The following is a 115,343-nucleotide window of genomic DNA, read 5'->3' on the forward strand; positions in this document are numbered from 1 at the left end:
TGTATATGATCTGGGCATATCTCGCCTTCCATTATCTCTACGCCTTTCCATTGGCATAACGTTCTAAGTATCTCTCGTATCTCTTGCCGTTTTTCCTTGTAAAATACCTTTCTCCTATACTTTGGCGCAAATACTATATGATACTTACAATTCCATTTTGTATGTGCTAAACTATTTCTGTCATTATTTTGTTCTTTCAACATCTAGTGACATCTCCTAATGGGTAATCTGTATTTTAAGCTGGCAGGCTTATTTACAGATTACCACGTTAGGGCTCACCGCTTAAGCTCTCTGGAACCACGCGACTATCGCGTGGTTTTCTTTATACAAAAAAAGAGCGCATGGTCTCATGCACTCTTTTACTAAAAAACAATGATTTATTCAGCAGCTCGTTTTCCTAATTCCTTATCAATATATAGGATCGCGCTCCCCTTGTCGCCTACAGTTTTAAGGCGTTCCAGTACAGCCGTGGCACTTGCTTCTTCTTCAACTTGCTCCGTAATATACCACTGCAAGAAGATCTGGGCCGCATAGTCTTTTTCTTTTAAAGCGACTTCATAAAGCTTATTGATGCTTTCTGTAATAGATTGTTCATGTTTTACAACTGCTTCAAAAGTTTCTACAGGAGAACCGAAGTCATGTTCAGGCGCCTCAAGCGCTTCTAACAAGACTTTCCCGCCACGTTCAGACAAATAGTCCATAAGTTTCAGAGCATGAGCTCGTTCTTCTTCATACTGAACTTTAAGCCAATGCGCAAATCCCTTTAGATTTTTTTCTTCAGAATAAGCAGACATAGCTAGATAGAGGTAAGCAGAATAAAATTCTTTTTGAATTTGTTTGTTAAAAGCATTTTGTACTTTTTCATTGATCATGATTTACCCGCCCTTTCTTCGTAACAGCTTCGCTTATTAGCTATATTCTAACAAAATATCCTAAAAATGTACAGGAGTTTCTAATCGAAAGCAGAATTTATAAAAAAAGCTTTGTGTAAATTTACTGAAGGAGGGTGCTTTATGAACATTTTACTTACAGGTGGCACAGGTTTTATCGGTACAGCTCTCACCAAACAGCTTTTACATAAAGGGCATGCAGTGACACACCTTTTGCAGCAAGAGCCAGCTAACGCTTATAACATTCCCTATATTGTTAGTAAAAATCCGCAGGAACTCTTGCCCACGGACACTCTTGCTAGATTTGAAGCCATAATCAATTTGGCAGGGTACAACATCGGCAAAGATTTACGCTGGACTAAGGCTATCAAAGATAAAATTCGCGACAGCCGTCTAAGCAGAACAGCCCAAATTGCCAACAGTATCTCATATAACTTCAGCACAGGTCAAAAAACACCGTCTTTGCTTATTAACGCCTCAGCCGTAGGTTACTATGGAACAGCACCGCTTGGTCCGCTCACCGAGCAATCCCCCTCCGGTACAGGGTTTTTAGCCAAAACCTGCCGTGATTGGGAAGCCGCCGCGGAAAAAGCCCGCAATGCCAAAGTAAAAATTGTCAGACTGCGCTTTGGCGTGGTGCTAGGCCCCAATGGTGGCATCTTAACAAGACTCGCCCAGCCTTTCGCCTATGGTTTAGGCGGCATCATTGGCAATGGCCAAAACCATGTCTCTTGGATTCACCTTCATGATCTTATTGCTCTGATTGAAGTCTCTTTATCGGGAAAATTAGATGGCCCTTATAACGCCACAGCGCCTCGACCTGTTACTATGCAAGAGTTCGGCGAAACACTCGGCGAAGCGCTTAACAAACATTGCTGGACGCAATTTCCTGCTTGGCTGGCTCGTTGTTGTTTTGGCGAAATGGCTGATGAAGTTCTGCTTTGTAGTCAACAGGCGGTTCCCAGCGCCGCCTTAGCACAAGGATTTACTTTTAAATACCCTACATTAGATAAAGCATTACAACAAATTTATCTAGCAAAACAATGAGAAGGAGGGCTAAAAGCCCTCCTTCTCATTGTTTACAGTATTATATTTATGTATAACACTTCTTTTTTATATAATTATTCTTTAATCGCTAAAACGCGATAGACAAATAAGCAAATCATCGCGATAAACACGCCAAGTCCTAGGAAGTCCGCCGTTGGACCAAAAGCTTTCCCTACAAGTGCTAACGGAGCATCACTACCGCCGCTCGAAACAGAAAAAACAATCACAATGGCAATAATAACCCCCATCAGACTTTCACCAACAATAAGCCCGGAAGCAAATAATACACCGTGACGACTCGCTTTTTCCACATAAGCGTCTACATCTTGAGTCTTACGCTGAACAGCTCGTTTTTGCAAATAGCGGTTTACGACATACCCCATGACCGCCCCAATCACTAAAGGCATTTCTAGCGTAGGCGGCAAGTAGATACCCATGCCAACAGCCAGAGGCGGCAACGTGTATTTAGCGGTATTTTTTTTCAGCATCAGATCAATCACAATAATAACAATTCCTACGGCAATGCCAAATAAAATATAGCTCCAGTCAAGATTATGACTAAAAATACCTTTGGCAATCGTCGTCATCAAGGTAGCTTGAGGCGCTGATAAAACCTGACTTTCGTCCATACCGCTTCGCGGCATAGCGCCAACAAAGCCATAAGCTTGGTACAGCAGATTTAAAACCGGAGCAATGGCAAAAGAGCCAACGAGACAACCGATCAGTAAAGCAACCTGCTGTTTCCAAGGAGTAGCGCCAACAAGATAGCCAGTTTTCAAGTCCTGCATATTATCATTAGAAATAGCCGCAATGCTAACAATTACACTGGTCATGAAAATGGCCAAAGCAATCGCAAATTTACTACCAAGTTCCGTATCAAATAAACTTACAGCCGAACCAATCAATAAAACAACAAGGGATGAAGTAATGATGCCTAAAATACCAATGCCGGAAATAGGACTAGCCGATGTACCAATCAATCCAGCCATATAACCACAGGCGGCAGCGACAAAGAATCCCATGCAAATCGCAACAAGAACACCAACAATCACAAATACTCCCGTAACGCTTGCTGAAAGATGCGCATCAGAAATAAAAGAATAAAAAGTAGCTAACAAGCCGCACACAACAACGCCTAAAACAGCGCCAGTCGCTTTAGGCGATAAATCGGTATCCATACGATGCAAGGTATGATTCTCACCCGATTGTCGCATAGCAGCAAGCGAGATTTTCATGCCTTCAAGAATCGGTTTTGTTAAAGTAAGCAATGTCCAAATAGCAGCAATACCAATTGTTCCAGCACCAATGAGTCGTACCTTTTGCGCCCAAATCGAAGAAGCAAAGGCACCGATACTTTGCCCATCGGCCGGTGCAGTAATTGAAGTTAGATAAGGAACAAAAACGCCCCATGACAAAATCGTCCCTGTTAATATAGCCATCCCACTGGCTATACCAATCAAATAACCAGCACCAAGCAAAGCGGAAGAAAAACCTAGCGGCAACTGCGAAACCGCTTTGCCAAAAGAAAACCAATAATGAATGGCTGAAGAAAGGATTTGAAAACCATCTGCGCACAGGCTGACAAAACTAGCAACTACCCCGCCAGCTAGAATGTCTTTTATGCCATTTTCTTTTCCCTGTACCGATTGACCACTGCCGACCTTAAGAATCTCAGCAGCAGCCAGGCCTTCGGGATAAGGCAGATCACTGTTAACAATCATGGCCCGGCGCAACGGAATCGTAAATAAAACGCCTAAAGAACCGCCACAGGCGCAAATCATCAGGGTCTGCCAAAAAGCAAAACCTTGCCAATAGCCAAGCATTAATAAACCAGGAACAATAAAAATAACAGCAGAAAGCGTTCCGGCAGCCGATGCTTGGGTCTGTACCATATTATTTTCTAGCACATTAGAATCTTTAAACATTTTTAAAATAGCCATTGAAATAACAGCAGCTGGAATGGAAGAGGAGAAAGTTAGACCGACTTTTAGTCCTAAGTACACATTCGATGCTGTAAAAATAACAGTAATCAGCATTCCTAGTACGATACCGCGAACTGTCAGTTCAGGCACAGTCAGTTTATCGCTTTTAAAATCAAACGCTTGCATACGAAAACCCCTTATCTTATTATTTTTTGTTTCGCAAGAATCTCTGCTTATATCCCCCTTCCACACAATAAAATAGGCTAATAAAACCGACTTTATTTTACCATGTCTCTACTCAGAAGACTTTTTTAAAAAATTCTCGTTTTTCCTGATAATTCCTTTGTAAAAATGTGTAAAACGATAAAAAAACAAAAACCTCTCGCATCGTCTACGCAAGAGGCCTTTGTTGATACAGCCGAGTCCAATCAATCGTGCCTGCCAGCAGTTCAACTGCATCAGGCGGAAATAAAATTTTCTTTTTACCGATCGTATCAAATAGCGCTTTGCGCGGATGAACCTCACCGATGATCAGACGATCATAATAGTCCACGATACTAAGCAAGCTTGAAAACTCCGAAATTTGAGTACGACTAAATGAAAAAGGAAAACCGGTACCGTTATAATATTCATGGTGTTGCAAACAAGCAAGGGCAATAACCATATCAACTTGCGGATTTTCACGCAATTTTACGAACCCTAAAAAAGGATGTTCTTTATCTTCGTCGTGAAATTCATCATTCATTCCACAGTCATGCAACAAAGCGCACATAGCTATATATTCTAAATTCAAAGTATCATACTGTTTAATCAGACCTAAATGAACGGCCAAAATTGTCGTACGCAAAGTATGTTGATAAAGAATACTTGTCTTGCTGCAAACTTCAAGAAACTCTTGAATAAAAGATCGCTTTAAAACAGAATAAATGACTGTTTCAATTTTCTCCATGTTATCCTTAACGGTGAGCGCCCTTAACTCATTAATCTGATAAGTAAGATTGATTGTATCAGCAAGTGTTTGTTTGGCAATCACTGTATCAGTCGAGCAGGCCTCAGGCAATTCGTCAGTTTCATCACAAATTTCGATAAAAGCAACATCAAAATTGCGCAACCGCTGAATCATCGTTTTAGTTAAAACAAGCCCTTTAGCGACAAGAACCATCCCTCGCTTATCGCAAATCGTTTGATCAGAGATCATACCTTCTTTCAGATCTTCGACGGAAATCTTTTTCATTCTACCACATCCTACGACTGCGATTTAAATAATTTAGTCATAGCCTTTACAACAGCTTCTTGGCTAAGAGGTTTTGTAATAACCCCGGCAGCCCCCCATTTTTGACACTCGTCTTGCAAAAATTGCTGATTGCCCAAAGTAGTAATCATAAAGATTTTAACTTTCTCATCAATTTGGGAAATAATTTTTAAAACAGCAAGCCCATCAGGCGCTGGAATAATGTAATCAAGAAAAATAATGTCTGGCTGAAAGGATCGTTGTTTTTCTAAAGCATCAATACCATTTACAGCTTCATCAAATTGGACATTTTGGGCCTTTTCAAAAAAAGAGCGTAATTGCGCCCGCGACAAACCAGAATCATCAACAATGAGAATTTTCACGGACTTCCCTCCTGCTTAGACTATTACAAGCCACTTCGCCCTAGCTCACTATTTTGTTCAAAAACTTCAGCAAAAGCGCCATTTATTTCTACAAAAGCATCCACAAGGTCCGGGTCGAATTTTTTCCCCTTGTCATGTACAATGATCGCACAAGTATCTTCATGGGAAAAACCATTTTTATACGGCCGCTTCGAGCGCAAGGCATCGTAAACATCGGCAATAGCCATAATGCGAGCGCATAAAGGAATAAAGGTTCCTTTTAAACCAAAGGGATATCCTGTCCCATCCCAATTTTCATGATGCGACTGAGCAATATCCATAGCCATAGTCAATAAACTATTATCAGGATATTTAGCGACGATCCGCGCAATTGTAATTGCGCCAAGTGTCGTATGAGTTTTCATGACCTCAAATTCTTCTACTGTTAATTTGCCTGGTTTTAGCAAAATCCGATCGGGAATTCCAACCTTCCCGATATCATGCAGCGTCGCTGCATACATAATTACATTAATAAATTTCTCATCAATTTGAGTGCTAAATAAACTTTTTGTTACTAAGTCCTTCGCCAAAATCTGACAGTAATATTTTACCCTGTCTAAATGCGCCCCCGTATCGTTATCACGACATTCTGACAATTTAGCCAAAGCCACAATCATTGCCGTTTGTGCTTCTGTTACCTTATTTTGTTCTTTCAAGATTTGGCCATACTGTTCCTGCACCAGTTGTTGCAGTTGCTGATTAAAAATATCGACCCGCCGCTGCAACCTAACAATTTTCAGATGAGTACGAACCCTAAGTTCTACTTCGCGTACATCAAAAGGCTTCGTGATATAATCAACAGCACCTACGTCAAAGGCTTGCATTTTATCACGAATTTCAGTGAGTGAACTGATAAAAATAACCGGTATATCCTTAAGCCGAATACTCTCTTTCACTTTTCGGCATACTTCAAATCCATCCATTTCAGGCATCGTTATATCAAGCAGTATCAAATCAGGAGGAGTTTTTTCCGCACTTGCCAACGCTTCCCAACCGCGCGTAAAAGTCATAGCGCAAGCGCCTAATGATTCGAGCATTTTTGTTAAAATAGTAAGATTAAACGGTGTGTCATCTACAATCATAATTTTGGCGCCTTGTATAATTTCTCTCATATAGAAAGACTCCTGCTCTTTAATAAATGACCTGTTTGTTTATATTTCAGTTTTATTATTTGACATTTATTTCTTTTCACCTTCACGAAAAAATATAAAGTGACATTTTTTTCCCATAATATAATTGTTTGAAACAATCTAATTAATTTTACTTTGTAAATTATAAGCCTGCTCAGCATAGAGTTGTGAGTAGCAAGGCGATTCTTCTGCAAAATCCACAATGAACAGTCCCGGATTTTTTGCTAAATCAAGCGAAAAAACACGTTCCGACTGGCCGGGCTCCGCTTGAGACAGAATTCGAACAACCGGCGTCGTCTTATTATGAATATCAACACCAAGAATCAAACCTTCTTGCTGTGTATTAAGCCAGACTTTTTTGCCAATAGGATAAACGACTACATTCTGAACAAAAATCTCCGTTAGACGTGGGTTAAAATAGGTTCCCGCCGCTCGGTTCAAAATAGCGGCTGCATAATATACAGGAGTGGGCAGACGATGCGGCATTCCTACAATCAACCGTTCATACACATCGGCAATACCAATAATCTGACCATACAGCGAAATAGAATCCCCTTTTAAACCCATGGGGTAACCACTGCCATTCCATCGCTCATGATGTTGAAAGCAACCGTTTAAAACATCTACCGACACAGTATGATTTTCCCGCAAGATCTCTAAAGAGTAAAAGGGATGCCGTTTGTATTCTTCCTGCTCTCCTGGCGTTAACCGATCAGGAAACTGCTCCGCCACCTTTGGCGGAAATTTTATTTTTCCTACATCATGAAGCAAAGCGGCTAACCCTAAATCATTAAGCTGCTTTTCTTCATATCCTAGGGCCAAACCTGTCATAATCGACAAAATAGCTGTATTTACTGCGTGGGAAAACATATACCCGGCTTTACGTCCTATATCAAGCAACTTCATCATACTACGCGGATCGTCCGCCAATTGAATAATCCAGTTAGTAACAAAACCCTTCATCTTTGTCAAAGAAATATCTTTTCCTACTTGAAACTGATCTACTAAATCACAGGCAGCCCCAATGGCTGCCTGCTGTTGCTTAAGGCCATACAACATATCGCTTGTAGTTTCCATGACGCTCGTCTGTGGCTCTCCCACATAAAGAGTGGTAAAACCGCGATTTTTTAAATACTCTATATAGCGATCTTTCATAACAATGCCTTCATGAAGCAATATAGTCCCGTCATCAGCCAGAAGTGGCTGAGATAAATACATCCCTGGCGCAATTTGGTCTAAACTGATGCTCCGCATAGAAATCCTCCCGCAATCAAAGTACCGTCGCTTTATCTTTCTATTCATTATATCGACAAAGAATCAAAATCCTTAACTTTTGGAAAAATCCATAAAAAAACTGCCTAGCTTTCGCCACGCAGTTTTATTTGTTTAAAAATCCACTTCATAATTTTCACGTAGCCATAAGCGAGTACAATCAAGAAATTTGCGAGCTGCCGGTGAAATATTCTTAAAGGATAAGGCCGCCACGCCTAAGAGGCGATAATCGGCTTCGGCCAGCTCAACAAGTTGTACTCCCTCTGGCACATGTTCTAAAATAAGTTCCGGCAAAATACTAATTCCCAGCCCTCTTTGCACCATGGCTAAAATCGTTCGTTCTTCCATTAGTTCATATTTAATCTGTAAATTCAAATTATGTTCCTTTAAAATCCGCCGAATATTATCGTCACTACCCCACTGCGGCATAATAAAACATTCATCCTGCATCTGCTCATAAGAAATTTTCTTAGCCTCGCGTAAAGGATGCTTCGGCGGTAAAATCACCATGAGTTTATCTTTTTTTAAAGGAATCGTATCAAAAGATTTGGCCATAGGCAAACAAACAAAGCCAAAATCGACTGTCCCGTTAGAAATCCACGTATCCATTTCATCATAACAGCCTAAGTAGGTTTTTACTTCAATATGGGGATACTGTTCACTAAAACTAGCTAAAATCCCCGGAAGCCATTGCTGTGATACGCTTGATAAAGTTCCCAGACGAACAACGCCTGTATCAAGACCTTTAATAGCAGCAATTTCTTGCTTTAAAAGTTCTTCTTCCTTTAAAATACGCCGAATACGCTGTAAAATCCGCTCGCCATTAGGTGTTAGACGAATTCCGCCATGGCCTCGCTCTAAAAGAGCCACCCCCAATTCTCCTTCCAAGCTAGACATGGCGTAGCTTACGCCAGACTGAGTTAAATGAAGTTTATCGGCAGCCTTGGTTAAACTGCCGACTTCAGCAATAGCGCTAAAAATCTCATACTTTGAAAGCGACAAATAACCAACTCCTCTTTGGGCAGTATCTTATTCACACTATACTACAACCAAGCGGAGCCTGTCATGTTTTTTCATAAAAAAGCCGTTACTCACCAGACGCTTGCTGCGCCGGGAGTAACGGCTTCTTTTCATTTACAATCAAAATAAATTTATTCTTCTGTCATGTAAGGATATTCAACGATAGTACGAGGAAGAAGTGTTTCTTTAATCGCTCTTTGGCTCATCCAACGATACAGATTGATTGCGCTACCTGCTTTGTCATTCGTACCAGAACAACGACTGCCGCCAAAAGGCTGCTGACCGACTACCGCACCAGTTGGTTTATCATTAATATAGAAGTTTCCTGCTGCATGACCAAGCGCCTTGGCCATTTTCACAATTATGTTTCTATCCTGAGCAAAGATAGCTCCTGTTAAACCATATTTAGTCGCTTCATCGCACTCTTTTAACATGGCTTCGAATTGGGCATCCTCATAAACATAGACAGTGAGAACTGGTCCGAAAATTTCTTCTACCATTGTTTTAAAACGAGGCGATTTGGCTAAAATCACTGTAGGTTCAACGAAATAGCCCACGCTGTCATCACAGGTTCCGCCGATAATGACTTCTGCGTCTTTGGACTCCTTAGCATAATCAATATAGCTTTTAATATTATCAAAAGAATTTTGATCAATTACCGCATTAACTAGGTTTGTAAAATCGCTTACATCGCCCATTTTGATTTTAGCGATTCGTTCTTTCAATTGTACCTCTACCTGTGCCCAAAGACTTGCCGGAACATAGGCCCTTGATGCTGCTGAACATTTTTGTCCCTGATATTCAAAAGATCCCATGACCATAGCGCAGGTAAGCGCCGTTACATCAGCTGATGCATGAGCAAAAATAAAGTCTTTGCCGCCTGTTTCTCCCACCAAACGAGGATAGGATATATACTTGTCAAGATTTTGCCCTACGTGCTGCCAAATCTGATTGAAAGTAGCCGTGGATCCCGTAAAATGAACACCAGCCATATGAGAGTGATCAATAACGACTTTCGAAAAATCAGCACCGCTACAAGGAACAAAATTAATGATGCCGGCAGGCAAGCCTGCTTCCAAAAGAATTTCCATAAAATAATAATTGGAAAGAACTGCCGTGGAAGAAGGTTTCCATAAGACCGTATTGCCAACCATGGCCGGTGCAGTACAAAGGTTGCCGCCAATCGAAGTAAAGTTAAAGGGCGTAATGGCTGCTACAAAACCGTCTAACGGACGATATTCTACGCGGTTCCACACTCCATCGGTATTCGCTGGCTGCTGTTTATAAATTTCCTGCACATAATAAGGATTAAACCGCAGAAAATCAGCTAATTCGCAAATAATATCAATTTCAGCTTGAAAAGCATTTTTACTTTGGATCAACATACAAGAGGCAGCAATTTTCGCCCGATACTTTCCAGTCAAAAACTCTGCTGCTTTTAGAAAAATCGAAGCCCGATGTTCCCACGGCATAACTTCCCATTCGGCCTTTGCCGCTTCTGCAGCTTCAATTGCTAATTTTAGTTCCTCAGGGCCGGCAATAGAATATTCGCCCAAAACCATTTTATGATTATGCGGGCAGATCATTTTCCCCTTTTTCGTTGTACGGATTTCTTTACCGCCAATAATAATCGGAAGATCTACAGGATTTTCCATTTGCCGCTTCAATTCCGCCTTCAAGGCAATCTTCTCAGGTGATCCTGGCATATAACCTTTAATCGGTTCATTTTTAGGACTCATAATTTGAAAATAAGCATTGTTCACGTTACACTTCCCCCTTGTATTGGTAATAATGTATTGAAATTTGTTTAGTGTGTTTTTTTCTATAGTCTTAGCTTACCGCAATATTAGGATAAAGTACATTCAGAATCTTTTATGGCAGGTATTAGTTTTTTTGAACTACCTCGATGTTCTGCATAAAAAATGTGGAAACAGGCAAGGACTAACTTCATTACAAACTCTTGATACATCGCTCTTAAGGAGGCTAAAGGAATGCTGGATTGGCTCTTGATGAAATTACTTGATCCCGCCATGGATGAGGTTACAAAAAAAATATTATCTGATGAATATGCTAAAAATCCTTTTCTACTCGTGACAGTCGCTGAAAAACTATCGCCTCGCGCCATTGTCGAGGCTGCACTGCGATCCCAATCAGGCCAAGCCATTTCCCGCCCCTTGGGAAGCCCTGTCGTCTTATCTCCCTGGGATCAGCTACTGTTAAATCCCAAACAGCTTTTTCAGCTCCCCTGGCAAGAAGCTAGCTCCGTTACTACGGAAACCATCATTGGGCCACAAGCGAAAAAGCCTTTGCGCCTGGCCCTGCCCATCTTAATTACCGGTATGTCCTATGGCGGTTCTCTGGCATTGCCAATAAAAATGGCGTTAGCCAAAGGCGCCAGTCTTGCCGGTACAGCAACGAATACCGGTGAATCAGCCGTAACGGCAGAGGAACGTCGCAGCGCCGCTTTATTGATCGGCCAATACCATCGCGGCCATTTTTTAAGCGGACCTGAGCAGCTTAGTCAATTAGACGCTATTGAAATTCAACTTGGCCAAGGAGCATGGGGCGGCGCTGTGGATGAACCGATCCGTGCCGATCAAATTGGCGAACATCTGCGATTAACTTGGCAGCTTGCCAAAGGAGAAGATACGGCTATTCACGGACGTATGCCCGGTAAAACTACCACGAGTGACTACATTACGATGATCAATGAAATGAAGCAGCAATATGATGTTCCTATTGGTATAAAAATTGCTGGTTCTGACTATCTTGAATATGAATTAGAAGTGATTTCTCATACGCAGGCTGATTATATTGTCATTGACGGATCGGAAGGCGGTACAGCTGCATCAAATCCAACGCTGCAAGACCATGTAGGACTCCCGACATTTCATAGTCTGGTTCGCACCGTTGACTGGCTCACACAAAAAAACCTTCGTGGAAAAATCTCCGTAATCGCCGCAGGCGGTCTTGCCACGCCAGGACATTTTTTGAAAGCTCTAGCCTTAGGAGCTGATGCCGTTTATATCGGTACAATTGCCCTTATGGCTGCTCTGCATAGTCAAGTAAGCAAGGTTATGCCGCAAACACCGCCAGTACAACTGGCCCTCTACACCGGCAAAGAGGCTGATGAACTTGACATTGATCAAGCGGCGGCGGCTCTAACCAATTTTCTGACCTCCTGCCTCGAAGAAATGAAGCTGGCCGCACAGGCGGTAGGCAAAGGCTCCTTAAGCGCTTTAGATCGTTCTGATCTTGTAACAGTATCCCCTGAGATTGCGCAGTTTAGTGGCATTCGCTACGGGGGCTCACCGCGTACCAGCCGATAATAAAACACGAAAGGGAGCGCCAGAGATGAAAGCGATCACTTATCAGGGAGTACGTGAAGTAGCCGTCACAAAAGTCGCCGATCCAAAAATTCTAAAAGATGATGATATTATTGTCCGTATCACTACAACCACCATTTGTGGTTCTGACTTACACCTGTTTCGTGGTCGCATTCCCAAAATGCCGGAAGGGTTTATTATCGGACACGAGGCGATGGGTATCGTCGAAGAAGCGGGAAAAGCCGTTGCCAAAATAAAAAAAGGCGACCGTGTGGTCGTCCCTTTTCCTGTGGCCTGCGGCCATTGCTTTTATTGCAGCCATGGTCAGTTTAGCCAATGCGATAATTCCAATGAGCATGGCGAAGTAGGCGGTTTTCTCGGTTACAGCGAACTCATGGGCGGCTACGACGGAGCCCAGGCAGAGTTTTTGCGCGTCCCCTACGCAAACGTCGGCCCGAGAATCATTCCTGAAAGCTTAACAGATGAACAAGTCTTATTTTTATCAGATATCCTACCTACGTCCTACTGGGGCGTCGCTAATGGCGGCGTAAAACCAGGCGATACGGTTGTCGTTCTGGGCTGCGGACCAGTGGGACTGCTTACACAAAAATGGGCGAAATACAAGGGCGCAGATCGCATCATTGCTGTTGATAATATTGACTACCGCCTACAGCATGCTAAAAAATTCAATCACGTAGAAACTATCGATTTTAATGACTATGACAATACCGGTGAAACAATAAAAGAAATTACCCATGGCGGCGCTGATGTTGTGATTGATTGTGTCGGCATGGATGGCGTCATGTCACCTATTGAAGAGCTTGAAACCTTACTTATGCTGCAAGGCGGGTCCAAATCAGCGATTGAGATGGCATCTCAGGCCGTAAGAAAATGCGGTACTGTATCAGTCGTCGGCGTTTACGGAATGCGCTATAATAACTTTCCCTTTGGCGATTTCTTTTCCCGCAACATTACGTTAAAAATGGGGCAGTGTCCAGCCCAATCTTATATGGACGAAATTCTAGCACTGATTGAACAAAACAAGTTTGACGCCACTGATATTATTACGCATCGCCTCCCTCTTAATGAAGGAAAAAAAGCCTATGAGCTCTTTGATCACCGCCTTGATAACTGCATCAAGGTTATATTAAAACCATAGCATGTAAGGAAGTGAGATTCAGCCAATGGATGAAGAATACCCTGAAGAAATCCTGCTTAAAATCGCCGAAGAATGTCAAAAGTTCGAACATATTATAAACGCTATGGGATATGGTTATTCGCTGCTTAATGTATCGCCACAAGATTTTAAACAACGCTGCAATGATTGTGTCTATTGGTATCATGGGACATGCAAAATTTTCCGTAAAGAACTGTCACAATGGCGCCCAGTTCACTAATTAAGAATACCAAACGGGGCTGTACAAAATTTTAATTTTGCACAGCCCCTGCCAATTACCATTTAATTTTATCGATCAGTGACAAAATGACTTCAATGACAATTAATATAATAATCGCCCATTCCAATTTTGTCCCGCGTTTCGCATGGGTTAAATTGGAGAAAGACTCCGTAATATCCATAAGTACCTGCGTTTTGTGATTGACAATATCGCGCCGATCATCAAGCTCAAAGATTTGGCTAAGTTCGGCATAAAGATCGGATGCTGCCTCATTAACCCAAGTGACTTCCGGCTTATCCAACAGCATGATATACGAAATTGTATTGAGCTTAAAACCCAATATTCTTGCCGATATCTTGGCAAGTTTTTCATCAGAGGCCACTAAATTCCCCTCATGAAGTCTCTCTACGGTGACTTCGACGTCATCAAGCAAAGTATCAATATTGGTTTCAATTCGATCAAGGGCTACTGATTTTGCCAGAATCGTTGAAACAATTTCCCGATGATAGTCAGCTTCCGCTGCGGCCAACATATAATCATTTTTTACCATGGGCTCCTGTGAGGCATCAATCTCAATTTTATAGTCATCCATATATTTAAAGGGATCTTTTGTGATAATCCGCTTATCAATGGTCCGCAAATAATTAATCAAGTCAGTCATCTCATGATGGGCACAATTAATAAAAACAACACTGCCAAAATGAAAGAGTCTCACGCGTCGTCCCTGCGTTTCTTTAATAATCCCCTTGAGCGCTTCCTCCTGCAATACTAAGGAATCTTCCCATTTCCATTTTCTGTTAATCCCAAAATGCGCGGCTATACTGTTTAAATCCAATTCATTACATAAAACAACCGCTTTAAATTCTTCACTACTCATAGAACCTCCAAATACTTTCTTACTGCCAGTTTAATCTTAAAACAATATTTTGTAACTAATTATATTTTCCATAGCACAAAAAATGTCCTGCCCAAAAGTAAGTAAAAAAGTCATTGATACGAATCGAAAAAAAAATAACCGGAACATCCGGCTATTTTTTTTCGATTCGTATGGCACAATCAGGACAAACCATTTGACACATACCGCAAACAATACAGCCTTCAATCCGCGGTTCTACGCGAGGCGTCCCATAGACCCCCACTTCCTTTGACCATTCAATGACTTTCGTGGGACATTTTTGTATACACAAACCACACCCCTTGCATAAACCAGGAAATCCAAGCCAAATTCCCCGCGGGTTATCGTAGCGAACTGACTTCCATTGTATCTTTCTTGTAGCGGTGTCCGCCTCTTTAGCCATTTTTGCCTCCTTCCACCAGCGCAGCAAACATTTCATAGCCTTTAGCTAGAGCTTGTTCATTCAATTCCCGCAGCTTAGGATCCTTCTGAAATTTATGGCCGAGTTTTTCTTCCAACGCTCGTTGAACAGCTTCTAAAGGCATAATAGAAGTCGCCGCAAGTAGCGTTCCTAAAATCATAATATTAAAAACACGAGGATGCAGTTCATTCTTGGCCGTATCATTAGCAGCAATGGCAATCACTCGTCCTACCTTGCGAGGAATTTTTCTTTCCTTATTCTCCGCGTTCTCTGCTTCATGAAAGTAAAAACAGCTTCGATTATCGCCTAAATCTTCTGCTGCCGTTTTAATCTCGGCTTGATCGGTCGGACAAGGTGGCGTGCTCTCAAAATACTGCAAACCAATGATCTCATCATTAACTTGCGCTGGCTCAATCAGCGAATTGTCATAAATATACAGAGTTTCTTCTCCGGCATAATGGCGTGTCCTAGCTATCGCTCTGGCGCTTAAGGCGATCAAAATATCAGCCGTCTCAAATTTAGGAGCGCCAATTTTCTCATCTGCTTCGGTAATTTGCAAGTAGGCCATAGAAATGCCACCACGTTGCTCAACACCAAAGTTAGGTATATATAAAGCTTCTTTACCTTCGCGATTTGCTGCTTCGGCAACGATTTCCGCAATAGATTGAATTCCTTGCCCGCCTTCGCCAGCAAGCAAAATTTTAAGGATTTTGTGCATGCTCTTCCCCCTTTGCTTCCGGCAATTTCAATTCGCCCACCTTAAAATAGGCTGTCATATCTTTTTCAACAAATCGCCAGGTTTGTTCGGCATTGGTTTTCCAATTTGTCGGACAGGATGACAGAGCCTCAATAAAAGAAATACCGCGACCAGCCATTTGATTTTCTAACCCCTTGCGGATAAATTTAGTTAACTGCTTAATATTAGAAATTGTACCTCTAGCTACATAAGCGCCTTCTTGACTAATAGCTGCTACCATTTCCGGTCCCAAAAGCGGCGGCCCCGCTTCTTCTACCTTTTTGCCATAGGGACTCGTTTCCGTTACCTGCCCTGGCAAAGTCGTCGGCGCCATCTGTCCTCCGGTCATAGCGTAATTCACATTGTTAACAAGAACAATCGTAATTTTTTCGTTACGTAAAACAGCATTTACTAAATGCTGACTGCCAATGGCGTAGCCACCGCCATCACCCATATAAGCCACGCCCACTAGATCTGGCCTAACCCGCTTAGCACCGGCAATAAAAGGAGTTGTTCGACCGTGATGGGTCTGTACGCAGTCGGCCTGAAAGAAATTCCAGCTAAGCAGGGAACAGCCAATATCACAGCCATAAAGCAGCTTATCTACAATGCCCAGTTCGTCAATTGCTTGTCCTAAGCATTTTAAAACAATCCCATGACCACAGCCAGGACAAAAACTATGAGGTTTAGAAGTTTCCAGCCAAGAAGCAGGGAAAGCAGGCTGAAAAATCTGGTCTTCAATTAATTCCTGCATGGACTCACCCTTTCATATTTCAAGTTTTGCCGTTTCCCGGTAAACCTCTTCCGTCGTAATACCAAGACCGGGGCGAAACACTTTAGTAATTGGCACATTTAGACCATAAAGCGCTTCTGTTACCATCCGATAAAACTGTCCTTCGGCCGATTCGAATAGCAAGAGGTGTTTCGCTTTTTGAACAGCTTGCCGCATTTGCTCAGCGGGAAAAGGTCGTAAGGTAATGGGCCGAAAAAAGCCAATTTTCCGCCCCTCTTGTTGCAGAATTTTAGCGGCGGCCCGACAGGATCGACTTACAATTCCATGGCTTACAAGTATAACATCGGCCTTGTCACAATTCTCCTCTTCCCATTCCACGATTTGTGGCGCCATTTTTTGATAGGCGCTAAGATGCTCTTGCAAAACCTCATAGAGTTCTTCTTCCGTATTGTAGGTATTACGATAATGTTCATAGTCTGACGCCGCGTCCTTCCCCACTAAGGGATAAGGCTTTACAAGTTCCATTCCCGCCTCAGTTGGATCATACACCGTAAGGGATTCGCGCATTTTCCCCTGGTAACCGTCACCAAGGACATAGGCGGGAAAGCGATATTGCCAAGCTCGATTAAAAGCTTTAATGGTATAATCAAACAATTCTTGATGACTCGCTGTCGAATAAACAATTCGAAGACCCTCACCATTGCCGCCGAAAGCAGTCAGAGTCGTCTCCTGTTGACCATAAATAACAGTTGCCGTAGAGGGGCCGCCGCGCTGCTGAATTACAAACACAGCAGGAATACGCATCATCTCAGCCATAGCCATCGGTTCCTGCATTAATACGTTTCCTGGTCCAGCTGTACTCGTAAAAGCTTTTTTTCCTGTCATTACAGCGCCAAGCGTGTAATAGCCTGCTGAAAGCTCATCTTCTGTCTGCAAAAAAAGTTTATTAAAATCAGGCGCATACTTTGTCCAATATTGCATGACCTCTGTTTGCGGTGTAATAGGGTAGCCGAACAAGGCATCGGCCTTCGCCGCCAGCGCCGCCAAGGCGATTGCCTGATTGCCAGTAATAAAGCGACGCCCTTTTTCCAATGTTTCTTTAGGCATATCATCCCTCCTATGAACTCCTTACATAGATAGCTTTGACCAATCTCTTAAGTCTATTCATAAGATATAAAAAATCCCCAGCCGCCAACCTTTCAAGCTCCTGACCGAAACACTACACCGCAACAATAAAACAAGCCGGAAAATCCGTTACTGGATTTCCGGCTTTTATATTTCAATTCAATTTTAAAATTTTTCTACTTTGCATAGGAAAGATAGGTTCTACCGCCAGATCGCTTAGCTGCATACATAGCATGATCCGCATAAGCAATCAAATCAGCAGCACCTTCGGCGTCATCAGGAAAAAAACTTAGACCAATGCTGATCCCAATTTCTACTTGACTGTCTTCTCTTGTGATCGGCTCTAAACAATAATTTAGCAGTCTATTCGCAATACTATACGCTTCCTCACGTTCAGACAGATCAGACAGAATGGCAACAAATTCGTCGCCAGCTAAGCGCGCGGCAAAATCCTTCGCTCTCAAGGTACGACGAAACCGCTCCGCCAGAACCTGTAATAAAAAATCACCGGTATTGTGACCAAAGCGATCATTTACTTGCTTAAAATCATCAATATCCATAAACAGCACCGCAAAGAAACGTTTATATTTTGTTCCTTCGCCTACGGCTCGCTCCAGCATTGCTTCAAAAAAGCGACGATTCGGCAGGTTAGTTAGCGAATCATAAAAAGCATATTGATACATAAGCTTTTCATTTTTACGTCGTTCGCTAATATCACGCGTAACGCCAATAAATCCTTTGGAGCGTTTTTGCGAATCCAAAAGCGGATTGACTGTCACTTCCAGCCAAAGCGTATACCCTGCCTTATGATAAGCTTCTACTGTATAAATAAAACTTTGCTTATTTCGCTCTTCAAGGGGCAAAGCTTTACGCTCTTCATATTTTTTCTGCACTTTTCTCACCGAATCTGCTGTAAGAAGAGTAAATAAAGAACGTCCAATCAACTCCTCCGTCTGATAACCAAAAACAGGCTGAACCGCAGGGGATACGTAAACAAATCGAAAAGCTTCATCAAGTTGCCAAATCACATCCAGGGAATTTTCCGCTAAAAAGCGATACATCTGTTCGCTTTTCCCTAATTCCTCATTGATTTTTGTTAGCTTGTTACAGCGTCTCTGTAATTTTATGATTTCAATGGATTTCATGGTTTTCCTCCTACAACCTTGTTCCTGCTCTATCTATTAAAGATTCTCTATGATTTTCCATTATATTTTTTTCGAACCTTTTCGACAGTTTCCTGCTATTTTATATCTTTTAAAAAACTTTCTATTTTGTCAGAGTAATAACAGCGCTGTTCATTGCGATTCTTGCCATCTTATGCTACAATAAATGAAAATAAATTGAGTAGGGGAGCTTGTAGTGCAGGCTGAGAAAAAGTAATCAAACTTTGACCCTTAAACCTGATTTGGATAATGCCAACGTAGGAAAAGTTTCGCTTGTACAAACAGGGTAACCGCTTCGGTCTATCCTGTTTTTTGATTTACCGGCAACAAGAAAAGATGACGGAGGAGCGTCCGGCGTCAGAACAAACCGACAACTAAATAGCGAGGGAGCTTGTGTTTCAAGCTGAGAGGAAGCTTTTAAGCTTCGACCGACCTGCAGCACACCGCAGGAGAGCTATTTAGTGTATCAGTATATCCTTTTTTAAGAACTCTCCTGAGCGAGTCGCTGCCGACCAAACTCAAGGAGGTTTTTTTATGCAAAAAAATTCAAAGGTACTAAAATTAGTTATGCTATCGATGCTAGTCGCGCTTGGTGTAGTCATTTCTCCCATTTTACGCATTGAAGGCATGTGTCCTATGGCGCATTTTATCAATATTGTTTGCGCTGTTTTGCTAGGTCCATGGTATGCGCTGCTCTGCGCAACGCTCATCGGTGTCATTCGCATGATGTTTATGGGCATCCCGCCGCTTGCTCTGACAGGTGCGGTCTTTGGCGCTTTCTTATCAGGAGTTTTCTATCGCGTATCAAAAGGCAATCTTTTCGGCGCCGTAGCGGGCGAAGTCATTGGCACAGGCATTATCGGTGCAATCGTATCCTATCCGGTTATGGCTTTTATCTATGGCAAAACTGGCCTTACTTGGCTCTTTTATGTACCGCTTTTTCTGTGCGGCACTTTAATCGGGGGAACAATCGCTTATTTCTTCTTAAATTCACTGAAACGATCTGGTATGCTAGTAAATTTCCAACGCAACTTAGGAGCGAAAATTTATGATAAAGTCCAGGCTTAATGTAGCTGATTTACTTACAATTAGGGAACAAATTCGTCACGAAAAACCATTAATTCACTGTATCACAAATCCTATTTCTATCAATGACTGCGCCAATGCGATCCTCGCCGTAGGCGCTAAACCAATTATGGCCGAACATCCTTTAGAAGTGGAAGCGATTACAACGCTAGCAGGTTCTTTAGCTGTAAATCTGGGAAACATCACTGATGCGCGTATGGCATCCATTCCTCTGGCAGGAAAAAAAGCCTTAGCACTACAGCACCCAATTATTATTGACTTAGTTGGCATTGCCTGCAGCAATCTAAGGCTTCAATTTGCCGAAACTTTCATTACGCAGTGCCGCCCTTCTGTCATAAAAGGCAATATGTCGGAATTAAAAGCTTTGGCAGGCGTAAAGAACACTGCTTTGGGAATTGATGTAGGCATTCAAGATCAAATTACCGAAAATACTTTAATTGCAAATGCCGCCATTGTAGCTGGCCTAGCACAAAAAACAACTTCTGTCGTTGTCGCTTCAGGCGTAATTGATTTACTTTCCGATGGACACCATACCTACGCTGTGAAAAACGGCTGCGAAATGCTGTCCTTAGTGACTGGCACAGGCTGCATGCTAAATGCTCTCATCGGCACTTTTTTAGCAAGTCAAAATATCCTGGGCAGCGCCTTGCTCGCTACAACGCTCTTAGGCGTCTGCGGCGAAACAGCCATTCAAACGAGTGGCCCCGGAACTTTTCGTTCCAGCCTGATTGATCAACTTTATACCCTTACCGACGAAACGTTCCAACATAAAGCAAACTATTTTTTAATATAATAAAAAAACTGCTTTCAGGAATCTCCTAAAAGCAGCGTCACCTAAGACTGCCTTGTTCCAGGCAGTCTTACTATTTTTATTTTGCCTCACAAAAACTAGCCTCATTTAAAACAATGTCTATAGCACTTAAAAGCTTCTCCGCCTGAAGCGGTTTTATAATATAATTCTTAGCCCCTTCCTGCAAAGCCTCAAAGATTACGTGTTTTTGACCTAAGGCACTTACAACAATGACTTTTGCCAAAGGATCTATTTTCATAATTCCCTTTAATGCCCCGATCCCCCCCAATCCCGGCATCGTTAAATCCATTGTAACAATATCCGGGCCGCATCTTGGATATTCTTGTATGGCGTTTTCGCCGTTTACGGCCTCCGCTACTACTTCATGCCCGGCTTTTTCAAAAATCTTGCGCAGCACTGTACGCATCATTAAAGCATCATCTACAATCATTATTCTTGCCATAAGTTTTCTCCTTTATATTATATGTCGTTTATCTAATAGCAAAACCATCTACGTCGCTCGCTTTTCTATGCGGCAAAAAGAAAACAAATTCAGTTCCCTGTCCAATCGCACTATGAATCTGTACGGTCCCATGAAGTTGCTTTAACTCTGCTAGAACCGCAGAAAGTCCCACACCGCGTCCTGCTAATTCAGTAACTTTGGGAGCGCCGGAAAAGCCTTCAGCAAAAACAAGCTGCAACTTTTTTTGCTCATCCATCCCTGCCAATTCTACTGTTGTACAAATTTTTCTTTGCAACGCAATAGAGCTGATTTGCTCTGAATCCATTCCCCTGCCATCATCACGAATATGTAACCTCATGCCCTCAGCATCGTGATGGATCCAACAACGCATATGGCCGATTTCATCTTTCCCTTGCACGATTCTTTCCTCTAAGGACTCTAAGCCATGCACTACAGCATTTCGAAATACATGACCAAGTGATTTAATAAATTCTTGATAAATAATTGGATCGACGAGATTCTCGCCGCCTTCAATAACAAACGGTTTAATCACTTTGCCATTTCGTTCCGCCAATCCTACCGTATACTCAGGATAAGATTGCAATAATTCTTTAAATGGCTTATACCGCAGCTTTCTTAGTTCAGGAAGTAAGAAACGACATTCTTCCGGTGGTAAAAGCTCTTGCACTTTCGCTTCTAGTTCTAATAAACGTTCACTTTCAATAACCAAGCGATTTTCTTGTTCAAAAAAGCTCTCTCCCAATATCTCTTTTAAAATCGTCATATCTTCCTGCAGCCATTCTTGTAAGGTTGCAGGTGGAAAAGCAGCAAGGGTTGCTTGCAAAGCCTGATCGCTTGCTCCGGCTTTATGGGCGCAAAACTTCCCTAACCAATCTTCCATCTCGTGTAGTTTTGCCATCAAGTGCTTCATGCGAAGCTGCCCAAACGTTCCCTTAAAAGTATGGACCGTTCGAAATAAGGCAGAGCAAATATCTGTAGTGGTCTGTTCTTCTTTGAGTTTTTGTCCGATCCCCTCTTGGCAAAAAGCATTATATTGCTTCACAGCAGCAAAGAAGTCATCGGCATGGGTAACAACATGAACCACCATTGATAAAACATCTCGCTCTGCCTGAATTTGCTGTTCCATCGTTTTTTGAAGAGTAAGATCTGTAAGAATCACCATAATTCTTCGATCCCAAAGCTCTTTCTTGCCTTCAATTAGCTTATAGGCAAGCCCAATAGATCGATTTCCTAGCATAATTTCTTCTGGCAAAAGCGAAAGATAAGTTTTTCGCACCATCGTACGTTGTTCTGTAAAGACCTTAGCAAAGAGATTAACTATAAAATCTTGCTCGGTTTCATTATCCGGATAGAGCAATACAGAAATATTCTTACCGCCAATTGGGCCAGAAAAAATCATTTCACATTCAGCGCTGTATTCCTCATTAATTGTAAGATCAGGACCGAAAGAAAGAAATCCTTGTCCAGCATGGTCTAATAGGCTCTGTAATGAGGCAGTTCGTTCCGCAATTTTTTTCTCCAATTCTTTATTCCATTCTTCCATGCAAGCATGAGACCGCTGCACTTCTTCATACATTTTCTGCAAAGAATCAAGCGTAGTGTTAATCGAATTTGTCAGAAAAGCCATTTCATCTTTCGAAAAAAGCCGCCCTCGCACCGCCCAATCGCCCTGACCAACGCGCTGCATAACACCACTCAATTCATAGACAGATCTACGAACTGACAAATCAAATCCTAAGAAAAGATAGCAAACAAGAAATAGTACAGCCCCTGAAAAAACCACTACACCATCACGATATTGACGATAACGGTCTACTCGCTCTGCTAGCATTTTTTCTGCAACCTGTAAGGTACTTTTCTCCATGTCTATGGAAGTTTGTATAGCCTGAACGCCTGCGGCGGCAAGTAGTTCCGGCGGAATCGGTAATCCTTGCTGCCCTAAAAGGTTTTGTTCCACATTCCAAGTAAAAATCGGTACAGAATCAGTCAGTGCCGACTGTAGGGTTTTTAATTCTTTTTCTACTAGCTCATTATGCCGAAATATAAGCTGGATATCATGACTAACCTGCTCTAGTACAGACCGCTCCAGCCCAACAATCTGCAGTAAACGATTCTTGCTGTCTTCGGAAAAACCACTCTGGGGCCGCTGTACCGCAAGAGCTTTCGTTACAGTCAAATAGTCCATAAGCTGAGGCAGTTTTCTTAAGGTTACATCAATAAGGTAAGATGTAGTAAAGTCTGAATCCATCGTTAGATTAGAAGCATAGCCAACATGTTGCATCAATTCATTGATCTCTTCAATCCAGCGACTATCTAAGTCTAACTCTGTCTGATTCTGGCTTTGCTCTAATTGCGTCGCTGCTTTTCGTTTCCCCCAGTCTTGTTGCACTAACTGTACTTTCCAGTCGGTATCAAATTGATTTCCAAGATGCTTCTCTTCCTCAACTACCTTGGCCAAAGCTTGATCAACCTTAGCCCTCTCTTGCTGCAAAGCTTGGCTATGTTCATCTGTTTGCGACAAATACTCATAATGAACTGTACGATAAGACTGAGCTGCTGCTAATAAATCAGTTAATACAATTTCATAGTGAATCCCCATACGCTCTTTTTCCGATAATTCGATCGTCCGATTTAACTCGGCTACCAACATATAAATTAACACAAAAGCCTGAATAAAAATAAGAAGCCCAATGATCGTAAATTTATAAGCGTATTTTAGTCGATTCATAAAGCGTATTGCCGGTTCCAATAAACGATTCATTCTTATCACCTGACCGTTTTTTCTCGACTATACCAAAGCACTAGCCTTCAAGTCCTATTTTAGGCTAATATAGCTTAAATCAGGTGAATTTGAGGTTAATTTTTTGTAAAAATTAGCCTTACTTGTCAAGCTATAGTATAATTAAACAGGAAATCGGCCAAGTATACAGAATTCCTCTCTTATCTTCTTTTAAGTTCCACCTAAATATTTTAAAATATATTTAAATAATCCAAATTGGGGTGAAAGTATGAAAACCTTTCCTATTCAGTTTCGCATGACAAGCATCCGTACACGTCTGTTGTTCTTAATTCTTGCGATCATGATCATTTCTTTAAGCGTTCTGACTGGAATCAGTTATTATTTCTCTAAACACTACTTATCTAACAGCGTCAATGAAATTGCCTCTTCCATTGGTGTTGATTATGCGCACCGTGTACAATCTTCTACAAATGAACTAATTATCTTTGTCCAGGAACTGGCGAATAATCCTTACATAAAAGCCGGCACAGATCGCCCGCAAATCGTCAGTGCTTTAGCTGACGGAATTAAGCGCAACAATAAGTTTACGGGCTTAAATTATGGCGATTTGCAAGGAAATGTTGTCCGCGCGCAAGGAGATACGGTTTTTTTAGGCGATCGCGAATATTATAAAAAAGCGATTCAAACTAAAAAAATTGCTATATCGGACCCACTCATTGCCAAGGGAACAGGCAAAATTTCTCTGGCCGTTGCCGTTCCGGTCTTCGTTAATGGCAATGTAACCGGCATACTGCAGGCAACTATTCCACTTGACAGTTTAAATGACATGGTAAAAGATATTAAATTTGAAGACAGCGGTTACGGCCTGATTATTGCCAAATCCGGTATGGTCATTGCCAATGGCAAAAGCGCTGACTTCAATGGCAAACTAATGTTAACAGAAAAAAAAGTAGCGACTGAGCTGAATTTACCGATTGCTGAACTAGACGATAAAATTCTCGCTTTATTCAAAGAAACAGTCGAAAACGGCGGGCAACACGAAGGAACTCACAACTTTCTAAATAAAGATACGTCTTATCTCAGTGTACTAACTCCCATTGAGCTTCCTGGCGACCAGCGCTGGGTCATGATGATTACCGCCCCTGCCGCTGAAGCCACACGTGAAGTAGGAACAATGAGCTTGATTCTAATAGGTGCTTCCCTAGTCTGTATTTTACTTGGCTCCATTGCTGTTGTTGCTATCAGTAACAATTTCGCCCGCCCCATTATCAGAATCCGTGATGAATCACTCTTATTAGCCGCAGGCGATTTACGTTCTCGTCCCATTCAAATCAATTCTGATGATGAATTTGGCCAACTAGCCAAAGCCTTTAGCGAAATGGCGGAAAAACTTCGTAAATTCATTACCAATGTACAGTTAAAATCAGAAACCGTTGCTGCTGCCAGCGAAGAAATGACAGCCAGCGCCCAACAATCCGCCGAAGTAACAAATCAGGTCGCCCAGGCAACCTGCCATATTGCCGCAGGTTCTGAATCACAGGCAAAAGCAGTTGATCAAATGGCGACGATTGTTGAAAAAATCTCTGCTGGCATAGAAAACATTACGGTAACAGTTCGAGAAATTTCCTCAATGGCCCAAAAAACAAGTCTTTCTACGGGTCAAGGTCGTGAGGCTATTGAAAAAGCCACCGAACATATGCGTAATATTGGTACTGGCTCTGAAACAGTGCAAAATACGATCGAAAATTTAGCACAAGGCTCACGCGAAATCGGCGAAATTGTAACACTGATTTCCTCCATTGCTGGTCAAACAAATCTTCTAGCTCTTAATGCCGCCATTGAAGCGGCTCGCGCCGGTGAAGCGGGCCGTGGCTTCGCTGTCGTTGCTGACGAAGTTCGCAAACTCGCCGAAGAGTCTAACCAAGCGGCACAAAAGATTACCGCTTTAATTCAACAAAACGAGCTTGCTATGGGTCAGGCGATTACTGCCAGCCACGCTAGCGCCACTGGCGTTCAAACAGGGATCGAAGTAGTTGAATCTGCTGGAGATACCTTTAAAGTAATTGCAGCTACTGTAGAAACCTTATCAACACAGATGCAAGGCATTATCGAATCCATTGATCAGATTGCCGCTGGCAGCGAAACCCTTGTTCTATCAGTTCAAAATGTCGATAAAATAGCAAATGCAAATGCAACAGAAGCGGAAAGCGTTTCTGCCGCAACAGAAGAACAGGCCGCCGTGATGCAAGAAATTGCCTTCTCCAGCAAATCCTTAGCATCTACAGCAACAGAACTCCAAAGTGCTGTGACTAACTTCCAGGTCAAGTAACCCTCATACGAGTCCAAAAACTAAACATAAAAGGCTGACGCATCCACGTAAAATCTACGTGTAGTACGTCAGCCTTCTTTATTGCTAATTCAACAAAGAATCTTTAAATGGAACCGTCCACCTGGTCACTCTTTACAGAATCTTTTGTACCAATTATAGCTTGAGGAACCTCGACCTTAAACCATGCCGCATACATAGTCGGCAGCACGAGCAAAGTAAGTACGGTAGCGCCAAATAAACCACCGGAAATGGCCACAGCCATGGGACCCCAAAAGTTACTGATAACCAGCGGTAGCATCCCTAAAATCGCCGCAGCCGCAGTCAACATAATTGGTCGAAATCGCAGAATGGTCGAATCAATAATTGCATCCCATACCGTTTCACCTGCTGCTTTATGCTGCTCAATCTGGTCAATCAAAATGACTGAATTGCGTATAATCATACCGCTCAAAGCTAAAATGCCAAGCTCAGCTACAAAACCTAGTGGGCGCTGTGTGGCCAGCATGGCCAGACTCACGCCAATGATGCCTAACGGCGCTGTTAGCACAGTCAACAGCATCAGCGATATTTTGCGCAACTGGAAAATAAGCAGTGTTAAAATCACAAAGATCATGGCAGGCACAGGCTGCAACAAATACTTAATGGATTTTTCGCTATTTTCTAAAGAGCCGCCAATCGTAATGCTATAGCCGGGCGGCAGCTGATTGCGAATTTGGCTCAAAGAGGTATACACTGCTTTAGTCACGTCGTTGCCCATTGCCCCAGGAATCACATTGGCCTGCACCGTAATTGTCGGTTTTAAATCACGCCGCCAAACAAGCCCCTGCTCCCCATCATAACTAATTTTAGCGATTTGCTCTAATGGAACAAACTTGCCGCTACCGATATGAATATTGAGGTCTTTCATATGCGATAAGTCATAGCGATTCTGATTATTTAAACGAAATACCATATCAACCGTCTTATCTCGCTGACGAAACTCAGCAATAGCTGCACCAGATAGCTGCATTTGTAGGTTATTTGCCAGGGTTTGACTATCAATACCGAGTAAGCGAGCCTTATCCTGATCCACTGCCAAATGCATAACTTTGCTTTTTTCATTCCAATCAAAATTCACATCAAGAATGTTCGGGTTATCATTCATAACCTGGCGCACTTCTTCCGCAATGGCTTGCACCTTATCATGATCGTAGCCAGCTACGCGCAGCATCACCGGATACGGTGAAGGCGGCCCTGTCTGAATCAATTTAATATTGCCGCGCACATTGGGAAATTGTTCCGCAAAGAGAGTATCAATTTTCTTGTGAATGATATCGCGCGCCTCAGGACTTTTGGCCACAATAACAAACTGAGCATAATTATTAGCAGGGAGTTTGGGCTCGGTAGTTAAAACAAAACGTGGCGCCCCTTCACCAACGTAGTAGCTATAATTTTCGATTTGTTCGTCACTAGCTATTTCCTGAGAAAACCGATTGGCTTCGGCCTCTGTAGCCTTCAGTGAAGCCCCTTCGGGCAGTGTCATTTCCACAATAAGTTCCGGCCGGATTGACGGTGGAAAAAACTCTTGCTTGATAAATTGAAACAGACCAATTGCCCCAATAAAAGCACTTAACGTACAAACAAGTACGATTTTGCGATGGGTCAGACACCAAACGAGAACCCTGCGAAACAATCGATAGAACCTAGTATCATACAGGTTATGGTCCGCTTGGTGATCTTTCTTAACTTTAATAAGCAGGCTGCCTAAAAGCGGCGTAACTAAAACAGAAACAAGCCAAGAAATTATTAAGGCAATTGTTATAACCTTGAATAGCGAACTCGTAAATTCGGCGGCATTCCCTTTAGCAAAACCAATCGGAATAAAACCAGCGCACGTAATCAATGTACCTGTCAGCATAGGGAAAGCTGTAGCTGTATAGGCAAAAGATGCAGCCTTAAACGTATCCCAGCCTTGTTCTAGTTTAACGCTCATCATCTCGACCGCAATAATGGCATCATCGACTAATAACCCCAAGGCGATAATTAAAGCGCCCAAAGAAACTTTATGCAAATCAATACCGCCAATCTGCATGCAAACAAAAACTCCCGCAATCACAAGAGGAATACATAAAGCTACCACGATACCAGAGCGAATACCTAGGCTGGCAAAACACACAGCTAGAACGATAAAAATAGCTTCTTTCAAAGATTTTGTAAATTCGCCGATCGATTCTTCAACGACTTTCGGCTGATTCGATACTTGACTTAATTCTAGCCCTGCAGGCAGCTCTTGCTGAATCTCTTTAATTTTTGCCGTTACATTTTCACCCAAAGTGAGGATATTGCCGCCTTTATCCATCGAGATAGCCAGACCAATAGCAGGCTGACCATTAAAGTACATTTTCGGATTGATCGGATCACTATAGCTGCGTTCAATTTTGGCAATATCGCCAAGACGGAAAGTCCGTCCCCCGGCTCGGATCGGCAAATTTTTAATGCTTTCCAAATCATCGAACATTCCCGTAACCCGCAGGTAAACATTATCAGAGGACGTCTCGACCATGCCTGCCGCTGCCGTAGCATTTTGCGTTTTCACTGTATTCATAATCAAATTAGGATCGATTCCAAGCTCAGCCAGCTTTGCACTTTCCATTTCAATGTAAATTTTTTCATCCTGTACGCCAAGTAAGTCTACTTTACGAATATTGGGAATCGCCAGTAGCATCCGACGAATTTTCTCGGCTCTGTCCCGCATTTCTTCATAAGTAAAACCGTCGGCTGTAAGGGCGTAAATGGAACCAAATACATCGTCAAAGCGGTCATTAAATCCGATTCCCGCCACGCCCTGCGGCAGTGTATGGCTGATATCGTTCACCATATCGCGTACTTCCCGCCAGGTTGGGCGAATATCTTTTTCGCTGACTTCGTCTTTTAAATTTACATAAATAACAGCTTGACCAGGCCTTGAATAACTTTTTAAATAATCAAGCCCCGGTGTATCTTGAAGCTTTTTCTCCACTTTATCCGTAACTTGTTCTTCTACCTCGCGCGCACTTGCTCCCGGCCAAGAGACAGAAACAATCATTTGACGGATGACAAAATCAGGGTCTTCCATCCGTCCTAACCGAAAGTAGGAAAAAATCCCCATGATAAACGTAGCAATTATAAAGTAATAAATAATTGGTTTATTATGCAAAGCCCACTCTGTTAAATTGACTCGCTTCACTATTCTTCACCTGCCGTCCTTACTTTCTGTCCGGCCTGCAGCTTATGCACTCCAGCTGTTACGATTCGCTCGCCTGGCTGAAGACCTGACAAAACTTGAATCTGATTATCACCAAAAGTTCCCACACTAATGGGTCGTAGCGTAAGTGCTCCATTTTCAACAACCCAAACATTCGGCTGATTCCCCGACTGATATAATGCGGCCAATGGAATATACACACCAGAACCGTTACCGCCTGATACTCCCTGAGCTACATTAACAGCTGCCGTCATCCCTAATTTTACAGCACTAGGGGGATTTATTAGACGAATCCTGGCCTTATACGTTCGCGAAACGGGGTCTGCCATGGGCGAAATTTCTCTGACTTCACCAGTAACCGTTGTATTGTTTAAAGCCCAAAAAGTAATAGTAAGCTGCGCCGCTTTCTGAAGTGACTCTACCTGATTTTCCGGCACAGAAATTTCTACCTCTCGTTCGCCATCCTGAATGAGAGTAAGAACAGGCTGTCCGGCACTGACGACTTGCCCAGCCTCAACATTGATTGCCGAAACAACACCAGAACTACTCGCTTGCAGCAAACTATAATTTAATTTATTGATTCCCTGGGAATATTGAGCTGATGCCTGCTGCAGCGCAGCCGCAGCAGCATCATAGGCGTTTTGATATTGATCATATTGCGCTCGACTAATAATATCTTGTTCAAGCAACTGCCGGTAGCGATTCAAATTGCTTTCCGCCAGTTTCAATTGCGATTGAGCTGAGGCGACTTGCGCTGAATTACTGTTTACCAACTGATTAATATCTTTCGGATCAATTTCCATCAGGACATCGCCAGCCTGCACTTGACTGCCTAATTGAACAGACCGTTTGATAATTTTCCCATCCACTTGAAAACTGAGCTGCGTTTCATAGCGACCCCGTACCGCACCGGAATACACAGCAGACTGGCCCTTATCACTCATCTTAATAACTTCGGTCTGAACTAACGCTGCCTTTTGTTCAACTAAGGGCGCATTACCGCAGCCTGCTAAAAAAATCCAAGCGGACACGAAGCAGCACAGACCTTTATATAAAGATTTTTGCATAAGCTTTCCCCTCCTCCATACAACTCGTTCTAAAAAATAGGGTACTTCTTATTTTTTCACAATACTATGGACAATAAGATCAATTAATACCTCTGTATAATAAGCTTCTTCCCCTTTTCTACCGGAAAACTCCATTGTCCGCATATAACTAAAAGCTTCGAATAACCGAACACCTGCATAAGCAAAAAGTTCTTCATCAACCTCGCGAAATAACCCTCGCTGTTTGCCTTTGCACAGAATATCACTGATGAGAGAAATAACCTCTTCTCGCACCATCGTATTATATTTTTTACTAATAAAGGCGGAAAAAAGCTGATCATCAGCCTTTAACAGGCGAGTTAAAAAGTGATCTTCATTAAAAAACCGAATGGCCGTCCTGATAAGCTGCGTAATCTGTTCTAGCGGATCGTCAATGATAGCAATTTGTTCAAAAAGAACTTTTTGAAAAGCTTGATTTTCCCGGATCATTAAATTTGTAAATAAATCCTCTTTATCGCGAAACAGTTCGTATATAGTCCGCTTAGAAACTTTACAGTCGCGACTTAATTCATCCATCGTTGTTTTCCGATAGCCAAAACGGTCAAATCGCTCTTTAGCCTTATCAAGAATGAGATTTCTTATATCTTCCATGTCTCGCCCTCTTTCCCGATCATAATAAAATCACCACTTAAAAACTATATTAGTGTTTTAGTTTTCTATTGTCAAGAAAATACAGCAAAACTAGTTTGCCCTATTTTCTTGACAACGAAATTTCCCACGCCTATATTTTTGCTTTTCCAGTCATGGCTGTAATATCTAACCGAAAAAACTTTGTTTGCTCAATGGCTTTATCAATATAAGCCAATCCTTCTTGATAAAAATCACGACTATATTTCTCGATAAAATAAATCGCTGCTTGTTTTTTTTCTGCTAAATCTTCTACAAGCTGGACTTTACCAAAAACCATGACTGACTTATATTTCGTCGAAAAAGCTGCTGGCAACACTTCTGTGTCAGTTACAACCGTAAAGCATGTATCATCGCGCCAAGCAATATTGTCTAATTTTTGCCCAGTAGTAGCCGAATGAAAATAAATAGCCTGATCGCGATACACAAAACTTAGTGGAACGCCATAGGGCGTACCATCTTCATTAATCGTAGCAAGTATGCCATATTGCGCTGTATTTAAAACCTCCTGTGCCGCCTCTTGGGCCATAGCTCTATCTTTTCTTCTCAGTTCTCTCATAAAAACTGCCTCCCTATAAAAATTTCTGTACAATTAAATCAGCTACACCGCTAAAATCATGAAAAGCAAAAGCCGGCGCTGGAAAAGTTTCTTCCTTAAGATCCGTAATAATTGCAATTAACTCCTTCGGATCTGAAACAATCTGACTGCTGAGTTCACTTCTCACCACTTCAATCTTAGGCATCCTCGCTTGTTTAAATCCTTCGACTAAAATGAGATCGACATCGCGCATCACTGAGACAATTTCATCCAGTTCAGCTTTTTTATCAGTCTTTTGAATGACAGCATACTGACTGTTACCAACAATAGCTGTTACATTAGCGCCAGCCTGGCGAAATCGCCAGGAATCTTTGCCAGGCACATCGACTTCAAAGCCATGGCTGTCACTCTTTACGGCGCCCACACGGTAGCCGCGCTCTACCATTTCTGCAATTATTTTTTCCATAAAAGTTGTTTTCCCCATATTAGAAACAGCTGCCACAATACAAATAACGGGTATCATGGTAATATCACCCGCCTTTCACATTTCTTATATTCCTACTTTAATTTAGAACTCCTGCAAAGAAAGTCTATTAGAAATAATTCTAAATTACTGATATACTTTCACTAGAAAGATTTATCGTAATTTAATTTTTTTTGCAAAGTGGTGAATTTATGGAATTAGAAACAGCTCGCGATCTACTGACTCCCTTGCTGCCGAAAAATCCAACAGTGAGAATTCCTTTGGCTGACAGCTTCGGTCGACTTCTGGCAGAACCGATTATAGCTGCGCTTGATTTTCCGCCGTTTGATCGATCCCCGCTTGACGGCTATGCAGTAAGAAGCGCTGACATCCAGGGCGCCTCCGCCGCCGCTCCTAAAACGTTAATACAAACGGATAACATTCCTGCCGGTACCTTTTCCACCAAACCGGTTTGCCCAGGCGAAGCCGCTCGCATTATGACCGGAGCACCGCTACCGCCAGGCGCTGACGGAGTCGTAAGACTAGAAGATACAAACCTTGTCGACGATATTGTAACAATTTATACGGATCAGCAAGCAGCCAAAAACATTTGCCGCCGCGGCGAAGAGATCCACTCTGGTGAAACTTTATTAACGCCAGGAACTTACATCAATGAAGGCGTTCTCGGTCTATTAGCGTTAGTGGGACAAACACAGCCGCTCGTCTATACCAAACCAAGAATCGGCTTATTAGCTACAGGAAGCGAACTAGTGCCGCCTGAAGCTCCGTTAACGCCAGGGAAAATCCGTGATACCAATAGCTTTATGTTGGCTGGAAAAATATTAAAGTGCGGTGGCGAACCGCATTTACTCGGCCTCGTACCAGATCGCCTTGAAGCCATTATCGAAAGTCTTGAAACAGCGCCGCCTTTGCCAATCTATCTCACTACTGGCGGTGCTTCCGTGGGCGACTATGATTTAATGGAACAGCTTTTTCAGCATTTCAAAATTCCCATTCTCTTTAATCGACTCGATATCAAGCCAGGAATGCCAGTCATAGCCGGATTGTGGAAAAACTCCCTGCTCATTGCGCTATCAGGAAATCCGGCGGCAAGCAGCGTATCCTTTGAAGTTCTCCTCCGACCTTTAATCCAAAAACTGGCCGGTTTTTCTTGCTGGGAGCATCAGCGTTCTTTAGTCACCTTAAACAGTGAGTTCACAAAACCGTCCCCAACTCGACGCTTCGTCTGGGCACGCTGTTATAATCACAACGGTAGAATATATGCAGATCCTCTTTCTAGTCAAGGAAATGGTATGCTAAAAGCGGCGGCATCAGCCAATGCCTTATTAGATATTCCGCCAAATACCCCCGCGCTTACGCCAAGCATGCAGTTTGAAGCGCTTCTTCTATAAATTACGCAAGGAGATAATAGCAATGAAAACGATTCATGTTACGGAGGCCATAGGCTCTATTCTCGGTCAAGATCTCACCCGAGTCGTTCCGGGACAGTTTAAATGCGTAGCTTTTAAAAAGGGGCATAAGATTCAACCCGAAGATATTCCCATTTTACTGAGTATGGGAAAAGATCATGTGTATATCTTAGAACTTAAAACCGGGGACATCCACGAAAATGATGCCGCTCAAAAGCTTTTCCAACTTGTAGCTGGTTTGAATATTGCTGATGAATCGGCCTCGGAAGGAAAAGCAACCCTGCGTTCGACCTGTAAAGGCTTATTAAAAATCAATGTAGAAAAGCTACAACAAATTAATTCTCTGCCAGGAATTGCCGTGTCGACACTCCACACTGATACACTTGTTCAGGAAAATGAGCTTGTCGCCAGAACTAAAATTATTCCTTTAGCTATCCCTCAGACTACCCTTGCCGCCATTCAAAAGATTTGCGCAGATGGCCCCATCATTCAAGTCATGGCGCTTCCAGCGAAAAAAGTGGGCTTAGTTATCACTGGCAATGAAGTCTTTTACGGACGGATTCCCGATAAATTTGAAAAAGTCATGAAAGCAAAGCTTGCCAGTTTAGGTAGCCAAGTAGTAAAAACGATTTTCACGCCTGATAACCCTGATGAGATTAGCGCTGCTATTGAAACGCTGGCGCAAACTAACGATCTTGTCTTGGTAACAGGCGGCATGTCCGTAGATCCTGATGACGTAACACCTCTAGCGATTCGCCAAACAGGTGCGGACGTTACAGTCTATGGCACACCCGTTTCACCTGGCTACATGTTTCTCTTAGCTCGTTTGAAGGAAACGCCAATTTTAGGTATTCCAGCCTGCGGCATGTATCATAAGATTACGATCCTTGATGTACTACTACCTAGAATTCTTTTAAATGAAACAATCACGGCCGCCCTGATCGCGGCTATGGGCCATGGCGGACTTTGCTTAAATTGCGAGATCTGTCGTTACCCTCACTGTAATTTTTGCAAATAAAATTGAGCGAGAAATGGGGCAGTGTTGAATATTACTTTCAACACTGCCCCTAGTTTTATACTATGATAGCCGCTACTCTCCTATGAAAGCCATGTCGGTTTTTTGATAAGACCTGCACCAAAACTAACGCCTAGTAAGACAAGCAATAGCGCATACAAATGATTCAAGTATAGCTGTTCTCCTAAAAAAAACGCGGAAGCAAATACGCCCACAACAGGCGAAGCATTTTGAAAAAACGAAGCTCTTGAAGCACCCACTTTTTGAATACTCATATTCCATAATAAGGCCCCTAATGCCGTACTAAAAAAACTTGAAAACATCAGGACAGCGATCACGGAAAAACTTAAATCTTTGCCATAAGTCCACTGCGCCTGACTAAAAAGCCCCAAAATATCCAAGCCTACCGCCGCTAAAACATGACTATAAGCAGTCACATGCAGCGGCGAGACATAGGTGGTCGCCTGCTTTACAAAGAGAGACCCAATTACAAAAGTAATTGTTGCAATACAAGTTACACTGTCGCCCCATAAGCTTGCACCACCTTGGGCTTTACCAGCAACAATAAACAATAGCCCGCAAAATCCAATAAGAATTCCTACACCTTTTGTGCCAGTAAAAGCCTCTTTTAAGAATAAGGCCGACAGCAATGTCGTGAATAACGGACTTAAACCAAGGATAAGCACAGCATGAATTCCGCTTGTGGCACTAATTCCCCAAGTCAAGGCAATTTGATGCAAAAAGATGCAAAAAAGTGAAATTCCGCTAATTGGCAGCCAAGCCGCGGCAGGTATTTTTACCCAACCATATTGATAAATCACCGTAGGAAAAAGTAAAGCAGCTGCCAAAGTTAAGCGAATCGGCGCTAGTGCGAGCGGCGGAAAAAACTGAGTAAGATACTTAATAGCCACAGAATTGAGTCCCCATAAAACAACAACAATCCCCAGCAGAAAAAAAGCGCTTTTATCACTGCTTTCGGCCGTCTTTCCCCAATTACTTACCATATTCGTTTTGCACAAATTTCTCGAATGCAGCTAGAGAACGTTCCACTTTTTCCGTGTCAATACAGTAGGCCATTCTAAAATAGCCAGGGCAGCCAAAACTATCGCCAGGCACTAAGATCAAATCATACTTTAACGCTTTACGACAAAATATCTTGGCGTCTTCTTCCAAAGCCTTAGGGAAAATGTAGAAAGTGCCGCCTGGTTTCACACAGCTAAAGCCGAGCTCAACGAGTTTTTCGTAAAGCAAATTCATATTTTTCTCGTAAACAGCCATATCAGCAGTTAAATCAACTACCTCCGCTACAGCCAACTGAATAATCGACGAAGGACAATTATGACCAATCCCACGTGAAATCTGACCGCACATACTAACAATCAATGCTGCATCAACACAAGTGGGATTTACTGCTACATAGCCAATTCGTTCACCGGGTAAAGATAGTGATTTCGAGTAAGAATAGCACGATAAGGTATTATGATAAAACTTGGAAATATAAGGATTTTCCACACCATTAAACAAAATTTCCCGATAAGGTTCATCAGATATAATAAAAATTTCGTGACCATATTCCGCTTCTTTTTTAGTCAGTAAATCAGCCAGTCTTTCAATCGTAGCTTTAGAGTAAACTACACCGGAAGGATTATTGGGCGAATTGATCAGTACCGCCGCCACCTTCTCTGTCAGCATTTCTTCAAAAAGAGCAAAATTAATTTGAAAGTCTGCTGTATTCGGCGGAACCACCTTTAAAACTGCCCCAGTCAAATCAATATATGGATGATATTCCGGAAAAAACGGCGCAAAAGTCAACACTTCGTCACCTGGTTCCGTAACACAGCGTACCGCATGGGCTAAAGCGCCAGCCGCGCCGGAAGTCATAAAAATATGATTTGCCGTATAATTCATGGCAAAACGCCGATTTAACGACTCCGCTATTTTTTCTTTCACAGAAGCAATCCCCAGACTAGGACTATAACTATGGAGCTCTACAGGACTCTTTTCGGCAAGCATCGTCTGCATAACTTGTGTAAAGTCACCGGGAACAGGAACCGAAGGATTCCCTAGACTATAATCAAAAACATTTTCGTAGCCGATTTCCTTCCCGCGCGCTGCCGCAAATTCGGCTAACTCACGAATCACAGACTTGCCTTCCAGCATCTTCTTATACTGTTTTGCAATCATAACTTCTCCTCCTAAATAAACATCCAAAGTTTTTATATTTTTCTAGTCCCCTTGCTCACATAGAGTTAGGACATGTAATAAATTAAGTGATAAAAAGAAGCTTGCTGTTTAGAGAGATTTTGATAGCAATGAGGCTGATTAGCAAAATACCGAAGAACATCGCCTTTTTTTAAGCGATACTCCTGTGCAGCAACACCAATCGTAATTTCGCCTTCCAGTACCATTATATATTCTTCCACACCATCGTCATGGGCCTCTGAGTGATGATTACAGCCAGGTTCGAGCTCTAATAGGAACATTTCAAAACCGCGCATACTGTCAAAGGAAAATTGCGGATAAATTTTTAAAAGGCCCTTGCCCTCGGCTAAAGCTTGTATCGCTGAAAAACCAACAAATTGGCCGCTGCTGCAGTCAGTTTGTTGAATTGGTTCACTCACTAGCGAAGAAAAGGATACTTTTAATCCTGTCGCGATTTTCCACAAAGTATTTAAGGTTGGGCTGGATTCGCCTCTTTCAATCTGTCCGAGCATAGTTTTACTCACACCAGTTAATTCGGCCACTTTATCAAGGCTCAAGCGGCGTTTTCTTCGAGTGGCTTTTAGTCTTGCACCAATATCCGGCTGCTTTTCCATGTAATACGCCCCTTAGTTTTTGCAGAAAAGATCTGTTATATTGTATACTTTTTTATACACTTATGCAAATTTTTCTTGTTTTAACCCAAAATAAAAAGAGGCATTTTTACAAACTATGCCTCTTCCTACGCTTATAACTACTTTTTATAAAACAGAAATTACTTTGCCTTCGGTAATCTTCAGTAAATCATCTGGGGTAAGCTGAAAAAGAGCAAAAGGCGTCCCAGCTGCAGCCCAAATTTTTTCATACTGAAACAAGTCTTCATCAATAAAACAATTTAGTTTTTGGCTATGACCGATAGGAGGAATCCCGCCTATAGCATAACCAGTGTTAGCAAGAACATAGCTGGCATCTGGGCGAACAAGGGGTTCGCCAATCAATTCTTTAAATTTCTTTTCATTTACGCGGTTACTGCCACTAGCAATGATCAGCAGCGGCTCTTCACTTTTTTTCCCCTTAAAAATCAAGGATTTCGCAATTTGTCCTACTTGACAGCCAACAGCGTCAGCAGCCTCTTGCGCTGTACGGGTAGAATCTTGCATCTCTACAACTTGTAGATCTAGTCCATACTGATTTAGTGCTGCTTGTACACGACAAGCGCTTTCTTTTACCAAATGTTGCATAGCGTAATCCCTCCCGTTTTGTGCGTTATAACGTCTATAGAAATCATTATACCTTTGTGCGCAATAAAGCACAACAAGATAATAAGACTATTGCATCAGAATTGAAAATAATGTACCATTTCTTTACACTACATTCATTCGTTTCAACTAAGGAGATATAAGCTATGATCTATTACTTATTTGCTTTGCTGGCAGGATTCGCCGCAACGCTGCAAGCAGGAATTAACGGAAAACTCCAAGTCTTTCTTGGCAGTCCGCTGCTCACTTCTTTTGTCAGTTTTTTAGTCGGCTCTGTCGGCTTAGGCGCGGCCTATTTGGCAACCGTTTTCTATCAAGCTCAGCCAATTCCGTCTTTCGCGAGTCTCACTCAGACAAGCATTTGGATGTGGAGCGGCGGCTTATTAGGCGCTTTTTTTGTCTTTACAACGATCTTCTGTCTGCCTAAAATTGGTTTTGCCAACCTATTTAGCCTGATTGTCGCCGGACAACTCTTGCTGGCCATATTTTTTGATCATTATGGTCTGCTAGGCAACACGCTGCATCTGCTTAATCCCTATCGCCTTTTAGGGGTTGCTTTACTTGTCACTGGCGTCTACCTGATCCAAACACACTGAATCCATTCACTCGCCGATTTTTAGTTGATAAATTCGATTGGCATTGTCAAAAAATACTTTGTCGTGATGTTTCTCGGGAATAATCTGTGCTACGAACTCAATATAATCAGTTAAATTTGCTAAAGGCCAGTCTGTACCAAACATAAATTGATCATAATCATCCAGGTATTCGAGCCAAGTTTTAAAGAGTTCTATATACCCGTGCTTTTTCGCAAAAAACTTGGGCAAACTGGCTATTTTCCCTTCTAAAATTCCTGAAAGATCGGCCGCTACATTTTTATTTTTCTCCATAACCGCAATGGCATCAACAAGCCAAGGATTTCCCAAATGGCACATAACAAACTGCACCTCAGGATAACGGACTGCCGCCTCATCCAAAACCATGGGATGGCTATATTTTAATAAGGCATTACTTGTAGCAGTTAATCCCGTATGAACCGCCACCGGCTTTCTATAGGCCCTCGCCAATTCGTAAAAAGGATCGACGATTGTATCGTAAATATAAAAATGATTATAGCCAGGATAGAGCTTAATCCCGACACAATTTTCTCGTTGTAAGTGTTTTTCCACTAAATCCGCTTGCGCTTTCACTTCTTTCGGATTAAAACAATTGCTATCAAGGCCAATGCAGTAGCGAAGATAGCTGGGATAATGATGCTCCGTCAATTCTAAACTGCGGTTTCCCATGACAACACCGCAAACAATATTGTTTTTTATGTATTGTTCTTGTAAATGTTCATTTGTATTTTTATGACCAGCCGCTTCAGCAATCTGGTCGAAATAAGGTTCATCACAAAAATGAAGATGCGCATCAATAATTTTCATAAAAGGTAGTCCTTTCTTGTTCCACTATAATTACTATCTGTATCATACCACTTCAGCGAGTTTTTTGAAAAGACTCCTGATAAACAGGGAAAGCTTTACTCAATAGAGAATCAAAGATATACTGCTTTTCTTACTAGAAGGGTTCCATAAACTGGTTATACAAGGAGTGCTTCATGATGCGCAATTTTATCCCATTAGCTCTTACTGTTCCGCTACTTTTACTAGGACTGCCGGAAGCATCAGCTGCTGAGACTACAACTAGCACTGCTGCAGTGACTGCAGCAGCTACCACAACTGCAACAACACCTGCCGCAACTGCAGCAACGACCGCTGCTCCGACAAAAAATCAGCTTGAGCTAGATTTTGATTACCTCACACCGATTTCGAGTGATCGTAAAGTAAATACTTATTCCCTACATATCCTACAAAAAATTTCTGAAAGCGAGACACGCTCTGTTTATCGCGGTCTCACCGTTACTCGGGCTTATGGCAATGTTACACTAACAAATCTGAACCAGCATACGCCTCGTGATAGTTCCACTGTTGGCGTCGGCCCTGTTTATATGGTGCGTAACGAAAAATATCGCTCAGGCAAATTCTCAGCAGCTATTGATATGAGCGGCGGACTTATTCTTTATGATAAAGCCTTTCCAGCTGGCGGAAGATCCTTTAATTTTATGTGGCGAATTGGCCCGGAACTTATTTATAAGTTTGATAAAGATTCTTCCATTCATCTCGGTTATATGCTTATGCATGTTTCCGATGGTTTTAAAGCACGCAATCCTTCCTATAACGCCACAGGCGTTACTTTAGGGTTTTCTAGTAAGTTCTAAGAAATTTATTATATTATCATAAAAGGGCGCCATACAAAATCATTTTTGTACTGGCGCCCTTTTAGTTTCCTCTGACTTTTAATCCCACTTATCTTCCTAGATGTTTGGGACACCTAGTCCGACATATGTTGCAGGAGTAAATAAAGCCGCCGCCTTCGGAAGATTTGCCGCAAACGGCGCGGCATTTGCTTTGATCAATAGTAACACCATCTAACGCTTGACTTGGACAGGAATCTAAACAAATGCAACAATTGGGCAAACACCCTTCCACTTTAGATAACTGATTAGGCTCTACCGCGACTTTGAGTAAAATAGCGCCCAGTAAAAGACGATTCCCAAACTGTTCATTTAAAAGAAGTGTATTTTTTCCGATCTTCCCTAATCCAGCTTGTACTGCCGCATGCTTTAACGAAAGTATTCCCTGTCCGCGACGCCGACTTTCATCCCAATATTCATAAGGATCCGATGCTGGCACAGGAACAGAACTAATTCCGTGCTTCTCCCATTCCATCGCAGCAGTAAGGGCAATCGAATTAAGTTTATCAAATAATTTTAAGTGAGCGAAAGTATACAGAGCTTGCGAGGAAGAATAGAAAATACTTTTTGGTATAGCTACAGCAAAAACAACGACACTTTGGCAACCAGGAAAAATATCATCAGGATGAAATCCATACGGTGCCTTTGTAAAACGTTCAACAGCAGCGATTTGGCACAAATCGGCGCCTAGCTTCTCCATATGTTCTTTTATTGTCACAGCAGTAATATTTCCCATTTTAAACCTCCCTAAATTGATTATCTCAGACTGGATTTATCCTTGAAGTTATATTACCATAGAGCTATCGATAGATAAAATGGATAGATTTGATCTATTAATTCAATAAAATTGATAGGTGGTTAATTTATGGAACTACGACAACTGAAAACTTTCACAATTGTAGTGAAAAAACTAAGCTTTACCCAAGCAGCTCAGCACTTGGGATACGCGCAATCAACCATTACTAACCAAATTCAAGAGTTGGAAAAAGAATTTGGCACATTACTCTTTGAGCGATTAGGCAAACAAATCAAGCTTACAAAATCAGGCGAAGATCTTTATGTTTATGCAGAAAAAATATTAAAATTATCAGAAGAGGCCAAAGCTGTCCTGGCTAATTCACTTTCACCTTGCGGTTCTCTCAGTATTGGTACTGCCGAATCACTCTGCACGCATCGTTTACCAGAAGTGTTTAAAATATTTCGCGCTCGCTATCCCCATGTTGAGATTAACATTACTCTGGATATCTGTTCAGATTACCGTTCCCACTTGAAAAAAAACACTGTCGATATTATGGTCTCCCTTGATGTCCCCACCAAAGAAACTGATTTTATAAGTCATACGCTTTTTGAAGAACCAATGGCAATTATAACAGCCCCTGACCATCTTCTGGCATACAAAAAAACGGTTACAGTACAGGATATGAACAATCAGTCCTTTATTCTGACAGAACCAGGGTGCAGTTATCGCCGGATTTTTGAAAGCATTCTCACCCAAGCTGGCGTCACTCCAGCCTCGGTCATTGCCTTCAGCAGCAATGACGTAATAAAAAAATTCGTCATGGATGGCTGGGGCATTGGCTTTTTACCGCGAATCGCTGTAGAGCAAGAATATAAAGAAGGCCGACTCGCGATTCTTCCCTGGATCGGTCCACCCTTTCAAATTAAGACACAAATTATTTATCATAAAGATAAATGGCTGTCGCCTGCCTTACGAGCCTTTATTGACGTAACTACAGAAACATTTAGACATGCAAACAAAAAATCCAAAGCCTAAGAAAAAGGCCTTGGATTTTTTTATTCATTATTGAATTCCATTAAAAACATGATACACCACAGCTTTAATAAATACTTCATTAACAGGTTCTCCCGTTATCAGCAACCGATAAAATAGCGGACCATAAATTAAGTCAATACATAATTCAAGATCCAAATCTTTTTTCAGTTCGCCTCGCTGAACGCCTCGTTCCAGAATTCGCTTTGATTCTAGGCGACGCGGCTGAAAATACCTTAACCGATATTCCTCAGCTATCTTTGCATCAAATTGCCCTTCGGCAATTAGCTCATTAATCGCTTGTCCTTCGCGACTCGCCAAAAAGCGAGCTAAATTCCCTGCTTGAATAATAGTGTCTTCTACTACTGATCCTGTATCTGGTACGGGGAGTCTAGACATAGCAGCTGATAAAAAGCCAGCCATTACAACAGCTGCTTTATTAGGCCACCATTTATAAATCGTAGCTTTACTCACTTTAGCCCGTTCCGCGATTTTTTCTACAGTGACGGAGCTAAAGCCCTTTTCCAAGAGCAATTCATAGGAAGCCGCAAGAATCGCTTTTTCCGTAGCAGCGTCGCGAGGGCGTCCTCGTTTCTTTTCCAAACAAACACCTCCATTCTACTTCAAGTATTGAAAACCATACGTACATTATACTAAATATTTTTCCATAATAAAACGAAAAACATATTTACAATACTAAACGTATAGTATATAATTTACTTAACAAAAAAAACTAAACGTTTAGTATTGTAAATTGGCAAAAAAATATAAAGGCAGGGATTCTCTATGAAGCAAGATCAAAAAAACTCCCAACAAATTTCTACTTGGATTACAGTGCTCCTGGCAGTCGCCTGTGGCGTAATTGTTGCCAATCTCTATTATGCCCAGCCCTTAATCGGCCCTATCAGCACCGCCACTGGCCTTCCCCTCTCTTTAGCCGGATTCATCGTCACTTTAACACAAATCGGCTATGTCATTGGTCTATTATTTATCGTACCGCTTTCTGATCTTATCGAAAATCGCCGACTCGTTTTTATCTTGTTAATTGCTTTAATCGCCGCTCTAATCGGCGCCGCCCAAATAACCAATGCGTTCTTCTTCCTCGTTACTGCTTTACTACTTGGGCTTGGCTCTGTAGCAACGCAAATTCTTGTTCCTTACGCCGCCCATCTCGCACCTGAGGAAAAGCGCGGGCAGGCCGTCGGCAATGTCATGAGCGGACTGCTGCTGGGGATCATGCTCTCCCGTCCCTTAGCCAGCCTAGTGACCGGTTTATGGAGTTGGCAGATTATTTTTCTGATCTCGGCTATCTTAACAGCACTGCTTGCACTTCTCTTAGCCTTTTTTCTACCCAAAAGAACTCCTGTACCAACCCTGAGCTATCGTCGTTTGTTACTTTCGCTTATATCACTCTTTACTACCAAGCCGCTCTTACGACGCCGCGCCTTTTATCAAGCTTGCTTATTTGGTTCCTTCAGTCTTTTCTGGACAGTCATTCCCTTATGGCTCACGCATCATTTTCATTTATCACAGCAAGAAATTGCGCTATTTGCTCTTGCTGGCGTGGCTGGTGCTGTTGCGGCTCCCATTGCCGGTAGATTAGCTGATAGAGGCTGGACGAAGCCCTTAACAGGATTGGCCATTATCATTGCGATACTTGCTTTCCTATTAACAAATATCACCAACGAACCTTCCCCTTTCGCCTTAACAATACTAGTGATCGCCGCAATCGCCTTAGATATGGCCGTATCAGGCAATCTCGTTCTTGGCCAACGAGTTATTTATTCTCTAGGCAGTGAAATCCGCGGGCGAGTAAATGGAGTATTTATGGCTGTCTTCTTTTTAGGAGGAGCCGCCGGTTCGTCACTGGGAAGCTGGTCTTACGCTTATGGCGGTTGGTTCGCCGCGTCACTCCTCGGACTAAGTCTGCCTATCATAGCCCTACTCTATTTTTTCACAGAAAAAGCCAAGTAAATTTTTAAAAACATTACTAGTGCTTAATTACAAAAAAAATTTTTGTACTATCACTGGAAAAATTCAAAAAATAAATAAGAGCAAAAAGCTTATTAGCTCTTTTTGCTCTCATTTATCTATAAAGTAAGTCCAAAACGTTTCAGTTCAATAAAAATTTTTTCCAAACAGCGGCCTTTCTCAGTGAGGGAATATTCCACGCGCGGCGGTACTTCCGGATAGACTTTCCTATTCACGATCCCTTTTTCCTCTAATTCTCGCAACCGCAATGAAAGGGTCTTGGGACTGATCGCTTTCATGGATTTTTGCAAATCACTAAAGCGCATGGTTCCTTCAATCAGTAGGTCTCTGATAATAAGAAAGGTCCACTTCGTTCCAATAACATCAAGCGTTTTAGCGATGGGACAAGGCTGTCCCGGTTCGCCTTTAGTCAATTGAATTTCTATTGTATTCATTACAGTGGCTCCCTTAAATTATTTGCTTATTATTATACCACAAAACTTTCTTAAAAATAGTTATATCCTAAAAGATATCAATGAAATAAATACTGCTCTGTTATATTAATAAACGCCTGCTTGGCCGGACTTACCCATTTATTTTTATTATAAATAAGTTGCGTAAATAGCTTAATAGAACAATCCGCGATTGGCAAAATGGCTATTTCTTGTTGCACAGGATAATAAGAAAGACAAATCTCTGGTAGAAGCGTAATGCCTACCCCTTTTGCTACTAGATCAAAAATTAAATTCGTACTACCAATTTCTAGTCGCGCCGCAACTGCTAAATTACGCTCTCGCAGTATTTCTTCAAAGACCTCGCGATAATTACAATATTGCTCCGTCAAAATAAACTTTTCGCAAACTATATCTTGTAAAGAAACAGAATGTGTTTTGTAAACCAATGGATGCGCCTTAGAAGCAAGAAATACAATCCTTTCTTCTCTTTCTATAGCCCGGCAAAAATTATGTTCATTAATTTTTTTATCTAAAGTTACTATTACATCAACTTGATTTTGTTGCAACAATTTTACCAGTTCTAATGTAGTCGCTATCTTGATTATCAAGGCAACTTTAGGATAACGTAATAAAAAAGTCTCAATAATTTCTTGATATACAGTACTGCAAAGCGATTCAACAATGCCTACTTGTAAGACGCCAGTCGGCTCTTGCTGCACAATGAGAGCTTCCTGCGCTTCCATGGCTAGCTTAATAATTTTTTGCGCAAAAGGCAAAAAAGCCTCGCCTTGTTGCGATATATAAACTTTTTTACCAAACCGATCAAATAACTGAACCCCCAGTTCGTCCTCTAGTTGCTGAATTTGTATCGTAACTGTCGATTGAGAATATCCTAACTGCTGCGCCGCCTGCGAAAAGTTCATTAACTCGGCAACTTTAAGAAAAGTCTTTAGATAATTGTGATTCATAGCTCTCCTTATCAATATAATTCATAAGTCAAATTAAATAGATTCATTTTTATCATATTAGGAAGTTATGATAAAGTAAAGTCAAAGAAATACTAAGGAGGTTTTATTTGTGAAGAATACAGAAAAGAATGTAAAAATAGCCGTAGTACAAGCTGCTCCTAGTTTGTTTGATAAACAGAAAACTATTGACAAGGCCATCGAGCTAATAAAAGAAGCCAGCCAGGCCAATGCTAAGTTCATTATATTTCCCGAATCATTTATTCCGGCCTATCCGCGGGGATTTTCTTATGGTTACGTAGTGGGAACACGAACTATGCAAGGTCGTGAAGACTGGAAACGCTATTATGATAATTCAGTCATGGTACCAAGTATCGACACCGAATCTATCGGAAAAGCCGCCGCTGAAGCCAATGCCTATGTGTGCATGGGCGTAACCGAACGAGATGAATTAAACTGTACTTTATATTGCACATACTTATTCTTCGGCCCTGACGGCAGTTTTTTAGGTAAGCATCGCAAGCTAAAACCGACAGGCACAGAACGCCTGATTTGGGGTGAAGGCCATGACCATACATTAACAACAATCGATACCCCTTATGGGATAGTAGGTTCGCTCATCTGTTGGGAAAATTATATGCCCTTAGCTCGCGCCGCTATGTATCAAAAAGGAGTATCCATCTATTTAGCGCCAACAGCTGACAGCCGCGAAGAATGGCAATGCACCATGCGGCATATTGCGTTAGAAGGGCGCTGCTTTGTAATTGGCTGTAATCAATATGTAACAAAAGATATGTATCCCACCGATTTTAACTATCAGCATGAACTGGAAAATTATCCAGGAACCTTCTGTCCCGGCGGTAGTTGCATTGTCGACCCCTTTGGAAAATACGTTGTCGCTCCTGTCTGGGACAGGGAAGAAATCTTGTATGCCGATTTAAATTTAGACTTAGTTCCTTTAAGCCGCATGGATTTTGATCCAACCGGTCACTATTCTAGACCTGACGTATTAGAATTGATTATTCACGAATAACTCTACGGTTCGTTTATTGTCTCCTTATGAAAGATCCGCTAAACTAGCTTTGTGAGGTGATACGATGAATTGCGAAAAAATTGGTAAATTGATCTATACTCTGCGCAAAGAAAAAAACATGACTCAAAAAGAACTTGCCGATACCATGAATATCAGCGATAAAGCGATTAGCAAATGGGAAAGAGGTCTCGGCTGCCCTGACATTTCCTTGCTGCCTGAGCTATCGAAAATTTTCAATGTAAATATTGAAGAACTTTTATCAGGAAGTATCGCGCTTAACGAATTGAATGGAGGAAACATGAAAAAACTTGCATTTTACGTCTGCCCAAACTGTAATAACCTAGTCACAGCCTCAGGCAACGCCACCGTATCTTGCTGCGGCAAAAAACTAGAAGCGCAAACACCGATAAAGGCGCTGGAAGATCATCGACTCGTTGTCGATACGGTGGAAGATGAATTATATATTACTTCCCCTCATGAAATGAGCAAAGTCCATTATCTTTCCTTTATCGCCTACGTAACTGGCGACAGAGTCTTGCTAGTAAAACAATACCCTGAATGGAATATGCAAGTTCGCTTTGCCAAGCTCGGACACGGCAAACTCTATTTTTACTGCGTGGAACATGGGCTGTACTATCAAGTCATCTAAGGCTCTTCCCAAAGTATTGGATATAGCAAAACAAAAGGACTGTCGCACTAAGCGGGACTCACCATATCTGGTATGAAACCGTCTTAGTACGGCAGCCTTTTTATAATAAATTAGAAATTTACAGATTCCATTTGATACAGTATAGTAAATATACGGTCGATTAACACTTCTCTATCTAAAAATTAAGGCTAGGTGGTAATATGAATAAAACAGACATCTGCGAATTAGCCGCCCACTTTACCGAGACTTCCAAAGACAATTATATTGCTAAAGAAATTGCGCTTTCCCCCAAAGTAATTGGTTTAAAGATGTACGAAAATCCAATCTTTGCTTTTGGTTCTGCCACGGATCCCTATTTTAACGAATTGAAAAAAGCAACTGGAATCGGCGAACATTTTCTTCTCCCACAGCAATGGCTGACAGAAGGAAAAACAGTTATTTCTTTTTTTCTTCCCTATACTGAACAAGTAAAAAAAGAAAATAACAAAGATCCGCTTTGGCCGCCAGAAGAATGGCTTCATGCCCGCATTGAAGGACAGCTATTCATCAATAAGCTATCTCTACATATTAAATCCTCTTTAGAAGCTGCAGGCTATCACAGTATAATCCCTTCGCTCGATGAACGCTTTTGGGCAAAAAGATACTTAAACCCAGCCACGTCTCACCCTGAAGCCGCGTTTACTAGTAATTGGTCAGAACGTCATATCGCTTTCATCTGTGGACTCGGTACCTTTGGTCTTTCCAAAGGGCTCATTACAAGCAAAGGAATCGCCGGAAGATTCAGTAGTTTGATTACGGATCTGGAAATACCGCCTGATTCAAGAAATTATCAATCTATCGATGAATATTGCACCCATTGCGGTGCATGCGTTCGAAAATGTCCAGCTAAAGCAATCTCATTAGAAGCGGGAAAAAACCATGTACTTTGTGCTGCTTTTTTAGACAAAATAACCGAAAAATACGCTCCCCGTTACGGCTGCGGCAAGTGTCAGACAGGCGTACCTTGCGAAAGTAAAATTCCTTATAAAAAAGCATAATGAATCAATCTGACAAAGAAAACTAGCTGACTATACTTTTTTGAGTATAACCAGCTAGTCTTTTTTATTTTACAGTGCATTCTAGTACTGCGCAGTTTTATTATGTTTATTGATCGGTATGGTCAAAGGAATTGTAAATAACGCTACAAGCGCTACAACAAATACAGAGATGTTAATGCCAGCTACATCGCTGAAAATTCCATACAGCCAGGGGGACACTGCGCCAGAAGCAATCGTGGCTGTATAAAATAACGCAAATGCTTGTTTTTGATTTTCCGCTTTCACTAAATCAGGGACGCTGCCATAAAGCACAGAAGACGTGCCGTTTAAAGCAATTCCTAATAACAAAGAAATTACCATCACAATATGTAAAGAACAGTTCAGTACGCTTATGATAAAAAATGTAGTTAAGATTTCTGTAATAATTACAGATCGTAGTACTCCCACTTTCGTAGCCAAGGTTCCCACAAAAAATTTTCCCATGGCCCCACCGGCAAATACTAGCGAAAAAGCGATGCCGATAGTCGCTACGCTTGCCCCTTTTCCCTGCATTAAAAAAGGAAAAAAAGTCAAAAATCCCATTCGGGTGCTGCTGTCAATAATACCAATCAGTAACAAGGACCAAAAAGCTTTACTCGCTTTCCAACCATTGAAGCCACCCGCTTGTTTGTCAGATTGTAAATGCCCATTATGAGAGATTAGATTTCTGCTATTTATAAATAGCAGCGCTGCAATCGCTAGTCCCACAATCCCCATAATCTGGCTTGCCGCTTGCCAGCTATATTGACTAACAATGAACGAAACACCACTTGGTAAAACAAGTTTTCCCATATCACCAGCTACATTAAATGTACTTAACGCAACTCTTCGCTGATTGCTATCATTATATTCACTAGAGATGATTGATGATGACAAGGGATGCTGTACGCTCGAACCAAGCCCGCCAGCAACTAGCAGCAAACATAAAAATAAAAAGGCCGGTGCTAAACCATAAAAAAACACAGAAATACTTGTAACAATAGTTCCGATCAAGAGAGTTCGGGCTTCACCGAGTCGCGAGGCAAGAAAAGTTGACGGTATTTGAAATCCAGCTAGAAACCCAGAAAAAAGCGTTTTTAAAAAACCAACTTCGGCAAAAGTCAATGAAAATTGGGCCTGCCAAATGGGAAAAAAGATATATAACATATCGCTGAAGCCATCGTGAATAAAATGGGCCAAACTGCCTGTCATTAAAGCTTGATTATATTTCCCCTTAATATTCGCTAAAAGTTGTATCATAAAGAATTACCACCTGTCACTTAGGTTGCTTGCAAATACTCTAGAAAAGCTGTTCCTTGGTCGGCCTGAGCGGCAATCCTTGTTAATAATAATTGCGTTTCCGCGGTAAAAAGCTTTTCCTTATGAAATATTATAGAAAAGGTAATTGCAAAATTGGGAACTTGCTGTAATTCGCTTAAGGCCCCGTCTCGAATGGAATCTGCCACTAGTATCTCTGGCAAAATCCCCGCTCCCAATCCTTTTAATACAGCTTCTTTTACCGCTTCTGAATCACTGTACTCCAAAATAGGCCGGATACTGCGTTCCTGAAATGCGCCATCATATATTTTTCGATAAAGACTGCTTTGCCTTAAAGCAATAATCGGATATTGCCAAATATCATTGCCGTACTTTTGTAACAGTGATGTATGAGCAACCCCCTTTAATTTTTGTAAGCCAAGATTAAATTGTAAAATCTTATGATGCGAGACTGTATCATGGACCATGGCAAAATCAAAACTATTATCTAATATTCCTTTTATCGTTTCTGGTAAATTGATACAATGTTCAATGCTTACGGCAACATTCGGGTTATTTTCATGCAATTCTTGCAAAACGGGCGAAAGCATATGCGCTGCTACAGCTGTACCCAGACCAATGCGAATCGTTCGATGGCAAGATATTTCATCTAGAGCAGTTTGCGCTTCCCTGTGAGTCAAGAGCAATTTTTCTGCATAGCCGACTAAGCACTTTCCCGCTTCAGTAATATATAATTTTTTCCCAACTCTTTCAAAAAGCAAAACACCAAAATGTTCTTCCAGTGTCTTAATCTGAGCCGTTACGGTAGGCTGGCTAAAATTCATCGTTTCTGCCGCCTGAGTAATATTTTCTATTTTAGCAACGCAAAGAAAAGTTTTTAATAACCGCAAATCCATATTCTAGCACATCCTACAATTTGATCTATTTCAATTGTAGGATATATTGATCTATCTGACAATTCATTTGACCTCCTACTATGCTCCCGTGACTCCTTTCAGTTTACCTTGTTTGCTTGATAAAATGAAATTGAATATAGTAATTGTCTTAATAAAAAATTTCAATGGATGAGGAAAAAACGTTCAAAAATAAATGACAAGAGCCTGCTGTAAAGTAACTGCAGGCTCTTGTCATTCTTATCTTACATTCTACTGTATTGATTTTATTTTTTAGCGCTTACTCGTTCTAAAAATTAGCATATATAGAATTTTTCAAACGCTTTATATCGCTCATCGGAGGTAACCCAAACATTCGAGCATATTCACGGCTAAATTGAGTCGGGCTCTCATATCCTACTTTATACGCGGCATCTGCTGCCTCTAATGTTTGGGAAAGTAATAGCCGCCTTGCCTCTTGCAAGCGAATTTGTTTTTGATATTGCAAAGGAGTCATTGCAGTAACTCTCTTAAAGTACTGGTATAGCGACGACGGGCTCATATTAGTTACTTCAGCCAATTCCTCAATATGCAAAGTTCTAGCGAAATCATTACGAATCAATGTAATGACTTGTGCTATAGCATGGCTCCCGCTCACAGTAAATTGCCTAATGACTGCACCTGACTCTGCTTGCAAAATACGATAAAGAATTTCTTTAATACATAAAGGAGCCAGAGTCGGAATATCATCAGGAGTTTTCAAAAGAGCGAGAAGTCGGTGCAAAGCGTCAAGTAGAAGCCCTGACGATTTAGTTACAATTAATCCTTTTTTTAAATCTGATGTTTTATTCAAAACTTGCTTAGAGGACTTGATAATATCATAGATTTGATCAAAACTAAATCCAAGGCGTATGCCTAAATAAGGAGATTTAGGCGAAGCCTTGATAATTTGACCAATGATCGGCAAATGAACAGAAGCAACTAAATATGAAGTTGTGTCATATGTATATCTCTCTGTTCCGAGAAGAACCGTTTTCGCACCTTGCACTATGACGCACAAAGAGGGTGTGTAAATTGTATGTAAAGGCACCGAAATATTAGAAGCGCGAATTAAATCTAGCGATGGTATCGCCGTTGCCTGAAAACCATCTTTATCGGTCAACTGTTGAACTTGCAAGGCTAACTGCTTTTGTTGGCTCTCTAGATTCGAGTCAAATCCGTTAAAAATACAAACCACCTCTACTATTGTTATGGGGCCAATTATAAATTGGTTTGTAGGATTAGGCAAGGAAATTATAGGAATAGGCTACCTATTCAATGCTCGCTTATTCTACAATAAACTCAATCATCAACTCTCTATTACAAATTTTTTATATTAAGAAAGGATGATAGACATGGAAAATCTAGAAGGAAAAGTGGCAATAGTAACAGGTGCATCCAGAGGAATAGGCCGAGTAATCGCTAAACAATTAGCTACTCTTGGGGCGAATGTCATTGTAAATTACTCCCGTAGTCCAGAGAAAGCTGAGGCAGTAGTTGAAGAAATTAACTCTTCTGGAAAAAAAGCCGTTGCACTTCAAGCCGATGTTAGTAATATAAAAGATGTAAGAGACTTATTTACAAACACGATAGCGGAGTTTGGCAAAGTGGATATTCTAATTAATAATGCAGGCGTAATTCTATATAAACTCCTCGCAGATGTAACAGAAGAAGAGTTTGATACGCTCTTCAATATTAATGTAAAAGGAACTTATTTTACTTGCCAGCAAGCAATGAAGCATATGGAAAACAACGGTAGAATTATCAATTTTTCAACTTCAATAATTGGCGGCATGTTTCCAACTTACAGTGTCTACGCCGCAACCAAAGGAGCCATTGAACAAATTACTCGTCAATTAGCGAAAGAATTCGGTTCCAAGAATATAACAATAAATGCAGTGGCCCCTGGTCCAGTTAATACTGAACTTTTTAACTTTGGAAAAACCGAACAGCAAATTGAGATGTTAAAGCAGATGAATGCTTTTGGTCGGATCGGCGAGCCAAATGATATTGCTAATATCATTGAATTTCTAGTAAGTGATAAAGCTCAATGGATAACCGGGCAAACATTACGTGTCAATGGTGGATTTATGTAAAAATCCACCTAAAATTCCAGATCCCACCGTTCTTCTACTAAATCTTTTTTCCACGTAGTACTTGCCACTTGTTCCGTAAGGGTAAAGCCAAAACTTTTATATAAATGTCTAGCCGCACACAACTCTTGAAAAGTCCACAAAAAGACATGACGGAAATTCTTTTGCTTACAGTAATCGATAGCGGTCTTCATTAGCTGACGCCCCAAGCCTGCGCCGCGATATTCGGGCTCTAGCAAAAACCATCTTAACTGCGCTTCGTTTTCACCCGTACTAACAATGGCAATAAAACCAATAATTTGTCCATTATCTTCCGCTACCCAAACTTCGCCTTCCGGCTGTTCATCAATATATTTTGTAAGACTATCAAGTACATATTTCTCAAAAGATCCGGTAAGACCATATTCCTTTTCATAAAGAACACAATGCCGATGTACAATATAGCCAGCCTCGCCATACTTCATGTTTCGTATAATATAAGTCTTTTGCTCTGGTTTATCCAAAAGATTTCTAATGGCTGCCATATGATTCATAAGTTTTTCCTGTTCTTCCTCTGTCAAAGTTTCAAGAATTTTACAGGCTTGTGCTGTCGAATCTTCGTAAAGTTTATGAATGACTTCACAGCCTTTTTCAGTAAGTGATAATAGGTGAGCGCGGCCGTCAGTCAGTGACTTCGCTTTAACAAGCAGTTTATCACGAGTAAATCGCAAGAGTATCCTGCTTAAATAACCTGAATCAATGTGCAACACCTTTGCTAAATCACTAGCAGTGCATTGACTCGAACTATCAATTTCAAGGAGTATCCTAGCTTCCGCAAGCGAGTAAGAACTGCCCAGTATGGTTTGATTCATGAGACCACTTAGATTTGTATAAAACCGATTAAACTTTCTAATTTCCTGAGCATATTTTTCAATTTTTTCCATATTCCATCATACTCTCTTTATCATATTTAATCATAGAATAAAATAAATACTTGATTTTGTCAATCATTTATTTAACTTAGTCAATTATTTTCCATTATTACTCATTAGGCTTGACTCCAGTAAGAAGTATGATTTATAATCATTCCAAATAATTCTCGTGTATATACACAGGAAGTGACAGAGGTTACAATATGAAACCGATCAAAGAAGTTTATCCCAAAACACCAAGTCCCTGTTATTGCCTGAATTTGCGGCGAGCGTCAAGGGCTCTTACTCAATTTTACGATGATACATTAAAATCAAGCGGCCTTACTACCGCCCAAATGTCTCTGCTGAAGCATATCCAACTATCTGAAACTTCTACCATCTCTGAATTAGCTAAAACTGTACGCATTGATCGTACCACCTTGAACCGCAATATGAAACCATTGATTGATGTCGGATTCATTGCAGTTAAACCAGGCAAAGATATGCGCACTAAGCTCATCATACTGACCGAACCAGGCCACACAGCCCTAGTGGAAGGGTTGTCTTTATGGAACGAAGCTCAAGACGCCTTAAAGGAATATATGGGCACAGAGGATCTTGACAAACTCGTCGAGCTACTATCTAAATTGGAAGCGATCGCACCTTAATGAATGGATCGCAATTCACTATTTAAAAGAACAAGGAACATTAACGACACACTTGCCACAAATCTCGCTGCCAGTATCATTCGAATGTTGTGCCGATTCATCCAAATAGGAATTCCCAAGATTTTTATAAAGCTCGGCATTTTTTAAACACACTTGATAACATTTCTTTCTATCATAGCCAGACAAAGTCAACGCTCCTGATGGGCATTTTTTCACACAAATACCACACGCCCCCTCTTTCTTATATAAACAATACTCCTCATCTAGCGGCTTATCTGGCACTATGTCTAAATTTGTAACTAATGTGCTATAGCGACCACAGCACCCCTGTTTCGTAATTAACATATTATTGATACCAAAGGTACCTAGTCCCGCTAACCTTGCAATATGGCGGTGCGACCAATTGCTTATTAATTTTTCCCGATCAAAGGTTGCTGCCGCTTTAGAAACTGCCGCATTATAGCCTCTTTGTTTTATATCACTAATAAGATAACGATTCAATTCTCTCAACATTTTATTAGTTTCTTCATAAGCATAGGCCCACTCTGGAGATGCCGCTTCATGAATTACTTTGTTGGTATTCGCCAGTTCCCGAGTAAATGGAACGAAATAAGCAATAATAATTGTCGGCTTTTCGATTACTTCATGGGGCATAATATGACCTTGCGAAATAATCTCCTTTAATTTAAAAAGCTCCGGATGGTTGGCATCAACAAATCGAACTAAAGGGTCACCCCATTGACACGCGCCAGCTATGCCCTCCTGATATTTAGAAACATAAGTTCGAATCGTGTTAGTTATGGTTTCTTTTAGATTCATTATAATCTCCCTTTCTATAGCAAAACTCCTTCTGCTTAATTTATCATAGCAGAAGGAGTTTTGTTCTTTTTGACTTATATTTTGATTTAATTTGATCTACTTTTGGCACATTTGACGATACGCTCCCGGAGTCATTCCTATCTCTCTGCGAAATAATCGAGTCAGCGTTTCCTGGTTGGCATATCCTATTTGTTGAGCAATTTGCAGTATACTGTAATTAGTATGGGAAAGAAGTTCTTTAGCCTTATTTAACCGCAATTCGCGAATATAAGCAATCGGTGATATTCCAAAGCGTTTTTTAAACCATTCTACATAATATGTTTGATTAAAATGCTCCATGTCGGCAAGTTGCTGTATCTTTAACGGCTCATGAAAATTTTTCTTGATATAATCAATAGAAATTGATAAGTTATCTTCCCTTAAAACGCCTGCTATATAACGAAACAAATCTATTAGACGCTGATTTGATACTGGCATACTTCCTACCTCTGCTGCTAATAGGGATTTAATGGCTTGCCATCGTCCATTGAAGGGGTAAAATTTAGCATGAGTCCCCATTGCCTCAGGCAAATAAGACAAGGGTATATCAAAAACAAAAAATTGGTTCGATTCCCTGGCATAAAAAGAATGAACAACTGCAGAAGGTATAAATATTATCTGTTTGCTCTCTTCGAGAGCCTGACCATCAGAAACTGTTAGGGATCCATAGATAGGAACAATCAGCTGACTATAGGAGTGAGCATGAGTAAATGGCTTATTCTCATAAGTACGACGTTCACATAAAAATGCTTCCATAGCCTCACTCTCCTCAGGCAACCCAGTTTTAACTATCTTATAATAAACGGGCCTTTAATGCAACTACGTCACTCCATTCCGCCACAACAAATATTTATTATTAATGAATTTTGCTGGATTCGTATTTATTTTAGACCAACCGGACACGACTTGAAGCAATTAAAGCAATAATATTGCATCCCGATAGAGTGGGCCTGTCGTATACGCCAGTATCGCTCATCAACAAACAGCTGCTTTTGCTCTTCTGGTGAACTGCTGACAAATTGGTGCCAAAAACTAATATCAGAACCAAGTCCATAAGGTTGTGAGTGTTTAATGCATTTGCTTATATCTGTTTTGCCAGCTTCGTCTAAGGCGCCTCCCGGGCAATTTTTGACACATAAATCACAATGAATACACAAATCTTCTGCAATTTTCTCATCAGGCTCAAGCTCAAGATTAGTAATGAGAGCCGCCAAACCAATGCGTGTTCCAAAACGGGGATGAATAACCAGATTATGCCTGCCAAATATTCCGAGTCCAGCGGCTACCGCAGCATGGCGTTGAGAAAAATCTGCGACTCCCTTTCTATCCTTGTTCTGTTCCATGGGAGAAGAATAGGGCATGTCCACAGTCTTGGCCTGAAATTTTCTTTTCAAAAAACGATTGATTTGGTAGCTGCAAGACCGCTGAAAATAGTTCATATCTAATCTACCATTCATCGCTATAGTAGTGCTGGGACTTTCACAGGTGTCCAATTCCTGAAATACTAACGAAATAATCGTCTTTGCGCCTAGCAAAAAATTATCGATTGGATACGACTTAGGACTTTGATAATCCGCCACTTTTGCAAAGCCTACATCATCTACCCCTAATCCTAAAATATACTGTCTAATTTCTTCTTTAAGCATTTTTACCTCCCTTATTCTTTCTCATTCTAATAAAGTCCATAGTAAAATTCGCTTTTTTATGATACAGTTCTCAAAATCATTAACGTGTATATACACGTTAATGATAATATAACTCATCTTACGACGTCAAGTCCTCTCAGAAATTTCTTCCTTATAAAAAATGACCTGAAACTGTTTCGTTTCAAGTCATCTGATTTTTATTTAAATATAGACTTATAGGGAGATTTTTGATGTTAATCCTTCTTAAACCTTTATATTGATGCGTCTCATCCTTTGCTTATAAGCCTTCTGCTTCTTTTCAGCAGCTTCCTCGATTTGCGCCTTTGTTTCGGCATTTTTCCTACGTGCAGCTACTTCCGCTGCTGCAATCCCATATTGTACACACTCATGCAAGTCTCGCTCCACCTCAGAGACATAGGCATTATCGCCTTGTCGACCACTGTTAAAGTCACCAATATAGGGGCTTCCTGGATGATTTTCCTTGATAGCAGCAGACAAAAGTTTGCTCATACTTCTATTTTCCAAAAGACGTTCGTGTTTAGCCAACAGCCGTTCTCTATCGCGTTCCTTTTTAGCAAATGCCTCTTCCAACTTCAGCCTTTCTTCCTCGAGCTTTCTAGTTGTTTCATCATATACTTCTTGCGCAATATGTTGATCGACTTCAGCCAATTCTGCAAGCTCTTTTTTGGCATCGCCTACAACTTGATGACCGTCGTCATTGTTCCCGTTGTCCTTTCGATCTTGTAGATTCTGCAATAAATTGGCCCGTCGTTCACGTAAAGCCGTCATATTATCTTTTGGCATAAGAGTAGTCAACAAACTATTTAAACTTGCTTGGTCAATTGGCATACTCTCCACTCCATCCGTAAGATCTTACTCTATCACTATTTATTATATCGGTACTTTGTGGGTGAAATATAAGTAAAAATTTACCTAAAATGCATTTGGAACTTTAGAAACGGTTTCTTTCAAAGACGTTTTCCTCACCACAATCCTGTCGAGCTACCGTCCTCGTTTTCCCGTCATATGTTCAATATGGATTTTATAAACGGCCGTAGTATTGATACTATTCGTTATATAAGCCATTCCCTTATCAAAGTACTCACTTGAATATTTTTTTATTAAGGCTATAAGCGCTTGCCGCTTTTCTAGTTCATCGGTAACCTCAACTGCGGTCCCAAATATTACGGCGCTATCATATTCTGTATCAAACTTACTTGGTACTAAATTAACGTAGCTAACTGCAGAAAAACTAACTTTTGCATCATTTTTAATGTTATGAATCTTATTTCCCTCAAGAGCGGAATGAAAGTATATTGCGCCATTTTCATAAACAAAATTTAATGGCACCGCATAGGGATAACCATTTTTGCCAATAGAAGCTAAAGTTCCAAATTCGGCTTTTGTCAAAACTTCAATAGCTTCTGTCTCGGACATAAGCTTATTCTTATGCCTCATTTCAGTAAATATGTTAGTTGTCTCACTCATGGAATCGCTCCTATCTTTCACTGCATTTTCTTAAAGATAATACTATTATCACCGATTTTTTATGCAACGACAAGCTAACCTATGTTACACAATGATCTGAGAAAGTGTCATTCTGGGACTTACCGGTTTTGGGTAATCTTTGACATAACCCACTCGCAATAAAAATTGAATGGTTTTATTGATATTTAGAGACGATAGTATCTCTTGCTGTAGGGGAGCTTCCTCTAACATTTGCGTCATGGGATGAATTGCAATGTTTTTATCTCTAAGCTTAAGCCACATTCGTTGCAATTTACGACCTGCCGCAAGGATTCCAGATATTGACGAATCCTTACTTACTAACAGTAACCAACCACTACCAGATGTTACTTGCCTTTGCACAATCTGAATTGTCTCCTCGCGAAAACTCCTAGTAAGAACTGACTTATCAGAATAAAAATTTTCAACATACCATCTTGCTATACCTTCTATCTCCATGCCCGCAGGCGTTAGACCATTTCGATACTTTTCTCTATCTTCTTTTGACCAGCGAATCCATTTTGCCAATTCTTCTTGCGCCGGATTTCGATAGACTTGTATCCGATTCGCAAGAATCGTACCTTCTTCAAGATATTTTCCCGCGGGAATATCTTTGGGATAATAAATAAAACTATCTCGATCATCGCTTATAACGTCTCTGATATCTGCTACGGATACTGGATCATTCAAAAAATGATTTCTTATCGTTCGACGAAGCTTTATATTTTCTGTATTAAAGTTAGTTCCATTATTATCCTTATACAGTTTTACGGTCACTATTTCACTTTCAAAGGATGATTTTGCCAGCAGTTCCGTTTCAACGGCATACCCCTTTGCATTTGCAGCGACAATAAGATTTTCTAAAAAAGCGCCTAACGACAACAACATTTCTCGATTCTCCGGATCAATAGCAGGCAGCCAACGAGATCGCTCCGCTCCAATCACCCAGTAATGTTGTTCGATAATCTTTACAGTCCAGGGTTGAGTATTATGTCCACTGGGCGCAAGCGATGCTAAATAAAGAATTTCGGCAAGATCTTCCGTTATAAAGTTTTCTTGCTTTAACGGTAAATCTCTTAACACGATTGCATCTTGACGGAATAAATTCCAGACACTCACGCCACTCAACATGACCAGTCCACCCATGCCTCCTAAGAGAAAAGTTCTTCGATTCATAGTTTCCCCTTCCCAAAAATGAGCAGGATTACATTAAGTCGTTACTTAGTTCTTCGAAATCCTTACATGTCCTGATGCAAAGCTCCCGATATTTTTTCAGTTGCAGCCATTGTTGCTTTCTGCACCGCCTCCATAACAGCTGGTTTTGTTCCAATGGAAGTAAAAGGAAGGAAGGTTTTATTACTCCCCTTACCTGAAATATCGCCCATAAAAATATACTGCATCTTATCAGCATCATATAAGCGGATTCGCAAGGTGGCATCAGCCTGAATTTTTTGGAAAGAAGCAATCTGATTATATTCAATCATAGCAGGAAGTATTTCTACGATAACGGCTTTATGGACTCCCACTTTTTTTGTCAACGCTGCCAACTCGGGTTTCTCCACGTTTGAAAACTCTTTAACTCCAAGCTCTTGAATCATAGTTTCTAGTTTCTGCTCTGTGCTGCCTTGAAGCGATAAGTGTGTTTCTAACTGTTGATTCACTTCCTTTTTCAACTGACTGCCATAAGCGTCCTTCGAACTGTCGACAACAACTAAAAGCACATCTTCTCTTGCACTGGCTTGACAAGTCTGTATCGGTACGAAACTTGCACAAAGCAAAGTGATTATAACGGTATAAAAAAAACTTTTTAAAATCATCATATTGACACCTCCGCAAATTATATTATAAAAAATAGCCCTCAGTCTATCTAGGCAACAAAAACTTTAACAGGTCTATCCGTTAAATAATTAGTTATATGAAACTAATCGTTTAACTAAAATAGAATCCCGCTACTTGCGGGACGAAGCTTCGGCAATAATCATTAACAGTTCTTTAAACTGTTCTTTTTGCGAATCGTCTAAACATGCTGTAATTTGGACAGCAAACTGACGATACCCTTGATCCTCTATATCCAACAGTTTTTGACCTTTGGGCGAAAGCTGAAGATGAAAAACTCTTAAATCTTCCGTCGATTGTGTCTTGTAAACATAACCACGTTGAATTAGTTTATTTATAGCAACAGTTACGGTCGACTTTTGAACATTAAATCTTTGAGCTAACTCAGTATAAGTTGGGTTTCCCCTTTCCCGAATCGCATAAAGATAATGAAGTTGGGTTATTGTAAGATCAAAAAGCTCTTTTCCCTCAAGCGATTCTTCCTTATGTTTTCGCATGACTTGCCGCATCGATTGCGATAATACGCCAATCGTTTTTACAATTAAATCTTCGATTCTCATATTGAGCCTCACCAAATATTAGTTTTATAAAACTAACTTTATAGTACATTTCATCACTACCAATTGTCAATATAAATTTGTAAAATTAAAATTGTCATCGTTTCGTCATCGTTTTTTGCTATGATAAATAAAACAATTCTATCTTTTTATGGGGGTGCTCGAATGATAAGAAAAATGATACTTCTAGTAATTGTCTTAACAATTTTTACTGCTAATGCTTTTGCGGCAGCAAAGCCGGAGATTGAAATAAAAAATGATTTAAAAGGATTTAATGGTCGAGTTGGCGTATTTGCTAAAAACTTAAACACTGGAAGAACGATTGAATTCAATCAGGACGATGTCTTTCCCACAGCTTCAACTAGTAAATTAGTTGTGGCACTGGCAACCTACAAATATCTCTATCCCAAAGTTGGGGCGGATACGGCCAATAAGTACGATCAGGATATAGAATTAATGATGACAATAAGCGATAATAACTCTTTTCAGGAATTACTAGATGAAATAGATGCTACTAACAAAGATGCACTAACCAAAGTAACGAAAGACCTTCATCTTCGTAAAACAAAAATTCATAGTGAGGACGCCTTTAATAGTTATCGTTATCATAGCATCACAACCCCCTACGAGATGGCCAAAATATTCGAAAGCATCTACACTAACAAATATTTGAACAAAGCCAAAGGCGAGCAACTAAAATCAGAACTCGCTAATACGATCTTTCACGATGAAATTCCCCGCTATATGGCGACAACGGTATTTCATAAAGTCGGCGAATTAGATGATATTCTTTGTGATGTCGGGGTCATTCAGGACGGCCATGATCCCATATTAATCAGTTTTTATACCGCAACGACGGATCATACCTATTCCAGCGACTTTATCGCAACTGAATCAGCGAAACTTTATAATGCCCTACGAAGAAAATAGTAAACTAAAAAAGCACTATGAGCCTCTAATCAGGCATATAGTGCTTTCTGCTGTATAGCAATAAACAATAGTAAGTTTGTCAATTTCAAAGTAAACACTATTTATTTCAAATGACCTACCGTAAACTCTTTAAAATTTCTTTCTGCCTGCACTGTTAATTTCTTTTACTATTTTCTTGACCCCTTCCTCAATTTTAGACTCATCAACACTAGAAACATTTAGTTTTAAAAGCTTGCTTGACGGAAATGAGTCTAGATAATTGGCGTTTGCCAGTTCTATTATGACACCTTGTCGCTTCAGATTTCTAAGTAATTGATTGCTATTAATGTGTTCCGGTAAAATAATATGGGTATGCATACAAAGCGATGAAGGCATTGTTATCTTCTCTATGTCTAAAGTTTCATTACTATATTTAGCAAGCGACTCATATAAAAGTTTTGCACGTAAGAGATAGCGAGAGCAAATTTTTCGTTTATGTCGTTCAAACATACCGCTTTTTATATATATTTCGAGCGCCGCTTGCGAGATCATGGAACTGTCAATATCAGCAATTTTTTTATACTGCTGAAATTTTTCGACTAAATCTTTAGGTAGAACCACCACGCCAACTCGCAATCCGGGGAACATAATTTTTGAATAGCTTTTTAAATAAATGACTTTATCATCTCTATCATAAGCATGCAGCGGATCGATTTTAGAGTTTTGTTCATAATCAGCCAAGTAATCATCCTCGATAATATATACATTATATTTTGCCGCTAATTTAACAATTGCTATTTTTTCCTTTTGGGAATAGGAAGTTCCCAACGGATTATGAAATCTTGGCATAGTATAAAAAAATTTAATCTCTTCATCACGGAAAATGCGCTCTAACTCAACTAAGTCAATGCCATTGACGGTTCTAGCTATGCCAACCGCTGGTATTTTATAGACCTGTAAGTACTCAAGAAATAAGTGATAGCTTGGTTGTTCCACTAATATTTTGGTTTTATGATTGGGAAAAGGCAGAGTATTTAAAATTGCCAACGCCTGCTGCACACCAGAAGTAATAAAAATATTTTCTTGCTTCGTAAAAACTTGATAAGTTGCTAGTTGTTTCTGCACTACCTTGATTAAGGACGGTAATCCTTTTGGTGTTCCATAATTAAATAGCTCTTGCCGATACGTGTCTATGGCTTTATTTAAAGAATGCTGAAAGTCCAGATAAGGAAATACACTCCAACTCGGCGCAGTAGAGACAAAGTTCAATTCTTCACTTTTATTCTTTGTTGTTATATCAAACCGCTTTTGCACTACATAATATCCGCTCTGAGGTATAGTAAACACCATATCCTGACGTTCCAATTTTTGAAATGCTTTAATGACCGTATTGAGACTGCATTGATATCGCTTTGACAAATCACGGATTGATGGAAGCTTTTCCCCTGCCTTATATTGATTCGTTTGAATCATTTTCTCCAACTCATTGACCAAAGAAAGATATTTATACATGATTCTCTCCCGCTAAACTGTAACCATACAATTTACTTTTATTCTAATTGTACATCTGTTCTATTTGTATTACCATAAATTCAAATAAAACTTATCACACTAGGGAGATGATTCTCATGACACAACTCAACAAGGCCTATGTTGCCGCACTCTTATATGCTCTCATTATCGGCTTCTCATTTATGTTCGTAAAAATAGCTTTAGCTTCAGCTAGTCCCATAGATACACTCGCGCACCGCTTCACTCTTGCTTTCTTAGCTGCAGCCATACCGCTTATTACAAAACAAGTCCGGTTGGATATTACTAGTAAAGACTTTATAGCGATACTCCCTTTAGCCATACTCTACCCAGCATTATTTTTCACTTTTCAGGCTTTCGGTCTAGTTTATACGTCTTCGTCGGAAGCAGGAATAATCCAAGCCGCAGTGCCCATATTCACCTTAGTTCTTGCTACTTATTTTTTAAAAGAACAATCCACCCAATGGCAAAAATTATCGACTTTATTATCTGTAGCTGGGGTCATTTACATCTTTGCGATGAAAGGCATTATGCTTGATCTTACAAACATGAAAGGAATTATTCTAATTCTGCTTTCTACATTGTCCGCAGCTTGCTATAATGTTTTGGCCCGAAAAATAGCTAGAAAGTATTCACTCACTGTAATCACCTATATTATGGCGACGCTTGGCATGATTACTTTCAACGGCATCGCTCTTATAGAGCATGCCACAGCGCATACTCTAGCTTATTATTTTGCACCTTTTGCCAACAAATCGTTTTTAATCGCCACCTTATATCTTGGTGTAATCTCATCCTTTGGTACAGCTTTTTTATCTAACTATGTACTGTCAAGAATGGAAGCCTCTAAGATGAGTGTATTCAGTAACTTAGCTACACTCATTACCATCTTCGCCGGAGTCGTGTTTCTACAGGAAAAATTAGAATCTTTTCACATAATCGGCGCAGCTATCATCATTCTCGGCGTTATCGGAACGAATTATTTAGGAAAAAGCAAAAAGAAAACTATCGACTAAATTCAAATAGTTTTCTTTAAGCCTTCCTGGGGTTCATATTCTATTCAAATCGACAATCGGTTGATATATATCTAACTCACAATAATTATCTTTGCATAAATTATTATTGATATATTCAAATCTAAATGTATCAGCAAATTTATAACCTGATTTTAAGCCCCATTTTGAATATAGATGAACAAGTAATCGCCCCACTTGTCTGCCATTAATTTCATCAGGGCGAAAAAAGCCAACAAAACGAAAAACTACATATTTGTACGCAGGTATGACAATTGCCTCCATATGATCCGGGGTATGGTCAAGATCCTTAACTTGCAGCGATGGCATATAATAAATGCAACCATTCCCCGTGTCACTCCAATCTGTATAACCAAAGTAAACTTCTGAATCAACGGGATTCGTAATCTTATCCCTCTGGTTATAAAAAAAGTCTCTGCCATAAAGGTTAGCAATCTTATCACCAGATTTGCTAAGTATTTTATGTTTCACGCCAACTAAATAAAACTGGGGTTTAAACATAAACGAAGGCTTGTAGATCACAGAATTATTAACTGACATAATGTCATCAATATTTAGCTTTTCTTGAATGAGTAGTGACATCGGCTCCAATCTGATCTTTAGCGGCGTAACCCCAAATTTCTTGCGAAAAGCTCTAATGTAAGACTGCTCATAATCAAAGCCGTAATCCATGGCGATGTCAATGACTCTTCGATTCGTATCTTTAAGGTCAGAAATACTCGATGAAAGCTTACGGAACTGAACATATTCCATCAATGATTCACCCGTCAACGATTTAAACATTCTGTGCAAGTGGTATTTCGATATGCCACAATGCATAGCTATATCATCTAAAATGACCTTATTGTACAAATTTGCTTCTATATATTGAAGACATGCAGCAATCGTTGCTTTTAAATCCATGATTATATACTCCTGACCTCTCCTGATCATTTCCCATCCATTTTCAAAATACCTCAGTTGCAGTATCTCTTCTCCTGTTTCAGGCTGAATAAGACTTAAGAACCAGTGTTGCATTATGTCCGCCAAAACCGAAGGAATTAGTCAAACCATAGTTTATGGCTGCCTCTTTTCCTTCATTGGGCACATAGTATAAATCACATTCCCGATCCATCGTCTTGTAATTGATTGTTGGCGGCAAAAATCCATCCTTAAGCGCTGAAGCGGTAATAATTGCCTCTATGGCTCCCGCGGCTCCTAATAAGTGACCGGTCATTGATTTGGTTGAACTGACTGCAAGCTCATAGGCATATTTTTGAAAAACAGTTTTTATGGCATGTGTTTCAATTTTGTCCCCTAGGGGCGTTGATGTGCCATGAGCGTTTATATAACCAATATCATCGGGTTGTATCCCCGCATCTTCTATTGCCAGCTTCATGCACCGGGTCGCACCTTCTCCCGCCTCAGCTGGAGCCGTAATATGATATGCATCATTGGTGCAACCATAACCCACGATTTCTGCAATAATAGTAGCACCCCGCCCTAAGGCATGATCGAGTTCTTCGATAATAAGCGTGCCGGCACCTTCTGCCAATACGAACCCATCTCGATCCAAATCAAAAGGTCTAGACGCCATAGCTGCATCTGGATTGGTCGTCATGGCTTTCATTGCACAAAAGCCAGCGAATGCTAACCTGGTAATAGAGGCCTCTGTTCCACCGGCAATCATCATGTCAGCACCATTTCTTTGAATGATTTTATAAGCATCACCAATGGCATTAGTCGACGATGCACAAGCTGAAACAGTACATTCTGTAAATCCCTTGACACCATATTTAATCGCAATAAGTCCAGCAGCCATATTAGGTAACATCATTGGCACCAAAAAAGGACTAATTCTGCTAGTTCCCTTTTCTAAGAGTACGCTATGCTGCTGTTCAATGCTTTCTATCCCACCAATCCCAGTTCCAATAAGTATTCCCACACGCTCTCTGTTCAATTTTGTAAAATTGATTTTAGCTTCATCCACTGCCATTTGCGCAGCCGCCATGGCGTACTGGGCGAATCGGTCCATTCTTTTAATTTCTTTCTTCTCTAAAAACTGATCCGGCTCAAAGTCCCTTACCTCAGCCCCTACCTGGGTAGGTAAATCGGATACATCTATTCTCTCTATTCTCCGAATGCCTGACTTCCCCTGTTTAATTGACTGCCAGAGTTTATCTGCGCCACACCCGAAAGAAGATACAGCTCCCATCCCGGTAATAACAACTCGTCTATTCATTTTATAATCCCTCTCTCATCATAATTTTATTTTAATAATTGCCAATCGGTTTTAGTTCTATTACGATAATCAAAAATTCAAGTTCCTTGGGTCTTACTAAAAATAACACATATTGAACAGCAAAAATGAACAGCTGTTGCTTTTTAGCAATGACATTACGAAATAATCAGATCATATCGGCAGGAATAGTTACTGCTATTATTTTAAAATCGACATTATACAAAAAACCAGCTCTGTGCGATACAGAGCTGGTTTTTAAGTAATGATTTTCAATGATCTACTTCACAGAAATTAGACTTATCAGGTATTGCACTCAAAAGCATGCTGAACCCAATTTATTCTTTAACAAATTCAATTCTATTGCGCCCATTGGCCTTTGCTTTATAAAGAGCCTTATCCGCCTCACTAATATTTTCAAGTACATTATTCTTAGGTGAACATTTTATTGTTGCAACACCGAGACTGATTGTAACATAATCGGAGATTCTCGAACCAGTATGGGGAATACGCAGCCGTTCAACACCGCTTCTCATTTTTTCAGCAATTACTTTTGCACCTTTCCTGTCTGTTTCTGGCAGCATGCAAATAAACTCTTCTCCTCCGTACCGAGCAACAATGTCTGCCGGTTGGCAAATACTGCTTTCTAAGACTCTTGCAACTTGTTGCAGACAGTTATCACCGCAAAGATGTCCGTAATAGTCGTTAAATGCTTTAAAATAATCAATATCAATCATAATAAAAGATAACATTGCCCCAGAGCGCGATAACCGCTCATACTCAGCCGACATTATCTGATCAAAATAACGCCGATTAGCCAAGCTTGTCAATCCATCTATATTACTTAATACTTCAAGTTTTTTTATCGTACTTTCCAGTTTTTCTTCGACTAACTTTCGCGAATGAATATCTGTTAGCATGACGAAGAGTCCCGTAAAATAACCATCATCATCCATCATAGCTTTTACAGAAATAATCACCCAATGCCTCGATCCATCTTTTTTCCGCAAATAAAGCTCATATACAGCGTCTTCGCCACGCATTCTTTTTTGCAGATTTATTGCGAGTTCACCCAAATGTTCTTCAAATACTAATTGTTCAAAATTACTTCCTACTAATTCTTCTATTTCATAGCCAAACATAGCCGCTAATTTATCATTGGCAAATGTAATTGTCAAATCTCGTTTCAAAATTAAAATGCCCTCACTAGCAGTCTCGACAATGAATCGATAAAGGGCTTCGCTCTCTTTTACTTTTTCTTCTGCTATTTTTCGGTCAGTTATATCCGTGCCAAGAACGACAAACGAAACAACATTTCCTTTTTCATCAAATTCAGGTATATAGTCAACTTTAACCCAGCGTTTCCCAATTGCAACCTCAAAGTAGTGCTCATAAGTTACAGACTTGCCCATTCTAACTGCTTCAATATATTGAATTGCATTTTGATAGTTTACCTTCGGTAGTATTTCCTTCATGTGACGACCAATAATTTGTTCTCTAGGAATATTATAGCCTCGCGCAAATGCTTCATTAACAAATTCGTACCGTAAAGTAGCAGCATTAATATATGAAATATAGACAGAAATACTATCTATAATAAAATATAACTTTTCATCCAATTTTTCTTTAAGCTTTACTTCTTTTAGAATTTGTAAAATGTCCTTTATCTCGCTGTCACTATTCCCTTGAGAAAAGCGTCCGGTTGTCAAACATCTCACTCCTCACAGAATCCAAGAGAAACCATCTCGCCGATCTCCCATTCAAGCAATTTCATTTATGCAAATATATAGTTTTTACAACTCTGATACGAACAGCTAGTTTCGCCAGGCATCGTCAGCATAAAATTGCTCAATAAGACGCTTTCTAAATAAAAAATAGCCCAAAGGATTTTCCTTTGGCTCCATTGTTATGTTCATAATAAATACATTCTCAAAAATTGTCAAACTATAACTTTTGATAGATTTTTTAGAGAAAGAGCTGTCTTATTCCTTGTTCGAGGAAAACAAAAATCATCATCCCCTTCAATAAAAAACCACTTGATATATTTTAAATATCAAATGGCAATTTAAATTATGTCCATATTAGGATTTTTTGATTTATGTCTATTTTAAATATCTATAAAGATTATTTTATTAATACTTTTTCACTATTATCTACTAGAGTAAACATACTCTCTTGGTGTAATTCCGAGAATACGTTTAAACTGCCTATTAAAATGGCTTTGGTCAGCAAAACCCGTCTCAAAAGCAACTGCTAATATGGATTGACCTGTTAGTAATAATTCCTTTGCTTTTTGAATTCGAATAAAAATTTGATAAGTATGCGGGGGAATACCCATTTCTCTTTCAAATTCTCTTAGTAAATGGAACTGACTTTTGCCTGAAATAATTGCTAATTCTTGTAATGAAATACTTTTGTTATAGAATTGATGAATGTAATCTTTAACAACCTTCACAACTTTATTATCTCTTTTTTTATTCAATTCAGCATAGGTTAAGGTAGTGTGTCTCTGTAATATGGTCGCTATAGTATTTGTAAAGACAGATTGATGTTCCATGGATAAAGGAAAATGCTCAAATAATGCAAATAAGTTCAGTAATTTTTCAGCACATTCATTATCAACTACGACTGGATTCGGAAAATAAGGGATCAAATTATTTTTCTCGTTTATTTGCTCTGCAATTTTCTGCAAACATCTTAGACTAGGATACATAATATGGTACCGCCAGCCAATCTGTTGATTGGCTGCGGCACCAGTATGAATCACTCCTGGGTTCATTAACACAATACTCCGTTGAGGCGCCCACTGTTTATCTCCGTTATAATCGAAAACTTCACAACCATTTTCAATTACTCCGATACCAAAGCCATCATGCCAATGGCGTGAAAAAGCATGTGTTGTGTAGGAAGCCTTATATATCTCCAGATTATTCATATCTGCTACTCTAACGCAGCTAGCTTTGTTCTTTTTGAGCATGACCATGAAACATAAGCCTCTTTCCAACATTTATTATATGAATACCATAGAAGATTCCACCTATAATTATTATAATGCCTACGAGCTCAAAATAGTGAGGTAATCGATATTCAACAATATAACCATATAACAATCCAAAGATCATTTCTCCCACAATCAATTGTCCAGCAAGGGCTGTAGGTAAACGATTAGATGCCTTATTCCAAAAAACTGTTGCTCCCCATGAGCAAAGAAAACCTAACATAAGGCTGCCTAGCCAAAAATGGCCGTTACTTTCATCGGGCTGGAATAAGTAAGAAATATAAAAAGAATGAGAGTACAGTGATAGACTAGCTAAAAAAACTGTTACCAGAATAAAAGTAGCAATCCCTGTGATCGTTGCCCAATCTTTCGAAGAGATCTGTGGATGTCTCTTTAGAAACAGCATATTTGCCACACCATACCACGTCCACAGAGCAAGCGCCACGATCCCAAAGAAAAAGCCAAGAATATTATTAAATAACGCATCACTCATTTGCAAGTTATAACTATTTATAACTATAATCCCGCATAAAACTAACAAAACTGACGGGAGTATACGCTTAAGAGAAAACTCGCGAAATAGCCAGTTTCCATATAAAGAAACTGTTATTGGTAACATACCTATTACTAGTGTTGAAAGTGTTACCCCTGCCAATTGAATAGCAAGCACCAAGAAAAAATAATAACCTAGATTGCCGCAAAAAGCAAATAACAACGCCTGCGCCCACATCTTCCTACCACCATTAGGGAAAAACATATTCTTTTTTCTACAGAGCCAAATCACAATTGAAAAAACTCCGTAAACCAAAAATCGTCCACAGGTAATTTCAACAGCACTATATGAAGGCAATAATTTAGGTATGATAAACGCTAGCGCCCAGATTCCGTCAGCAATGACTGCATATATAATTCCCGAATTATAACGCATAAAAAAACCTCCATCAAATGATAGAGAAAGTTTACCACGCTACTAGCGTTAAATCTTGTATGATATTGCTCTTTAGAAATGTTATACTCATCATATACATTAGTAATCTATCTACTTAAAAAGAGCATTTTATATGTCTTAAATCCTTATATTAGCTAAATAATCTTGCTTTATACGCATACAGCCACAACATATCCTGCAACAAAAAAAGCTTGAAGTCCACAAATGGAACTTCAAGCCTTTTTCAATCTATTTTGCATTCTGATGAACTGCACCATTTTCTGCTTTCATTTCTTTTTCGGTGATTTCGCTACCCCGCTTAATCGCTCCCCTGTTATTAGAGCATTTGTTTTGCAGATATCACCGTTACTTCCATGACCGCACGAATCCAAGAGAATTTTGCCTTCATACGATCAAAGTCTTCACCGGATTTTATAAAGCGAGTACTTCCCTTGACGATACAACCTGTTCCTTTGTTTTTATACCCCATTACTTCCCGGCAGGCAATCGAAAGAATTGCTTCGTTGTGGATTGCAAGATTTTTTTCGGTTTTAACAAAACCAGCAACCGGAATAAGCAGCTTATCATTTTGCGTTACTTCGATATAGCTATTCCAAGTATTCACTAAATGAGGACCATCGTCGCCGCTAGTTACAATCGAAACCGCGCTATCGACAGGATGTGAAAGAATCTCCAATAATTTTTCGTTGAGCATAATAATAACATCCTTTCTTTTTACAAATCTAATTGATTATCAGATAGGTATTATTATAAAATACAAGTGACCCCAATAACAGAGACAGTTTTTCGAAATTTAACAGGGGCAATTCTGCATATGACATTACCTTCTTCCTATAGCTAGCAGCAGTTTAGCTATTCTAAATTACGATGATTGATAGGTGAAAATTGATGTTTATATTAGATAGCAATGATCGTCGTCCCTTACATGTTAAACTCTATAATCAGATTAAAAATCAAATTTTATCTGGAAAACTGACTCCAGCAACCAGACTTCCCTCTGTTAGAAATTTATCACAAGAGCTATCGATAAGCCGCAATACTGTAGAGTATGTTTATGAACAATTATGTACCGAGGGATTTATCTATAGTAAACCCCAGAGTGGATACTATATTTCTCTACTAGAACAAGAATTCTCCCATCCCCTAAAGATAGCATCCCCTGTACACCAAGCCGATAAAAAAACGTATTTGTTTGACTTTCATCCAGCGCTTCTCTCATCAGATAGTTTTCCCATTAAACTTTGGCGTAAACAGCTAACAGATTGCCTGCAGGAAGATCCCAAGCAATTTGCCTTATACAGTGATCCCTGCGGAGAAATTGAGTTACGCCGGGAAATCCAACAGTATCTAGAGCGTTTTCGCGGCGTTTCTTGCGCTCCTGAGCAAATCATTATCTGCTGTGGAATACAAGATAGCATGTCCAGCCTTGCCCAAATATTAAAATCTGATCACTCGGTATTGGCGGTTGAAGATCCTGGACATTGGATTCCTAGATCAGTGTTTCAAAACCATTCTTATTCGATTCGTTCTATTCCAGTAAATTCTGATGGCATAAATCTAGACTATCTAAAAAGCACCAATAGCACGCTTGTCTATGTTACTCCATCCCACCAGTTCCCATTAGGTTACATTATGCCTGTGGAAAATCGCCTAAAGTTAATTCATTGGGCAGAAACTGTCGGAGGCGTAATTATCGAAGATGATTATGATAGCGAATTGCGCTACCACGGAAAACCAATTCCGGCACTGCAAGGCCTGCATCCAGAAGGAAAAATCGTATATATAGGTACTTTTTCCAAAATTTTATCGCCTGCCCTTAGAGTAAGTTATATGGTCTTGCCGCACCAGCTCTTAAGTACTTATAACAAGTTATTTGGCAAATATGCCGCAACCGTCTCATTATTAGAACAACGAACGTTATTACGATTTATGCAACAAGGATATTTAGAAAAACATTTGAGAAAAATGCGTACAAAGTATAAAAAAAAGCACGATGCCCTTGTCCAATCTGTTGATTGTCATTTCGGGAATCACGCCCATATTCTTGAACAAGGAGCTGGACTGCATATCGTTTTAGAATTAGTTGATTGTTCTTTAGATGAACAAGAACTTATACGCCGTGCAGAAGAGAAGAATGTCCGTTTATTGCCCCTTCCTAGTATTTTCCAGAAAAACAAGGCTCATGCACCAAGAATCATGCTTGGATTTGGCGGCATGAGCCCTGATGAATTGGAGAAAGGCATTGAATTATTATCTCGCGCCTGGAATCTATCCTAATAGCTCTTCATTTTCATCGCTTCAATGACATCTTTATTTAGCAATATTCCTGTCCTCATGCCTTCATAGATTCATAGATTCATAGATTCATAGGGCTATTATCCTTTTAAATAGTCCATGATTTCCATTAATAAACCTGAAGCCAAATATAAGCTTCAGGTTTATTAATTATTGCATCAATATGTTATCCGGGAAACAATATGCTATTCATATCTTATTCAGTATTTCGACATCTATAATCCCTTTTTATTTCAAAGGTATCCTCTCAAGTTCAGTGTAAATTTTGGAAATTCCTTTATGAATATCTGCTACGGTCGTGCGTGCCACGCTAATTCTTATTCCCTTTTCATAATAATGACTGTTAACAAAACAATCAATTCCTGGAGTAACTAGAATGCCCTGTCTTCTCTTTAAGTTTTCTACAAATTGGGTTTCATTAATATGTTTAGGCAATTTCAGATAGCTATAAAAACCACTCTCGCCGCCTACCCATTCCCCCCCAAACTTTGCTGCATCTACAAAATGCATCTTAAGACATTCAAGCTTTGACGACAATTCATTTTTAACGGAACCACTATGCTTTTTAAGCAAATTGCTGCGTATATAGATCTCCAAAGTAGATTGTGACACCAGCGATGGTGAGAAATAAGAATGGTAATATGAGTACCGTACATGTTCAGTAAATACAGGCAACAGATGCGATGGAATAACGGTTATACCAATTCTAATCCAGGGTATTATTTTAATGAAGCTTCTCAAGTAGATATGATGTTTATGATCACCGTAGGCGTATATGGGATCTCCATAGTTGCCAAATATAATATCGCCAAAATAATCATCCTCTACAATATATACATCATATTTTTCCGCTAGTCGTGCAATAGCTTTTCGTTGCTCCTTAGGGTAACAAGTACCTAACGGATTGTGACTGCTCGGCACTGTATAAAAAAATTTGATCTTTTCTTTTTTAAAAAGAGCCTCCAGAAAGTCTATATCAATTCCTGCTTTATCTCGTGGTATGCCAAGAATTTTGGTACCACTCATTTTCAAAAAGCTATTATAATACCTAAATGTAGGTTGCTCAATCAAGATAGTGTCTTTATTATTTGGAAATGGCATTTGGTTTAAAATGTTAAGGACTTGCTGAACGCCCAGATTAACAAAAATATTATCGGTAGTTGTGAATACTTGAAAATCAGCTAGGTATTTGGGCAATAAATTTCTTAGAGAAGGAACGCCATAGAGCTTATGCCCCGCAAAGCTATTTGTATTGCATATGTCAACCGCCCGGTCGAGACAATGCTTTAGGTCAGGGATATAGTTATTACCAAACAACGGATTTCCTCTAGAAAAGTCGATTATTGCAGTATTGGTCTGTTCTGTCTTTAGGCGGTTCTCCACAACATAACATCCACTCTGGGGAACAGAATAGATTAAATGTTTACTCTTTAAAATATCATACGCTTTCACTGCGGTGTTTTTGCTACATTGGTACGTAGCGCATAATTCCCGTATAGACGGTAATCTTTTGCACTGCATAAATCTGCCTTCTTGTATAAATGATTCCATGTCTTCGACAATCCGCTCATATGCTTTTCTCACACATTCAGCCCCTAACTGTATCGGTACAGTATGAGTATAACACAATTGTTACTAGAATTTTTTAGAGCTATAATGGATTTGCTAGCAAAACGCAATATACGAAAGAATCTAAACTTAGGGGGTTGACCGAATATGCTGAAACAACAATGCCTGCTTAATACGTTTCATATAATTATTGATGGCCTATTTGCTAGTGTACCAGTACTCCTTTCATTTATGACTATCTCTTTTGGATCTAGCGAAAAAGATGCTGGTATCATTTTCTCGCTTGCAATTATGGTAAGTACTCTTGCCGGATTATCTACGAAATTCTTTTCCCAACAATTCGGGGTGTTGCGCACCTTAATCATAATAACGTTATTATACGGCTTTGGATTTCTTACTAATGCCTTTACCCCAAATATCTATCTTGCAGGATTTTGCTTTACCATAGCAATTGCAGGATATGGTATATTTCATAATGTTGCTTTTTCGTATCTTACATTAAACTCTGAAAGACAATCGCTTGGAAAGATTATGGGTAACTTCACTGCGATCGGTGATATTGGTAGGATTCCTTTTGCTTCACTAGCGGCTTTTATTGCCGCTTGCCCTATATTGGAGTTTCCAGGGTGGCGAATTGTCTGTTTAACCTATGGCCTGGGAGTTTTGTTATTTTCAGTATATATATCTGTTTCCTCCTTCAACATAAAAGAAAAAATCAATCAAAATAATTCGCCAGCAGTAGAAACAAAAAGCCATTTACCTACCTTCTCACTTTTACGCAATCCCGAATATGCGCTACCAATAAGCGCAAATATACTTGATGCATTTGGAAGTGACCAGATATTTACATTTTTACCTTTTCTACTCTTTGCGAAAAGTATGGATCCAAAAATTCTTGGAACTTTTGCTCTTGCCTTTACATTTGGCTGCTTCCTTGGAAAAATAGCATGTGGAAGAATGGTTGATATATTCGGCACACGGAAAGTATTTGTTATATCAGAAGTTATTATGGCGATACTCCTGGTGATTCTTGTTATAGGCCAGCAACTTTTTATCATTCTTGGAGCATCACTTTTGCTTGGCATTGTAACAAAAGGGACAATTCCAGTTATCCAAACTATCATTACAGAACCAGTTAAAGGAAAAGACAAATATGACGACATTTTTGCAATTAGTACCTTTTGTCGTGGAACTACGAATATAATTTCTCCTCTGCTTTTTGGCTTTATCGCTTCATCACTTGGTGTAATTTGGATTTATGCTATTATGTCCGTTATTGCTATATTCGCTGTCATACCAGTACTCATGATGGCTAAAAATATACAACCAATAGATATTATGGTACCTTAACAAAGGCAGCACCAGCAGCATATCCTGCAACAAAAAGGCCTGAAGTCCAAAATAGAACTTCAAGCCTTTTCCTGTTTATTTTGCATTTTGATGGGCTGCACCGTTCTCTGCTTGCGCTTCTTTCTCTACAGCCGCACTGCCGCGCTTAATTGCTTCTCTAACCATAGAACCAACTTCGCCTGTTGTCACATCGCTCCAGTCATTATCTTCCACTTTTTCGCCAAAGCCAAGATCATGGGCTAATTTATACTTTGTTTCCTCTGACATAACGCCGCCTTTATGAGACATAGAAAACACCTCCATAAATATTTTTAGGAAGCCTAAATATAGTATTTACCCATTTAAATCTTGTTATGTTGCAATGGCATAGATTTTTTTATTTTTCTCGAATTGGAAAATTAACAAATGCGGCTAACGAGGCCAAGAACATATCAACATACCATACCCACAAATAATTGCCATCATGAGCCATAGCAAGTCCGCCAAGCCAAGCGCCAAGAAAGCCGCCGATTTGATGGCTTAGCAAAGTAAGACCAAACAAAGTAGCCAAATATCTTGTGCCAAAAAGTTTTCCTACAAGCCCTGCCGTTGGCGGCACCGTTGCTAGCCAGGTAAATCCTAAGAAGGCAGCAAAAATATAAAAAGTCACCTCGGTCTTGGGAGCTAATAAGTAAGCCATTATCATCAACGCCCGACTTCCATACATGACAGCCAAAATATACTTCATTTTATAACGCATCCCCAGCGAACCAGCTGCTAAGCTACCGCCAACATTAGCTAGTCCAATAATCGCCAAAGCCGCTGCTGATACAGTCGCGGAATGACCACACAAAGCAACTTCGCCTGGTAAATGCGTCACTAAAAAGGCAATATGAAAACCGCAGGTAAAAAATCCGGCATGAAGACACCAATAGCTCCGATCCGCAAAAGCAATCCTAATCTGCTGCCAAATACCCTCACTAGTATTTTGAATTGCCTCTTTTGAATGCGCCACTGTCTTTTGACGAAACAACGCAGCCAGCGGAATAGTAAGCAGCGTAAAGCCGGCCATAGTAAATAAGGCGGCGATCCAGCTAACTCCATGAATGATGGCCTGCAGCAAAGGAGCAAAAATAAATTGGCCGAGCGATCCGCCTGCATTGATAAAGCCCCCGGCAAAAGAACGCTGTTCTGGTAATAGCTGATGCGAAGTAGCGCCAATCAAAATAGAAAAACTGCCTGCTCCTGCGCCAGCAGCGCTCAAAATCCCCATAGCCAAAATGAGCATACTTTCGGATTGTGCGAAGGGAGTCAATACTAAACCGCCAGCAAGAATCAACGCTCCAGCCACAAGAACGCCATAAGAGCCGCGCTTATCCGCTATAGCACCAAAAATTGGCTGAGCTAACCCCCAGACAAACTGTCCTATTGCTAAAGAAAAACTAATTGCTACAATTCCAAGTCCTGTCGCTTCATGGATTGGCGCTACAAACAATCCTGCCGTCTGCCTAGCACCCATAGTAATGGCTAAAATAGCCGCAGCGCTAAGCACAAACAGCCAGGCTGATCGCGTTAAATTCACTAAGGTCACTCCCTCTCATCTCTGTCAAGCTAACGCCGGATAGGTAAATAATAAAAAATGAGTTACATTCAACATAAAATGCAACAATATAGCCGCCTCAATTCGCTTAGTCCGCTCATAAATCCAGCCGTAACCTAATCCCGCTATGGTTCCCCAGATACTGTAAGCAATACCGCCAGCATAATGAGCAAAACCAAATAAGCAGGCCGTAACAATAAGTGCAGCATAACCGCCCCAAACAAAGCCTTGCCAAAGCTCACTGAGTTGTTTTTGCAAAAAGCCGCGAAAAAAGGCTTCTTCGGGGACACAGACAAAACATAGATTCGTAAAAAGCCATAGGGGAAAACGATCAGGCAATTTAGGATCAAAATGGACTTCACCAAAAGCCACGGCAAGAATCACTAACATACCAACAAATAACAGGCACCTAACTTTCATTGCCTGCCACAGCAAAGCCCCTTGCATTTTGCTTGCAATCAGCCTGTGGCCAAAACCAAGTAGGAGCAAGCCAACAAGCGCCTTGTCAAAGTTTAAATACATGGTAAAAGGAATGCCGTCTTGACTAATCTGTATATTGGATAACACATTAAGATTATGGAAATAAGGAATTTTATGAGCGCCTAAAAGAAAGGCGAGGCTTATAATGCAAAGCCCCGTCACAAATTTCTTGCCTGGAGAAATGCCGTTCTGGTAAAACAGATACAGACTGTATCCTAGAATAGCAATTGGCGCTACAGCAGCCAAATCAATTTGCTGACTCGCTAGGCCGAATAAAATAGCGCCGCTGGTAAAGATCGGCCACAAGCTAACTTTTCGCTGTAAAATCCTCACAGGCGGCAAACACAAAGCAAGCACGGCAAAATAGAGAAAACCATAGCATAGCCAAGTTAACACATCTAGTAACACAAAATCACTCCGTTAGATCAATTCGCGATTCTTTATAAAAAACGAGATTTAGATAAAATTCACTTTTAAGGGATCTCTGTCAGGCAGCCGTTTAAATTTATAGCGTGGATAGCCAATCATTACGGCGCCAGTAGCTCTTTGTCCTGCCGGAATTGAAAATAAAGCAAGCAAGGGATCGTAATCAGCCAAAAGACACATTTCAAGAATTCCCGCCCAGCAAGAACCAAGCCCGAGAGCGGGTGCAAAAAGCTCCAAGTAAGAAAAAGCAGAAATTGTATTTTCTCGGCCCTTGGCAAACTCTTGCGGCGCTGTAGCAAGGATAATCTGTGGCGCCTCGCGTAAGATCGTATCTTCCTGTCGTTCGCGCCAAGCTGAAATATGAAGTGGAAAGCTTTTATGGAAAATGCCGGTTTTAACCTGCTCCTCCATCCACTGTACAATTACTTCAACAGCCTTATTTAACACTTCACGTTGTTCAATAACCAGATAAGCTATGTTTTGGCTGTTACTTGCTGTTGGGGCAAGCCGGGCCATATCGAGCAATTTCATTACAAGTTCTCTGGCAACAGACTCCTGCTTATAGCAACGGGTAGAACGGCGCGACCGCAGGAAAAAAGCTGCCTGCTCTGATGAAATTGCTAAAGAAGGGTTGATTTCACTTTGCTTAGCTAATGGCGCCATCGCATGATCAAGCGCTCCCTGGGGACATACGGCTACACAATGACCACAATGGTTACAAAATTCGCCTCTGACTGCAACAGGGCCATCCTGTTTCGGCAAGCTTAATACTTGGGCCGGGCAAACGCTCGCGCAAAGACCACACTGCGTACACAGTTCCCTGTTGACTTTAATCAAGGTCACCACCTCCGATTACAACCTGCTTACCTAATTGGAACGCCTTTTCACAGTCTAACGGAAATACTTCACGACGTCGCTTCGCCTTTTCACTGGCATTAAAGCGAGTAGCTACATACTGGGAATAATCGGAGAACTGATACGTATCTGTCACATACAATGATTTCGCCTTGCCAAATACATGAGCAAGCATGTTTTCTGTAAGGGAAAAATAATGATCATAACCCCACTCGGCAATAAATGATTCTGAAACATTCATCGTATAAATGAAACCAATAGACATCTTGTGGGGAAATAAAGAAGTTCCCGCTTCATCATAGACATAATAGGGAAAAATAAGTCGTTCGAGAAAAGAACGCATTTCTCCTGTGGCCGTACCGAGATAAATCGGTGAACCGAGCAGTAATGCATCAGCCTGCTCTATTTTATTGAGCAGCGGCTGCAGATCATCACGAACAGCACATTTCCCATAACTTTTACTGCCAATACGCTTGCAGGCAAAACAGCTTTTACAGCCGGTAAATTGCAAATCATACAAATGAATCAATTCAGATTCAGCACCAGCTGATTGAGCACCGCTAATAGCCTTTTCTAACAGCATAGCCGTATTTCCCTGCTTACGCGGACTTCCATTGATAACAATCACTTTTTTCATCGTGCATCAATCCTTCCTTCTATTTCCTAACAAACCCTGCTATAATTGTATAGCAAAGAGAAAAAATGAAAAGTATGCACTTTAAAGATAGATACTACCCTAAAGGAGAGTATTATGAAAAAATGGTCGAAAGAACTGTGTGATTGCTCCATTACTTATACCTTGTCCATTCTCGGCAGTAAGTGGAAATGGCTGCTTCTCTATAAACTCTTTCAAAATGGCGTACAGCGGTATGGTGAAATTAAACGCAGCATTCCGCCCATTACTCACAAAATGCTAAGCCTGCAGCTAAAAGAATTGGAAGAAGAAGATCTCATTAGCCGCAAAGAATATCCGCAGATTCCGCCTAAAGTAGAATATAAACTGACAAGTAAAGGCGAAACACTCATCCCCATTTTAGAGCTCATGTCTCAATGGGGTGCTGAAAATAAATCTGTCGTTAAGTAAACAAAGCCGCCGCCTAATTTGGTTGTCTTGAGCCACAGCCCTAAATCAAAAGTGATCGAACGGCCATTATCATAACAAGTCGCTTGATATTGATTCGTTTGGGAATTCTTTTCCAGAGCTACCAGAATCGTCCAATGCCAGTTGTCCATCGTTATAGCTTTTCCTCTCTGCAAATTTAAAAAGGCTACAGGACAATCGAGTGCAAGTCCTGCTTCAATAAAGGCAGTTACCTCGGCTAAATTCGGCCGCTGAAAAGATAGAAGCGGAACACTCAATCGCTGACACTGCCACGGCAAATGGGAATATCGTAAAAGAACGGACATGCCACTACAAAATTTTTCCGTACTATTTAACCCCAGAAAACGACCAGGCGTAATAAAATCCCAAACTTTCTCCATAAGCAACTGAGACGCTGCAACTGTATTATCACACAAAAAAGTATCATCTTGTTCTCGTCTGCTTACGTAGGCAAGCTGCATCGCAGCGGCCCGAGGGCCGCAGCCTCGCGTTCGCTTAAAATCCGTACTATACCAATATTGACTAAAACCATAAGGCGCTTTCTCTATTTCGCTGACCTGCAGCCATTGCGGATTTTTAATTTTCATAATATATATCACCTGCAACTCATTTTCTATAACTGTAGCATTATTCTATCATACCTTACGCTAATAAAGACATGAAAAACTCTCCCTTCGCTAAAATTAACGCGGGAGAGTTTTTGTGCTTCATTAGAATTTTGTGTCACATTAGAAAAATCAGCTATGAGTTGTTTTAGCAACAGGTACAGCCTTTTTCGGCGTCATATTTAAAATGATATTTAAAATAACAGCAGTCAACGCGCCTGTTACGATACCGTTCTCTAAAAACAGCTTTAACAGGGGCGGGAATTTAGCAAATAAATTAGGCACTACCGTAACGCCCAACCCTAGTGCGACCGAACAAGCAATAATCAATAAGTTCTCATTACTGGAGAAATCAATTTTGCTGAGCATCTTAATGCCTGAAGCTACTACAATGCCAAACATGGCGACCATAGCGCCGCCAAGCACCGCATTAGGAATAATCATGGCTAAAGCGGCAAACTTAGGAATAAAACCAAGGAGCATCAACATAACGCCAGCAATGACTGTCACATTTGCCGTTTTGGAATTGGATAGCTGTACAAGACCGACATTTTGTGAAAAAGTAGTATAAGGAAAGGAATTGAAAAAACCACCAAGCATAACAGCAAGGCCCTCAGCTCGATAACCGCGTGTTAAGTCAGCTTGCGTCAAGTCACGTTTACAAATTTCACCTAAAGCCATGAACACGCCAGTAGACTCAATCATACTGACAATCGCCACAATAATCATTGTCAACACAGCAGCCGGTTCAAATACAGGCATACCAAAAGTTAAGGGCATCACCATATGAAACCAGGAAGCTTCTACGACGCTATTTAAGGAAACTGTACCGAATAAACCGGCGAGAACCGTACCAAAAATTAAGCCAAGTAATACCGATATAGAACGAATAAAGCCTGTGGTAAAACGGTTGACAAGAATAATAAATAGAAGAACGGTAAAAGCCAGAGCAAAGTTAGCTAGCGAGCCGAAATCAGGGCTACCTACGCCGCCAGCCATATTATTAATAGCTACAGGTACCAAGGTAACGCCAATAATCGTAACAACCGAACCAGTAACAACCGGCGGAAAAAATTTTACCAGTTTTGAAAAATACTTCGCAATTAAAACAACAAAGAATCCAGAACAAATAATCGAGCCATATAGTGCCGGAAGACCGTATTGATTTCCAATGGTAATCATGGGAAAAACAGCTGTAAAGGTACAACCAAGGACAACAGGCAGGCCAATACCAAATAAGGCGTTTTGCCTAGCTTGCAATAACGTCGCAAGGCCTGACGTCAACAAATCGGCGGCAATAATATAACTCATCTGCCAAGCAGTCAGTTTTAAGGCACTGCCGACAATAAGCGGAACAATAATCGCACCAGCGTACATAGCTAATACATGCTGGGCTCCCAACAATAAGCTCTTTCCATTATATTGATTCATAATAAATTCTGCTTAGCTCCTTTTTATTATAAAAATTGAACTTGTCCATTTTGAAAGGATTGAATTCTCGCCAATGATTCCACCCGGAACCCCGCCGCTTTGAGCTTCTCCGCTCCTGGCTGAAAGGACTTCTCAATCACGATGCCCACGCCAATTACCACAGCGCCTGCTTGCTTAACAATATTGATCAGGCCTAAAGCTGCTTCACCATTTGCCAAAAAGTCATCAATAATCAAAACTTTATCGTCTTCCTGTAAGAATTGCTTATCAACAATCACATCATTACTTTCTTTTTTCGTAAATGAATAGACTTTAGTACAATACAAATTATCGGTCGTTACAACTGACTTTTTCTTTCTGGCAAATAAGACCGGCACATTCATGGCCAGCCCGGCCATAATAGCTACAGCAATACCAGACGATTCAATCGTAAGAATCTTAGTAATCCCTTCCCCGGCAAAGCGTTTTGCAAATTCCTTGCCCATTTCATACATTAACTGCGGATCGAGTTGATGATTCAAAAAGGAATCAACCTTTAGCAGCGAATCGTTTAGAACCTGTCCATCTGTCTGGATTTTTTGTTGCAATAATTCCATGATAGCCTCCTTGATTTTTGGGGTAACGCAAAAAGAAAAAGCCCTGACAGGAACTTTCGCATACGTAAAGTGAGCGATCATACCCGTCGGACTTTTTCATAAAACCCGAAGTTTACTTTCTCACCCGTAGACAGGCGATTTACGGTCGCCGGTAGAGACTTCTGGGCCCTATTCCCAAAATTATACGAGAGTCAATAGAATTTATTTTAGCAAGACAAAAATACTTTTGTCAATGTTCCCTACGATATTCCTTACTATAAATTACGACTTTTTATTCTTGCAATTTAAAGCTTAGAAATATTCTTCCAATATTATTCTGAAAGATTATAAAGTTTTTCAATAAAGTTCACAAAAGCCAAGGATGCATGAGATAGGTATTTTTCCTTCTTCCATGCTAAGCCAACAGAAAATTGGATTGGCTCTACTAGTGGAACTACAGCAATTTTAGGATCATCGCGAACAACCATATTCATAAGAAAGGAGATACCAGCGCCTTTCGCGACAAGACCTTTAATTGTTTTGATCTGACTGGAGGAAAAAACCACATCTGGCATAAAGCTGTGTCTAAGACAACGATTCGTAACAACTTCCCGCTGGTAAGAACGCTCCTTGAGCAAAATAAAAGATTCATTGCGCAATTTAGAAAAAGGAACAGGCGCCGTTTCGTGACACAGAGGATGGTCCGGATGAGTGCAAAGTACGAACTCCTCTCGCGTAATTTCCAGCGTATTTAACGTCGGCGACTGATCAAGCAGAATAATAATCGCTAAATCTAATTCCTCATTCTCTATTTTAGTAACCGCTTCCAAGGAGGATCCTTCTTCGGATGCGATCAAGCGAAGCCGGGGATAAGTCGCCGTAAATTGAGTAAAAATATCAGGAAATAAATAAGCTTCAATCATGGGTGGAACGCCGATTTTCACGGTGCCTTTTAACAAATTGCGATAATCTTTCGCCTCTTGAAAAGCTTGCTGCAATTCTTGTAAAATCTTCTCAATTCGATTAAAAATTACTTCTCCTTCATTTGTCAAGGCAATCTTCTTTTTGTTACGATCAAAGAGTTGAATGCCAAGCTCTTCTTCTAAGTTTCGAATCGCCCTCGTTACAGACGGTTGGGCAATATGCAGTTGTTCAGCAGCCCGCGTAAAACTGCTCAATTTCGCAACCATGCAAAAATACTCAAGTTGTCGTAACTCCATGACAAATCAAAGGCCTCCTATAATAAATCGTTGCTTCAGAAAAGCTATCAATTATTATTGTTTCATAGCAGCTATGCATCATTATAACATATACTCCTTATGTATGAGTTCATGAATTATTGCTATTGGAATTTTACAAAAATATAATCTACTATAAATATAATAAGCTTAGTAAAATCGTAGGAGGCGCTTATGCAAAAAGAATATACATATAAATATGGTAAAGAAAAGGTTGCTTTTTCCATTGATGCAGAAAAAGTGATTGCTGAATTACAGCTTAAAGATTTTCCGGTTTTAGCCGATCCGGAAGCTGCCATTTTGACAGCGATTCGAAATCCAATCGGATCAAAACCACTTACGGAACTTATAAAGTCAGGCGAAACTGTTGTATTTATTGTAAATGATACGACCCGTGTGGCAAACAGCCACATTTTTATGCCGTTATTATTAGATGAGCTAAATAAAGTAGGAATTCCTGATAAAGATATGTGGATTGTTTTTGCTCTCGGTACCCATCGTCTCATGACCGAAGCGGAAATGGCTCAAGAAGTCGGCCCTGCTGTGGCTAAACGAGTTAAAATGTACAATAGCGACTGCAAAGACAAAGATCAGTTTACGTACTTTGGCGATACGTCTTACGGCACGCCCGTATACTTCAATAAGAAAGTCGTAGAAGCTGACCATATCGTCTGTACAGGCAGTGTGGTTCATCATTTCTTTTCTGGGTTTGGCGGTGGCCGCAAAGCCATGCTTCCTGGTGTTTCCTACTATGAAACAGTTCGAAAAAATCACAGCATGATGCTTGATCCCAATGCCGTAATTGGCAAGCTAGAAGGAAATCCCATTTATCACGATCAAGTTGAAGGCGCGGAAATGTGTCGCCCTACCTTCTTAATCAATGTCGTGCTCAATGAAAAAAAGGAATTTCTAAAAATATTTGCTGGCGATTACATTGAAGCTCACAATAAAGCCTGTGAATTTGTCAACGAAGTTAACGGCGCCAAGGTTGAAAAAGAAGCCGACCTTGTCATTGCTTCCTGCGGCGGTTATCCGAAAGATATTAATGTCTATCAATTACAAAAAACCATGGATAACGCTTGGTGCGCCGTCCGTGACGGCGGCGTTATCATTATCCTCGGCGAGTGCCGTGAGGGTTCCGGATCGCCTACTTATGAAAAAACCATGGAGCTTTATCGCAGTCCAGAAGAGGTAGAAGCTGCCATAAGAAAAGATTTTCAAATTGGGGCTCATAAAGCTTATGCCGTAACCCGCCTAATGAAAAAAGCACAATTTATTCTTGTTTCTTCTATGACGCCAGAATTAGCCGAACTATTGCTCTTTACCCCAGCAGCTACCATAGAAGAAGCCCTCCAACTAGCTTATAAAAAGCTAGGGCCGACTCCAAGTATTACCTTGATGCCCTTAGGCAGTATGACAGTTCCACTTGTTGACAATTGATAAGCCTTTTACTCTTTTCATAAACAAAGAAGCCAGACTGCAATATGAACATTGCAATCTGGCTTCTTGTTATTTTACTGGGTTATCTTAACACAGCTTCTACAGCCTTTAATTCTTTACGAATGGCAATCCCCTGCGGACAGTGATCTTCACATTTACCGCATTCGACACAACGATTCGCCTGCGCCGCTTCCCCAATACGGAAACCATAAAGGAACTGATAACGAGCCTTAGAAGCTTCCCCTTCGCCAAATACAGAGTAATCATTATAGAGGCTAAAACACCCTGGTATATTCACGCCGCTAGGACAGGGCATACAGTAAGCACAAGCTGTACAGTTCACTTTCATCCGCTCTTTAAACAGTGCGTTTACTTTATTAAGAGCTGCCAGTTCCGTTGTTGTAAGAGAATTGGGTAGACCTTCGTTTGCCGTTTCTAAGTTCTCAGTCACTTGTTCCATCGTTGACATACCACTTAAAACAACAGAAACTTCAGGATGGTTCCAGACCCAGCGTAAGGCCCATTGCGCCGGGGTGCGCTGGGCGCCGCTTTCTTGCAGTAGATCTAGGGCTTGATTAGGCAGATTCGCTAGCTTTCCGCCACGTAATGGTTCCATAATGGCAATGCCAAGACCTTTCGACGCTGCATAATGCAAGCCTTCCGTTCCAGCTTGATAGTCTTCATCAAGGTAGTTATATTGAATCTGGCAAAACTCCCAGTCATAATAATCCACAATTTCTTTGAATAACCCGATTCGATCATGAAAGGAAAAACCGACATGTTTAATCTTACCATCTTTTTTAGCCTGGTCGAGAAAATCAGCAATACCGATTTTCGTCAATGCAGACCAGGTATGAGATCCAAGGCTATGTACAAGATAAAAATCAATATAATCGGTTTCTAACCGCTGAAGTTGCTCGTCTAAGTAACGATCCATATCGGCTCTTGTCTTAATGAGCCAGCTTGGCAATTTTGTCGCAAGCTTTACTTTTTCCCGATAGCCGTCTTTTAACACCTTAGCCACAAAGGGTTCACTAGCCCCGCCGCTTTGCATCCCTGTTCCGTGATAAGGATAGGCTGTATCAATATAATTCACGCCAGCGTCAATGGCTTGGCGAATCATCGGAATCGCCTGCTTTTCATCAATTTTTGTCGCATCGCCATCAATAACAGGTAGCCGCATACAACCAAACCCCAAGATTGATACTTGTTCCTTTGTTTTGCCATATTGTCTGTAAAGCATAATCGACTCACCCCTTATTCGTAATAGAAAATTCCAATTTTATTGTATACTTTAGAGTGTACTATAAGTCAATAGCACTCAACACTTTTGTGTAAAAAAAGAGCAGCCTCTTACAGCTGCCCTTCATACTTGTTCTCCTGTTTCAGTTGTAACCTGATCTGGTTTACTTAATACATACACTTTAACAGCCTTGATTCCAAAATGATTTGCCTCCCGCACCGTCCATTTAGCAACATCTATACGATTCCCTTTAATCGCACCGCCCGTATCTTCTGCTACAGCATACTCTTTACTTCCGTCAGGATATTGAATCATCACGCGGGAACCGAGCGGAATAATCCGAGGATCTACTGCAATAACACCTGGCCTTATTTCTGTGCCTAGCCTCGTTTTACTCCCCCACTGATCATTATCATGCGGTCCTGGTGCATACGCAGTTGCCGTTACATGTATCGCTTCTTTTCCCAAGGTATCCTGCGTTGCAATATTTTGCACAAGTTCTTGCGTACTAAGGGGATTCGCAGTTTGCACTTCCGCTGTATTAATTGGTGGATCTACTTGTGGTGTTGTGGGCTGCTGCTGAGCAATAGCGCCTAAACCGTGCATCGCCGAAGCAGCGAGAACAAAAGCTCCGCCAAGTGCAGCGGCAATTTTTTTATAATGCCGTTTCACTTTATGATGCACTTTGTCGGTCATAAAAATCCCTCCTTTGTCTTATTATTTTCATCAAGTCCTTCTTATAAACTTACAATATTTCACAAGAAATTCACGCGATTTTTATTACAAAAAAGGATTTTTTTCTCCACACAGAGAACATTTTCATAAACTAAATAAAAATCAATTTTGGGGCAAACTTGATGAAAATCAAGGACGCAAAACCATTGGATCTAAAGATAGTACTGCTTGCTAAAGTCTATCAATGATTGCCAGGTTGCATCGATAAATCGTCATGTATTTATCTGATCAGCCTGGTTTTTTTATGATTTAATGAATTATTTATGAGAGGAGTTGGAGGCTTGCCATGGGAAAAAAAATATTAGTCATTGATGACTCAAGGTTCATTCGCCTGCAAGTAAAAAGGATTCTTGAAGAATATGGAGTGGAAGTATATGAGCTAGATAATGCCGAAGATTTCTTTGCGCAGCGCTGGCGGTTCCGCGATATCAACTTGTTACTTTTAGATATTAACTTAAAAGGAATGGATGGAATTGCGGCACTGGAAGAAATGCATCGTCTAAATTTGCAGCAGCAAATCCCCGTTATTATGGTTTCAGGGATCGCCAATCGTCTTGTCATTCAGAAATCACTCTGTCTCGGCGCTTCCCATTACATTCGAAAACCCTTCTCTGATGAAGATTTGCTTGATCGTATCGAAAATGTAATGGGTTCGCTTGTTGCCGCGCCAATGCAAGCAAGCAGTCAACAAGAAATTCTTAATAGCATTTACCGAGCGAAGCGAGATCATACTGAAGTTTCTTTTGTATCACTCGGGTTTAATGAAAATATTGCCAATGGAAGCTTTATTATGGAACAACTCAAAAACACCCTGCGCGTTTATGATTCCGTTCTCCTGGCAACACCGCAAAATCTTTTGCTTATTTTACCTTTTACCAAGCAAGATGGGACAAATGTTGTCATTAATAAAGCAAGAAAAAAGCTATCGGAAATTCTCCCGACAGCAAATGATCCCGCAATTCACTATATCACCTTTCCTACCGAAGAAAGCGATCCTGATATGATTGCCGAAATTTTAAAAATCTGCTAAATTAATAACCTAATTCGACTTGATTGGCGACGACTAAGTCTATAGACTCTTTTTTCGCCTGAGTTGACGCTAGGCTAGCACAATTAACCAGCCGTTCTAGCGCGGGAACACTATTTTTCATGAATCCATGACATATTCCCTTTACAATTCCCGCTGAAAAACTAACAGGAATCTCTTTGTAAAAGCGATGTTCTTTTACTTCACGCAATAATATTTCAGTAAAATTACGAGTCTTCTCTAGTTTGTAGGGGGTCAATATAAGAAACTCATCACCGCCAAACCGCGACACATGGGTTTCTTTTGACATTTTAGCCTTTAAAAGCTGACCGATCTCCCGTAAAATCTGATCCCCGGCAATATGGCCATACTGTTTGTCTATCTTACCAAAATTATTTACATCAAGAAAAATCAAAGAAAGCAATTGTCTTTCTTTTAAGACTTTAACAGCTTGATAATAAATATAATCTTTTTTGTAAAGCTCTGTTAACACATCAAATTGCCTGCCTATTTCTAACGCAACTTGGCTCGGACTAACGATTCCCACTACCTGGTCCTGCTGTTTCACAATGAAAAGCTTAATACCGTGGCTATCTATAGCCTCTTTCGCTTCCCATACGAATGTGTCAGGCACAACTTCTTTAAAATAGTCAGACATAGCATCAGCGGCAATCCGATTAGGATGTGTTTTCAACACATCCCAATAATCAATCACACCAAGTATTTTACCGTTCTCAATGACTGGGAGACTTTCTAGTTGAGTCGAAAGCATAAATTCCTGTACCTGACTTAATCCAGCTAACGCATCTACATAGGGAAATTTAACTGTCATAATATGCGATAACTGGCGCATCATAATTCAATCAACTTCTTTACTATTACGGTCACATTAATCTGAACTCTTACAATCATTGATTCATGAATCATTTCATCTACTTCATCAATCATAAGAGAAATTAACTGATCTTCCGGCACCATAGCAAGCAAAGACTTACGAACAACCATTGCTTCAATTGATGGGTGTTCAATTTTTTTTACTATATATTGACCAGGTGATAAAATATCCCCCATTCGCCGTGCCGCTTCCGGGCCGATCGGCGCCCGTTTGCCGACAACTAAAACATCTTGCATTGGCGGCATTTCAAATTCCGATAAGCGCATACTAATTTCAACTTTTTTACTGCTTTCAATCTGACTGCCCATCTCTTGACCTCTCTTGTACCGCAAAGTATAGTAAACGTCTACATGATTACAGCAGAGTAAAATCTTATATGAAAATCTCACCAGGAAGTAAAAAAATCAGGCTTACGCCTGATTTTTTCTGTGCTAACTCTAGCATTAGCCTAATAATCATAGGCAGTTTTTCATATATCCGCTCGGTAAAAGTCACTAATCAATTAGTTACCAAATCCTGCTATATTGATTAAACCATATTTTGCTAGAAAAGGTCAAGTTTTTTTAGGTATTTAGTCTTATTTTTGTCGGTTTACAAACCGCATTCTTCCATAAGTTTTTTGGCTTCCACATATTGCGCAATACCTTGCGCTACTTGTTTTGCCGCTTTCATAGCCAATACGACAGTTGCCGGTTCATGAACTACGTCGCCCCCGGCAAAAACACCGCGTCGCGTAGTCATACCATAAGGCCGTTCCCGAGTAATAACAAAGCCAGCAGGATTGACTTCGATCCCTTCTGTTGTTGAAACAATGCGAGCAGCGGGTCTTTGACCAATTGCCACAATAATTTTATTGGCACTAATTTTCTCCAAAAGCCCACTGCCCTTAACGGAGCCATCTTCCAATAAAACTTGGCGCTCACATTCTAACGCAGTAACCTCTTTATCACCTAAATATTGTTTTGGACTCATCAGCCAAGAAAACTCCACGCCTTCAGCCTTCGCTTCCTCATATTCGGAACGAAGCGCCGTAATCTGATCTTGCGTACGCCGATACACTAGAGTAACTTTTGCTGCACCAACACGAAGCGCCGTCCGAGCTGCATCCATAGCAACATTGCCTGCGCCAATTACAATAACAGAATCTCCTTTTTGTACCGGAATTTCCTGTCCGTCAATCCCTTTTTCATTTGCTAATGTAACCATACCAAGAAAATACGTCGCCTGAATAACACCAGGCAAGTCTTTACCAGGAATATGAAGTTCTTTCGGCAAAGCAGTTCCTGTCCCCATAAACACAGCATCATAACCGTCAGCAAAAAGCTCATCAACCGTTTTATCAGGGCCGATTAAAATTCCTGTTTCAAATGAAACGCCCAATCTTTCAATTCGAGCAATTTCACGACGAACAACTTCTTTATTTAAACGGAATTCAGGAATTCCATACATCAAAACGCCGCCAGGCTCTTTCTGCCCTTCAAAAACAGTTACAGTAAAGCCAAGCTTCGCCAAATCACCTGCTACGGTTAATCCGGCAGGACCCGAACCAATTACGGCAACCTTCCCTTTATGAACGATTTTTTTATGAATTGGACTAATATCCATTTCCGCATCAAAATCAGCAATAAAGCGTTCTAGTTTGCCAATCTTAATACCTGCGTTCTTTTTATTTAATATACAGGCAGCTTCGCACTGTTTTTCATGAGGACATACCCGCCCACATACAGCAGGAAGATTACTGCGTCTAGCAATTACTTCACTAGCAGCGCCAATATTCCCTTTAGCAAGCTCTGCGATAAAACTAGGAATTTCATTCTCAATCGGACAGCCTGTACGACAAAACGGTTTCGCACAATTAAGGCAACGTTTTGCTTCCGCAATTGCCTCTTTCGTCGTAAAACCGGCGTCAATTTCATGAAAATCTAACGACTGTTCTTCAAAATTACTTTTTTGATCAATAAGCAATCCAATCCCCTCCACATCCATAAGCTTCTGCACTTCTATATTTCTCTCGCTTGCAGTAAGCAAAAACCTTTGGATAACCAACAATATCCTCTAGTCTTAACAAAAAAAATCGAATTTCCTATAGATAAAATTCGATTTTTTCTTATTGCTATCATACACTAAACATATAAAAAATTCTAGAATAATTAAATGGAGCGGCTGATTCTATAAAAAAAGACTACCGCACCAAGGAAAAACTCTAGCTTATCTTGTGATTTGTTTACGCAAACCTCAACATAGGCTCGAAATCTTTTCTTATATGCGGTAGCCCTTTACTATTTTCTAGAATACAAACGCTATTATTGCTGCATTGCCAGCAAAGCCTCGTATTTTTTAATTTGAACCTGCATCTCGCCATATTCACGACGCAAGCGAATATATTCTTTCGCAAGCCCGTCCTTTTCATCTTGTTCTTTTTTTTGCGCCTTAAGCTGATCGCTAATTTGGCATAGTAAAGCCAAAAAATCGTCCATTTCAACCGCCTTCGGTAAGAAAAAAGAAATTCCGCTAAGTGCTGCTTTCATCAACAGCTTGGGTTCGATCATGCTATTAACAGCTAAAATAATTTGCTTAGTCGACACAGCACGAAGCTTTTGCGTAAAGTCAAATCCGTCAAAATCCCCCGAAAAATCCACTATAACCAAACTATATTCATCAGACTGTTGGCGATATGCACTTATTGCCGCGGCGACGTCCTTAAAAACATCGCAACAAAAATCTCTTTTTTGGCACTGCTCCCGCAATCGTTGCAGCCAAAGTTCGTCTTGGGTAACAAATAATAATTTCAACGCCATCCTCCTGCTCTTTGAAAAATAAAAAAACTGCCTGTTCATTCCGCTCTTACTTTGCGTGAATACAACCTGGCAGTCTTCGACATAAAATCATTAGACCCATGGCTTTGCGTCCCATCCTTTCGGAAGGTTTGCCAATCAGTAGAGCTTTTAAAGTTCTACTTATTTATTTTGTTTAATTATACTATACCGTAAAACAAAAGCGGAAACAAGTAGAAATGTGACAATATTTGTTGCTTAGCTCTTTTGTTTACAAACATTTATAAATAAACTACAATTAAACTAATGTCAAAAATTTATTTTAATTGTCTATCTGGGGAGAGACACATATGCTATTTAAAAATTTTCAATATAATCTACTAAAGGCAATCAGTGCTTTCGTCTGCCTTCTACCTTATTCGCTTGTCTGCCGTATTGGACGAAGTCTAGGTTACCTTTTCTATCTTGTCGGTGCGCGCCAACGACGCCGCGCCATCACTCAAAGCATGGACTGTCTGCAAATTTCATTGTCCGAGGCGAAACAAATTATCCATACAGTTTTTGGTAATTTAGGACAAACCTTGATGGAAGTTCTCTATACGCCTGCCCTTACTCCAGAAAAAATCAAAAAACATATTGCGATTGAAGGTTTGGAGCATTTAAGGGGGGCCATTGACCAAGGACGCGGCGTGGTACTTCTTACCGCCCATATAGGGAATTGGGAGTGGCTCGGCGCAGTCCTAGCTAACACAGGACTGCCGATTACAACGATCGCCAAGCCACAACCAAATCCTCACTATACGCGATTACTCAATGAATATCGCGAAAAAATGGGTCTGGAAGTATTTAATCGTAGTGGCGCCGAGCTTGTAAAAGCGGCGCGAGCCTTAAAAAAAGGAAAAGCCCTAGGGTTTTTAGCAGATGAAGACGGTGGTGTTGACGGCATTTTTGTTGACTTTTTTAATCGAAAATCAGCCACGCCAGCAGGTCCGGCAGTATTTGCCCGCAAGTTCGGTTCTATTATTGTGCCGGCCTTTATTTTTCATCGTCCTGAGGGAGGCCATCAAATTGTTATCAAACCAGCTTTTCCTTATGAACGATACGATGACGAAACACAAGAACTTTATGAAAACACTGCAAAAATGACGCAAGCGATTGAAGAAGCGATTCGTAACCATCCATCAGACTGGATTTGGTTTCGCAAACGCTGGAATACAAAATATCCCAAACAATAAATTTAGGGCTGTCTTTAAGGAAGTACAAAAGATTTTGTAACTTCCTAGAGACAGCCTTTTTTAATGAAATAGCAAATTAAGTCAAAAAGATTTAATCTCCTTCTTTCAAAAGGAAGGATTTTCCTTTTGAGGAACGAATAGGTATTTATAGGGTGCAAGTGAAATTTTGTACAATCCATTAGAAACTACGAATGATAGAGGTGCTGAACTTTGAAAAATGGCGATCTCATCTTACGACTGGAAGGAAATATCTTATCCATTGTATTGCTGCTTTTTTTATTACTGATAGCGGAACCAAATCTTCCCCTTGAGGAAGATACAGATCATCAGCTCCATCGACTGATTACCCTTTTAAACGTTTTCCTGGTTATCGCTTGCATCAGTCTCACCCATCATTTTTTTACGAACTTCAAAGCCAAACTAAATTACACAGCTAAAACGCTAATCACATCTTCTTCTGAAGTCTGTCCAACTAGTTGGCCTGATCTAGCGCCTCTATTCGAATATCTAACACAGCAAAAAGAATCGATGCGTAAACTAGATCGTCTAAATATGGTTGGCGAAATGTCAGCCGGAATTGCCCACGAAATTCGCAATCCCATGACAACAGTAAGAGGATTGCTCCAGTTTCTAAGTCATAAGAAAGAATTGGCGGCACATCACGATAATTTTAGTCTCATGATTGATGAAATTGATCGAGCCAATAGTATTATCACTGAATTTTTATCACTTGCTAAAAATCGCCCATTAGAATTTAAAGAAAAAAACCTAAATGACATTGTTTGTGAGATTTATCCGCTACTAGAAACAGATGCACTACGCAATAACTGTCAAATTAAACTAGACCTCACACCAACACCCAATCTACTTATTGATCCAAATAGCATTCGCCAACTAATTCTAAATTTAGTCCGCAACGGTCTTGAAGCAATGATAGAAAATCACGGCCAACTGGTCATAGCAACAAAATCAACCGCCCAGGGAGTCTTGCTTGCCATAAAAGACAACGGTCCAGGGATCTCACCAACAATCCAAGCAAAACTAGGAACGCCTTTTTTGACAACCAAAGAGACAGGCACGGGTCTTGGACTTACTATTTGCTATCGCATTTTAGAGCGACATCGCGCTACCTTAACTGTTGACAGCGCCCCCAGTAGCGGAACAATATTTACAATCTGCTTTGCCAATTCCTTTCCAGAAAAACTGCAAAAACTATCTTAAATTAAACTCTAGCAAAGCTTTTTTTACAGTTTTTATTACAGTCGGCCAATCGCCGGCTGTTTTTTGTCGAAATAATCGAGTATGAGGATACCACGGCGTATCTTCTCGGTCCATTGCCCAACGCCAATCCGGCGAAAAGGGAATAAAAATCCAAGTAGGTTTTCCCATTGCGCCTGCCAAATGTGATACAGAAGAATCTACAGTAATAATTAGGTCTAGGTTGTCAATCACAGCAGCTGTTTCCGCAAAATCACTTAATTCTTCCGCTAGATTCAGTATACTTCCAACGGGAGCTTCCTGTATATCCGCTGCTTTTGAACCGACTTGCAAACTAACCCAATTAATTGACGGAACTGTAAATAAATCTTTAAATAAAGAAAAAGGAATCGAACGATTATGATCATTATCATGATTAGGGTTTCCCGCCCAAACAATACCAACCCTTAACCGCTTTCCTACCGGAAGAACATTTTGTAGGCGGATTCGCCACTGTTCCCTTAAAGACGGCATAGACTGAATATAGGGTGATCTAAAACTAACTTGATCAAAAGGAATTGAGAACTCATAGGGCAGACTTAACAACGGACAAGCAAAATCATAGTTTCCCGGCGGATAGTCACTGCCAGCATAAATAGTAAACTGATCTTGCGTCCCAGCTAAAAGACGCTTGATAGGTGTTTGCACCCATACAGTTGTATGCTTGGCCTTAGCTGCCACTAAATAGGCAAAACGAATAAATTGCAGCGTATCACCAAACCCCTGATCAAAATAAATTAAAATACTTTTGTCAGATAAGTCCTCCCCATGCCAGCGGGGTAATTTCGGATCAAAAGATTCGCCAATTAGATAACGAATCTCAAAATTTTTCCAACCACGTTCATAATCGCCTCGCAACAAATAAATAATGGCTAAGGAGCATTTCGCAATCAAGCAAGCGGGGTTCAAAGTAATCGCTTTTTCATAGAAAGCCTCCGCTTCATCAAGTTGATTCATATATCGACAGAGATTTCCCAAATTATGATGTACTTCTGAACAATTCTCGTTTAATGACAGAGCCTTCAAAAAGCATGTCTTAGCCTCATCAACTCGATTCTGGTCTTTTAAAACAATTCCCAGATTATTGTATCCTTCCAAATAATCGGGCTGAAGCTCAATTGCCCGCAATAAACAAGCTTCAGCCTCAGCAAGCCCATGTGTTTCCTTAAGAGCCATTCCTAAATTGCCATAGGCTTCAGCATACTCTTTATTTTGTTCAATTGCTTGACAGAAAAAAGAAATTGCATCACCTAAATTTTTCATTTCTGCTAAAACAATTCCTAGAGCATTGCAAGCTTCAGGAAATTCAGGCTGTAAAAGCAATGCCTGGCGAAGCAAGGCCTCGGCCTCAGATAGCCGCTTCTGCTCTTTTACCGCTAAAGCCATTTTCAAATGCGCGTCAGCATGGTTAGGATCAATTTGAATCACTCGAAAAAAACTCAGTTCGGCTTTTTCCCATTGTCCGGCTCGATACTGCAGATTGCCCAAAGAAAGCAGATTGAAAATTTGTTTAGGATCTTGCTTATCAGACTCTTGAAAAGCCCGTTCCGCTTCTTCTAGACGTTCAAGCTTTTCCAATACAGCGCCTTTTAACGTATGAATTTCATGCAACTGCGGCGCCATGGTCAAAAGAATGTCAAAGACGGCAAGCGCTTCCTCAAGTTCGCCGATTCCATAATACAGCAATCCTAAGTTATAATGAGCGTCTATATAATCGTCTTGAATTTGGATTGCCCTTTGAAAAGCCGCTTTTGCCCCTTCTATATCCTCTTGTTCTGTCTTCAATATCCCTAAATTGTTATAGGCTGGAGCATACTTTGGCATCAGTTTTAGCGCAGTAAGAAAATACTCCTCCGCTTCTTCGTAGCATTTTAGGTTCTTCAAAACAAGGCCTAATTTATCATAAGCTTCATAGGACTGAGGGTTTTCTTCGATAGCTTTTGAAAAAGCTGTCTTTGCTTCATGCCACTTAGCATCTTTGGCTTTTTCCATCCCAAGTGCTAAATATACGTGTTCGTTCATGACAGTTCCTTTCCGGTTATTTCGCAAGTTCCTGTTGCAACGTTTTTCGTACCGCGCCGCTGCCTTCAATCATCGCAGCAAAATATTCTTCAATTTTATTGCCGAGACCTGCCTCATATAGATTAATGCCAAACAAGTCTTCATTGCTTAAGATGGGTGCAAGAGCTTCATGAATTTTTAAGCAGTCAGTATCTCCTAGCTTTACTTGCTGCAAATAAGCAGTCAATTTTTCCGCTAAGGGGTCGGGGCTAAGCTCAAAAGGCTTCCCTTGGTCATCAATAGCAAGCAAGTAGCGGCACCAACCGGCAATAGCTAAAGGAATAAACCGCAAGTCTTCTGGCCGTAAAGAATCACTTTTTTGATAAGCTTTGATGGTTTCACCAAATCGCACACCAACTTTTTGCGAAGTATCTGTAGCAATCCGCTGTGGTGTATCAGGAATGTAGGGATTCGGCAAACGCACCTCTAGTACTTCCTGAATAAAAGACAGCGGCTTTAGAATTTCCGGATCTACTACTACAGGCATGCCCTCATCATATCCTATTTTTTCAACCAGTTGCTTTAGCTCCGGATCTTTCATTTCATCGGCAATCAAAGTATAACCAAGCAAACAGCCAAAAACAGCGAGAGCCGTATGCAGAGGATTAAGGCAAGTTGTAACCTTCATTTTTTCAACTTTCTCTACAGTCTGTCGATCAGTAAATAAAACACCGACATCTTCTAAAGGCATGCGCCCATTGGGAAAATGATCTTCGATCACTAAGTATTGTGGACCTTCAGCATTTACAAAGGGAGCAATAAAAGTATTCTTCTTCGTACGAATCAGTTCCGTATCGCCAAAACCGCAGTCATGGAGCTTTTTCTGAACTATTTCGGAAGGCCGTGGCGTAATTTTATCAATCATCGTCCAGGGAAAAGCGACCTTTTGGCGATTTTGCAAATAAGTAACAAACTGACTTGGTACAAATCCTTGTTTTTCCCATGCCTGCGCAAATGTTAATACTGCTTCCGCTAATTTATCGCCGTTATGCGAGCAGTTATCCATACTTACAAAAGCAAGGGGTAACTCACCTTGTTTATAGCGCGCTAAAGCAAGGGCAGCCACTTTGGCCATAACATGAACAGGCGCCTTAGGTCCGTTTTGCATATCTTGCAAAACTTCCGGCAAATAACTTCCCGATAAATCCGTTAGTTGATACCCTTTTTCGGTAATCGTAAAACTTACCATTTGTAAAGATGGATTTTGAAAAATCTCGCATAATCTCTGCCAATCAGTTGGGCGAGATGAATCTCCTAACAGGCCTTCGGCTACACTGGCAATCACTTTCTTGTCGAGACTGCCATCAGCATGCATCACCGCCAGTAAGCTTAGATTCTCATAAGGTTCATAAACCTTTTCGATAATTTCCAAATCATAAGTTGATACAGCTACAATTCCAGTATCAACCTTTCCGTCATTTAACAAGTCTTGATGAATCGCAGCTAAAAAAGCGCGAAAAATATTACCGCCGCCAAAATGAACCCAATTGGGTCTTTCTTTTGTATTAGTTCGCATTTTAGCATCATCAAAAGCAATTGTTTCAATCCCAGCCTGCTGCCAAGACTCTTTATCGCTTAATGCTGCTCTTCGTAAATGTAACATTTTTTAGCCCCTCTCTGATGTTCGTGCAAAATGTAAATACAAACTCGTTTTTATTGATCTTATATAATTTTGCGAAAAAACCGTCATTTTCCTGTTTTCTCCTCAGAAAAAAATTAAGGACCACAAGCGCGAAAAATTTCTCGCTTGCGGCCCTTATTGCAAAGCTTTAATTTTGTCTATTTTTTTTCCATAGAGTTTGTACCGAAAACAATTCACTGCCTGAAAGCGCCAAAGCAACCGCACCAATCAACAAAGTCAGTTCAAATTCATAACCGCCAACCAAACCAGCTTGCGCTTTCACCGTAGCGATAGCGCCAACCATAACCGCTGCAATGCCAGCAGCTGCCAGCCGCGTGAAGATTCCCAGCAGTAGGAACAACCCACCAAGCGTTTCTATCGTCACAACAAAGTAGATTAAAAAGCCTGGCAATCCTAGGGAAGCAAAAAATTTTGCGACTTGCTCAAACCCATTTATTTTCTGCCAGCCATGGGCTAAGAAAATAATGCCTAAAGTAAGACGGAGCAATAAAAGACTCCATTCATAGTATCGTTTTTCCATCATAGTAAGTTCCCCCTCTTTTCTTTCTATCTTCTTAGTCATAGAAAGCTAATAAAAAGATACGGGGAAACCAATAGGATATTAAAATTTATTTTCCATTAGGAATCGATAGCAAGTATAGGATTGTATTATTACAAATATACTTGCTCTTTAATCTCGCAACAGAACGGCTTCACAGTCAGACTGAGCAATTTGCAAAAAGTCAAAAACGCCTTCCTCCAAAGGAGTTTTCATTGATGGCGCAATTAGTTTCCAAGCATAATAATTGGCCAAATGAACGGCGCTTACGGCTTCGCGATCGATAACGGCACTATGAAGTGGCTGATGATGAAATAAAGCACACTCTACAATAGGATAAGGAATTCCCCACCAATCAAGCAAATAGCCGCCCATCTCTTCATGAGTAACACCAAGACGCTCTTTCTCAAGTTCTGTTAAAACAAGCGTATCTGTTTGTAAAGCGGCTTTCAACACTTCTTGGTAGTCATTCGCGAAATAATGGATGCATAAAACGAGGCCTAAGTTATGTAAAAGTCCAGCTGTTGATAAGTTGTCAGGCATTTTCTTTTGGAGTAATTCTCGATAGATTTTACTCATAAAGCGATTGGTCAGATTAGCATGTCTTGTCAATTCTTCTACCGAAAAAGGCGGTATTGATAAATCAACGAGTTTAAAGAGACTGCAAGAAAGCACAATTGATTTGACAATAGAGAGACCTAAATAGTTAATGGCCTGTAAAACAGAAGCTGTTTTTACGTTATAAAACGCTGAATTTACGACTCGTAAAATAGCTGCTGTAACGGCAGGATCTGTTTCAATCACTTTCGCAATCGCACTTGCTTCGGCATCTTTGGCAATTAGCTCGCCTACAGCATCATAAATTCCCGTGACAACAGCGAGATTTTCCAATCCGTTGACAAGATTCAGCAAAATAGGATTACGATAAATTTTACGAGCTGTAAAAATTTGCTCAATCTTCTTCTTCAAATCCTCTCCATTCCACGGTTTAAACAAATATAAACTATTTGATCCATCAATGAGACTATCAAGAATTTCCTTTTCATCGGCATAACCGCTTAAAACTAACCTTGTGGTAGCTGGATAGAGCGCTTTGACTTTTTTCAAAAACTGGTGTCCATCCATACCTGGCATGCGCATGTCGGAGACAACAATATCAATGGGATTTTCTTTTAAAATATCTAATCCTTCTTCGCCGCTTTCGGCTACGAACAACTCGTAATCTGTATCAAAAAAGAGCCGCTCAATGGCTTTCAGTATCGATTTTTCATCATCTACAAATAAAATACGATCTTCCATCTTCTTTTTGTCCCCCTCTTTCCCTTTTCTCGCTTATGAAACCACTTCATCTATATTTCTTTCTCCATAGGGAATTTTTATAAAAAATGAAGCACCATGGCCGATCTGGCTCTCCACTAAAAATTGTCCGCCATGTTTATTAATAATGCCATAAGCAATACTAAGGCCAAGACCAGTACCACTGCCCACCTCTTTGGTCGTAAAAAAGGGATCAAAGATTCGAGTCAAATACTCCGGTGGAATGCCAGGACCATCATCAGTAATTTTACATACGGCAAAAACATCCTCTACATACGTTTCCACCGTAATTTTTCCCATGCCCTCTTTGTGTTGACTTTTGATCGCATGAGACGCATTGACAAGAATATTCATCAATACCTGAGCAATCTGACCTTTATCGCATTTTATTTCAGGTAAATCTTGCATGTTCTTCGCTACTTCCGCAGTATATTTCACTTCATTTTTAGTAATCAACAGCGCTTCTTCTACAATCTGATTCATATCATGCATGGCAATTTCATCTTCTAAGCCTGTCCGAGCAAAATTCCGCAAACTCCGAACGATTTTAGCCACACGATTCACACCATCTTGCGATTCTGCAATCGTCGGACCAAAATCAGCTAGCACTCGAGTGATTTTATGACTTTTCTCGCCTTCACGCAAAGACGGAATTACCTCAAGCAACTGCTCCTTAGTACTTTGCTCATCAGCAGCAAAATCAACAAAGGAGCGATAAAGTTCGATAACTTCCTGAATACGAGTAAGATATTTTGCCATAATCTCTAGATTACTGCTGACAAATCCAATCGGATTATTGATTTCATGAGCCACCCCCGCGGCAATTTCCCCCAAAGAAGCTAGCTTCTCTGACTGAATCAAATGAAACTGCGCTTCTTTCAGTTTCTGGGTTACCGCTTGCAACTCTTGATATTGCTGAGACATTTGATCAAACATATCTCGCAACATAAGAATTCGTTTCCGCGCCTCTACGGCAGCTCGCATCCTTGTAGTAAATTCAATAACGTCAATTGGCTTTCCAATATAATCATTGGCCCCATATTCAAAACAAGTCCGAAAACTTTCTTTATCGGTTAACCCGGTAAACATAATAATCTGAATATCCTTATACTCATCATGACGACGAATTTGCTGTAAAAGCTCCATACCATTCAACTTAGGCATAACAATATCAAGTAGAATAATATCAATTTCCTGGTCCCGCAACAAATCTATGACAGTTTCAGGAAGTTTACAAGTTAGAACATCACTGTCTGGAATATGCGCTTCAATTAAATCTTTAGCTAAGGTAAGATTGAAGCGTTCATCATCAACAACTAACATTTTCATCGTCATCACCGACTTTCTTATGTTAATTCTTATTCTTGCTCCGTTTGTTTTAGCGGCAATTCCAGCAAAAATTGCGTACCTTCATTCAATTTACTTGTAAATGAAATTTTGCCATGATGTTTATTCACAATAATATCGTAAGAAATACTAAGCCCAAGCCCTGTGCCGCTGCCAACAGGCTTTGTAGTAAAAAATGGATTAAAAATATCTTGTCCAATTTCCTCCGGTATCCCGCTACCATTATCACAAATTGAACAGCAAACAAAGGAATCACGTACATATGTCTCGATTACGATTTTCCCCCAGGGTATGCTTTCCCCTTCTTTCATAGTAATTGCTTGGGCAGCATTTAACAGAAGATTTAGCAATACTTGATTAATCTGCCCCCCCACAGCTTGAATCAGCGGAATATCGCCTAACTGGAGGTCCACTGCTGCAATATATTTGAATTCATTTCGGCAAACAACCAACGAGCTTTGAATTCCTTCATTTAAGTCATAAGCTTCCCAACTACCGCTTTGATCACTACGTGAAAAGGCTCGTAAGGCTTTAACAATGCTGCCAACCCGCTGAAGCCCTTCCAGGCTCTCCGAAAAAGCCGGTTCAATATCTGTTAAAATGTAATCAATTTTCTTCTTTTTCATTAAGGTGCTCAAGTTTTGTAAGGACTGCTTCAGTCTTTCAGGATCCTGATTTCCCGCTTCTTCTGCTACCTTTTTTAAAGCAGCAATCATTTCAATAAGGCGTTTTGTATATTCTTCAAGGGTTTCGTAGTTGCTAAGTACAAATCCTAAGGGATTATTAATTTCATGAGCAATTCCAGCTGCTAGCTGGCCTATCGAAGCCATTTTTTCCTGATGAAGAATTTGCGATTGCGCATTTTTCAATTCACTGTAGGCATTTTCCAGTTCCACATTTTTGACTTTCAGTTCGCCTTCGGCAGCTTCCCGATCATGGACTTCCTTTTGTAATTCGGTGTTGATTTCAAGCAATTCCTGGTTTTTCCCCGTAAGTTGTCCATTGACAGTAAAAAGCTGTTTCGTCCGCTCCTTCACCTTCTCTTCTAGCTCGTCACGAGCGGCAGCCAAATACATTTCTGTCCGCTTTTGCCGCCGTATCACTAAGAGCAGTAGACAAATAAACAACAAAAGAATAAAAGTAAGCGCGCCAACGACCTGATAGTAAGCGATGATTCTTTCATGTAAGCTTGCCAAAACCTCCTCTTCGGCAATCCCCACTACAACAGCCAAAGGATAATCTGGCAATACATGATAACTGTAAATACGCTTCACAGGATCAAGGGCTCCTTCGCCAATAAAAGACCCGGACTCTTGTGTTTGAATTTGTTGCAACAAAGCACTTCCCGTTAAATCTTGCCCTGCAGTATGATCTTCGCCAGCCTGCCTAGCTCTGACAATCCCGTCAAAACCCACAAGGGCAATCGATGATTTATCACCTAAATGAACCTGACGGTAAAAGTTCGTAAAGTAATTTAAATCAACGGAAACGATAACTACCCCGCCAAAAGATTTATCGGGCTTATTAATACGCCGTGTCATTTGTATCGACCATTTACCGGAAGATCGGCCAAGAACAGGTTTGCTAATGAATAATTGATTCGTATCTGCTTTTTGATGCACAAAAAAATGTTCCCGATCTTTTAAATTAGAGGGCACAAAAGGCACTTGGCTGCTTAATAATAAATCACCATTCTCGCCAGCAATGCTCAATAATACAAAGGGCTGATTGGTCAACCGACCCTCATTAATATAACGAGGAATGCTAATGATCGCCCCATCTGTTTCATATTGATATTTTAAAAACAGCACTGTTTGATCGGCACTGCGAATCGTCCGAAGTGAATGTTCCTCAAAGGCGCGGGCAAAATTGCTTGTTTCTTTTATAGCCTGCTCAATCTCAATTTGCTGTTCCGCTTGTATTTTATAATAAAGTCCGCCCCAAACTAAGGAAAGTAAGAGAAACGCAAATAATAGAATGACTAATGTACTTCTCTGCCATAGCCATCGCTGCCAAGAAACAGTACTTGCGTTCATCTTACAAACCTCCCTTATCTATAAGCAAAACACTATACTTCTTTTTCCGTTTTAATTCGACATATTTTTCCACTCTCCTGTCTATCAAATCAAATAACTGAATTTTCCCAAGAAAAATGCAGCTGCCTTATTGTGCAGCTGCATAAGTCCTATTATATTTGATAATCATAAACAGGATAATGAGAACGTACTGCTTTACCGGCGCAACGACTTAGAATTTTGCCGTCAGCAAAAACAATCTGTCCATCGAGCAAAACATAATCAATCCCTTCCGGCCAGGCATCGGGTCTTCCAAAATCAGCTTTATCGCAAATCGTGCGAATATCAAAAATCGTAATATCAGCATCCATGCCCTCCTGCAGCCTACCTTTATAAGTAAGTCCCAACGTCTCAGCAGGTAAATACGTGGCTTTGCGCAACGCTTCAAGTAAGCTCAACTCGTAATTTTCACGCACAAGCTTACGCAAATAACGCGGGAAGCTACCGGCAATCTGGGGATGGCCCTCGCCTTTAGCATAAGGGCCAGTATCGGTGGATGGCATAGCAAAAGGATGACGCAAAGCCTCATAAATTTCTTCTTCAATACCTGTAAGAACAACTACAGAAGCCCCTGGATCTACGTTACGCAATTCTTCATAAATAGCGGGCGTCAATCGTTGACCGTTATATTTTCCGGTAACTACAAGAATATCTTCCAATCCCCAGCCATTTAACGCCATGGACTCTTCATTAAATAATACAGCTCCAATGTGCGTCGCCCACTGTGTATACATACCGCTGTCAAAACGAATGTCAATCCCGCTAGCGCGCGCTTGGTTAATAAGCGCCAATGCCTCTGCTACCATACCGGTACCATATTGATATACTAAATGAGACACCTGAATTCTCGCTCCAGTTTGCCGTGCAATTTGGATCGCTTCCACTAAAGAAAACATATCAATGGCAGTAATCATTCTTGTGTCAATTGATATAACCCGCCCATAGCGAGCGGCAATTTGGCTCAAACGTATAACTTCTGCCTCAGATGTCCCCGGCGCATAGGCTAGCCCGAGTGACAAGCCGCAAGCCCCTTCAATAAAAGCTCGTTCTACAAAGAGTTCCATTTGCTGTAGCTGCTCTTCCGTAGCTGGCTGCAAAGGATCCAATGCTCCGACAGCTTTTCGCAAACTAATCGAATGACCAATCATTTCCGCTTGATGAAGAATAAACCCCTGCTTTTCTTGCGCGGAAAAAAACGCTTCTATATCAAGCGGGCCAAGTCCACAATTACCGCCAATCGTTGTTGTAATTCCTTGCCGCAAAGATAATTCACCGCAATAATCGTCAAGATCTACATGCCCATGAATATCAATAAATCCTGGCGAAACAATCCGCCCTGCCACAGGGAGAACCTCGCGTCCTTGTAATTCTTCTGATGTAATTGCCGCAATTTTCCCGTTGAAAATTCCTATATTGCCGCGTCGTCGCATCCCTCTTTCAGGATCAATAAGCAAACCATCGCTAATTACGATGTCATAGATCATGGTGGCCGCCTTTCTTTCTACGATAATGAATCAAGTTTGTTTCATTATACCGTGGTTTTAATCTAAATACCATCGCCATCAAGTCCTGCCAAAGCAGTAAAACGTTGTTTTTCAGTCCGATCAATCTGGACGACTTTCCCTGTTTTCACTACGATAGTAACCTGGCCATACTCAATTCCTTCACAGGCTTCTTCCAGCCCCTTGCGCACCGCTTTAAACTCCTTACTACGTTCACTATTTTTACGAAATGAGCCTAACGATTCATCAGGACGAATTTTTTCATTGCGTTCAATCTGAATCAAACGGAAATTCTGCCAAGTGAGCGTAAGATGTCCATGATACACTTGTTGCAAAATAGCTAAAATCTGGTCCAGTTGCTTTACCGAAATTTGATTTTGTTTTTCTAGCATACTGTTTTCTCTCCCTTAGACTAAAAAATAAAACGTAAGAGCCCATTTGAAAGAAGCTCTTACGTTTCTGCGCTTCTCTCATCGTTCAGGAAATTTCCTGCTGGAATTGGCACCTTGCTAAAAAGCCGGTTGCCGGGCGTCATCGGGCCAGTCCCTCGACCACTCTAGATAAGAGTTTATTCGGTAATTTATATCATTTTCTCAATTCTGTTGCAGCAAAGCATTCATACTACCTGTTTGATAGCCGTTAAGATCGATTGTTATAAAAGTAAAGCCAAGACGCCTAAACTCGACTACAATTTGCTCTCGTACTTTATCCTGACATAAACTGGGGATCCATTCCGCTTCGACTTCAATGCGAGCTACCTGCCCATGGTGACGCACTCGTATCGAACCAGAACAAAACTTTCTGATATACTCTTCAGCTTGCTCTATTTGTCCAAGCTTTTCCGCAGTTATCGCTTCGCCATAAGCCACCCTAGACGACAAACAGGCTGCGCTTGGTTTATTCCAGGTTGCCAGCCCCCACTTTTTCGAAAGTTGACGAATTTCTTTTTTGGTGAAACCAGCTTCTAGCAGAGGCGATGCGACTTGATCCAATTCTGAAACAGCTTGTATGCCTGGTCGATAGTCGCCGAGGTCATCTTGATTTGATCCTTCGAGTATCCATTGAAATTCATGTTGTCTAGCCCAGGATACCAACGCAGAAAACCGCAGTGTTTTACAATGATAGCAGCGATCTGCGTCATTTTCTCTAAAGTCAGGGCTAGCGAGTTCATCGATTGGCAGCAACTCGTGACGAATGCCAATTTCTTTGGCTACCGCTATAGCAGCAGTTTTTTCGCTTTGCGGCAAGGTTGCTGAGTAAGCAGTAACTGCAAGAGCTTTTTCACCTAATATTTTATAAGCAGCGGCGGCTAAAAAAGTACTGTCGACCCCACCAGAAAAACCGATGACTACACTTTCATAACTACGAAGCATTGTTTCAAGCTTCGCCAGCTTATCAGATAGAGTATTCATCACAATCCCCCCGTTCATTTAAATAAAACAACAAAAAAAGGCCACTGCACCTTATTTTTCAAAAGATACAATGAGCCTTCAGTATTTCTGATCAGCTACTTAGCGTATTTGTTTTAATATAAAATAGCATGGAACTACAACTCTGTCAATGAAAATTTCCCGATATGGGAAATTTTTACTTGCCATTTTGTTGGGAATTTCGCAAAATAATAGAGTACAGAATCACCATACTTTTAGGAGGCTTTACCGTGACACAGGAAATTAAAGCAAAAGAAACGCGCGAATTTCAAACTGAAACGAAACAACTTCTCGATTTAATGATCCATTCCATCTATACAAACAAAGAGATTTTTTTGCGTGAATTGGTCTCCAATGCCTCGGATGCCATTGATAAAGTTCGGTTTGCATCGTTAACCAATCAGAATTTACTAGAAGGAAATGATACCTTTGAAATTCTGCTATCCCCTGATGAAAGTACAAAAACATTAACGATTTCTGACAATGGCATGGGCATGACCTATGACGAAGTCATCGCCACTATCGGTACAATTGCTCAATCAGGTACAAAGGCCTTTTTAGCTAAAATGAAAGAATCAGGCACAAATTCTGATACAGAGCTGATTGGCCAATTTGGTGTCGGCTTTTATTCCGCCTTTATGGTTGCCCAAAAAGTCACGCTTCTGACACGAGCTCCCGGACAAGAAAAGGGTGTAAAATGGGAATCAGCAGGCGACGGAACTTATACGATCGAGGAATTTGACAAAGACACTCGCGGCACTACCATTATTTTAACGCTTCATGACGCCTTCTGCGGCAAAGAAGCTGGCGAGGAAAATTTCCTAGAACGCTATACACTGCAAAATCTCATCAAGAAATATTCCGATTATATTCGCTATCCTATAAAGATGAATTTCATCCACAAAGAAAAACCGCTTGATAACGAAGGAAAAGTTATTGAGGATGCCCCAGAAACAGAATCAGTAGAAGTGCGGACTTTAAATTCTATGACACCGCTTTGGTCGCGTAATAAAAGTGAAGTTACCCAAGAAGAATATCAAAAATTCTATCAAAGTCAGTTCCATGATTGGGAAGAACCGCTAGAAGTCATTCACTCTCGTGTCGAAGGAGCTGTCGAATATACCACTTTGCTCTTTATCCCGGCTCATGCACCTTTCGATTTTTATGAACGTGACGCAGCTTCAAAAATCTCCTTGTATTCTAAACATGTTTTTGTTATGGAAAACTGCAAAGACTTGCTGCCGCCTTACCTTCGCTTTGTTTGCGGTCTCGTTGATTCACCGGACTTTTCCTTAAATATTTCCCGGGAATTATTACAGCATAGCAAGCAGCTTAAATTGATTGGCAAAAATTTGGAGAAAAGCGTACTCAAATCATTAGAACGCCTCCTACATAATGATCGCCCTAAATACGAGAAATTTTGGAAAGAATTCGGCACTGCTTTAAAAGCCGGTATTTATTCCGATTTTTCCAGCCGGGAAAAATTGCAAGATCTTTTGCTATTCCCTTCTTCCAAGAATAAAGATGAGCTCACCACTTTAGCTGATTATATTAGCCGTATGCCAGAAAAACAAAAAGCTATTTATTACGCTACAGGAAAAGATTATGATACAATTGACAAATTACCTCAGCTAGAACTGCTGAAAGAAAAGGGATTGGAAATCTTATATCTCTTTGATCGCGTCGATGAATTTGCCATTGAAGCGTTACGTGAATATAAAGAAAAACACTTTCATTCCGCAAGTCGCGGTGACTTAGATTTAGCAGATATTGATTCACCGGAAACTCAACAAGATACGAAAGAGCTCGCGAAGGAAAATGAAGCGTTTATTAAAGCGATTAAGGACCAGCTCGGTGACAAAGTCACCGAAGTAAAAATCAGCACTCGCTTAAAATCAAGTGCTGTATGCCTTGTCAGCAGTGATCAAGGAATCAGCTTATCGATGGAACATATCTTGTCTGAAATGAACCGGACTATGATGAAAGCAAGCCGCATTTTAGAATTAAATCCGCAGCATGCTTTATTTAACGTTTTAAAAGATCTCTACGAAACAGATGCTTCTTCGGAGCAGTTTGCTGATTATTGCCGACTTCTCTATGATCAGGCTCTCTTGATTGAAGGTCTATCCCCAGAAGATCCGATTGGATTTGCCAATAAACTAGCTGAACTTATGGCAAAAACCGTAAAATAAGTATAGGATTGTCTAACAAAGACTTGATTGTGTAAAAACAGTCAAGTCTTTTTCTTTTTAACAGCAGGAATTTCTTTAACTAATTAGAATAATCTAAATTAAATACAAATTTAGAGAGGGATGGTTACGATGTCCATTAGCAAGTGTTACGTATTTGTAAGCTACAAAGACAATCCGAAGCAAAGTCCCTGTATCTATCTAGAAAATATGAAAAGTGCCGTGCAACTCTATCAGAATCTAATTGATAGCGGCGAACACCAAAATCACAAACTTGATTATTTAACCTGCGGTTATGAGTTTTGTACCGACCAAGGTCGAACCGGCGTACGAGACATTACCTCTTACGCCTTCTCCTAACCCGTTGAAACTATAAAAAGCTAAACTCCTGCCGCTTAGAATAGCCGCAGGAGTTTATTTTAGCCCTCCTTGCTCATAGACATAATTCGCCTAGTACAGTATAATTATTTTTAAAGTTTTACTTTTCTCTTTGCAAATAAAGATGCCGTAGAGGCAGTAAAGGACTCGCTGCACAATGGCCCTATATAAATATTTTTTTCTTTTCTGGCTTTTCCTTTTTCCCAGCACTCTTATGCTTTATGAAACTGGCTTTCTTTCGGAAAGCCTTTTTGCCATTCAACATGCCCATATCGCTGGCGTGCTTCTTGTTGATCTTTTCGCTGGCTTTATTGCCTATACAGCCTACCAGAATGCCCTAAGGCGTCAAAATCGTTTTCTCGCTTGCACAACCCTTGCCTATGGCGGCTTTACGCTGCTTTATACCGTTTATAGCGGCGCCCTATTGCTCCTTGAACCATTTCCCTTTTCCTTTCTGATCTTTGCGCCAGTTGCGCGAATTATTCTATCTTGTTATTTACTCTTAGGGCTTTTTTATTTAAAAGACCGCAATAATCTAACGCTCTTTCACTGGAAAAAACACTGCATTGTTCTAATCATACTTACAGCTATTCTCCTTACCTTCGCTGCATCTTGCACATTCTCTGTTACATTATTGCGTCAAGGTCTGGAACTATTAGCTCTGGTAATTTCATTTACAGCTACCATAAGACTATATCTTATGCCGAAAAAAGCCACTGTGCTTACGTATCACCTGTGGGCTCAATTTATTTTTACCCAATCTTCCTTTGCTTTTCTCATCGGATATCCCTGGAATCTTTCTTGGTGGATAGGACAATTACTTGTTTTGACAGGTTTTATTATGATGGGGTTTGCTATTCTGCAAAACTATGCCGCTGTTGGCAGCCTAAAACGCGTCTATGATCCTAATCTATTAGAACATTTAATGGATCAGATTATCGACAGTTCGCCTGTCGGCATTCTCCTTGTAGATTCTGAGCTGGAAATTATCCGCCGCAACGCCGCTAGTGAAGAAATGCTCGCCTGGGCCCAGCCTGACTGCAATATAGCAGAACTTTTGCAAACCTTGCAGATCAACCTAACCGAATTAAATATTTCGTCACAACAAGATACTTGTCTTTTTGCCTCATTAACCAAGCAAGTTGGCAAGAATGAACAGTCGCTTGATGCAAAAGTCTGCCGTCTTGACGATCCTACCATTGATGGGTATCTTATTACTTTAATTGATATGACAACCTATTATAAAGCGCAACAAAAAATAAACTACTTAGCAAAACATGATACCTTAACAGACTTGCCGAATCGCACGGAATTTCTCGAAAAACTGGCAGAGGAGCTTACAGAAGTACAAAAAAACAATCAGCTTCTTGCTGTAATGTTTATCGATCTTGACGGCTTTAAACAAATTAATGATACGTTAGGTCATTCTATTGGTGATTTTGTTTTAAAAATTATTGCGACAAGATTAAGGCAATCCTTTAAGGCCAGAGATACGATCGCGCGTTTAGGCGGCGATGAGTTTACCGCCATCGTACCTGGGATCTCCACTTGGCTTGATGCTGGCACCATTGCTGAACGCATTCTGATTGCCTTAGAAAAACCGGTTGTATTAGAAGGTCAATCCTTTTTCTTATCAGCAAGTATTGGCATCAGTCTCTATCCACTCCACGGCGCCACCGTAGAAGACTTAATTACCAAAGCCGATCAGGCTATGTACCAAATAAAGAAGCACGGCAAAAACGGCTATATTTTTGCCGATGTGGAAATAAAATCAGATTAAAATTTTCTAAAGAAAAATCCGCTAACAGGGTCCTGAACACTCAGACCTTATTGGCGGATTTCTCTCTTTTTCATGATCCTATTGGGAACTTTTTCCCCTTGTTAAAAAAGCCTGGGCCTCCCCTACTGGCAAGGGCTTACTAAATAAGTATCCTTGCGCAGCATCACACTCATACTGCGCTAAAACAGCCAGCTGATCCTTAGTTTCCACACCTTCAGCTACCGTCTTCATGTTTAATAAGTGAGCGAGACGAATAATAATATGAGTAAACTCACGATCCTCTTGATTCTCAATAATTCCATCCACAAAGGATTTATCAATCTTAACTACATCTATTGGTAAATCCTTAAGATACTTCAACGACGAATAGCCTGTACCAAAATCATCTAAGTAAATTAAAATACCCTTTTCCTTTAATTTCTTCAATTTAGCCACATTGTCGTCGAAAGACTGCATCAAAATACTCTCTGTAATCTCAAGTCCGAGTAATTCTGGCGGAATTGAGTAAAGATCAATTGCTTCCTGAACTAAGTCCACAAAATCAGGCTGCATCAGTTGAACAGCGGAGATATTTACTGTCACAACAACTTGTTGTTCACCTTGCAGCATTAAGTCCCTTAAGAAAGAACACGCCTGCCCCAAAATTTCATAGCCTAGCGCTAAAATAAGCCCTGTTTCTTCCGCCAAAGGAATAAAGTCATTAGGCGCTACAAATCCATGCTGCGGACTGTGCCAACGAGCCAAAGCCTCAAATCGGTTAATTTTTTGGGTCTTAAGATCAAAAATTGGCTGATACCAGGCAAAAATTTCACCGCTGGCGATAGCCGCCCGTAAATCAGTTTCCAGCAACGCTTTCTTTTGAATCGCCGCTTCCATGGCATAATCAAAAAAAGCATATTGATTTTTCCCTTTATTTTTAGCCTGATACATTGCTAAATCAGCATTTTTCAGCAAAGCCTCCTGACTTTGACCATTGCTAGGATAAAATGCAATTCCTATACTAATTGTTAAATGAATTTGTTTATCGGCTACACGCAAAGGTTCTGCAAATAGGTCGGCAATCTCTTGGGCAAAATCGGCGGCAAGCTGCGGTTCTTCCATGCCTTCCATAAGCAAGACAAACTCATCACCGCCCATTCGGGCAAGAAAAGCCTCCTCCTTTTCTCGCTTTAGCACATCCGCAAAAGCAATTAGTAGTTGATCGCCAAAGGTATGACCAAATAAATCATTTACCGTTTTAAAATTATCGATATCGAGGAAAAAAAGACAGCCTCGCTTTCTCTCGGCCTGACAATGCACAAACAAAGCTGCCAATTTTTCATTTAAGGCCGAACGATTGGCTAACTCCGTCAAGTTATCATGAAACGCCATATAGTGAATGACAGCTTCATTTCTTTTTCGATCGCTTACATCCGTCAATGATCCAGCAGCCCGAACCGGCGTTCCCGCCTCATCTAGCAGGACTTTGCCACGAATCAAAAGCCATTTTGCCATAGTGCTAAAGAAAATTTCTTTTTCAAAAGAAAAGTGCGTTTTACCTAAAGCGATCAGATTCTCTAATTTGTTCAAAAGACTGTCGTGGGTTTCTTCTTGCCGCAGGACAGTAGGAAGATCGGAAACACTGTAGGCCTCTTGCCATTCGATCTCCAAAATTCTACTACCGCGCTTCGAAAGATAAATCTGACCTGTAACTAAATCCCAATCCCACAATCCGTCATTGGCGCCTGCCAACGAGAGCTTATACCGTTCTTCACTCTTTTTCAAGGCAGCCTGAACTGACTCTAGCTGCTGATAACGATAATGAAGTTCATCTTGTGATGCGTAAATTTCCTCATACAAAGCGCCTAATTCTTCATTTTTTTGCTTTAAGTCAAGTTCTGCCGCTTTCCGTTGGCGAATACTACTACTAAGAACGAGAATATACACAATAAGAAATATGAAAATAATGGCTAGCGACCATACGATTGTTTTATTTTCTTCATAAACAGCTAGGGGATTATGCAGCAAAATACTGCCTTGTGGCACTCGTCCTAAGCTCAAATTATGCCGAACAAGCTGATTATAGTCTACCATAGTCACAGTTGTTCCCACAGCTAGTGGAGAAATCGTATCAGGATCTTCTCCTTGTAAAATACGAGTAGCCAGTTTCGCTGCGGCTTCTCCCTGTAACTTACCACTCACAGTGCTCCCGCCCAAAGCCCCGTCTCCTATATTGAAGTCATAAGTCACATATAAAGGTGCGTTACTTTGCTCTGCATAAAGCCGAACGTATTTTTCCGGCGCACGAATCATTCCAGCGCCATCACTTACATAGCTCGTCACAAGAACGGCAGCATTAGCTGGCAGAGTACGCAATCGCTCAACTACTTCCGCTTCCGAGAGCGAACTAAAATCTTCCAAAATTAAATCAGGCCGTATTTTATGAGCCACTTCCGTTATAATTTGTTTCGACGCAAGACCAGTTTCGGTTTGATCAGAAAGTAACACGAGCTTCTGCAAAAAAGGATTTAACGTAAGCATTAGGTCTAGATTTCCTTGCGCGTCGATTTGTTCAAACACGCCAGTTATATTGCGTGTTTTCCCAATAATGGCCTGAGCTGATTCTGGAAAGACGCCAGAAAATACAATAGGCGCATTCGAAAAAAGCTCTTGGCGGTAACGCAAGGCAAATTTCAATGCGGCATCGTCAGTTGCAAAAACAAGGTTTACTTTTGTTCGGCTGTATTTCTCCTTAAATAGAGCATAAAGAAGCGGCAAGCGATCTTCACGCGGATTATTTTTCCAGTCCAAATATTCCATACGCACATTCGCATCCTTGTCGCCTCTTTTCAGCCCCGACAAAATACCAGCTGTCTGATCATCCGTCCAGGCAAAATCACGCGAATAGGAGTTTAAGATAAGGACCGTTGATTCCTCCGCTACTGCATCGGCAGAAACTGGCATAAAAGAACAACTAACTAATAGAAAAAGACCTAGCACAAGAATTCTGCGAAATGCTAATATCATAATTTATCCGTCCAGTCCCGGCCTGGTTTTACGAAACGATTTCATCACAGTCTAAACATGACTCTCATTTAGGCCTGATGTATTGATTTGACATTTTTGATTGTATCCCTGCCACACTTCAACATAACTTTTCTTTAACCTTGTGCAATTTGCCGATTTTGCTGTAAAAAAGCCGAAAGACCGCCCACTTCTTTCATTAGAGCGTTGTAGTTTGCCGGATTCAATGATTGCGGACCATCGCAGCGCGCTTCATCAGGGTTCGGATGAACTTCGATCATCAAACCATCGGCGCCAGCCGCAACAGATGCTAATGCCATGGATCGTACAAGCTTCCATTTTCCCGTTCCATGACTAGGATCAGCGATTACAGGCAAATGACTGAGTATTTTAACAGCACTGACCGCACTGAGATCTAAGGTATTACGCGTATACTCTTCAAAGGTACGAATGCCTCGTTCGCACAGAACGACTTGCGAATTTCCGGCGCTCACAATATATTCGGCTGCACTCAACCATTCTTCAATCGTAGCCGCCATACCGCGCTTTAAAAGAATCGGCTTCTTACTTTGTCCCAGTGCTTTGAGTAAAGCAAAATTTTGCATGTTTCTTGCACCAACTTGTAAAACGTCGGCTACTTCTGAAATCATCGCAACTGATTCAATATCCATAACTTCTGTAACAATTTTTAAGCCAGTACGCTCACGGGCCTCCGCCAAAAATTCCAGTCCCTTACTTTCCAGTCCTTGAAATGCATAAGGCGATGTACGCGGTTTAAAGGCACCGCCTCGTAAAAATTGCGCCCCGCCAGCTTTTACGATTTGCGCCGCTTCTAACAGCTGTTCGCGACTTTCAATCGCGCAGGGACCGGCCATAACTACCGGATTTTCACCACCAATGATAATATTGCCAACTTGAATCACCGTATTTTCCGACTGGTATTCGCGACTTACTAATTTATAATTTTTCGATCCCATATATATCGCTCCTTTATTTATTAAAATAGATTCGTCTTGATTGAATTCACTGCATCTTGCTAGCAAGAACTGATTTGTCTTACGCCATAAGATCCGAGAAATTTAAACCATAAGCATTTTTTTTCTACAGCCCGAAGTGCCTCGGCCAGAATTGGCTGATTGCTAGCGCCAGCTAAATCAAAAAAGAAAATATAATTTCCCAGCCCCGTTCTGGCTGGTCTTGATTCAATACGGGTCAAATTCACTTGTCGCCGCGAAAACTCTTGTAATATGTCACATAAACTCCCTGGTTTCTCGCCATTCATTTGGCAAATCACCGAAGTCTTAACTGACTCAGTAGTAAGAAGCTGGGCCGACTTTTGCCTAAGTGCAATAAACCGAGTTGAATTATTGTCACTATCTTGTACATCGGCGGCAGCAATTGCTAAGCCATAGCGCGCAGCAGCGGCGCGGCTTCCCACAGCAGCAATCTCCTCCCCGCCTTGAGCGACAATACTAGCTGCTTCAGCGGAGCTTGCTACAGCTTCAAACACGGCATCAGGGTATAATTTAAACAGTGTTTGCCGACATTGCGCTAAAGCTTGTGGATGAGATAAAATGCGTTTTACCGACTTTGTTTTATGATTTTGATGCAACAGCAAGTTATGACGAATTGGTAAAATCAGCTCGGCTATAATGGATAAATTCACCTCATGAGCTAATAGATCAAGTGTTACATTTACGGCTCCTTCCAAGGAGTTTTCAATCGGTACAACACACTCCGTAATTTCCCCGGCCGCCAAGGCCCGAATTACGCCATCAATAGTGGGGTAAGGTTTAAAGACTCCGTGCTGTTCACTATAAAGACACTTGACACTTTCCTCACTATAAGTTCCTTCCGGTCCCAAATAACCAATCACCGTCA

Annotated in this window: 108 protein-coding genes and 5 riboswitches (1 of these 113 running past the window's edge); of the genes, 30 read left to right on the top strand and 78 right to left on the bottom strand. The window is 40.7% G+C overall.

What is annotated here, in order from left to right; genetic code table 11:
• Nucleotides 1-203, bottom strand: a 203-nt coding sequence (gene tnpA, locus AC0NJP_RS05840; protein ID WP_474699134.1) for an IS200/IS605 family transposase, incomplete at its 3' end; no start/stop codon positions are given.
• Nucleotides 204-377: 174 nt separating this feature from the next.
• Nucleotides 378-872, bottom strand: coding sequence for a ferritin (locus AC0NJP_RS05845; RefSeq protein WP_474037857.1), 495 nt, complete (start codon nucleotides 870-872; stop codon nucleotides 378-380).
• 141 nt (nucleotides 873-1,013) lie between these two features.
• Between AC0NJP_RS05845 and AC0NJP_RS05850 the strand changes: the two genes are divergently transcribed.
• A complete protein-coding gene (locus AC0NJP_RS05850; RefSeq protein ID WP_474699135.1) occupies nucleotides 1,014-1,937 on the top strand; it encodes a TIGR01777 family oxidoreductase in 924 nt (307 codons plus the stop codon).
• A 74-nt stretch (nucleotides 1,938-2,011) separates the two neighbouring features.
• Here AC0NJP_RS05850 and AC0NJP_RS05855 read toward each other — a convergent pair whose 3' ends face one another.
• The 7 genes from AC0NJP_RS05855 to pruA all read right to left on the bottom strand — a co-directional run bounded on the left by AC0NJP_RS05855 (nucleotide 2,012) and on the right by pruA (nucleotide 10,697).
• Nucleotides 2,012-4,045 carry an OPT family oligopeptide transporter gene (locus AC0NJP_RS05855; protein WP_474699136.1) on the bottom strand — a complete coding sequence of 678 codons (2,034 nt, stop codon included), beginning with the start codon at nucleotides 4,043-4,045 and terminating at the stop codon, nucleotides 2,012-2,014.
• 205 nt (nucleotides 4,046-4,250) lie between these two features.
• Nucleotides 4,251-5,093: an HD-GYP domain-containing protein gene (locus AC0NJP_RS05860; protein WP_474699137.1), complete on the bottom strand. Its 843-nt coding sequence runs from the start codon at nucleotides 5,091-5,093 to the stop codon at nucleotides 4,251-4,253.
• Nucleotides 5,094-5,104: 11 nt separating this feature from the next.
• Complete coding sequence (locus tag AC0NJP_RS05865; RefSeq protein ID WP_474037852.1) at nucleotides 5,105-5,473, bottom strand: response regulator; 369 nt, start codon at nucleotides 5,471-5,473, stop codon at nucleotides 5,105-5,107.
• A 23-nt stretch (nucleotides 5,474-5,496) separates the two neighbouring features.
• Complete coding sequence (locus tag AC0NJP_RS05870) at nucleotides 5,497-6,624, bottom strand: HD domain-containing phosphohydrolase (RefSeq protein ID WP_474037851.1); 1,128 nt, start codon at nucleotides 6,622-6,624, stop codon at nucleotides 5,497-5,499.
• 138 nt (nucleotides 6,625-6,762) lie between these two features.
• Nucleotides 6,763-7,896 (bottom strand): HD-GYP domain-containing protein, encoded by a 1,134-nt coding sequence (locus AC0NJP_RS05875; protein ID WP_474699138.1) that lies wholly within the window; start codon nucleotides 7,894-7,896, stop codon nucleotides 6,763-6,765.
• Between the two features lie 132 nt (nucleotides 7,897-8,028).
• Entirely contained in the window at nucleotides 8,029-8,916 is an 888-nt protein-coding gene (locus AC0NJP_RS05880; protein WP_474037849.1) for a LysR family transcriptional regulator, read from the bottom strand.
• 149 nt (nucleotides 8,917-9,065) lie between these two features.
• A complete protein-coding gene (gene pruA / locus AC0NJP_RS05885) occupies nucleotides 9,066-10,697 on the bottom strand; it encodes an L-glutamate gamma-semialdehyde dehydrogenase (RefSeq protein ID WP_474699139.1) in 1,632 nt (543 codons plus the stop codon).
• A gap of 228 nt (nucleotides 10,698-10,925) precedes the next feature.
• Here pruA and AC0NJP_RS05890 point away from each other — a divergent pair, with 228 nt between their 5' ends.
• The 3 genes from AC0NJP_RS05890 to AC0NJP_RS05900 are packed head-to-tail and all read left to right on the top strand — an operon-like array spanning nucleotide 10,926 to nucleotide 13,657.
• A complete protein-coding gene (locus AC0NJP_RS05890; RefSeq protein WP_474699140.1) occupies nucleotides 10,926-12,263 on the top strand; it encodes an FMN-binding glutamate synthase family protein in 1,338 nt (445 codons plus the stop codon).
• Nucleotides 12,264-12,288: 25 nt separating this feature from the next.
• Nucleotides 12,289-13,419 (top strand): zinc-dependent alcohol dehydrogenase, encoded by a 1,131-nt coding sequence (locus AC0NJP_RS05895; protein ID WP_474037845.1) that lies wholly within the window; start codon nucleotides 12,289-12,291, stop codon nucleotides 13,417-13,419.
• A gap of 25 nt (nucleotides 13,420-13,444) precedes the next feature.
• On the top strand, nucleotides 13,445-13,657 hold the full coding sequence (locus AC0NJP_RS05900; protein ID WP_474037844.1) for a hypothetical protein: 213 nt from the start codon (nucleotides 13,445-13,447) through the stop codon (nucleotides 13,655-13,657).
• Nucleotides 13,658-13,712: 55 nt separating this feature from the next.
• Here AC0NJP_RS05900 and AC0NJP_RS05905 read toward each other — a convergent pair whose 3' ends face one another.
• The 6 genes from AC0NJP_RS05905 to AC0NJP_RS05930 form a co-directional block, all read right to left on the bottom strand.
• Nucleotides 13,713-14,534: an RMD1 family protein gene (locus AC0NJP_RS05905; RefSeq protein ID WP_474037842.1), complete on the bottom strand. Its 822-nt coding sequence runs from the start codon at nucleotides 14,532-14,534 to the stop codon at nucleotides 13,713-13,715.
• Between the two features lie 151 nt (nucleotides 14,535-14,685).
• On the bottom strand, nucleotides 14,686-14,955 hold the full coding sequence (locus AC0NJP_RS05910) for a 4Fe-4S dicluster domain-containing protein (protein ID WP_474037841.1): 270 nt from the start codon (nucleotides 14,953-14,955) through the stop codon (nucleotides 14,686-14,688).
• Complete coding sequence (locus AC0NJP_RS05915; RefSeq protein ID WP_474037839.1) at nucleotides 14,948-15,691, bottom strand: 2-oxoacid:acceptor oxidoreductase family protein; 744 nt, start codon at nucleotides 15,689-15,691, stop codon at nucleotides 14,948-14,950. Before AC0NJP_RS05915 ends, AC0NJP_RS05910 begins: the two co-directional genes overlap by 8 nt.
• Nucleotides 15,675-16,463 (bottom strand): thiamine pyrophosphate-dependent enzyme, encoded by a 789-nt coding sequence (locus tag AC0NJP_RS05920; RefSeq protein WP_474037838.1) that lies wholly within the window; start codon nucleotides 16,461-16,463, stop codon nucleotides 15,675-15,677. The genes AC0NJP_RS05915 and AC0NJP_RS05920 overlap by 17 nt, the downstream gene beginning before the upstream one ends.
• 12 nt (nucleotides 16,464-16,475) lie before the next feature.
• Nucleotides 16,476-17,549 (bottom strand): transketolase C-terminal domain-containing protein, encoded by a 1,074-nt coding sequence (locus AC0NJP_RS05925; protein ID WP_474037836.1) that lies wholly within the window; start codon nucleotides 17,547-17,549, stop codon nucleotides 16,476-16,478.
• A 194-nt stretch (nucleotides 17,550-17,743) separates the two neighbouring features.
• On the bottom strand, nucleotides 17,744-18,712 hold the full coding sequence (locus tag AC0NJP_RS05930) for a diguanylate cyclase domain-containing protein (protein WP_474037834.1): 969 nt from the start codon (nucleotides 18,710-18,712) through the stop codon (nucleotides 17,744-17,746).
• Nucleotides 18,713-18,903: 191 nt separating this feature from the next.
• Nucleotides 18,904-19,012, top strand: a riboswitch (TPP riboswitch).
• Between the two features lie 252 nt (nucleotides 19,013-19,264).
• Between AC0NJP_RS05930 and thiW the strand changes: the two genes are divergently transcribed.
• Together thiW and thiM are read left to right on the top strand one after the other, a co-directional pair.
• Complete coding sequence (gene thiW, locus AC0NJP_RS05935; RefSeq protein WP_474037832.1) at nucleotides 19,265-19,798, top strand: energy coupling factor transporter S component ThiW; 534 nt, start codon at nucleotides 19,265-19,267, stop codon at nucleotides 19,796-19,798.
• The gene (gene thiM, locus AC0NJP_RS05940) at nucleotides 19,779-20,609 is read left to right on the top strand and encodes a hydroxyethylthiazole kinase (RefSeq protein WP_474699141.1); all 831 of its coding nucleotides are present in this window, start codon (nucleotides 19,779-19,781) and stop codon (nucleotides 20,607-20,609) included. Before thiW ends, thiM begins: the two co-directional genes overlap by 20 nt.
• Nucleotides 20,610-20,685: 76 nt before the next feature.
• On the opposite strand, the gene AC0NJP_RS05945 is transcribed toward thiM, so the two are convergent.
• Both AC0NJP_RS05945 and AC0NJP_RS05950 read right to left on the bottom strand, forming a co-directional pair.
• Nucleotides 20,686-21,069 carry a response regulator gene (locus AC0NJP_RS05945; protein WP_474037830.1) on the bottom strand — a complete coding sequence of 128 codons (384 nt, stop codon included), beginning with the start codon at nucleotides 21,067-21,069 and terminating at the stop codon, nucleotides 20,686-20,688.
• Between the two features lie 28 nt (nucleotides 21,070-21,097).
• Nucleotides 21,098-23,851, bottom strand: coding sequence for an ATP-binding protein (locus AC0NJP_RS05950; RefSeq protein WP_474699142.1), 2,754 nt, complete (start codon nucleotides 23,849-23,851; stop codon nucleotides 21,098-21,100).
• Nucleotides 23,852-24,098: 247 nt separating this feature from the next.
• On the opposite strand from AC0NJP_RS05950, the gene AC0NJP_RS05955 reads away from it, so the two are divergent.
• Complete coding sequence (locus AC0NJP_RS05955; protein ID WP_474699143.1) at nucleotides 24,099-26,159, top strand: methyl-accepting chemotaxis protein; 2,061 nt, start codon at nucleotides 24,099-24,101, stop codon at nucleotides 26,157-26,159.
• Nucleotides 26,160-26,262: 103 nt separating this feature from the next.
• On the opposite strand, the gene AC0NJP_RS05960 is transcribed toward AC0NJP_RS05955, so the two are convergent.
• The 5 genes from AC0NJP_RS05960 to mobB all read right to left on the bottom strand — a co-directional run bounded on the left by AC0NJP_RS05960 (nucleotide 26,263) and on the right by mobB (nucleotide 32,176).
• The gene (locus AC0NJP_RS05960) at nucleotides 26,263-29,364 is read right to left on the bottom strand and encodes an efflux RND transporter permease subunit (RefSeq protein ID WP_474699144.1); all 3,102 of its coding nucleotides are present in this window, start codon (nucleotides 29,362-29,364) and stop codon (nucleotides 26,263-26,265) included.
• Entirely contained in the window at nucleotides 29,364-30,449 is a 1,086-nt protein-coding gene (locus AC0NJP_RS05965) for an efflux RND transporter periplasmic adaptor subunit (RefSeq protein ID WP_474699145.1), read from the bottom strand. Before AC0NJP_RS05965 ends, AC0NJP_RS05960 begins: the two co-directional genes overlap by 1 nt.
• A 48-nt stretch (nucleotides 30,450-30,497) precedes the next feature.
• Nucleotides 30,498-31,079: a TetR/AcrR family transcriptional regulator gene (locus AC0NJP_RS05970; protein ID WP_474037822.1), complete on the bottom strand. Its 582-nt coding sequence runs from the start codon at nucleotides 31,077-31,079 to the stop codon at nucleotides 30,498-30,500.
• Nucleotides 31,080-31,209: 130 nt separating this feature from the next.
• Nucleotides 31,210-31,674, bottom strand: coding sequence for a pyridoxamine 5'-phosphate oxidase family protein (locus AC0NJP_RS05975; RefSeq protein WP_474037820.1), 465 nt, complete (start codon nucleotides 31,672-31,674; stop codon nucleotides 31,210-31,212).
• Between the two features lie 13 nt (nucleotides 31,675-31,687).
• Entirely contained in the window at nucleotides 31,688-32,176 is a 489-nt protein-coding gene (mobB, locus tag AC0NJP_RS05980) for a molybdopterin-guanine dinucleotide biosynthesis protein B (RefSeq protein ID WP_474699146.1), read from the bottom strand.
• A gap of 152 nt (nucleotides 32,177-32,328) precedes the next feature.
• On the opposite strand from mobB, the gene AC0NJP_RS05985 reads away from it, so the two are divergent.
• Together AC0NJP_RS05985 and AC0NJP_RS05990 are read left to right on the top strand one after the other, a co-directional pair.
• Entirely contained in the window at nucleotides 32,329-33,528 is a 1,200-nt protein-coding gene (locus tag AC0NJP_RS05985; RefSeq protein ID WP_474699147.1) for a molybdopterin molybdotransferase MoeA, read from the top strand.
• Between the two features lie 22 nt (nucleotides 33,529-33,550).
• Nucleotides 33,551-34,564, top strand: a complete 1,014-nt coding sequence (locus tag AC0NJP_RS05990) for a molybdopterin-binding protein (protein WP_474699148.1) — start codon at nucleotides 33,551-33,553, stop codon at nucleotides 34,562-34,564.
• 80 nt (nucleotides 34,565-34,644) lie between these two features.
• On the opposite strand, the gene AC0NJP_RS05995 is transcribed toward AC0NJP_RS05990, so the two are convergent.
• The 4 genes from AC0NJP_RS05995 to AC0NJP_RS06010 form a co-directional block, all read right to left on the bottom strand.
• Nucleotides 34,645-35,565, bottom strand: a complete 921-nt coding sequence (locus AC0NJP_RS05995; protein WP_474699149.1) for a DMT family transporter — start codon at nucleotides 35,563-35,565, stop codon at nucleotides 34,645-34,647.
• Complete coding sequence (locus AC0NJP_RS06000) at nucleotides 35,555-36,745, bottom strand: pyridoxal phosphate-dependent aminotransferase (RefSeq protein WP_474037814.1); 1,191 nt, start codon at nucleotides 36,743-36,745, stop codon at nucleotides 35,555-35,557. Before AC0NJP_RS06000 ends, AC0NJP_RS05995 begins: the two co-directional genes overlap by 11 nt.
• 65 nt (nucleotides 36,746-36,810) lie before the next feature.
• Nucleotides 36,811-37,377, bottom strand: coding sequence for a helix-turn-helix domain-containing protein (locus AC0NJP_RS06005; protein ID WP_474699150.1), 567 nt, complete (start codon nucleotides 37,375-37,377; stop codon nucleotides 36,811-36,813).
• A gap of 144 nt (nucleotides 37,378-37,521) precedes the next feature.
• On the bottom strand, nucleotides 37,522-38,001 hold the full coding sequence (locus tag AC0NJP_RS06010; protein WP_474037811.1) for a YbaK/EbsC family protein: 480 nt from the start codon (nucleotides 37,999-38,001) through the stop codon (nucleotides 37,522-37,524).
• A 164-nt stretch (nucleotides 38,002-38,165) separates the two neighbouring features.
• Here AC0NJP_RS06010 and AC0NJP_RS06015 point away from each other — a divergent pair, with 164 nt between their 5' ends.
• Nucleotides 38,166-38,615, top strand: coding sequence for a DMT family transporter (locus AC0NJP_RS06015; protein ID WP_474037810.1), 450 nt, complete (start codon nucleotides 38,166-38,168; stop codon nucleotides 38,613-38,615).
• A 6-nt stretch (nucleotides 38,616-38,621) separates the two neighbouring features.
• Here AC0NJP_RS06015 and AC0NJP_RS06020 read toward each other — a convergent pair whose 3' ends face one another.
• Entirely contained in the window at nucleotides 38,622-39,440 is an 819-nt protein-coding gene (locus AC0NJP_RS06020) for an amidohydrolase family protein (protein WP_474699151.1), read from the bottom strand.
• Nucleotides 39,441-39,613: 173 nt separating this feature from the next.
• On the opposite strand from AC0NJP_RS06020, the gene AC0NJP_RS06025 reads away from it, so the two are divergent.
• The gene (locus AC0NJP_RS06025) at nucleotides 39,614-40,273 is read left to right on the top strand and encodes an acyloxyacyl hydrolase (protein ID WP_474699152.1); all 660 of its coding nucleotides are present in this window, start codon (nucleotides 39,614-39,616) and stop codon (nucleotides 40,271-40,273) included.
• Nucleotides 40,274-40,361: 88 nt separating this feature from the next.
• Here the strand turns inward: AC0NJP_RS06025 and AC0NJP_RS06030 are convergent, their stop codons facing one another.
• Nucleotides 40,362-41,045 carry a 4Fe-4S binding protein gene (locus AC0NJP_RS06030; protein ID WP_474699153.1) on the bottom strand — a complete coding sequence of 228 codons (684 nt, stop codon included), beginning with the start codon at nucleotides 41,043-41,045 and terminating at the stop codon, nucleotides 40,362-40,364.
• Between the two features lie 129 nt (nucleotides 41,046-41,174).
• On the opposite strand from AC0NJP_RS06030, the gene AC0NJP_RS06035 reads away from it, so the two are divergent.
• Nucleotides 41,175-42,083 (top strand): LysR family transcriptional regulator, encoded by a 909-nt coding sequence (locus AC0NJP_RS06035; RefSeq protein WP_474699154.1) that lies wholly within the window; start codon nucleotides 41,175-41,177, stop codon nucleotides 42,081-42,083.
• 27 nt (nucleotides 42,084-42,110) lie between these two features.
• Here the strand turns inward: AC0NJP_RS06035 and AC0NJP_RS06040 are convergent, their stop codons facing one another.
• Complete coding sequence (locus tag AC0NJP_RS06040) at nucleotides 42,111-42,683, bottom strand: TetR/AcrR family transcriptional regulator (protein WP_474037802.1); 573 nt, start codon at nucleotides 42,681-42,683, stop codon at nucleotides 42,111-42,113.
• Between the two features lie 183 nt (nucleotides 42,684-42,866).
• On the opposite strand from AC0NJP_RS06040, the gene AC0NJP_RS06045 reads away from it, so the two are divergent.
• The gene (locus tag AC0NJP_RS06045) at nucleotides 42,867-44,054 is read left to right on the top strand and encodes an MFS transporter (RefSeq protein ID WP_474699155.1); all 1,188 of its coding nucleotides are present in this window, start codon (nucleotides 42,867-42,869) and stop codon (nucleotides 44,052-44,054) included.
• 116 nt (nucleotides 44,055-44,170) lie between these two features.
• On the opposite strand, the gene AC0NJP_RS06050 is transcribed toward AC0NJP_RS06045, so the two are convergent.
• Nucleotides 44,171-44,506, bottom strand: a complete 336-nt coding sequence (locus tag AC0NJP_RS06050; RefSeq protein WP_474699156.1) for a winged helix-turn-helix transcriptional regulator — start codon at nucleotides 44,504-44,506, stop codon at nucleotides 44,171-44,173.
• A gap of 77 nt (nucleotides 44,507-44,583) precedes the next feature.
• Nucleotides 44,584-45,474 (bottom strand): LysR family transcriptional regulator, encoded by an 891-nt coding sequence (locus AC0NJP_RS06055; RefSeq protein ID WP_474699157.1) that lies wholly within the window; start codon nucleotides 45,472-45,474, stop codon nucleotides 44,584-44,586.
• Nucleotides 45,475-45,583: 109 nt separating this feature from the next.
• On the opposite strand from AC0NJP_RS06055, the gene AC0NJP_RS06060 reads away from it, so the two are divergent.
• The 3 genes from AC0NJP_RS06060 to AC0NJP_RS06070 all read left to right on the top strand — a co-directional run bounded on the left by AC0NJP_RS06060 (nucleotide 45,584) and on the right by AC0NJP_RS06070 (nucleotide 48,190).
• Nucleotides 45,584-46,504, top strand: coding sequence for a carbon-nitrogen hydrolase family protein (locus AC0NJP_RS06060; protein WP_474699158.1), 921 nt, complete (start codon nucleotides 45,584-45,586; stop codon nucleotides 46,502-46,504).
• Nucleotides 46,505-46,568: 64 nt separating this feature from the next.
• Nucleotides 46,569-47,153 carry a helix-turn-helix domain-containing protein gene (locus tag AC0NJP_RS06065; RefSeq protein ID WP_474037795.1) on the top strand — a complete coding sequence of 195 codons (585 nt, stop codon included), beginning with the start codon at nucleotides 46,569-46,571 and terminating at the stop codon, nucleotides 47,151-47,153.
• A gap of 200 nt (nucleotides 47,154-47,353) precedes the next feature.
• Entirely contained in the window at nucleotides 47,354-48,190 is an 837-nt protein-coding gene (locus AC0NJP_RS06070; RefSeq protein ID WP_474699159.1) for a 4Fe-4S binding protein, read from the top strand.
• Nucleotides 48,191-48,271: 81 nt separating this feature from the next.
• Here AC0NJP_RS06070 and AC0NJP_RS06075 read toward each other — a convergent pair whose 3' ends face one another.
• The 3 genes from AC0NJP_RS06075 to AC0NJP_RS06085 all read right to left on the bottom strand — a co-directional run bounded on the left by AC0NJP_RS06075 (nucleotide 48,272) and on the right by AC0NJP_RS06085 (nucleotide 51,535).
• Complete coding sequence (locus AC0NJP_RS06075) at nucleotides 48,272-49,468, bottom strand: MFS transporter (protein ID WP_474699160.1); 1,197 nt, start codon at nucleotides 49,466-49,468, stop codon at nucleotides 48,272-48,274.
• A 20-nt stretch (nucleotides 49,469-49,488) separates the two neighbouring features.
• The gene (locus AC0NJP_RS06080) at nucleotides 49,489-50,382 is read right to left on the bottom strand and encodes a LysR family transcriptional regulator (RefSeq protein ID WP_474699161.1); all 894 of its coding nucleotides are present in this window, start codon (nucleotides 50,380-50,382) and stop codon (nucleotides 49,489-49,491) included.
• 286 nt (nucleotides 50,383-50,668) lie between these two features.
• The gene (locus AC0NJP_RS06085) at nucleotides 50,669-51,535 is read right to left on the bottom strand and encodes an AraC family transcriptional regulator (RefSeq protein WP_474699162.1); all 867 of its coding nucleotides are present in this window, start codon (nucleotides 51,533-51,535) and stop codon (nucleotides 50,669-50,671) included.
• 217 nt (nucleotides 51,536-51,752) lie between these two features.
• On the opposite strand from AC0NJP_RS06085, the gene AC0NJP_RS06090 reads away from it, so the two are divergent.
• Nucleotides 51,753-52,493, top strand: a complete 741-nt coding sequence (locus AC0NJP_RS06090) for an SDR family oxidoreductase (RefSeq protein ID WP_474699163.1) — start codon at nucleotides 51,753-51,755, stop codon at nucleotides 52,491-52,493.
• Nucleotides 52,494-52,501: 8 nt separating this feature from the next.
• Here AC0NJP_RS06090 and AC0NJP_RS06095 read toward each other — a convergent pair whose 3' ends face one another.
• A complete protein-coding gene (locus AC0NJP_RS06095) occupies nucleotides 52,502-53,413 on the bottom strand; it encodes a bifunctional helix-turn-helix transcriptional regulator/GNAT family N-acetyltransferase (protein WP_474699164.1) in 912 nt (303 codons plus the stop codon).
• Nucleotides 53,414-53,604: 191 nt separating this feature from the next.
• On the opposite strand from AC0NJP_RS06095, the gene AC0NJP_RS06100 reads away from it, so the two are divergent.
• On the top strand, nucleotides 53,605-54,048 hold the full coding sequence (locus AC0NJP_RS06100; protein ID WP_474699165.1) for a MarR family winged helix-turn-helix transcriptional regulator: 444 nt from the start codon (nucleotides 53,605-53,607) through the stop codon (nucleotides 54,046-54,048).
• Between the two features lie 18 nt (nucleotides 54,049-54,066).
• Here the strand turns inward: AC0NJP_RS06100 and AC0NJP_RS06105 are convergent, their stop codons facing one another.
• From AC0NJP_RS06105 to AC0NJP_RS06140, 8 genes are all read right to left on the bottom strand, one after another.
• Nucleotides 54,067-54,867, bottom strand: a complete 801-nt coding sequence (locus tag AC0NJP_RS06105; protein WP_474699166.1) for an epoxyqueuosine reductase — start codon at nucleotides 54,865-54,867, stop codon at nucleotides 54,067-54,069.
• A 96-nt stretch (nucleotides 54,868-54,963) separates the two neighbouring features.
• Nucleotides 54,964-55,662, bottom strand: coding sequence for a helix-turn-helix transcriptional regulator (locus AC0NJP_RS06110; RefSeq protein WP_474699167.1), 699 nt, complete (start codon nucleotides 55,660-55,662; stop codon nucleotides 54,964-54,966).
• A 125-nt stretch (nucleotides 55,663-55,787) separates the two neighbouring features.
• A complete protein-coding gene (locus tag AC0NJP_RS06115; protein WP_474699168.1) occupies nucleotides 55,788-56,552 on the bottom strand; it encodes a 4Fe-4S binding protein in 765 nt (254 codons plus the stop codon).
• Between the two features lie 243 nt (nucleotides 56,553-56,795).
• On the bottom strand, nucleotides 56,796-57,401 hold the full coding sequence (locus AC0NJP_RS06120) for a hypothetical protein (protein ID WP_474699169.1): 606 nt from the start codon (nucleotides 57,399-57,401) through the stop codon (nucleotides 56,796-56,798).
• A 153-nt stretch (nucleotides 57,402-57,554) separates the two neighbouring features.
• Nucleotides 57,555-58,040: a pyridoxamine 5'-phosphate oxidase family protein gene (locus AC0NJP_RS06125; RefSeq protein WP_474699170.1), complete on the bottom strand. Its 486-nt coding sequence runs from the start codon at nucleotides 58,038-58,040 to the stop codon at nucleotides 57,555-57,557.
• 84 nt (nucleotides 58,041-58,124) lie between these two features.
• A complete protein-coding gene (locus tag AC0NJP_RS06130; protein WP_474699171.1) occupies nucleotides 58,125-59,234 on the bottom strand; it encodes an Acg family FMN-binding oxidoreductase in 1,110 nt (369 codons plus the stop codon).
• Nucleotides 59,235-59,296: 62 nt separating this feature from the next.
• A complete protein-coding gene (locus AC0NJP_RS06135) occupies nucleotides 59,297-59,878 on the bottom strand; it encodes a hypothetical protein (protein WP_474699172.1) in 582 nt (193 codons plus the stop codon).
• Nucleotides 59,879-60,007: 129 nt separating this feature from the next.
• A complete protein-coding gene (locus AC0NJP_RS06140; protein WP_474699173.1) occupies nucleotides 60,008-60,454 on the bottom strand; it encodes a MarR family winged helix-turn-helix transcriptional regulator in 447 nt (148 codons plus the stop codon).
• 174 nt (nucleotides 60,455-60,628) lie between these two features.
• Here AC0NJP_RS06140 and AC0NJP_RS06145 point away from each other — a divergent pair, with 174 nt between their 5' ends.
• On the top strand, nucleotides 60,629-61,381 hold the full coding sequence (locus tag AC0NJP_RS06145) for a serine hydrolase (RefSeq protein ID WP_474699174.1): 753 nt from the start codon (nucleotides 60,629-60,631) through the stop codon (nucleotides 61,379-61,381).
• Between the two features lie 129 nt (nucleotides 61,382-61,510).
• On the opposite strand, the gene AC0NJP_RS06150 is transcribed toward AC0NJP_RS06145, so the two are convergent.
• Nucleotides 61,511-62,872, bottom strand: coding sequence for an aminotransferase-like domain-containing protein (locus tag AC0NJP_RS06150; RefSeq protein ID WP_474699175.1), 1,362 nt, complete (start codon nucleotides 62,870-62,872; stop codon nucleotides 61,511-61,513).
• 116 nt (nucleotides 62,873-62,988) lie between these two features.
• Between AC0NJP_RS06150 and AC0NJP_RS06155 the strand changes: the two genes are divergently transcribed.
• Entirely contained in the window at nucleotides 62,989-63,906 is a 918-nt protein-coding gene (locus AC0NJP_RS06155) for a DMT family transporter (RefSeq protein WP_474699176.1), read from the top strand.
• 33 nt (nucleotides 63,907-63,939) lie between these two features.
• Here AC0NJP_RS06155 and AC0NJP_RS06160 read toward each other — a convergent pair whose 3' ends face one another.
• From AC0NJP_RS06160 to AC0NJP_RS06185, 6 genes are all read right to left on the bottom strand, one after another.
• Nucleotides 63,940-64,827: an AraC family transcriptional regulator gene (locus AC0NJP_RS06160; RefSeq protein ID WP_474037757.1), complete on the bottom strand. Its 888-nt coding sequence runs from the start codon at nucleotides 64,825-64,827 to the stop codon at nucleotides 63,940-63,942.
• A gap of 79 nt (nucleotides 64,828-64,906) precedes the next feature.
• Nucleotides 64,907-66,145, bottom strand: a complete 1,239-nt coding sequence (gene fabF, locus AC0NJP_RS06165) for a beta-ketoacyl-ACP synthase II (RefSeq protein WP_474699177.1) — start codon at nucleotides 66,143-66,145, stop codon at nucleotides 64,907-64,909.
• Between the two features lie 335 nt (nucleotides 66,146-66,480).
• A complete protein-coding gene (locus tag AC0NJP_RS06170; RefSeq protein ID WP_474699178.1) occupies nucleotides 66,481-67,851 on the bottom strand; it encodes a diguanylate cyclase domain-containing protein in 1,371 nt (456 codons plus the stop codon).
• A 440-nt stretch (nucleotides 67,852-68,291) separates the two neighbouring features.
• On the bottom strand, nucleotides 68,292-69,125 hold the full coding sequence (locus AC0NJP_RS06175; protein WP_474699179.1) for an AraC family ligand binding domain-containing protein: 834 nt from the start codon (nucleotides 69,123-69,125) through the stop codon (nucleotides 68,292-68,294).
• Entirely contained in the window at nucleotides 69,097-70,068 is a 972-nt protein-coding gene (locus tag AC0NJP_RS06180) for a DMT family transporter (protein WP_474699180.1), read from the bottom strand. Before AC0NJP_RS06180 ends, AC0NJP_RS06175 begins: the two co-directional genes overlap by 29 nt.
• Before the next feature lie 337 nt (nucleotides 70,069-70,405).
• Nucleotides 70,406-70,783: an FMN-binding protein gene (locus AC0NJP_RS06185; protein ID WP_474699181.1), complete on the bottom strand. Its 378-nt coding sequence runs from the start codon at nucleotides 70,781-70,783 to the stop codon at nucleotides 70,406-70,408.
• 194 nt (nucleotides 70,784-70,977) lie between these two features.
• On the opposite strand from AC0NJP_RS06185, the gene pdxR reads away from it, so the two are divergent.
• Nucleotides 70,978-72,366 carry a MocR-like pyridoxine biosynthesis transcription factor PdxR gene (gene pdxR / locus AC0NJP_RS06190; protein ID WP_474699182.1) on the top strand — a complete coding sequence of 463 codons (1,389 nt, stop codon included), beginning with the start codon at nucleotides 70,978-70,980 and terminating at the stop codon, nucleotides 72,364-72,366.
• Between the two features lie 246 nt (nucleotides 72,367-72,612).
• On the opposite strand, the gene AC0NJP_RS06195 is transcribed toward pdxR, so the two are convergent.
• Nucleotides 72,613-73,968 carry an aminotransferase-like domain-containing protein gene (locus tag AC0NJP_RS06195; RefSeq protein WP_474037745.1) on the bottom strand — a complete coding sequence of 452 codons (1,356 nt, stop codon included), beginning with the start codon at nucleotides 73,966-73,968 and terminating at the stop codon, nucleotides 72,613-72,615.
• Nucleotides 73,969-74,100: 132 nt separating this feature from the next.
• On the opposite strand from AC0NJP_RS06195, the gene AC0NJP_RS06200 reads away from it, so the two are divergent.
• The gene (locus AC0NJP_RS06200) at nucleotides 74,101-75,303 is read left to right on the top strand and encodes an MFS transporter (protein WP_474699183.1); all 1,203 of its coding nucleotides are present in this window, start codon (nucleotides 74,101-74,103) and stop codon (nucleotides 75,301-75,303) included.
• Between the two features lie 75 nt (nucleotides 75,304-75,378).
• Here the strand turns inward: AC0NJP_RS06200 and AC0NJP_RS06205 are convergent, their stop codons facing one another.
• The 5 genes from AC0NJP_RS06205 to AC0NJP_RS06225 all read right to left on the bottom strand — a co-directional run bounded on the left by AC0NJP_RS06205 (nucleotide 75,379) and on the right by AC0NJP_RS06225 (nucleotide 79,280).
• The gene (locus tag AC0NJP_RS06205; RefSeq protein WP_474037743.1) at nucleotides 75,379-75,591 is read right to left on the bottom strand and encodes a small, acid-soluble spore protein, alpha/beta type; all 213 of its coding nucleotides are present in this window, start codon (nucleotides 75,589-75,591) and stop codon (nucleotides 75,379-75,381) included.
• Between the two features lie 88 nt (nucleotides 75,592-75,679).
• On the bottom strand, nucleotides 75,680-76,864 hold the full coding sequence (locus AC0NJP_RS06210) for an MFS transporter (protein ID WP_474699184.1): 1,185 nt from the start codon (nucleotides 76,862-76,864) through the stop codon (nucleotides 75,680-75,682).
• A 24-nt stretch (nucleotides 76,865-76,888) separates the two neighbouring features.
• Nucleotides 76,889-77,770 (bottom strand): lysostaphin resistance A-like protein, encoded by an 882-nt coding sequence (locus tag AC0NJP_RS06215; protein WP_474699185.1) that lies wholly within the window; start codon nucleotides 77,768-77,770, stop codon nucleotides 76,889-76,891.
• 48 nt (nucleotides 77,771-77,818) lie between these two features.
• Nucleotides 77,819-78,631, bottom strand: coding sequence for a nitroreductase family protein (locus AC0NJP_RS06220; RefSeq protein WP_474699386.1), 813 nt, complete (start codon nucleotides 78,629-78,631; stop codon nucleotides 77,819-77,821).
• The gene (locus AC0NJP_RS06225; RefSeq protein WP_474699186.1) at nucleotides 78,618-79,280 is read right to left on the bottom strand and encodes a flavodoxin family protein; all 663 of its coding nucleotides are present in this window, start codon (nucleotides 79,278-79,280) and stop codon (nucleotides 78,618-78,620) included. The genes AC0NJP_RS06220 and AC0NJP_RS06225 overlap by 14 nt, the downstream gene beginning before the upstream one ends.
• A gap of 114 nt (nucleotides 79,281-79,394) precedes the next feature.
• On the opposite strand from AC0NJP_RS06225, the gene AC0NJP_RS06230 reads away from it, so the two are divergent.
• Complete coding sequence (locus AC0NJP_RS06230; protein WP_474699187.1) at nucleotides 79,395-79,727, top strand: winged helix-turn-helix transcriptional regulator; 333 nt, start codon at nucleotides 79,395-79,397, stop codon at nucleotides 79,725-79,727.
• Here AC0NJP_RS06230 and AC0NJP_RS06235 read toward each other — a convergent pair.
• The 4 genes from AC0NJP_RS06235 to AC0NJP_RS06250 all read right to left on the bottom strand — a co-directional run bounded on the left by AC0NJP_RS06235 (nucleotide 79,691) and on the right by AC0NJP_RS06250 (nucleotide 83,576).
• On the bottom strand, nucleotides 79,691-80,332 hold the full coding sequence (locus AC0NJP_RS06235; protein ID WP_474699188.1) for a hypothetical protein: 642 nt from the start codon (nucleotides 80,330-80,332) through the stop codon (nucleotides 79,691-79,693). The genes AC0NJP_RS06230 and AC0NJP_RS06235 overlap by 37 nt on opposite strands.
• Nucleotides 80,333-80,482: 150 nt before the next feature.
• Nucleotides 80,483-81,781 carry a nucleobase:cation symporter-2 family protein gene (locus tag AC0NJP_RS06240; RefSeq protein WP_474699189.1) on the bottom strand — a complete coding sequence of 433 codons (1,299 nt, stop codon included), beginning with the start codon at nucleotides 81,779-81,781 and terminating at the stop codon, nucleotides 80,483-80,485.
• A gap of 26 nt (nucleotides 81,782-81,807) precedes the next feature.
• Nucleotides 81,808-82,377, bottom strand: coding sequence for a xanthine phosphoribosyltransferase (locus AC0NJP_RS06245; protein WP_474699190.1), 570 nt, complete (start codon nucleotides 82,375-82,377; stop codon nucleotides 81,808-81,810).
• Between the two features lie 107 nt (nucleotides 82,378-82,484).
• Nucleotides 82,485-82,585: riboswitch (purine riboswitch) on the bottom strand.
• 103 nt (nucleotides 82,586-82,688) lie between these two features.
• Nucleotides 82,689-83,576: a LysR family transcriptional regulator gene (locus AC0NJP_RS06250; protein WP_474699191.1), complete on the bottom strand. Its 888-nt coding sequence runs from the start codon at nucleotides 83,574-83,576 to the stop codon at nucleotides 82,689-82,691.
• A gap of 192 nt (nucleotides 83,577-83,768) precedes the next feature.
• Here AC0NJP_RS06250 and AC0NJP_RS06255 point away from each other — a divergent pair, with 192 nt between their 5' ends.
• Nucleotides 83,769-85,034: a nickel-dependent lactate racemase family protein gene (locus AC0NJP_RS06255; RefSeq protein ID WP_474699192.1), complete on the top strand. Its 1,266-nt coding sequence runs from the start codon at nucleotides 83,769-83,771 to the stop codon at nucleotides 85,032-85,034.
• 82 nt (nucleotides 85,035-85,116) lie between these two features.
• Here AC0NJP_RS06255 and AC0NJP_RS06260 read toward each other — a convergent pair whose 3' ends face one another.
• Entirely contained in the window at nucleotides 85,117-86,277 is a 1,161-nt protein-coding gene (locus AC0NJP_RS06260) for an aldo/keto reductase (protein ID WP_474699193.1), read from the bottom strand.
• A 123-nt stretch (nucleotides 86,278-86,400) separates the two neighbouring features.
• The gene (locus tag AC0NJP_RS06265) at nucleotides 86,401-86,973 is read right to left on the bottom strand and encodes a 3D domain-containing protein (protein ID WP_474699194.1); all 573 of its coding nucleotides are present in this window, start codon (nucleotides 86,971-86,973) and stop codon (nucleotides 86,401-86,403) included.
• A 141-nt stretch (nucleotides 86,974-87,114) separates the two neighbouring features.
• A riboswitch (cyclic di-GMP riboswitch) is annotated at nucleotides 87,115-87,216 on the top strand.
• Nucleotides 87,217-87,298: 82 nt separating this feature from the next.
• Between AC0NJP_RS06265 and AC0NJP_RS06270 the strand changes: the two genes are divergently transcribed.
• The gene (locus AC0NJP_RS06270; RefSeq protein WP_474699195.1) at nucleotides 87,299-88,042 is read left to right on the top strand and encodes a response regulator; all 744 of its coding nucleotides are present in this window, start codon (nucleotides 87,299-87,301) and stop codon (nucleotides 88,040-88,042) included.
• 1 nt (nucleotide 88,043) lies between these two features.
• Here AC0NJP_RS06270 and AC0NJP_RS06275 read toward each other — a convergent pair whose 3' ends face one another.
• The 4 genes from AC0NJP_RS06275 to AC0NJP_RS06290 form a co-directional block, all read right to left on the bottom strand.
• Nucleotides 88,044-88,895: a GGDEF domain-containing protein gene (locus AC0NJP_RS06275; protein ID WP_474699196.1), complete on the bottom strand. Its 852-nt coding sequence runs from the start codon at nucleotides 88,893-88,895 to the stop codon at nucleotides 88,044-88,046.
• Nucleotides 88,892-89,242, bottom strand: coding sequence for a hypothetical protein (locus tag AC0NJP_RS06280; protein ID WP_474037717.1), 351 nt, complete (start codon nucleotides 89,240-89,242; stop codon nucleotides 88,892-88,894). Before AC0NJP_RS06280 ends, AC0NJP_RS06275 begins: the two co-directional genes overlap by 4 nt.
• Before the next feature lie 283 nt (nucleotides 89,243-89,525).
• Nucleotides 89,526-90,899, bottom strand: coding sequence for an NAD(P)-dependent oxidoreductase (locus AC0NJP_RS06285; RefSeq protein WP_474038724.1), 1,374 nt, complete (start codon nucleotides 90,897-90,899; stop codon nucleotides 89,526-89,528).
• A gap of 338 nt (nucleotides 90,900-91,237) precedes the next feature.
• Complete coding sequence (locus AC0NJP_RS06290; protein WP_474699197.1) at nucleotides 91,238-91,726, bottom strand: response regulator; 489 nt, start codon at nucleotides 91,724-91,726, stop codon at nucleotides 91,238-91,240.
• A gap of 63 nt (nucleotides 91,727-91,789) precedes the next feature.
• Nucleotides 91,790-91,875: riboswitch (cyclic di-GMP riboswitch) on the bottom strand.
• A 183-nt stretch (nucleotides 91,876-92,058) separates the two neighbouring features.
• Between AC0NJP_RS06290 and AC0NJP_RS06295 the strand changes: the two genes are divergently transcribed.
• Nucleotides 92,059-92,943 carry a lysophospholipid acyltransferase family protein gene (locus AC0NJP_RS06295; RefSeq protein WP_474699198.1) on the top strand — a complete coding sequence of 295 codons (885 nt, stop codon included), beginning with the start codon at nucleotides 92,059-92,061 and terminating at the stop codon, nucleotides 92,941-92,943.
• A 210-nt stretch (nucleotides 92,944-93,153) separates the two neighbouring features.
• Nucleotides 93,154-94,164, top strand: coding sequence for an ATP-binding protein (locus tag AC0NJP_RS06300; protein WP_474699199.1), 1,011 nt, complete (start codon nucleotides 93,154-93,156; stop codon nucleotides 94,162-94,164).
• Here the strand turns inward: AC0NJP_RS06300 and AC0NJP_RS06305 are convergent.
• The 9 genes from AC0NJP_RS06305 to larE all read right to left on the bottom strand — a co-directional run bounded on the left by AC0NJP_RS06305 (nucleotide 94,156) and on the right by larE (nucleotide 106,094).
• A complete protein-coding gene (locus AC0NJP_RS06305; protein WP_474699200.1) occupies nucleotides 94,156-96,222 on the bottom strand; it encodes a tetratricopeptide repeat protein in 2,067 nt (688 codons plus the stop codon). The genes AC0NJP_RS06300 and AC0NJP_RS06305 overlap by 9 nt on opposite strands.
• Nucleotides 96,223-96,238: 16 nt before the next feature.
• A complete protein-coding gene (locus tag AC0NJP_RS06310; protein WP_474699201.1) occupies nucleotides 96,239-97,864 on the bottom strand; it encodes a mannitol dehydrogenase family protein in 1,626 nt (541 codons plus the stop codon).
• Between the two features lie 166 nt (nucleotides 97,865-98,030).
• Complete coding sequence (locus AC0NJP_RS06315) at nucleotides 98,031-98,426, bottom strand: DoxX family protein (RefSeq protein ID WP_474699202.1); 396 nt, start codon at nucleotides 98,424-98,426, stop codon at nucleotides 98,031-98,033.
• 147 nt (nucleotides 98,427-98,573) lie between these two features.
• Nucleotides 98,574-99,740 (bottom strand): HDOD domain-containing protein, encoded by a 1,167-nt coding sequence (locus AC0NJP_RS06320; protein ID WP_474699203.1) that lies wholly within the window; start codon nucleotides 99,738-99,740, stop codon nucleotides 98,574-98,576.
• A gap of 33 nt (nucleotides 99,741-99,773) precedes the next feature.
• Nucleotides 99,774-101,093, bottom strand: coding sequence for a hybrid sensor histidine kinase/response regulator (locus AC0NJP_RS06325; RefSeq protein WP_474699204.1), 1,320 nt, complete (start codon nucleotides 101,091-101,093; stop codon nucleotides 99,774-99,776).
• A gap of 23 nt (nucleotides 101,094-101,116) precedes the next feature.
• The gene (locus AC0NJP_RS06330) at nucleotides 101,117-103,141 is read right to left on the bottom strand and encodes an ATP-binding protein (protein WP_474699205.1); all 2,025 of its coding nucleotides are present in this window, start codon (nucleotides 103,139-103,141) and stop codon (nucleotides 101,117-101,119) included.
• A gap of 152 nt (nucleotides 103,142-103,293) precedes the next feature.
• A complete protein-coding gene (locus tag AC0NJP_RS06335; RefSeq protein ID WP_474699206.1) occupies nucleotides 103,294-104,664 on the bottom strand; it encodes an N-acyl-D-amino-acid deacylase family protein in 1,371 nt (456 codons plus the stop codon).
• A gap of 62 nt (nucleotides 104,665-104,726) precedes the next feature.
• Nucleotides 104,727-105,074, bottom strand: a complete 348-nt coding sequence (locus tag AC0NJP_RS06340) for a DUF2292 domain-containing protein (RefSeq protein ID WP_474037699.1) — start codon at nucleotides 105,072-105,074, stop codon at nucleotides 104,727-104,729.
• Nucleotides 105,075-105,149: 75 nt separating this feature from the next.
• Nucleotides 105,150-105,249, bottom strand: a riboswitch (SAM riboswitch).
• A gap of 26 nt (nucleotides 105,250-105,275) precedes the next feature.
• Nucleotides 105,276-106,094 (bottom strand): ATP-dependent sacrificial sulfur transferase LarE, encoded by an 819-nt coding sequence (gene larE / locus AC0NJP_RS06345; RefSeq protein WP_474037698.1) that lies wholly within the window; start codon nucleotides 106,092-106,094, stop codon nucleotides 105,276-105,278.
• A 248-nt stretch (nucleotides 106,095-106,342) separates the two neighbouring features.
• On the opposite strand from larE, the gene htpG reads away from it, so the two are divergent.
• The 3 genes from htpG to AC0NJP_RS06360 all read left to right on the top strand — a co-directional run bounded on the left by htpG (nucleotide 106,343) and on the right by AC0NJP_RS06360 (nucleotide 110,459).
• Nucleotides 106,343-108,304 (top strand): molecular chaperone HtpG, encoded by a 1,962-nt coding sequence (gene htpG, locus AC0NJP_RS06350; RefSeq protein WP_474699207.1) that lies wholly within the window; start codon nucleotides 106,343-106,345, stop codon nucleotides 108,302-108,304.
• Between the two features lie 129 nt (nucleotides 108,305-108,433).
• Nucleotides 108,434-108,661 (top strand): hypothetical protein, encoded by a 228-nt coding sequence (locus tag AC0NJP_RS06355; RefSeq protein WP_474037697.1) that lies wholly within the window; start codon nucleotides 108,434-108,436, stop codon nucleotides 108,659-108,661.
• A gap of 232 nt (nucleotides 108,662-108,893) precedes the next feature.
• Complete coding sequence (locus AC0NJP_RS06360; RefSeq protein WP_474699208.1) at nucleotides 108,894-110,459, top strand: diguanylate cyclase domain-containing protein; 1,566 nt, start codon at nucleotides 108,894-108,896, stop codon at nucleotides 110,457-110,459.
• A 78-nt stretch (nucleotides 110,460-110,537) separates the two neighbouring features.
• Here AC0NJP_RS06360 and AC0NJP_RS06365 read toward each other — a convergent pair whose 3' ends face one another.
• From AC0NJP_RS06365 to pheA, 3 genes are all read right to left on the bottom strand, one after another.
• Nucleotides 110,538-113,465 (bottom strand): ABC transporter substrate binding protein, encoded by a 2,928-nt coding sequence (locus AC0NJP_RS06365; protein WP_474699209.1) that lies wholly within the window; start codon nucleotides 113,463-113,465, stop codon nucleotides 110,538-110,540.
• 134 nt (nucleotides 113,466-113,599) lie between these two features.
• Nucleotides 113,600-114,439: a 3-deoxy-7-phosphoheptulonate synthase gene (aroF, locus tag AC0NJP_RS06370; protein ID WP_474037693.1), complete on the bottom strand. Its 840-nt coding sequence runs from the start codon at nucleotides 114,437-114,439 to the stop codon at nucleotides 113,600-113,602.
• 59 nt (nucleotides 114,440-114,498) lie between these two features.
• A protein-coding gene (gene pheA / locus AC0NJP_RS06375) for a prephenate dehydratase (RefSeq protein WP_474037691.1) crosses the window boundary here: on the bottom strand, nucleotides 114,499-115,343 show its 3' portion. It continues 1 nt past the right edge of the window; 845 of the gene's 846 nt are visible here — the last part of the coding sequence; the start codon is cut by the window's right edge — 2 of its three bases fall inside, at nucleotides 115,342-115,343; the stop codon is at nucleotides 114,499-114,501.

This window comes from Pelorhabdus sp. sgz311002, assembly GCF_056134285.1.

Coding starts and splice junctions, on each gene's coding strand:
- AC0NJP_RS06075 (WP_474699160.1), bottom strand. CDS start 49,468: ATGATACAACTTTTAGCGAATATTAAGGGGAAATATAATCAAGCTTTA.
- AC0NJP_RS06325 (WP_474699204.1), bottom strand. CDS start 101,093: ATGACGATGAAAATGTTAGTTGTTGATGATGAACGCTTCAATCTTACC.
- AC0NJP_RS06340 (WP_474037699.1), bottom strand. CDS start 105,074: ATGCTAGAAAAACAAAATCAAATTTCGGTAAAGCAACTGGACCAGATT.
- AC0NJP_RS06330 (WP_474699205.1), bottom strand. CDS start 103,141: ATGAACGCAAGTACTGTTTCTTGGCAGCGATGGCTATGGCAGAGAAGT.
- AC0NJP_RS06305 (WP_474699200.1), bottom strand. CDS start 96,222: ATGAACGAACACGTATATTTAGCACTTGGGATGGAAAAAGCCAAAGAT.
- AC0NJP_RS06250 (WP_474699191.1), bottom strand. CDS start 83,576: ATGGAGTTACGACAACTTGAGTATTTTTGCATGGTTGCGAAATTGAGC.
- AC0NJP_RS05955 (WP_474699143.1), top strand. CDS start 24,099: ATGAAAACCTTTCCTATTCAGTTTCGCATGACAAGCATCCGTACACGT.
- AC0NJP_RS05915 (WP_474037839.1), bottom strand. CDS start 15,691: ATGCACAAAATCCTTAAAATTTTGCTTGCTGGCGAAGGCGGGCAAGGA.
- AC0NJP_RS06080 (WP_474699161.1), bottom strand. CDS start 50,382: ATGGATTTGCGGTTATTAAAAACTTTTCTTTGCGTTGCTAAAATAGAA.
- AC0NJP_RS06320 (WP_474699203.1), bottom strand. CDS start 99,740: ATGGAAGATCGTATTTTATTTGTAGATGATGAAAAATCGATACTGAAA.
- AC0NJP_RS05925 (WP_474037836.1), bottom strand. CDS start 17,549: ATGCCTAAAGAAACATTGGAAAAAGGGCGTCGCTTTATTACTGGCAAT.
- AC0NJP_RS06025 (WP_474699152.1), top strand. CDS start 39,614: ATGATGCGCAATTTTATCCCATTAGCTCTTACTGTTCCGCTACTTTTA.
- AC0NJP_RS05845 (WP_474037857.1), bottom strand. CDS start 872: ATGATCAATGAAAAAGTACAAAATGCTTTTAACAAACAAATTCAAAAA.
- AC0NJP_RS06180 (WP_474699180.1), bottom strand. CDS start 70,068: ATGCGTTATAATTCGGGAATTATATATGCAGTCATTGCTGACGGAATC.
- AC0NJP_RS06175 (WP_474699179.1), bottom strand. CDS start 69,125: ATGGTCATGCTCAAAAAGAACAAAGCTAGCTGCGTTAGAGTAGCAGAT.
- AC0NJP_RS05910 (WP_474037841.1), bottom strand. CDS start 14,955: ATGGCTAAAGAGGCGGACACCGCTACAAGAAAGATACAATGGAAGTCA.
- AC0NJP_RS05950 (WP_474699142.1), bottom strand. CDS start 23,851: ATGAATCGTTTATTGGAACCGGCAATACGCTTTATGAATCGACTAAAA.
- AC0NJP_RS06005 (WP_474699150.1), bottom strand. CDS start 37,377: ATGGAAAAGCAGCCGGATATTGGTGCAAGACTAAAAGCCACTCGAAGA.
- AC0NJP_RS06275 (WP_474699196.1), bottom strand. CDS start 88,895: ATGATGCGCCAGTTATCGCATATTATGACAGTTAAATTTCCCTATGTA.
- AC0NJP_RS05870 (WP_474037851.1), bottom strand. CDS start 6,624: ATGAGAGAAATTATACAAGGCGCCAAAATTATGATTGTAGATGACACA.
- AC0NJP_RS06070 (WP_474699159.1), top strand. CDS start 47,354: ATGAATAAAACAGACATCTGCGAATTAGCCGCCCACTTTACCGAGACT.
- AC0NJP_RS06255 (WP_474699192.1), top strand. CDS start 83,769: ATGCAAAAAGAATATACATATAAATATGGTAAAGAAAAGGTTGCTTTT.
- AC0NJP_RS06115 (WP_474699168.1), bottom strand. CDS start 56,552: ATGCTTAAAGAAGAAATTAGACAGTATATTTTAGGATTAGGGGTAGAT.
- AC0NJP_RS05900 (WP_474037844.1), top strand. CDS start 13,445: ATGGATGAAGAATACCCTGAAGAAATCCTGCTTAAAATCGCCGAAGAA.
- fabF (WP_474699177.1), bottom strand. CDS start 66,145: ATGAATAGACGAGTTGTTATTACCGGGATGGGAGCTGTATCTTCTTTC.
- AC0NJP_RS05905 (WP_474037842.1), bottom strand. CDS start 14,534: ATGAGTAGTGAAGAATTTAAAGCGGTTGTTTTATGTAATGAATTGGAT.
- AC0NJP_RS05855 (WP_474699136.1), bottom strand. CDS start 4,045: ATGCAAGCGTTTGATTTTAAAAGCGATAAACTGACTGTGCCTGAACTG.
- AC0NJP_RS05990 (WP_474699148.1), top strand. CDS start 33,551: ATGAAAACGATTCATGTTACGGAGGCCATAGGCTCTATTCTCGGTCAA.
- AC0NJP_RS06150 (WP_474699175.1), bottom strand. CDS start 62,872: ATGTATAAATATCTTTCTTTGGTCAATGAGTTGGAGAAAATGATTCAA.
- AC0NJP_RS06160 (WP_474037757.1), bottom strand. CDS start 64,827: ATGGATTTAAAAGCAACGATTGCTGCATGTCTTCAATATATAGAAGCA.
- AC0NJP_RS06105 (WP_474699166.1), bottom strand. CDS start 54,867: ATGAATCTAAAAGAAACCATAACTAACACGATTCGAACTTATGTTTCT.
- AC0NJP_RS06280 (WP_474037717.1), bottom strand. CDS start 89,242: ATGGGCAGTCAGATTGAAAGCAGTAAAAAAGTTGAAATTAGTATGCGC.
- AC0NJP_RS06315 (WP_474699202.1), bottom strand. CDS start 98,426: ATGATGGAAAAACGATACTATGAATGGAGTCTTTTATTGCTCCGTCTT.
- AC0NJP_RS06355 (WP_474037697.1), top strand. CDS start 108,434: ATGTCCATTAGCAAGTGTTACGTATTTGTAAGCTACAAAGACAATCCG.
- AC0NJP_RS06120 (WP_474699169.1), bottom strand. CDS start 57,401: ATGCCAATTGACCAAGCAAGTTTAAATAGTTTGTTGACTACTCTTATG.
- AC0NJP_RS05985 (WP_474699147.1), top strand. CDS start 32,329: ATGGAATTAGAAACAGCTCGCGATCTACTGACTCCCTTGCTGCCGAAA.
- AC0NJP_RS06145 (WP_474699174.1), top strand. CDS start 60,629: ATGATACTTCTAGTAATTGTCTTAACAATTTTTACTGCTAATGCTTTT.
- AC0NJP_RS06155 (WP_474699176.1), top strand. CDS start 62,989: ATGACACAACTCAACAAGGCCTATGTTGCCGCACTCTTATATGCTCTC.
- AC0NJP_RS06240 (WP_474699189.1), bottom strand. CDS start 81,781: ATGAATCAATATAATGGAAAGAGCTTATTGTTGGGAGCCCAGCATGTA.
- AC0NJP_RS05860 (WP_474699137.1), bottom strand. CDS start 5,093: ATGAAAAAGATTTCCGTCGAAGATCTGAAAGAAGGTATGATCTCTGAT.
- AC0NJP_RS06200 (WP_474699183.1), top strand. CDS start 74,101: ATGCTGAAACAACAATGCCTGCTTAATACGTTTCATATAATTATTGAT.
- AC0NJP_RS06230 (WP_474699187.1), top strand. CDS start 79,395: ATGAAAAAATGGTCGAAAGAACTGTGTGATTGCTCCATTACTTATACC.
- thiW (WP_474037832.1), top strand. CDS start 19,265: ATGCAAAAAAATTCAAAGGTACTAAAATTAGTTATGCTATCGATGCTA.
- AC0NJP_RS06035 (WP_474699154.1), top strand. CDS start 41,175: ATGGAACTACGACAACTGAAAACTTTCACAATTGTAGTGAAAAAACTA.
- mobB (WP_474699146.1), bottom strand. CDS start 32,176: ATGATACCCGTTATTTGTATTGTGGCAGCTGTTTCTAATATGGGGAAA.
- AC0NJP_RS06095 (WP_474699164.1), bottom strand. CDS start 53,413: ATGGAAAAAATTGAAAAATATGCTCAGGAAATTAGAAAGTTTAATCGG.
- AC0NJP_RS05850 (WP_474699135.1), top strand. CDS start 1,014: ATGAACATTTTACTTACAGGTGGCACAGGTTTTATCGGTACAGCTCTC.
- AC0NJP_RS06270 (WP_474699195.1), top strand. CDS start 87,299: ATGGGAAAAAAAATATTAGTCATTGATGACTCAAGGTTCATTCGCCTG.
- AC0NJP_RS06365 (WP_474699209.1), bottom strand. CDS start 113,465: ATGATATTAGCATTTCGCAGAATTCTTGTGCTAGGTCTTTTTCTATTA.
- AC0NJP_RS05945 (WP_474037830.1), bottom strand. CDS start 21,069: ATGGCAAGAATAATGATTGTAGATGATGCTTTAATGATGCGTACAGTG.
- AC0NJP_RS06225 (WP_474699186.1), bottom strand. CDS start 79,280: ATGAAAAAAGTGATTGTTATCAATGGAAGTCCGCGTAAGCAGGGAAAT.
- AC0NJP_RS06100 (WP_474699165.1), top strand. CDS start 53,605: ATGAAACCGATCAAAGAAGTTTATCCCAAAACACCAAGTCCCTGTTAT.
- AC0NJP_RS06260 (WP_474699193.1), bottom strand. CDS start 86,277: ATGCTTTACAGACAATATGGCAAAACAAAGGAACAAGTATCAATCTTG.
- AC0NJP_RS05965 (WP_474699145.1), bottom strand. CDS start 30,449: ATGCAAAAATCTTTATATAAAGGTCTGTGCTGCTTCGTGTCCGCTTGG.
- AC0NJP_RS06015 (WP_474037810.1), top strand. CDS start 38,166: ATGATCTATTACTTATTTGCTTTGCTGGCAGGATTCGCCGCAACGCTG.
- AC0NJP_RS06245 (WP_474699190.1), bottom strand. CDS start 82,377: ATGGAATTATTGCAACAAAAAATCCAGACAGATGGACAGGTTCTAAAC.
- thiM (WP_474699141.1), top strand. CDS start 19,779: ATGATAAAGTCCAGGCTTAATGTAGCTGATTTACTTACAATTAGGGAA.
- AC0NJP_RS06110 (WP_474699167.1), bottom strand. CDS start 55,662: ATGGAAGCATTTTTATGTGAACGTCGTACTTATGAGAATAAGCCATTT.
- AC0NJP_RS06020 (WP_474699151.1), bottom strand. CDS start 39,440: ATGAAAATTATTGATGCGCATCTTCATTTTTGTGATGAACCTTATTTC.
- AC0NJP_RS06310 (WP_474699201.1), bottom strand. CDS start 97,864: ATGTTACATTTACGAAGAGCAGCATTAAGCGATAAAGAGTCTTGGCAG.
- AC0NJP_RS06140 (WP_474699173.1), bottom strand. CDS start 60,454: ATGAGAATCGAAGATTTAATTGTAAAAACGATTGGCGTATTATCGCAA.
- AC0NJP_RS06235 (WP_474699188.1), bottom strand. CDS start 80,332: ATGAAAATTAAAAATCCGCAATGGCTGCAGGTCAGCGAAATAGAGAAA.
- AC0NJP_RS06130 (WP_474699171.1), bottom strand. CDS start 59,234: ATGAATCGAAGAACTTTTCTCTTAGGAGGCATGGGTGGACTGGTCATG.
- AC0NJP_RS06050 (WP_474699156.1), bottom strand. CDS start 44,506: ATGAATACAATAGAAATTCAATTGACTAAAGGCGAACCGGGACAGCCT.
- AC0NJP_RS05975 (WP_474037820.1), bottom strand. CDS start 31,674: ATGAGAGAACTGAGAAGAAAAGATAGAGCTATGGCCCAAGAGGCGGCA.
- AC0NJP_RS06295 (WP_474699198.1), top strand. CDS start 92,059: ATGCTATTTAAAAATTTTCAATATAATCTACTAAAGGCAATCAGTGCT.
- AC0NJP_RS06000 (WP_474037814.1), bottom strand. CDS start 36,745: ATGATTGCAAAACAGTATAAGAAGATGCTGGAAGGCAAGTCTGTGATT.
- AC0NJP_RS06055 (WP_474699157.1), bottom strand. CDS start 45,474: ATGAATCACAATTATCTAAAGACTTTTCTTAAAGTTGCCGAGTTAATG.
- AC0NJP_RS05930 (WP_474037834.1), bottom strand. CDS start 18,712: ATGAAATCCATTGAAATCATAAAATTACAGAGACGCTGTAACAAGCTA.
- AC0NJP_RS06065 (WP_474037795.1), top strand. CDS start 46,569: ATGAATTGCGAAAAAATTGGTAAATTGATCTATACTCTGCGCAAAGAA.
- AC0NJP_RS06045 (WP_474699155.1), top strand. CDS start 42,867: ATGAAGCAAGATCAAAAAAACTCCCAACAAATTTCTACTTGGATTACA.
- pdxR (WP_474699182.1), top strand. CDS start 70,978: ATGTTTATATTAGATAGCAATGATCGTCGTCCCTTACATGTTAAACTC.
- AC0NJP_RS06135 (WP_474699172.1), bottom strand. CDS start 59,878: ATGATGATTTTAAAAAGTTTTTTTTATACCGTTATAATCACTTTGCTT.
- larE (WP_474037698.1), bottom strand. CDS start 106,094: ATGAATACTCTATCTGATAAGCTGGCGAAGCTTGAAACAATGCTTCGT.
- AC0NJP_RS06185 (WP_474699181.1), bottom strand. CDS start 70,783: ATGCTCAACGAAAAATTATTGGAGATTCTTTCACATCCTGTCGATAGC.
- AC0NJP_RS06205 (WP_474037743.1), bottom strand. CDS start 75,591: ATGTCTCATAAAGGCGGCGTTATGTCAGAGGAAACAAAGTATAAATTA.
- AC0NJP_RS06125 (WP_474699170.1), bottom strand. CDS start 58,040: ATGAGTGAGACAACTAACATATTTACTGAAATGAGGCATAAGAATAAG.
- AC0NJP_RS05920 (WP_474037838.1), bottom strand. CDS start 16,463: ATGCAGGAATTAATTGAAGACCAGATTTTTCAGCCTGCTTTCCCTGCT.
- AC0NJP_RS06360 (WP_474699208.1), top strand. CDS start 108,894: ATGCTTTATGAAACTGGCTTTCTTTCGGAAAGCCTTTTTGCCATTCAA.
- AC0NJP_RS06265 (WP_474699194.1), bottom strand. CDS start 86,973: ATGACCGACAAAGTGCATCATAAAGTGAAACGGCATTATAAAAAAATT.
- AC0NJP_RS05890 (WP_474699140.1), top strand. CDS start 10,926: ATGCTGGATTGGCTCTTGATGAAATTACTTGATCCCGCCATGGATGAG.
- AC0NJP_RS06090 (WP_474699163.1), top strand. CDS start 51,753: ATGGAAAATCTAGAAGGAAAAGTGGCAATAGTAACAGGTGCATCCAGA.
- AC0NJP_RS06030 (WP_474699153.1), bottom strand. CDS start 41,045: ATGGGAAATATTACTGCTGTGACAATAAAAGAACATATGGAGAAGCTA.
- AC0NJP_RS05895 (WP_474037845.1), top strand. CDS start 12,289: ATGAAAGCGATCACTTATCAGGGAGTACGTGAAGTAGCCGTCACAAAA.
- AC0NJP_RS05970 (WP_474037822.1), bottom strand. CDS start 31,079: ATGGAAGATATAAGAAATCTCATTCTTGATAAGGCTAAAGAGCGATTT.
- AC0NJP_RS05875 (WP_474699138.1), bottom strand. CDS start 7,896: ATGCGGAGCATCAGTTTAGACCAAATTGCGCCAGGGATGTATTTATCT.
- AC0NJP_RS06335 (WP_474699206.1), bottom strand. CDS start 104,664: ATGATCTATGACATCGTAATTAGCGATGGTTTGCTTATTGATCCTGAA.
- AC0NJP_RS05995 (WP_474699149.1), bottom strand. CDS start 35,565: ATGGTAAGTAATTGGGGAAAGACGGCCGAAAGCAGTGATAAAAGCGCT.
- aroF (WP_474037693.1), bottom strand. CDS start 114,439: ATGGGATCGAAAAATTATAAATTAGTAAGTCGCGAATACCAGTCGGAA.
- AC0NJP_RS06010 (WP_474037811.1), bottom strand. CDS start 38,001: ATGCAACATTTGGTAAAAGAAAGCGCTTGTCGTGTACAAGCAGCACTA.